Here is a 99,675-nt window from a genome sequence, read left to right as displayed (position 1 = left end):
AATGTTTCGTTTTTTAAAGCGTCCGCCGCGGACTTCGGTAATATCTGCAACGGCTAAAAAGGCAGTAGGGTCAAAATCTTCAACAATAGTTTTTAGCTTTGATTCTTCAAGGCGCGTAATGATGCAGAAAATCACTTTTTTATCATCGCCCGTATAAGCACCTTCACCGTGCAAATAGGTAACGCCTCGACCTAGACGCGCATTAATCGCATCGCCGATGTCATCAGAACGATCACTAATAATCCAAGCTGATTTTGATTCTTCCAATCCTTCTACCACTGTATCAATGGCTTTTGCCGCAATGATGTACGCAAGGATGGAATACATGGCGCGGTCCCACGTGAACACAAATCCCGCTGCTCCTAAAATGAAGAAATTGAAAAACATCACAATTTCTCCTACAGAAAACGGAATTTTTTTACTGATTAAAATGGCAAGTATCTCCGTACCGTCAAGCGCTCCGCCGTAGCGAATTACGAGCCCTATTCCAATTCCGAGAATAATCCCTCCAAAAACGGTAGCAAGAAGAACGTCTGCGGTAAACGCGGGGACATGGTGAAACATAGAAGTTAAGATGGATACAACCAGTATGCCAAAAATAGTGGAAAGGGCAAATGTTTTCCCCATTTGCTTGTACCCGATAAATACAAACGGAAGATTGAGTACAAAAAGAAAGATTCCTAGATTTACGCCAGTAATATGCGAAAGCATGATGGAAATACCGGTAATTCCTCCGTCGACAACGTGGTTCGGAACGAGAAAAATTTCAAGTCCTGTGGCCATGAGCAGGGCACCAATCGCAATAGCGATGGCCCTTCCAAATACCTGTCCCTTGGACAGCTTTCGGTGCTGAATTTTCGCTTTTTCGATTTCTGTCATTTGCATGTCTCCTTTGATGTCTCATATGTATTTCTCACTTTAGAAAAGTGAAACTATCTTTAATTATACCTTACTATGCACAATTAGTGGGGATAGACGGCTTAATTACTTGTTTCACCATATAAAAAAAGCCTGCTTTAGAGTCATAAGCAGGCTTTTTAAGGAGTAAAACGATGAAAAAAGGTTGGCTTCACAATTTTCACTATATAGAGGTTTGATGAAAAAATGATGAAAATGCCGGCATGTGCGTTAAGAAAATCGGGGATACTAGTTAAAAAAGGCCAAAAGGAGATGACGAAATGAGCATGTGGATGATGTATAATCACTTGATGCATTCGCAAATCTTTTTAAGCAGCGTATTAATTAGCGGTATTCTTCTTGTTAGCGGAGGATTTGTGTACGGCAGAATAATGAGCAAAAAGTAAGCCTGATATTACCACGGATAGGTTGTTAATGGAAACTGCTCGGTAGCTGCTTGGTTAATGTTATACTTGCTCCATAAGCTTAGCGTGGAGGTGTCAGCATGAGCAAGCATCATGATCTAACAGCATCATACGGCGAATCGCTAGTAACGTGTGAACATCAGTTTGAAGCTAGCTATTACTATCATCAAGTGCGCGAACGGTGCATGAATCACATTCATGAAATAAGCAAAGCGGTAGATGAATTTGTTGTTGATTTTACAGACGAAAGTTTAAAAATATTAGAGCTGCTTTACTATGATTTAGAAGACGGCAATCGCTTTGACTATTTTTTAATGACAAAAGAAGAATTCGAAGAGTGTATGGGCGTATACTTTGGTGAAGTGGTTACGTCTACTATTGACGAAGCGCGCTGGGTTGTGAAAGAATATCCGCTTATGGAAAACAAGTATGTGACCGGAATTGAAAAAGGGAATCTTTCACTCATGTTTCCGCATGGCTTTTTTAACCATAAAGAGCGTCATCCAGAGTGCGTTTTTACTCTTTATCATTTATATAAACAGCTGCAAAAATAGGAAAAAGGTGAACGTAAGTTCACCTTTTTTATTGTCCAAGCTTTATGGGAATATAAATATCCATTTCATATGTATCACTATATAAATTGCTGTGTATAGCTGTATTTACAATTTCAAGAGCAGGACCTTCAATCATGCTGTAAGGAGAGTTCGGCAGCCATTCATTCCAGATGCTGTTATACGTCGACCCAAGCGATGTAATGGGACCTCTGTGTTTAAACTGCAGGTATGTAAACGAAGGAAACGTATGAACGCTCATACCGTTTGGAATACAAGCCGTATCAGCCACTTCTGTACCTGCAATATAAAAATAATTTTCTCTTTTCGGAGCCATGCAAATGCCTGTAATCATATGAGGTTCTTTTGAAGAAGTAATCATTTCTTTTTCTTTAAGTATTTGCTTCAAAAGATTTTCTTTTTGATACTCTCCGTTTTTTGCTATGCCTATCACTGAAAATCCTTCTTTATATACAACTTTACCTTGCATAATCCACCTCGAATTTTTCAAGCTCAAGCTTTTATTCTATCAATCATAAATTACTTTACCGTGATTGTAACATAATCTTAAGTAGATATCGATGCAGAAAATGGAACATGAGCAAACCTTCAAACGCATGCTTGAGATACTTTAATTGTTACATAAAAACAGCGCGGGAATTCGTACGCTGTTTTTACTAATGCAACACTTTATTTATATAACGTTTATGAAGAGTAAATCCGGGAAACTCCTTAATATAAGTCAAAATGGTAGCTAAACCAGTAGTCGTCCTGCACATTCTTTGTGTTTGAAGCGACAATATGCTCATGACCTTGTTCGTCCGTGGCAATCCAGTTGTAGTTGATATCCATTTTAATCGGATACATATTGCCTTTTTTAAATAAAATAACGGGGGGATTTACTTCAACAAACTCGTTTAGTTTTTTAACAACATCTTCTTTACAGCGAATTAGCTCCATGTCTTTTTCTCCTTCGGTGTTATTGCACAATCATATTTTTTGTGTTGTGCACAATATATAATTTAAAATAACAAAGGTAAGTTTAGCACATTTTACAAAAAACAGAGAACTAAAAAGGAGCGATATCGATGAATGAACAAATTTTATTAGCAGAACGCCCAAAGGGAATGCCAACAAAAGATACGTTTAAATACGAAAAAATTGAAATGCCTACAGCAAAAGAAGGCGAGGTACTTGTTCAAACACTTTACCTTTCTGTTGATCCGTATATGAGAGGACGCATGAACGATACAAAATCATATGTTCCTCCATTTGAGCTAAACGCACCGCTTGCAGGCGGCATTGTAGCACGCGTAACGGAATCAAAATCAGATCGCTTCAAAGAAGGCGATATCGTGACGGGTATGCTTCCTTGGAAACGCTATTCAGCGGCAGAAGCAAAAAACTTACAGAAAGTTGATCCAGAGCTAGCGCCAATTACAACGGCTATCGGCGTTCTTGGTATGCCTGGTCTCACAGCTTACTTTGGACTGCTTGAAATCGGTCAGCCAAAAGAAGGCGAAACAGTCGTCGTTTCCGGTGCAGCAGGTGCTGTTGGATCTGTTGTTGGTCAAATCGCTAAAATTAAAGGCGCACGTGTTGTCGGCATCGCAGGTTCTGAAGATAAAATTGCTTATTTAAAAGATGAGCTCGGATTTGATGAAGTGATTAATTATAAAAAAGGAAATGTGAAAGAAGAGTTAGAAGAAGCGTGTCCTAATGGCGTTGATGTTTACTTTGAAAACGTCGGCGGAGAGATTTCAGATGCAGTTGTTAGCTTATTAAATAAATTTGCGCGCATTCCGCTTTGCGGCCAAATTTCACTGTATAACTTAGAAAAACAAGATGTGGGACCACGTGTTCAAACACCTTTATTAATTAACAGTGCGCTAATGAAAGGGTTTATTGTAGCTGACTATGCTGACAAATTCCCTGAAGGCATTAAGCAGTTAGGCGAATGGGTGCAGCAAGGAAAAATCAAGTACAGCGAAAACGTTGTAGAAGGTTTTGAAAATGTACCTGAAGCGTTCCTTGGTTTATTTGAAGGAGCAAACTTAGGAAAACAGCTTGTAAAAGTAGCAGAATAAGCGTAAAAAACCGTGCGGGATTATTTCCGCACGGTTTTTTTACATCGTTGAAGCCGTTTGGTGTTTAGCTTCTTCTTCGATATGTTCACCAGTTCGTTCGATTGGCGAGCGTTTGTGATAGCGTCCAAGCAGTCCTGTCATGATGAAGATGCCGATTAACGAATAAAGAACTTGAACTACGCCGAATACCACTGTTGCAGAGCCTACAATCAGCACATCTGTCAAAAGCATTGTTTTACCTGGATTAATGCCAAATCTCTTATCAAGAAACACGCATAGCATGTTGATGCCGCCAAGAGAAGAGCCGTGGCGAAACAAAAAGATTAGTCCAATGCCGACGATAATGCCGCCCAAAACCGCGGCTACAAGCGGATGCGGAAGCGCAAATGAAAAGTTGGCAGCTAATAAATCGGACATCACTGACATCAGGCTAACGCTGATGAAGCTTTTTACCGTAAACTGCAGTCCAATTTGTGTAAGAGCCATAAAATAAAATGGTAAATTGATAATAAAGAACAATACCCCAAATGAAATACCAGTTAAATGCTGCAGCACGATTCCAAGTCCTGCCGTTCCGCCAATAACGAGGTTAGAAGCGGTTAAAAATTGAATTCCGATGGCAACGCATAAGCAGCCAAAGGTAATCCATCCCCATTGTTTTACGTGATTCATATCTCCATCCCCTTTTGTATATTTATACAATACTTTCGATAGAAAACACCGTCTTTTAATTCACAAAATCTATTTTACTATATATCTTTTCAAAAAAAAGCACTTTTGTGAGAGAATCTAACACAAGATTAAAAGTTAGATAATTCAGATTTATTAAGTTCCTTTGAAGCAAATAAGTGATAAACCAATATGTTTCTAAAAAAAGATTACAAAGAAAGAATGAGAAAAGCGGATTTTGGAAAATGTATAAACAAATATTTGGATAATGGTTAAAAAAAGGGAGAAAACATTAGTTGAAACGAACTATTTAACTTTATATTTAAAATATTATTCGTCTTTATATTGATTTTTTGTGTATTTAAGGTAATATATAACATTATTAGAGTGAGAATATGTAGAGATGGATGTGGATGCGAAATGAATAAGAAATTATCAGCGTTGACAGGGGTGGCTTTGCTTGCTTTTTCACTTACAGCATGTGCCCCTCAGCGGGAAAAAGAAGTGTCTGCTGAGAAAAAAGAACCCGTTCAAAACCTAGCTGATCAGCAGATCATGGCGGATGCTTGGTACCAAACATCCGGCGAAATGAAAGCTTTGTATTACCAAGGCTATAATACAGGAAAGCTTCGTTTAGATGAGGCGCTTGCAAAAAGCACCGATAAAAAGCCTGCCATTATTTTGGATTTAGATGAAACCGTGCTTGATAATAGCCCATTTCAAGCATCAGCCATCAAAACCGGCAAAGGATTTCCTTATAAGTGGGATGAGTGGGTGCAAGCAGCAAAAGCGAAAGCAGTGCCAGGTGCTGTTGATTTCTTGACGTATGCGGATCAAAAAGGCGTAGATATTTACTATATTTCAGGCCGTACAACTTCTCAGCTTGAGGCAACAATTAAAAACCTAAAGAATTTACATATTCCTCAAGCAACCAAAGACCACGTGCTGTTGACGGGTCCAAAAGATGAAGGAAAAGAAACGCGCCGTCAAAAAGTAGCAACGAATCATAATGTAGTCCTGCTGTTCGGTGATAACTTATCTGATTTTAGCGGCTTTGATAAAAAATCTATTACTGATCGAAATCAACTTGTAGAAGAGCAAAAAGAAGCGTTTGGCCAAAAGCTAATCGTATTTCCAAATCCAATGTATGGAGATTGGGAAGGAGCTATTTATAACTATGACTACTCGATTTCAGACAAACAAAAAGATAAGCTTCGCCGCGAACAGCTTCAGTATTTTAAATAAAAAAAGAAGCTGGAACAAAAGGATTTTAACCCAAGTGAAAAACGAACGATTGATCAGCATGTGATCAACCGTTCGTTTTTTTTGTTATCGTGAATATAGTTTCATCTGTCTTCTTCCTTCTAGCAGGTGATTGGAGGGCAAGGTGAAGACTCCTGCGGGAAAAGCGGAACAGGTGAGACCCCGCAGAAGCGCAAGCGACGAGGAGGCTCAGCGGCCGCCCGCGGAAAGCGAAGCCTTGCACGGAAATCAACTGCGGTGTCGTAAGCGGTTCAGTTCATGTATCTCATTTGTTCGCCTTTAGGCTGGATTCATTTCGTTATGTCTTCAACCTCTTTTTAATTTTTCCAATATAGCCTGTTCAAACGATAGCTTGTCCAAATGATCCTGCTTTTTAAGAAAGAAGCCACGGAGCGTAAGGAGCTTGCTTCCACTCGTGTTTTAACATGCCATAAATCACAAGGTCGTGGTAGTGGTCATATAGATATTCACCTTCTCTGCAAATGCCTTCTTCTGTAAAGCCTAGGCGTGTAGGGATGGCTTTGCTTTTTTCATTATTAACGCCGCAGCGTATTTCCACTCGATGAAGGTTTAACGTATTAAATGCATAGTTTAGGCATCCGTGTACGGCTCTTGTCATAATGCCTTTTCCTTGAAAATCATGGCCAATCCAATAGCCGAGACTTGTACTTTTGTTTCCCCAATTAATTCCGTGAAAACCAATCATCCCGGCGATTTCTCCGTAGTAGCGAATGATGGCCTGGAAGCCTTGATTATTATAGTATTGAGCTCTCCATTCAGGGATGAGTTCGTCGTAGTCAGCAATGCTTTGCATGCTATCTACCCATGGGAGCCATTCTTTTAGGTAAGGTCTTGACTCGTTAATAAGAGAAAGCAATGGGAAAGCGTCAGTTGATTCAATTAAATGCAAACTAACTTCGTCATCAATTTTGTATTCAAACATACGAAAGCCTCCTGTGATGATGGGCCTGCTGAGATAAGCGTAGCGTGTAGGCAGTTCTAACATCTAGTTTTTCTTTATTCTACCACAAGTAGCAGAGAGGAGAACGAGGAAGTTTGAGCTAAAAGCAAATAACGCATAAAGTCGATAGGATTTTAATGATTAAAAAAATTAATAATTGAAAGCACTTTTATCAATATTTTTACAGAAAAGAAGCGTATACAGTGATACAATGGAAGAAGAGAAAAGCCGTTGTATTTATACATACTTCATAACAAACATGATATTGGATTGATAAAAGCAGGTGGTAAAAACATGGATGTACAACTATTAATAACGGTATTTGCACTCGGGTTTTTCGGGTCATTTTTAGCAGGTATGCTTGGAATTGGAGGATCAGTTGTTTTGTACCCGCTATTGCTATTTGTTCCGCCTCTTGTAGGAGTGGGAATATTCAGCGCGCACGAAGTAGCTGGTATAGGAGCCGTACAGTCGCTGTTTGCCTCCGTTTCAGGAGCTCTTGCTTACAAAAAGGGCGGCTATTTGAATAAACCGTTAATTTTATATATGGGTATCAGCGTCTTAGTTGGCAGTCTCATTGGTTCAACGCTATCAAACTCGTTTTCAGAAGGAATGATCAATTTCATTTACGGCGTGATGGCAACAATTGCTGCAGGATTAATGTTTATGCCCAAAAAAAATAATCCAGCGGCCGATTCATTCGAAGTGACGTTTTCAAAACCTTTGGCGGCAGCTCTGGCGTTTTTAGTTGGAATTTGCGGTGGGATTGTCGGAGCAGGAGGCGCATTTTTACTTGTTCCTATTATGATTACCGTGTTAAAAATTCCTGTGCGCGTAACGATTGCAAGCTCATTAGCCGTGACCTTTGTTTCGTCTATGGGAACAACCTTCGGTAAAGTAATGACCCATCAAGTCCTTTTGCTTCCGGCGCTTATGATTATTGGAGCAAGCTTACTAGCAGCTCCAATCGGCGCTTTTGTCGGGCAAAAGACGAAGGTAGCGTCGCTGCAAGTTATCTTAGCGGTCGTTATTACGGCGACTTCGCTGAAAATATGGTTTGATTTACTAATGAAATCTATTCATTAAAAAAAGCTGCCTTTTTAAGAGCAGCTTTTTTATTTTGTTGTTGATGAAACAAGGTGAGCGACTAAAATATAGCGTTCAGGTGCTGAACCAACGTAGTTAAATGGATAACATGTGCTGACGGTTAAAGTGGCTCTAGGCTTCGGCACAATAACGGTCCGGTCATCCGCATCAACAATTCGTACTTTGTTTACTTTGTATGTGAAGGTGCCTGCTGCCGTACTTACCACAAGCGAATCACCTTCACCCACGTCGCCAAGCTTACGAAAAACCGTATCGCGATGTCCTGATAGAACAGAGTTGTCGTTTTGACCAGGCAGCACGCTTCCCGCAAAATGACCGACGCCTTTTTCTAATTCATCTTCGTTCGTACCGTGATAAATTGGCAGCTTAGCGTTTAATTTAGGAATATATAGTTCTCCCATTAAATCACCGATTTTTGGCTGTTTCGGATAAGACACATTTGACACTTTCGGCTTTTTTTCTGAGCTAGCAAGACGAGAGTGTACCGCTTTTTTTGGTTCAGCAGAAGAAGCTTCAGCAGAAGAGTCTGCTGTTGATGAGTCCTTGCTTTTAGAAACTGAAGCTGCGGCTGGTTCTTCTGTATCCATTGTTTTAAATGCCAAATAGCCTCTTGCAAATTTATAGGCGTTTGTGGTCGTAAACCAAAGACCAAAGCAAATGACGGCGGTTAAAAGGGAAAGAACAATCAACCGCTTTTTACGATTGATTGTTCTTCTTGTTTTTCTTGGTTCCATTTTATGCGCGTCTCACTTTGCGGAAAAGAACAAAGCCAGCTGCTACAAGCACTAATCCAATTAATGTATTGGTTACATAATTAGAAGCCGTTTCCGGAAGTTTTCCGCCTTTAACGGTTTTTTGTACAGCGCCGTTCGTTTGTTGCTTCACCGGTTCTTGTTTCTTTTCTACTGCTGGTTTTTGCGCTTGAGCTGGTTTTGCTACAGCTTCAGCAGATTTTTCTACTTCTTTTCCTGTATCTGTGATGATATCAGAATTGAACATATCGCCTGTGATCACCATGTCTGCTAAAAATTTACCGTCTGTCGTATAAAGAGAAATTTTTAGACTTGCATTTTTTAATTCTTCTAAGTTGATTAAATCAGTAAGAGAAAGCGGTTTTTCATTTCCGCCTTGTACAAGTGAAAATTTAGCGTCTAAATGGAAGATTGATAGCATTTCTTTATAAATAGACATTAGTTCAGCGATTTGATCAGCAGATAATTCTGTTGCTGTATCAAAATCTTCGAATGCCGCTAAGCGCTCGCCTAATTGATCTAAGCGGTTAAGCGTTGCTTCATTTGAAAGCTCATCTTCTAACGATGTAAAATGTGCTTCAATTCGATTTAACTCTTCTGAAGTTAAGCCTAATTCAGACTGCATAAATGATAGTAAGCCGCTTAAATCTTCTTCGCTTAATTCATCATCGTAAGAAGTGTCTTCTTCGTCATACGACTCATCATCTTCATACCAGTCATCGCCTTCTACATAGAAGCCGACATCATCGTATAAATCATCTAGGTACACATAATCGTCTAAGCTTTGGCCGTTTTCTTTTAATAACGCATTTAAGCTTGTTTTGTCTAAGTCAAAATCTGCATACAAATCTTGCACGTTATGTAAGTCAGCTGCAATCGGTTCACCTAAAAAATCTTCTAAATCTGCGATTGTATCGTAGTTTTCAAGACTATCGTCATACAGTGAAAGTGAATATTCAACGTCGTCTTTGGTTACTTCAAAGCCTCGCGTTTGGCTTACCGATTTTAAATACTTGTTGAAATCTGCGTCAAATGTTGACGCGGCTGCGAATGAAGACGTTGGAAATACGCCAACAAACAGCAGAAATGATAATAAAATTGTCCCCAGTTTTTTCATCAATTTTCTCCTTTTTTTTACGTTTTCTACAAGATTATATAGTAAGAGTTATAAATTTACAATATATACTTATATTATATATACCTTGAATATAGTGGTAATTTAAGGTATTTATAGAACTATATATATTGAGAATATCGTATGAAAGGGAGCGGAAAGCCCTGGATAGAAAGAAGGGGAAAATAAAGAAAAAGGTTTATACTTTTTTGACAGAGACAGAAATATAAAAAAACATCAAAAAAGAACAGCACTTAGAAGCTGTTCTTTTTGAAATGATATGTAAGCATTAGCATAGATAGTTGAAATTCGATACCGTTCCGCTTTAGAAAAAGATGGCTACGAGTTATGATTTTAGTAAGGATAGTGAAGAAAAGTGAGAGCGCGGTTTTGTCAGCTCTATTTTAATTCCTTTTAGTCTTAAACGTTCTACAAACTGTTTGCGTTTTTTTCGCTTTTCATGCGGGGATTGATTCATATTTGCCTCATCCTCCATATATAGTCAAGTAGCTAACATATCATTATCATAATAAAAAGATGACGGTTACACAATAAACATTCTCAAATATTCACAAAGATTTAAAATTTGTTACATTGATAGTGTACATGTACCCGATTCTCTTTTTTTATAACATCTCAATGTGCTGTTTTTAAATTGACGTTTTGTGAATCCCGTCGCAGGATAAAAAAACATGATCAAAATGAGGACGAAGACTTTTATATTTTGATTCATTGTGCTTAAAAGCTATACTAGTAGTGCGTATAGAAAAGAGGAAAACGAGATTTTATATCTCATCTATTCGTATACAAAAAAGAAAGAGGGATCTTTATGAAAACAGAACAACAGTATTTTGAAGAAGGAAAATCAATTCAAACATATATGAGCGACATGAGTACATTAAAAGAGGAAAGTTTAGCTGTTTATGAACAATTTCAGCTTCCACAAGATGGACTGGCTGACAAATTAAAGGCCCACAATCTTCACTTCTTAGCGATTACTGAAGATTGGTGCGGAGATGCGATGATGATTAACCCAATCATTCGTAAAGTAGCTGAAGCTGCCGGTATCGATGTGCGCGTTGCACTGCGTGATGCGGACACCGAATTAATTGATCGTCACTTAACAAACGGCGGCCGTGCCATTCCGATTATTTTAATTTTTAATAATGAAGGGAATTTACTAGGGAAATGGGGTCCTCGTGCTCCTGAAGTTCAGCAAATTGTCGATGAGCTTCGTGCCACGCTTCCTTCAAAAGAAGATCCTACGTTTGAAGAAAAACAAAAAGAAGTCTTTTCTGCGTTACGAACAAGATATAAAGAAGAACCGGCTCTTTGGTCGTATGTTTATAACAGCTTTAAAGAAACGGTGTTAGCTGTTGTAAAATAATTTAAAAAAGCAAGGTAAAATGAGCGATTCATTTTATCTTGCTTTTTTTCTGGTTATTGCAGCAAAATCGTTTGTATACCACTTTAATGGAAAGGCTGCTTTTATGAATGTTAGTGTTCATAACGCGTACTTTTAATTGGTAAAAAGCACAAAATTCTAAAAATAAAAATATTTTTTATTCAAAACGCGTACTTTTTAACTTGAGGATGATATAATAACAAATAATAAATGAAGAAGGGGGACGCGTGAATGAATGTAAAAGCTTTTGGTTAGTCCTTTTAAGCAGCATTTTTAGAGTTCAAAATGAATTTTATTTTTTAAATTTAATGAAAGCGCTTAATAACGCACTTCTCAGAATATATAGAAGAAAGGTGTTAGATACATGAATAACTTACATAGAAAAATGGGAACGTTTTCTCTCATGATGGTCGGCCTTGGATCTATTATTGGATCAGGATGGCTGTTTGGGGCATGGAGAGCTGCTCAAATTGCAGGCCCTGCAGCAATTGCTTCTTGGATTATTGGAATGGTTGTTATTTTATTTATAGCTCTTTCTTACAGTGAACTAGGATCGATGTTTCCAGAAGCAGGCGGTATGGTTAAGTATACGCAATACTCGCACGGCTCATTTCTTGGCTTTATTGCGGCTTGGGCAAACTGGATTGCCATCGTATCGGTTATTCCTGTTGAAGCCGTTGCCTCTGTTCAGTATATGAGTTCATGGCCGTGGGAGTGGGCGAAATGGACAGGCAGTTTAGTAGAAAACGGGATTCTTACTGGAAAAGGCTTGGCTATTGCAACAGGACTATTAATTATTTATTTTCTTTTAAATTATTGGACCGTAGGCTTATTTTCGAAAGCTAATTCACTTATTACCGTTTTTAAAATTGTGATTCCAGGGCTTACAATTGGTGCTCTTTTATTCGCAGGGTTTCACGGAGGAAACTTTTCCTCTGCAGGAGGCGTTGCTCCAAATGGATGGGCAAGCGTTTTGACAGCTGTTGCTACGTCTGGGATTGTGTTTGCTTTTAACGGTTTTCAAAGCCCTATTAACATGGCGGGAGAAGCGAAAAATCCGGGTCGCTCTATTCCGATTGCGGTAGTAGGCTCCATTTTAATTGCAACCGTGATCTATGTATTGCTTCAAATTGCGTTTATCGGAGCGGTAAATCCTTCAGAAATCGTAAAAGGATGGAGTCATCTTAACTTTAATTCGCCGTTTGCTGATTTAGCGATTGCGTTAAATATTAACTGGCTTGTTATTGTTTTATATGCCGATGCTTTTGTATCGCCATCAGGAACGGGGATTACGTATACAGCTACCACGTCACGCATGATTTATGGTATGGAAAAAAATAAATATTTGCCGAATATACTGGGACGAGTTCATCCGCTTTACGGCGTTCCTCGTCAAGCCATGTTTTTTAATCTATTTGTCTCATTCATCTTTTTATTTTTATTTAGAGGCTGGGGAATCTTAGCCGAAATTATTTCTGTAGCTACGTTAATTTCCTATCTTACCGGTCCTATCACGGCTATGACGTTAAGAAAAACGGGGACCGAGCTTTATAGACCTTTACGTATAAAAGGGTTAAACGTAATAGCGCCTCTTGGCTTCATTTTTGCTTCACTTACTCTTTACTGGGCAAGATGGCCGTTAACTGGACAGGTATTATTTATTATTTTAATAGGACTGCCAATTTATTTTTACTACCAAGCAAAATCAAAATGGAAAGGCTTTGGTCAAAACTTCCGAGCCGGCGTTTGGATGATTGTCTACTTATTATGTATGATGACAATCTCCTGGATAGGAAGTGAAAAATTCGGTGGACTCAATATTATTAAATACGGCTGGGATATGGGTCTTATTGCAATTGTGGCACTTTTCTTTTATGCTTGGGCACTTAAAAGTGGATACAAAACGGAGTATTTAAAAGAAGCAATCGATGTTAATAATGAAATGAAAGCAGTGGAAGCACAGACTGCCTCAGCTAAAGAGCAAGTTATAGAAAAACAAATTAAATAAGTAGTAAAAATGAGGCTGGGACAAAAGTATTTCAGTTGAAGTCAAATGCGAACTATTAATTATTTTTTGATTGGTAGTTCGTGTTTTTTTGTTGTTATGTTGAATATAGATTTTATGTGTATAGTTGGTTCTAGCAGTTAATTGGAGGGCAAGGTGAAGACTCCTGCGGGAAAAGCGGAATAGGTGAGACCCCGCAGAAGCGCAAGCGACGAGGAGGCTCATTGGCCGCCCGCGGAAAGCGAAGCCTTGCACGGAAATCAACAGCGGTGTAACAAGCAGTCCAGCTTATATTAGATTGATTTAGTTATGTGTCATCCTCTTCTTTTGTGGATAAATTTTAATTTTTTGAATACTAAATAGTAAAAAATGCTATAATGGTGGGCAAAATCATGCAGGGGGAGAACGACTTATGGATATCGTATCAATCACTTCTTTTTTAGGTGTAGCCGCTTTGCTTACGGTTATGCCTGGTCCTGATAACTTATTTGTTTTAGCACAAAGTATATCAAACGGTAAATATGCAGGAATTTCTACTTCATTAGGGCTTTGCACGGGCTTGCTTGGTCATATAGCAGCGGCAACGTTGGGTCTGTCGGCTATTATTTATCAATCGGCTTTAGCGTTTGCTATCGTGAAATACGCTGGGGCAGCTTATTTATTATATCTCGCTTATAAGACGTTCACAGCGAAAGATTCCGCTCTTGCTGTTGAAAATAAAGAAGCTGTTGAGTATAAGATGCTATATAAAAAAGGAGTGATTATGAATCTGCTAAACCCAAAAGTTTCGCTTTTTTTTCTTGCTCTTTTACCTCAGTTTGTAAACCATTCAGCCGGACACGCAGCACAGCAAATGCTTGGTTATGGAGCTGTATTTTTAGTTCAAGCGCTGATTATTTTTACGTTAATTAGTCTATTTGCAGGGAAAGTAGGGGAGTTTTTGCGAAAATCTCCGGCGCTGTCTAAGCGGCTTAATTTCGTGCAAGGTTCTATTTTTACGCTTATTGGGCTAAAAATTGCTTTTAGCGAGAAATAGAAGGGGATACCATGGTGAACCAGCTTTTTATCTTTATTATTAAGAGGCGTGGACAAAAGTAGTTTAGTTGAAGGGAAATCCGAACGATGAATGTAGATTCTTGATGGAGAATCCAACTCGTTCGGATTTTTTTATTGTTATGGTGACCATAGCTTTCATCTTTCTTTTGTACTTTAAAAACAGCAAAGAGAAACAAGTAAAATCCAGTTTGTTGAGTGATTGTTCTCCAATCTTTAAAGGGACGAACCCTTCTTGTCCACTTACATATATATATAGAATGAGAGATAAAACATCGGACAAAGCCGGTGTTAATCCTAAGTTCTTTCATATTATGTTTGAAAGGAAAGGTTCACATGAAAAAAGTATGGCTAGATGCAGGGCACGGCGGTACAGATTCAGGCGCTTTAGGAAATAATTTGCGTGAAAAAGATATTACGCTGCAGCTTGTACTACACGCGCGGGCGTATTTAGAGCATAACTATTTAGTAGATGTTCAAGTAACTCGTTCAACCGATGTGTTCGTTTCATTATCAGATCGAGCGAACCGGGCTAATGCGTGGGGAGCGGATATATTTGTTTCCATGCACATTAATGCCGGTGGAGGTACTGGATTTGAAACGTATCGGTATCCATCACAAGAGGGAAGTCAATCTTCTCTTTTACAAAAAGAGCTGCATACGGAGATTTTACCAACCATGCGCAAATTTGGAACGATTGTAGATCGCGGTTTAAAAACGGCTAATTACGCTGTACTGCGTGAAACAAATATGCCAGCTGTTTTAACAGAAAACTTGTTTATCGATACGACAGCCGACGCTGAAAAATTAAAAAACGCAACGTTTCTTCGTGAAGTGGGAGAAGCACACGCGCGTGGAATTGCTGCATATTTAAAATTACCTTCTAATGAAGTTACATTCTATACCATTCAATCTGGAGATACGTTTTATAGCATTGCAAAGAAGTATAATATCACCGTCCAGCAGCTGCAGGATGCAAATCCCGGCGTAGATCCTACAAAACTGCAAATTGGTCAGCAAATTGTTCTTCCTGTTACTACGTATACTGTACAAGCAGGAGATACGTTCTATAGCATTGCAAAGAAGTATAATATTACTGTTCAGCAGCTGCAGGATGCAAACCCCAGTGTAGATCCTACAAACCTGCAAATTGGTCAGCAAATTATCATTCCCGCTGTTTAATATTTGTAAATAAAAAAGATGACACGGCAGCGTGTCATCTTTTTTTATTATTGAACTAATCTTACAAGCATGTGGGCAAGGTGATGCTGCTGTTCTTTGTCTCCAACCTTCCACAGTTCGTGAAGCAGGTTTTCCTCTCGATTGCGCGGCTCTTCATGCTTAGCGAGGTAATCAGCTACTTTCTGAGCTGTTTTAGCCAGCTGTTCCTCATTCATTCCTAACTTTTCACCTTTTGAGACCTTGTCCCCTAGATAATTTTTAAATCCTTCGAAGCTAGAAAGAATATCCTCTTTTTTCTCCTCGCTCATAGAATTAATTGCTCCTTCAACTTTTGCTGAATGATTTGTTTCTACAGAATTACTCATAGTTTTTTCTCCTCTCATGGTTATATTTGGGTGTTAGAAAGCATTTTCCCTGAGGATTCAGTAAATAAACGTCCAAATGTGTTATTTTTACATGATGGCCTTTTACAAGGACTTAAAAAGGTGAGGTCAAAGGAGATTTTATCAACCAATAATAAAGTGACAAAAAAAGACTTTGAATAAAGAAATCAAAGTCTTTTGCTGAGTTTTATACTGAAGCATCATACTTCGGGCGTAGGAGTAGGCGTGGCATAGCCTTCCTTATATTTATTATCAATTTCTTGACGAATGTCTTCAATGCTTTTGCCTTTGCTGTAGTCTACTACAGCTTGAGCCGCTATTTCTAAACAGACACCGCATTTTGTTCCGTGATCATCCCACGTCACTGCGCCGTTTTCTTTATTTTCAAAGATAAAACAGTCATAGTTGTTTTGATGATTAGCTTCTTCTCCACATCCGCAGTAGCAAGGAATGTTTTCAAGTAAGGTTTGATGTTTAGCAGCGGCTGCATAAATAAGCTGCATATCTTCGGGCTTGTCACTCAGAAAGGAAGGGAGAGTTTCACTATTTTTTGTTTCTTCTCGTTTATCCCCTAATGTATGTTGCTGATGTTCTTCATGTTGTGTTGTTTCTGTCTGTTTGCTACTTGAACTTTCTTTACTTTCGTTTCCGCAGCCGGACACCATGCCTGCTGCAAGGACAACTGGTATGACCTTTGATTTTATCATCAAAATGTTCATCCTTTCTTCAATTAAAGATAGAGTGATATGTACATTTATCACGTTAAAAAGACATCATTCCTTTTCAAAGTCATTCATCAACTTTCTGCAAAATAATTTTCCGGTACATACCTTTCAACATGACGCTTGAATTTTCCTTCAAGATAAGCTGATTCCGGCTTGCTTCAAACATAGGTTCAAAAGAGAGGCCAATATCCGTTCCTAGTAATTTTACGACAGGGCGGAATATCTTTTTAGGAAAAGCCGCTGATTTCTTTTTGGTTTCAAATTTATCAAAAATCAGGATAGTTCCCTTAGGCTTTACTACTCTTGTCATTTCTTTTAAAGCTTGCTTTGCATCAGGCACTACGCTAAGAATTAAGCTTGCTACAACAACATCAAACGAAAAAGAGTCGAATGTTAGCTGCTGAGCGTCCATTTGGTGGAAAGTTATAGACGGGTTTTTGTATTTATCTTTTGCTTTTTTGAAGCATTTCACTGGAATAGTCGATGGCTGTTACATTTACTTGAGGAGGAATAAAAGCTAAATCGGCACCCGTTCCAACACCTACAAATAAAATGCGCTGTTCAGACGAAAAGTGGACGTCTTGAAAGACTTTTTTTCTGGCTCGATAAAACATCCCGTTATTAAAAAAGACATCATAAAAAGGGGCCCAGCATTTATAAATAAATTGATTCCAGCGGTTATTCACGTAAACCCTCCTAGAAAATAAACTTTCCAACGCCTGTTGGAAAGCTTATGGATTCCATTTATTTTTTCATTTTGAGTAAGCGAAGGCTGTTTAAAATAACAAGTAGCGCTGCTCCTGTATCGCTTAAGACGGCAATCCACAAAGTAAGCCAACCTGGGAAGATAAAGGCTAAGGCAATGACTTTAACAATAATAGAAAACCAAATGTTTTGTTTGATAACAGCTAACGCTTTGCGGCTTAGCTTCATTGTATGAGGAAGCTTTTCTAAGTTGTCTGCCATCAGGACAATATCAGCTGTTTCCATGGCTGTATCAGTACCAGCACCACCCATTGCAATGCCAAGATCAGCAGTAGCAAGGGCAGGGGCATCATTAATTCCATCTCCAACCATAGCCGTTTGATACCCTTCATGCTGAAGCTGCTGTATGGCCTTTACTTTGTCTTCAGGCAACAAATCGGCGAAATAGCGGTCTACTCGAGACTGAGAAGCAATCATTTTAGCTGTTCCTTCGTTATCACCGGTTAACATCACAATTTGCTGCATTCCGTTTTGCTTGAGGCTTTCTAAAGCAGATACGGTTGTATGTCGGATGGTATCAGCTACGCTAATAATGCCTAGAACACTTTTAGCTGTTCCGACCATAATAATCGTTTTACCTTCGTTTTGAAGCTTTTCAATATGAGACCAGCAGTGGGATAGAGGCGTTCCTAAATCTGAGAATAATTTTGCATTACCGGCGTAATAGACCGTGTCTTTAATTGTTGCTTGCACGCCTTTTCCTGTAAGAATTTTAAAATTTGATCCTTGTAAAGAAACGACTTTTTTCTCCGCTGCATAATCCACGATAGCCCGGGCGATGGGATGATTCGAATAGTCTTCAAGCGTTTTGGTTACCGCTAAAAGCTGATTTTCTTCAGCACCAAGGGAAACAACTTCTGAAACGGCTGGTTTTCCTTCAGTCAGCGTTCCTGTTTTATCAAAAGCAATCGCATTGATTGCACCTGCTTTTTCTAAAAACGTCCCGCCTTTAATAAGTACGCCATTTTTCGCCGCGTTTCCAATCGCAGATACAATGGCGACGGGAGTAGAAATGACTAGGGCACATGGGCAAGCCACAACTAATAATTCAAGCCCCTTGTAAAACCACTCGCTCCATGCACCATCAAACAGGGGAGGGATGACCATAATGAATAAAGCTAAAATAAAGACAATAGGTGTGTAAATGGTTGCAAATTTATCAACAAATGCTTGAGTCGGCGCTTTTTTCTCCTGCGCTTCTTCCACTAAATGAATGATTTTAGAAATTGTCGTATCTTCGACTAGCTTTGTTACTTTAATTTCTAAAGATCCGCTTTCGTTAATCGTGCCGGCATAGACAGCATCGCCAATTACTTTATCAACGGGAATAGATTCACCTGTAATAGGAGCTTGGTTGATACTGGATTCGCCGTTTATAATTTCACCATCGAGCGGAACTCGGTCTCCTGGCTTTACAACAATCGTGCTGCCAATTGAAATATCTTCCGCTGCTTTTTTAATCAGCTGGCCGTTTTCCTTTACCCATGCTTCAGAAGGGGCTAGATCCATCAAACCTCGTATCGAGTTTCTTGTTTGTTCAATTGACCTTGTTTGCAGAGCTACACCTAAAGCAAATAGCCAAACGACCGTAGCGCCTTCAAGCCATTCACCAATAACAGCTGCTCCAAGTGCCGCAACGGTCATTAAAACATTCATGTCTAAAGAACGGCTTTTGATTCCGTAATAAGCACTTTTAGCCGGCTTATATCCGCTAACAATCATGGCAATAGCGTACAGTACAATTGTCATATAAGAAGCAATTCCTGTATGAGAACCGATAAAACCTAGTGCGATGAGAATACCTGAAAAAATAATCGGACCATTTTTGCCTTTATGATGCCGAGATTCAGCAGGCTGCCTGCTGCTGGTCACTAAAGTGGCGGTGTAGCCAGCTTTAGATACTTCTTTAATAATGTCATCAGCTTCATCATCATGCTCAATTTGTGCTTTTCCCGTTGAAAAGTTAACGCGTACGTCTTTGACAGCAGGAACCGTTTTTAAATGATTCACAATCGTGTTCGCACAAGCCGCGCAGTCCATTCCTTCAATCAAATACGTTTTCATTTTCTTATTTGATTGAATAGGCTCAATACTAAAGCCCAGTCTTTCTACTGAGTTTGGAATGAGTGACAGAGCTGATTCACTTGCCGCCGCCACTTGAAGCTTTCCTGTATTGTAATTGATTGCTACGTGTTGAATATCGTTTAATGTTTTTAAACTTTTTTCAATCGTAGCAGCGCAAGAAGGGCAATCCATTCCATACACGCGGTATTCAGCCGTTTCTTCTATATTACTGCCGGTTGCTATATCGTGATCGCCGCAGCAAGAATGCTGGCTTTTATCAGTCGTTAACGCAATCGTATCTGAACAGCAGCTGTGACTGTGTGCGTGACTCTTTGTACTACAGGAAGAAGGTTCTTCAGTAGATGCGGCTTCTGAAGAAGAGGAGCAGCAGGAGCTATTCTCAATTTCTGATGAAGAAGGGCCGCTGCAGCAGCTTCCGGTATGGTGATGATGTTTTTTGTCTTCGTGTTTCATTGTGTCCCACTCCCTATACGGTAAGAAAAACTTAAATGGTTACATCTTCTTTTTTAGCAAACATAATATCAATTACTTGTTTAATATGTGCATCCCTTAAAGAATAAAAAGCTAACTTTCCTTCTTTGCGATAATTGGCAATTCCTATATTTCGCAGCAGTCTTAAGTGATGAGAAGCAGTAGCAACCGTAGAGCCTACAATGTTGGCTACGTCACATACACATAATTCCTCACCTTTATAAAGGGCCAATACGATTTTCAGCCGCGTTTCATCTCCCAACGCTTTGAACATCGTAGAAATATCCTGAACAGCTTCAACATCGATAGAAGGCTTAATACGATTCACTTTTTCTTCGTTAAAACAATAAATATCACAGCGGTCTTTTGGCATAGTTTCCTCCTTCATTCAAACATTCAAATGATTGTTTGTTTATAATATATGCCAATTTTAAAAAATGTTCAAACATTTATTGATTATTCGGAATTTTATTTTTGAATTAAACATACTTATAGGAGAAATAAATATGGAAAGTATGCCTATTATTGTATGTGTTCTGCATTAAATCGTGCGGGCGGAAGGAGAATGCTAGGAATGCGCTCCAAAAATAAAAAGCCACCTTTATAGGTAGCCTCTTTATGACTTTTAAAAATGAGAGAAATAACCGAATACAGTGCAAACCATGTTCATTTGGTTATCGTTTTAATCGATTAAATAATAAATCTGCTGAATTATTTAATACCTTGTCTGACTCTTTTAATCGTTTGTCCGAGTTTTCTAAATAGGATTGAGCAGATAATACAACATCTAATGGATCCTTGACATTTTTCTTTTCGGTGCATACTAAATGCCCTACATTATTTTTCCAATGAATCGTGCATTTAAAATTCATAAATGTATCATTGCTCGTTCTCAAACGCAAATGCCTGATGACGGGGTTAGATGAAGAGTGCTGTGACAGCATCCACATTGCTTGTTTCCGGTCGTCTTTATGAATAATGCTCCACAGACTGGAGACTGAAGAAAAATAAGAATGTGCTTGACTAGAAAAATGAAGAATTTCACCTTCTTGATTTAATTGAAAGTAAGGAACGGGGATCCATTTAAGTATGTTACTTTCCATCATGCACCTCTCCCAACTTAAGTAATCTCTTTTACCATATCACAATTACCTAATATTTGTATGATTTTTATCATTTTCCCTACTCTTTTCTCCGTTTTAAGCTGCAAAAGCTACAGAATTGTTCAGTTTAAAACACTTGAAAAAAGAACATATGTTCGATAAACTGAAAATTAAAGGAGCGAATTCTATGCGACAGCTACTTCAAGAAAGCTACTCTTCAAAACGACCTGTTGAAATTATTTATATGGACGATAAAGGATGTTTGACACAGCGATTTATTATTGTGTATAAAATTTATCCTCAGAGCGTAAAAGCTTGGTGCTTACTAAGGAACGAGAAACGAACATTTAAAATAGAGAATATCCTTTCATGCGGATTCAGCAATAAAAGGAAAAGCAGTTTTAGGCAGAAAGCTCATTCAATTTAAGAGGGGCTTTTTCATATCATTTCCTCTTATGGCGTGTGGGTTATTTTCATACACTATATCCACCAGAGAGGGGAATGAACATGATATTAAACCAAGGAAAGAAAACTAAACATATCGCTAAAGGGAGCACCGAAAAAGAAGATATGACAATGCAGGAGGAGAAAAAACAGCATGAAGCACAAAGTACCTCTTTGTCTCATAATAATTGTCGCGCAAACCTTGATGGAGATTAATCTAAAAAAGGAAAGCTTTCGTCTCCGAAGCTTTCCTTTTTTGTGTATATCGCATTTTTAAGTTAACTCGTATTTTTCTGAGCCAATCACAATATAATCTCTCGGTTGGTATACAAATTTTACCAATTTCTCACAAACTTCGTACGAGTAATTTTCTAAAACATTGTTTTTTTGATTAATATATTGCATAAAAGCGCTTTGAAAATAACCGTTCTCCACAGAAAGTTCACCGGTTTTGCACAGCTTTTCATGTGCTTCTTCCAGCCATTTTGCAATTTGGCTGTCGTTGTTAGTAAATCTAAGGATGTGTGCATAGTGATCGGATACATCTGTCATATCCTCTTTATCCTGGTCAAAATAAAAAACCTTTTCTTTTTTTGACTGCAGCCTTTGTTTATGCAAAGTGATATTTTTTAACAGTTCTTTTTCAACGTCTTCTTCGGGACTTATATAGATAGGGCAGGTGCCTGCTACCTCACCTTGATCTGTAAACAATACAACATAGTACAAATCAAACATCATATCTCTCCCTTCACATGTTCATACTATCCTATCTCGCATCCTTCATTTTTAGAATCATTTTTCTGAGGTTCTTGCAACATTGGTTCTAATGTATTACTCATAAGCGAACCTCAGTTTTAACGGGAAAGGAGAATAAAAATTCTGCGTTTCTTCATTATAATAAGAAAAAACGATCTGTTTACTAGTATTTAAATCTTTCGAAAAGTCAAAATAAATAATGATTGATTTCGTCACTTTATTGTGGTTTCATAATAAAGTGTAAAAAGACCATTTTTCTTGCAGAGAGAAATGAGATAGAGTACTTCTGTGTTGATTCTTTCTTTTAAATATAGTATACATACAGGGGTATAGAAATTAGTTGGGAGGAAAACATGGCGATACTATATATGAGCATAGGTATTTTACTTTTATTAATTTGTTACAGTTTTTATAAACGCTATGTGCCGGTGCAAGGAATAAAGAAAGTGACGACCGTCGACTGTGCTTCTACAACGATTTCGTATGTAGATGTTCGTCATTTTCATGAAATGAAACAAAACCCCTGTCAAAAAGCAATCCATATTCCGCTTCCTTATTTAGAGAGACAGCATGAGGAAATTCCATATAAAGAAGTGGTCGTAATTGTTCCTGACAGCATTTCCCGAAATTTAAGCATTCGGCAGCTAAAAAAACATGGATATCAGGTCAAAGGATACATGTGTGCGGAAAGATGTGTATAATAAAAACACGACAAATAAGCGTTAAACGACTTTGATATAGAAGGCTATGATAGATAAGCTAAGCGATACTCATTTCAAAATGGGTATCTTTTTTTGCTTTAAGGATTAAGAAGGGAAGCAGGGATCGGTTTCTTTTGGTTCAACAGCTACTGAGTCTTTTAGCGTATTTTTATGACAAAAGGTTTGAAAAATCCCTTTTGTGGTAAAAAACAACGTAGTTCTCCTAGTGCATAGACAGAGGTTTAATAGGAAGTTATAATTTAGGCAATTACATAAAAGGGGAGTAAGCTAAGGAAGGTGAATAGATGTGCGAAAGATAAAGCGGTTGCTATTTCTGTTCATTTGTATAGCGGTTGTAATTGTTGCATATGAGATGATTCGATATCCGATTGAAAACAATGCTGCAAGTGTGCAGCAGCATTTGCGAAATTGGGAGCATAAAGAAAGTATTGATGGTTCTGCAAGGATTACGCTGCAAGATTTTAAACGGGTTGATCATTCTAATACATACATAGCCTTATTCTCCATACCTGGTGATAAAGAAGGAATGGCCGTATTGAAGCAAGGATGGAACAAACGCCTGCGTATTGAAGTCAGTACCAAAATGAGCAATTTAGTGGATTATGATGATATCCATACAAATAAAGGGACGTATGCGCTGTTTACAGGGACAAATAGAAGTAAACAAATTGAGCGAGTAAAGGCGGCTTTGGTGCACGATACATATACAATTGATGCCGCGGTTCCAAAAAGTGATTATTTTGTGCTGTATGAAAAAATACCGAGTCATATTAAACATCCGTTTCCAGCAACGACAACGCTGCTAGATAAAGCAGGGGATGATATCACGGTTAAAGAATTTATGGATCAAGAGCTGCGTGAATAATACGCAGCTCTTTTTCTATTGTAAAACGCTTTCTTGAAAAATTCACGTTTTGTTCATATTTTCGAAAGAAAGAATTTTAAGCAAAAAAATCAAATATTTGCTACAAAATAAAGGGGAATTAACGGGCAAAATAAGTTTCATACAGGACGTCACATTTTCTTTGAAAATTTGTCACAAAATATTCAATTATGTCGATGTGTATTGATATATCAATGTTGAAGCAAACATGCAAAGCTAATTTTGCAGTTATTCCTAAAGAAATAGTTAAGAAATGGGAGCTGAATCCTTTTATTTACATTTATTCATACCAAATTATGTGATAGAATATCGCAAGGTTGAAGCACTCTAACCCCATTGGTACAGTCACTATATTAGAATATTTTTAATATAAAAAAATAAAGCAAAAGGGACGAAAAAAATGTCATTTTGTATTACAATAGTAGTGGCCTACAAATAAGGGGGAAGAGAGTCTGTATAAAAATGTCGTTATCTAGCGAAAGATAGCGCATTTTGAATGTTCATCAATATAGGCTTCGCATCATGTGTTGTTAGAAAGGAGAGTTTTAAGTGAAACCAAAAAAAGGATTTTGGAAGCTAGTAGGTTTACTATCTGCGCTTTCACTAGTATTTTTGAGCGGTTGTTCAAAACTTGCTGTATTGAACCCGCAAGGTCCTGTTGCAAAAACGCAATCTGATTTAATCATTTGGTCTATGTGGATGATGTTGATCGTGGTTGTTGTCGTATTTGCTATTTTTATATTTGTTCTTGTCAAATATCGTGAAAAACCTGAAAACATGGACTATGAGCCACCTGAGCAAGAAGGTAACTTAAAGATGGAGGTTATTTGGACAGCATTCCCAATCATCATCTTAATTCTATTAGCAGTGCCAACTGTTAAAGCGATCTACTCTGCAGAAGAAGTACCGGCAGAATCAAAGGATAAAGATCCAATCGTGATTCACGTTACATCTGCAAACTGGAAATGGATTTTCAGCTATCCGGAACAAAATATCGAGACGGTTAACTACGTAAACATTCCAGCAGATACGCCAGTGAAATTTGAGTTAACGGCTCAAGGACCTATGAACTCATTCTGGGTACCAGAACTTGGCGGACAAAAATATTCGATGAACAACATGTCAATGCCATTATACTTAGAAGCTGATAAGCCTGGTTCTTATATGGGACGTAGTGCTAACTTCTCAGGTGAACATTTCACTCAAATGCAGTTCGAAGTTCAAGCTCAAACGGACAAAGACTTCAAAGAGTGGGTTAGTGATGTAAAAGGCACAGCTGGTAAATTGACTGAAAAGAAATATGATCAAATCCTAAGCCCAGGCGTTGTTGGTCGTCAAACTTACAACGGTACACATTTAAAATGGATTGACCATGCAAAAGATGTATACATTCCTGGCAAAGAGCTAGAACGTGGTACAGGACATGATCACAGCAAGATGAAAGAAGACGAAAAAACGAGTAATGAAGAAATGGAAAACATGGATCACTCAAATCATGAATAACATTCATTTATTACACTAAATAACGTAATGATTGGGGGAAGACATAATGAAGCTAGATGAATTTTTCGTCACTGGCGAACCTATGATTTACGCTGCTGACGCAGCAATCGCTATGACGGTCATCGGTATCGTTTTTGTCTTAACATATTTCAAGAAATGGAAATGGTTATGGACAGAATGGTTAACAACAGTTGACCATAAAAGACTCGGTGTCATGTACATCCTTTCAGCTGTATTAATGCTTTTCCGCGGCGGAATCGATGGAATCATGATGCGTATGCAGCTTGCATTCCCGGGTATGAACATTTTAGATGAACATCACTACAACGGAGTCTTCACGGCTCACGGTGTTATCATGATCTTATTCATGGCAATGCCATTTATTATCGGACTAATGAACGTAATCGTTCCATTACAAATTGGTGCGCGTGACGTAGCATATCCGTTCTTAAACGCAATTAGTTTCTGGACATTCTTTATGGGAGCAATGCTATTTAACCTTTCTTTCGTAATTGGAGGAGCTCCTGATGCAGGTTGGACAAGTTACTTCCCGCTTGCAGGTAAAGAATTCAGTGAGGGTATCGGAAATAACTTCTATGCCGTTTCACTACAGATTGCTGGTGCCGGTACATTAATGACTGGTATCAACTTCTTTGTAACAATTTTAAAAATGCGTGCCCCTGGCATGACAATGATGAAAATGCCAATGTTTACTTGGTCAATCTTCATCACATCAATTATTATCATTTTCGCGTTCCCTGTATTAACAGTAGCGCTTGCACTTATGACACTTGACCGTGTATTCGGAACAGCCTTCTTTACAATGGCTAACGGCGGTCTTCCAATGATGTGGGCTAACTTATTCTGGATTTGGGGTCACCCTGAAGTATATATCGTTATTTTACCGGTATTCGGTGTCTTCTCAGAAGTTATCAGTACACATTCTCGTAAGAACTTATTCGGTTATAAAGCAATGGTAGTATCAATGGTCGGTATCGCGTTCTTAAGTTACCTTGTATGGGTGCATCACTTCTTTACAATGGGTAACTCACCGTCAGTTAACTCGTTCTTCTCAATCACAACGATGTTAATTGCCGTACCAACCGGAGTTAAAATCTTTAACTGGCTCTTTACAATGTATAAAGGCCGTATCAAATTTACGACTGCGATGCTTTGGTCATTAGCGTTTATTCCAAACTTCGTAATCGGTGGGGTAACAGGGGTTATGCTTGCGATGGCATCAGCCGATTATCAATATCATAACAGTTACTTCCTAATCGCTCACTTCCACTATGTATTAATCTCTGGTACAGTGTTTGGCTGTTTCGCAGGTTTATACTTCTGGTATCCGAAAATTTTCGGTCATACGCTGAACGAAAAATTAGGAAAAATTTCATTCTGGATTTTTGTTGTTGGATTTAACGTATGTTTCTTCCCACAATTCTTCCTAGGTTTAGACGGTATGACTCGTCGTATGCAAACTTATGCAGACAACCTTGGCTGGAATGGACTAAACTTAGTTTCAACAATCGGTGCATTCTTAATGGGTCTTGGCTTCTTCGTATTAGTAGTTAACTTATTATACAGTGCATGGAAAAACAAACGCGACACTGCAAACGATCCTTGGGATGGTCGTACACTTGAGTGGTGGACTAAATCACCAGTTCAAGCTTACAACTTTGCAGTAATTCCTCATGTGAAAGAAATGGATGCATTCTGGCACATGAAAAAACGTAATGAAACAGAAATTAAAGCAGAAGACTTAAAACCAATTCACTTACCAAGCAACTCTGGTGTACCGTTTATCTCAGGTATTTTCTGGTTTATCGGTGGATTTGGCTTAGTATTTGAATGGATTCCAATGGCAATCGTTGGATTAGCAGGTATTTTTGCTTGTATGCTTGCTCGTTCATTTGATTATGATCCGGGCTTCTATGTAAAAGTAGATGAAATTAAGAAGGTTGAAGGAATTACAGGGGGTGACAAATAATGGCAGGACATTTAGATAAATCATTGCCGTTAGAATACCAAGAAGAACAAAGTCGCCTGAATATCCTTGGATTCTGGATTTTCTTAGGTGCCGAGATCGCGTTGTTCTCTACGCTGTTCGTAACGTACTTAACGTACCATACGCGCACAGCGGGTGGCCCTACTGCAGAAGAACTGTTCGTTGTTAAAGATTTTATGATCGAAACGCTGTTACTACTATTCAGTAGTTTCACGATGGGAATTGCCATCTTTAAAATGCGTAATAATGATTTAAAAGGACTTTTAGTTTGGTTTGTTATTACACTTGTTCTTGGTGGAGGATTCCTTTTCTACGAAATTCGTGAGTTTTACATGTACGCAGTTCACGAAGGTGCAACAATGCAAACAAGTGCCTTCTTATCAGGGTTCTTTACACTACTTGGAACGCACGGTCTTCACGTAACAGTCGGTGTATTCTGGGCAATCAGTATTATTATTCAATTAGTAAGACGAGGATTAACACCAGTTACTGCTCGTAAAGTATTTATTATCGGTTTATACTGGCATTTCCTTGATGTTGTATGGATCTTCATCTTCACGCTTGTATACTTGAACGGATTGGTGGGATAAGACATGGAAAATAAACAAGGCCAAAAAGCAGGTTTTCCGCTTAGTCATGTATTTGGGCTTATCCTTTCACTAGCCTTAACATTCGCAGCGCTTGGTTTAGTAGTGCTAGCTGATCTATCAAGAAGCATTACGATGACTCTTATCATGATCCTAGCGTTATTACAAGCAGCAATGCAGCTAGTAATGTTCATGCACATGACTGAAAGTGAAAATGGTAAAGTACAGGTTGCAAATATTCTTTACAGTTTCTTTATTGCACTTTGTATCGTTGTTGGTACACTGTGGATTCTTGCAGCTCACTTTAACCATTAAAAATAAAACCACTTACTTCGGTAAGTGGTTTATTTTTTTTCATTCAGTTTATATTTCAACGTTTGATATTCTCCCGTGGGAACTTTTTTTACTACTTTTCCTTTATCATCGCTATAAACATTTACTTGTTCGTATACTTCAATTCGGTATCCGCCTCTTTTTTCTGTTTTAACATGAACTTCTTTGACTGACATATTTAATTGTTCCGCCTCGTCTTCATCTGCAGAGGTTTCAACAGCTCCTCCATCAAGTGAAAGGTGAGATAAGCTGTCAAACGACTGCTGGGAATTGTTATCAACGTAGCTTGTTACGACTAAAATGCCGGCAAAAAACAATACTAAAAAAAGCGTCCGGACTTTTATCTTCATCTTAAAACACCCCCGTAAACTGACAAATCAGCACGACTGCACCTAATATCCAAACGTAAATCGCAAAGGTTTTTAACGAATGATGCTTTAAATAATTGATCATCCATTTTACCGCTACATAACCAAATAAAGCAGATGAAAGGGTAGCGACGAATAAAAAGAAAACGGAAAGCTGCTCCACTTCACCTGTGACTACATCTTTTAACTGAAGTAACACTGCTCCGCAAATGGCCGGAGTCGACAATAAAAATGAAAAATAAGCGGCTGTTTCACGGTCTAATTTTCGCATTAACGCAGCTACCATGGTTAAGCCTGACCTGGATACAGCAGGGAATATCGCAGCTGCTTGAAACGAGCCGATAAAAAAGGCATCTCCATATGAAATATGATCCATTTTTTTATAGCCATTTTTTACGGAATCACCAAACCATAACAGCAGTCCCGTCGCAAGAAATTCCCAGCCGATTGTTAAGCCAGATTTAGAAATGCTGTCAAAGTAGTCTTTGAACAAAAGACCAATTGCAACTGCAGGGATCGTTCCTATCACTAAAAGCCCTGTAAGCTTGCTAAACGGATGACGAATAATATGCCATAGCTCACGCTTATAAAAGACAAATACAGCAAGCAGAGTGCCCATATGCAGCATCGTATCTAAATACAATCCTGCATCGTCTAAGCCAAATAAATGACGCCCTAAATACAAATGCCCCGTGCTGCTTATCGGTAAAAACTCTGTAAGCCCTTGGATGATTCCCAAAATAAATGCTTCAAACCACGACATCTTATCACCTCATACAGCGTGTCCTTATTAGTAGTGTATAGAGGAAGTTCTGAGAACATGACAAAAACATGGCAGTGCAGGGATTCATTTGATGAAATAAATATATATAAATAGGTCATAGTATAAGAAGAGACGACCATTCTTATCTCCATCTCATCCACTACGGAAAGAGGTGCTTAAAATGATACGAAAATGGGTTGCTGTATGCGTCGTATTTGCTGCTTTTATTTTTCCGCAGGCAGTAAGCGCCGAACAGCCAAAAGTAGAAGTATTTCAAATTGAAACGGGCAAAGTTGTTCGGTCAACGCCCAAACCTCTAAGTGTTCAAAAAGAAGCTGAAAAAAGTATTGCGTCCATTACTGGTTTATATAAAAAGGCAAGTCCGCTTCCTAAAAAAGGCTATCTTGTTAAAATACCTCTTGATCCAGCCGTAAAAATTGAAAATAGTGCGGTCAACACGCTGGCAAGTGAAGTTATTTTTGTTCTTGAGCCAAATCAAAAGCCAATCATGATGGTATTTGACAATGAAAATAGAACCTATTTTTTTGAATTTACTCATGATTTAACTCTTCTCAGAAAAGCATTACAGCTATAAGTCATCGAAATGATGGCTTTTTTTTACATAGACAGTTGACAGTTTATTATGATAAATGTAATATATTTAGAAAAGTCAGAAATAATTAAGGGGGAGAATTATGTGATAGCTCTACGACCGTTCTCCAAAAAAGACTTTAAACAGCTAATGGAGTGGATTCCCTCTGAGTCATTTATGGTGCAATGGAGTGGCTCTAGCTTCTCTTTTCCGCTTACTCCTAGACAGTTAAAACACTACATTCGATATGCAAATGAAGATGGTGCTTCTACCTATGCTTTTTCCGTCATAGATGAAAATGAACAGCTTATTGGGCATATCTCTCTGGCTCATATTGATTATTATCACAAAACAGGAAGAATTGGCCGAGTGCTGCTTGGTGAAAAGTATAGAGGAAAAGGGCTTTGCTCGCACATGTTTGAAAAAGTGTTAGCTTTCGGTTTTGAAGAACTGGGTCTTCACCGAATTTCGCTCGGCGTCTTTGATTTTAACGAGCGGGCGATTCAGTCTTATGAACGAATTGGCTTTACACGTGAAGGTCTTCTTCGAGATGTCCGGCTTGTAGATGGACAGTACTGGAGCTTAATTGAAATGAGTATGTTAGAAAGTGAATGGGTACAGCGTGATGTGCATCAAAAATCAAGCTAACATCTACTAGCGAAAAGCCAGCTTCCCAACAAGCCGGCTTTTTTGACGTGTGCTTAAATTTCTTCAAGAAGGTATAAATTTTCATTCATTAAGGCATATAGAGAGTAAGTGATGTGTAAAGGAGGCCGTATGAATGAAAAAATACAAAGCAGGCATCTTAGCGGCATGTATTTTGCTTTTAGGAACCGCTGGGTTTGGAATTGTCTATCAGCATCAAACATCTGCTAAAGAGCAGCCTCATTCGTTTAATGTACTCGTTATGGGCGTAGATGAAAGGCCAGGCGATACGGGCCGCTCAGATGTATTAATGGTGGTCAATTTAGATAAAAGCCATAATAAAGCAAAGGTTATGCCGATCCCTAGAGATACGCGCGTGCACATTGATGAAAAAGGGATGGATGAGAAAATTAACCATGCTTATCGATACGGAGGCATTCCTTTAACCGTGCGCACGGTTGAGAATTTTTTAGATATTGACATTGATTATTATGTGAAAGTAAATATGGAGGGGTTCAAAGATGTAGTCGATGAACTTGGCGGCGTGAACGTGAATAACCCGTTTCCTTTTGTGTTTGATTCATTTATCTTTCCTGAAGGAGAAAATGCGTTGAACGGTGAAAAAGCTCTTGCCTATGTACGGATGAGACATGAAGACCCAAAAGGTGATTTAGGAAGAAACAATCGCCAGCGTCAAGTGGTGGAAGCTCTATTAGATAAAGGAATGAACATGTCAACGGTGAAAAATATTCCAATTCTTCTCACACTCGCAAAAAAGCATATTCAAACGAATATTGATGTCAGCGATGCATTTACGATGTATAACGTCATTAAGAATGGACGGCCTGATTTCGAAACGGTAACGGTAAAAGGAGAAGGAAAAATAGTAGATGGTACATGGTATTATGTTGTAAAATCATCTGAAAAAAAGCAGCTGAGCGCCATGTTTCAACAAACCCATTAATAAAAAAGAGGGCTGAAAAAATTCAGCCCTCTTTTTATTCACCAATTTCTTCTTGACGCTGCAAGCAGGAAATTTGTTTTTTCTCCGGATGGACACCAAATGTATAGCCCCACGTTTGCAATTTATCTAGAATGATTTCGTCTTTTTTAAAGCCAAAGATCATCACTACATCTTGGTTTTCATCTAAAAGCAAATACTTTTCATCTTTGCGCCACATCGTTAAGTTTGACGCATAGAAAAGATTCCAGCCGTTATTCATGCGATGGCCGGTTGCTTGGTTTTTATAGTTGACAATCATATTTCTTCCTCCATTAGTGAATCTTTCTAAAAGTAAAACTTCAAAGAATATTATAAACGTTCTCTTCCTAGAAATCTATTATTTATCATGTTGAGGAGAACTCTCCGTGATGTTTATAAAATACATGTGATAAAAGATTTAGTATATAAGGATATATCTGTATAAAACAAAAGTCAATAAGTAAGAAAAGGGAGAAAAAGGGGGTCTAAAAGCGTATATAATTGAAAAAAATATAAGTTATCTAGCTTTAAAGACTTAAAAACACGCTTTTCAGACCATGGACATGCTTTTTCGAATTTCTACCTACAAGAAAGAAGGCAGAGGTGCGAAATGTGTAGGTGAATCTAAATGAGTTTACGGTAAACATAGAGCCCCAAAACGTGGTACACGCTAGAAAAGGGGGAAATTCAACGATGTCAAAAAAAGCGCTATGGATTAAAAATGCTTCGCAAGTCGTAACGGCCAAAGAACATAAAGGTCCTTTAGCTGGAAAAGAAATGAGAAACTTGACGGTGATTGAAAATGGCTCAGTCTGGATAGAAGGAGATCAAATTGTGACCGTAGGTACAACAAAAGAGCTAGAACAAAAATATGAAAGGGACAGGAATAACGCAACGATTATTGATGCTTCTCACAAAATTGTAACTCCGGGTCTGATTGATCCCCATACACACGCCGTGTACGCTGGCTCGCGTGAAGAAGAATTTTATAGGCGGTTTGAAAGACCAACTTCTTACTTGGATTTATTAGAAGAAGGTGGAGGTATTCACTGCACTGTCGTTCAAACACAGGAAGAATATGCGTACCGGATTTATCAGCAGAGCTATGAGCGTCTTACGTCTTTTCTAGCTCACGGAGTCACAACTATAGAAGTGAAAAGCGGATATGGCTTAGAACTAGAAACAGAACTAAAGCAGCTGCAAATCGCTAAAATGCTGAATGATACACACCCAGTTGATGTCATAAGCACCTTTTTAGGAGCACACGTCGTACCTTTGGCATATAAAAGAGATACGCAGAAATACGTCAATTTACTTATTCACGAAATGATTCCTCAAATTTCTTCTTATAAGCTCGCAGCATTTAATGATGCTGTATGTCTTCCAAATGCTTTTTCATTCAAACAATGCCAAGAAATACTCGAAGCCGGGAAAAACTATGGCATGCTTCCTAAAATACATGCCGATCCCTTTGAATACTGTAGAGGAGCGGAGCTCGCAGCAGAGGTAGGAGCGATATCAGCAGATTATCTTTTGTATGCTTCTGATGAAGGATTAAAGAAACTGGCTGAAAAACGGATCGTAGCTACACTTTTACCCGGAAATTCCTTATTTGTTGGAATGAAGTGGCCAGATGCTAGAAAAATGATCGATTTAGGAGTTCCGGTTGCTCTTTCTACAGACTGCAATCCAGGTTCATCTCCAACGACCTCACAGCAATTTGTGATGAACCTGGCATGTATGAATATGAACATGAGTCCTGAAGAAGTGCTTGTAGCCACAACTATTAACGCAGCTCATGCTATTAATCAAGGAGATAAGATTGGGAGTATTGAAGCCGGAAAACAGGCTGACTTAGCGATTTTTAATGTCTCTAGTTATCGAACGCTTCAGTATCAGTATGGCTTAAATCATATTGATAGCGTAGTGAAAAAAGGAGAAGTAGTTGTAGAAAACGGTAAAGTTTTGTAAAACAAGTTTATAGAAAAAGAGGAAAGGGTAAAGAATAGAGAATTTGTCACACATGCAAAGGCAGGGAATCTAGATATGATTACAAAACAAAATGTTATTCCATTACTAAAAGAAGCTTGCCCATCTTTTGAGCCAAGCGAAGAAATCGACTTCAACGATAAAGAAGAGCTGCAGCATGAATTAAGCCGAGTAGCGGGTCATTTGATCTCTCTTGAATATAACGGCCAGCTCGAACGTGAGCCGGACGTGTTTGAAGCGATTGAACAGCTGTATATAGAAGGTGAATCTGATGTGAAAGAAGCTGTTACAACGGGACTCTTTCAAGCGATGCATGAAATGATTATAGATCAGCAAATTAGTCCAGAAGAAATTGGAATGTTATTAAAACCCCACTCACTGAAGTGGTGGAAAACGATTGACCACTTTAGTGAAAACAGTGCGGAACAGTAAGGAAAAAGAACGTCATGGAAACATGATGTCCGTGACGTTCTTTTCTTTTACTGTTCTTTTTTTAGCTGGCGCTCTAAAATGAAAGGACCAAACGGAATAACCGACATAAGAAATGCAAATAAAGAGCGGCCGATTGACCATTTATGCGCGAATTTTACATGAACGACCGCAAGAGCATACAGCACAAAAAGTGCACCGTGTGCTGCGCCTACAACTGATACAGCTTCGGGTATGCCTGCTGCATATTTTAGCGGCATAGCAATGCCCAGCAGCAGTAAAAATGAAATTCCTTCTAAAATCCCTACTAAGCGCAGGCGACCGATTGGTGATGTAAGAACCATGTTTTCTCCTCCCGTAACGACGGAATAAATTTCTGTATCGATGACAAAAATGTACCATAGCAAGCTCTTCATATACAAGCATCATTTGTATCTGTCACAAAAAAGTCGAAAACGCTTTAATTTGCTCTATAGAAGTATTTTGTTTAAAAAACTGACATACTCTTGTGATGCAATGGATAAAAGAGCACACTACTTGTTGACAAGTTATTTTAATTATTTTATATGTATAGTATCGAAAACGTATGAGAGGATTTTTTACCATGACAAACCGAAAACAGCAGCGGGAGAAAATTTTAGATGCTGCTTTTGAAGTGTTCGGATCCAAAGGTTACTATGAAGCAAAAATGATTGATATTGCTAAACTAGCGGGTGTATCTAAAGGAACGCTTTACTTGTACTTTTCGTCTAAAGAGTCGCTTTATATCGCTGTGAACAATCGTTCGTTTGATGAGTTTTTGTATCATGCAAAGCGAAGAACGGATGAATGCCAAACGTTTCACGAAAAGCTGTATTCAGTTGCGAAGCATCACCTGCTCTTTTTTTACGAAACTAAAAAATATCCGGACTCTTTTTGGCAAGCCCCTCACCAAATGCCAGAAATGATGGGTCGTCTTCATCAATTTTTTGAGGATTATCACGGCCTTGTTGCTAAATTGATTGAAGAGCAAAAAATAAAAAACGCTTTTTTACACTCAAAAGCGTTTTGCAGCATGTTAAATGGGTATAGGATGGATATCGTTTCCGATGATGATATAACAGAAGAAGATATCATGAACTATGCGGAGTTCATTGTGAACTTATACATTGAAGGCTGCTGTTTTGAGACCCAAAAATGACTCGTCGGTACTGGTTGATAATGGAGGGATATGATGAATAACAGCAGCACAGTAATTAATTTTTCATATTTTCAAGAACAAACCGTTACTAAGGTGAACACAGACAATACCCTGCCGTTTTCTCTTGGATTTAGTAAGGGCGGACTTGTTGCAGAATGTCCATGGAGACTAAAAAACAAACGCAGCATCTTGCTTGGTCAAGCAGACTGGAAATCGCTGCATTCTGCCGAGCAGCGTCAGCAAGTCGAAGCGCTGCTGCTTGGCCAGCGCATTATCTCTATACAGTGGTATGAAGATATCGGTATACTTCGAATTGCGTTTTCTAATGGGTATGCACTAGATATGTTTCACGACAGTTCGTTTTTTGAAGGTTGGGATTTATATGGTCAAGACGGCTTTTCCTTTATCTCGCTTCCAGGGGGAGCGTGCGATCATCAAATTTCAGTTTGTATAGACAGTTCATCAGCACATGAAAGGAGGTGAGTTTTTTTGTTAAAAACTGACCCGTGGGTACTCTAAAATTGTTAAATAAAAATAAAGCGGGTCTGCAGCTATTAAAGGATAAAGGCTTCTCAAATAACTTAGTTACGTAACGGAGGAAAAAGATGAATTTTTTGACGAGATTTAGTTTGAAAAATGCGGTAGCTGTGTTTATCGTTTCATTTTTACTTATTTTAGCGGGGCTATATTCATTTTCAAAACTAAAAATTGATTTACTGCCGAATATCGAATTTCCGCAGCTGTCCATTGAAGCAACGTATCCTGGGGCTTCTCCTGATGACGTAAATGAAAGTGTCACGTCAAAAATCGAAGATCAAGTGAAAGGAATTGAAGGCGTTAAAAGCGTACAAAGCGTATCGTATGAAAACGTCGGTATTATTAATTTAGAATTCCCGTTTAATACGGATTTAGATAAAGTTGAACAGCAAATTAACTCGTCGATAAAAGAATTAGATTTACCAGAGTCATCAAATGTAGACGTAAATCGTTTTTCATTTGGTTCCTTCCCGATTTTCAACATTTCACTGTTTGCAAAAGATGATGCAAATCTTGAAAAAGTATTAAACGATGAAGTGATTCCTGAATTGAATAAAATTCAAGGCATTAACTCCGTCTCAGTTGGGGGTGTGAAAAAGGACCTTTTACAAATTACGATCGATAAAGAAAAAGCAGCTCAAGCTGGCTTAACGCTCGATGGGATGAAAGAACAAATTAATCAAAAAGCTGTTTCATTCCCAGCAGGAACATTAAACGGAAAAGAGCTTCAAATTCCAGTGCGAGTAGAAGAAAAAGTTGCCACGATCGATGCATTAAAGAAAATCCAGCTGAAATCCAAGATGAATCCTGAAGCAAAGCCTGTGAAACTTGGTGATATTGCCAAAGTCGAAGCCGTAACAGAACAGGGAGAATATACGCGCTACGACGGCAAAGACGCGCTGTCGATGGCCATCACAAAAAAGCAAGATGCTAATACGGTTGAAGTGGCCAACGAAACGATGCAAATTTTGAAAAAATATGACGATCATTTAGACTACGCAATTGGCTTTGACTCAGCTGAAGGCATTGAAAAGTCTGTTGAAACATTAGTACGCGAAGGATTGCTCGGGGCATTATTTGCGTCACTCGCCGTGCTGATTTTCTTGCGTAACTTCCGTGCTACGATCATTGCGATTATATCGATTCCATTATCGCTGTTAGTATCAGCTATTTTCTTAAACCAGCTTGATATTTCCCTTAACATTATGACACTAGGTGGAATGGCTGTAGCCGTTGGGCGCGTAGTGGATGACAGTATTGTTGTTATTGAAAACATTTTCAGACGCGTTCGTCGTTCAGAAGAAGGCATGAGCAATGAACTTGTGGAATCGTCCACAAAAGAGATTTTAAAAGCGATTACTTCGTCTACGATTACAACGGTTGTCGTATTCTTGCCAATTGGCTTTGTAGGAGGAATTACAGGAGAGTTCTTCTTGCCGTTTGCCTTAACAGTTGTTTTTTCACTGTTAGCATCTCTTCTTGTAGCGATTACAATCGTGCCGATTCTCGCAAAGTTTGCATTTAAAAAAGTACCGCCTGAAGAAAAAGAAGGAAAGCTGCAGCGCGCGTATGCAAAAGCGATTGCATGGTCACTTAATCATAAAATCAAAATTTTAATTTTATCCTTTGTTTTACTGTTTGGCTCATTTGCGCTTGTTCCTTCACTTGGCTTTACCTTTATTCCAAATGAAGAACAAAAAATGCTTCAAGCCAACGTTCAATTACCGGCATCTACATCCCTTGAAAAAACAAACGGTGTATCCTTGAAAATTGAAAAGATGTTTGCAAACCAAAACGAAATTTCAGACGTGACCACGGAAGTTGGATCACGCGACTTTTCAACAGGTGTAAAACGCCCGAACCAAGTTGGCTATTTCTTGAATGTAAAAGAAGGCGTGAATGTCGATACGTTTATTGATAAAGTTCAAAAGAAAATGGAAAGCATCACGAAAGAGGAATCACCAAAAGCAACGGTGAATGTACAAGAAGCCTCAACAGGAGGGCCGCCTACAAATAATAACGTGACGGTTGATTTATATTCTTCTAATTTAGATGACTTGCAAAAGGCAGCTAAGCAAGTGGAAAACCACTTAAACAAAGACAAACGTCTTAAATATGTAACAAATAACTTCTCAGATAAGCAAAAGCAGCTTGTAGTAGAAGTAGATCCTGATAAAGCCGCAGAGTACGGGGTATCTGGATTTCAGCTGCTTGGTACGATCTCTGATCAAACCAAACCGGTATCCGTCGGAGACTTAAAATTAGATAATACAAAACGAGCGGTTCAGCTTTCGTACGATAAAGACCTTGCCTCAGTAAAAGAAATTAAAGACCTGCAAGTGTTTACAGAGAGAGGGCCTGTGTTAGTAAAAGATATCGCTGACGTTCGTACAATTGATACGTTCACTTCTATTCAGAAGCTCGACGGCAAAGTATTTGCGCGAGTAGAAGCAGACATCAAAGGCGATGATGTTCAAGCTGTGACCAAAGATGTTATAGACGGAGTGAAAAAGCTAGACTTGCCGAAAGATGTGAGCTTGGATGGAGGAGGCGGAAGCGACGAGACAGTAGAAGTCTTCCAATCTCTAGGTCTAGCCATTTTAACAGCAATCGGCCTTGTGTATTTAACAATGCTCGTTACGTTTGGAAAAGCGCGTATTCCATTTATCATTTTATCGTCACTCATTTTTGTGCCAATCGGTTCGTTAGTTGGCCTTGTCATTGCAAAAGAACCGCTGTCTGTCAGCGTCATGATTGGATTCTTAATGCTGATTGGAATTGTTACAACAAACGCGATTGTGCTTGTAGATCGAATTACCCAAAATCGTGAACAAAAAGGCATGACGATCCGTGAAGCCCTTATTGAAGCTGGGAAAACGCGCTTGCGTCCAATTTTAATGACAGCGTTTGCTACCATTGCTGCATTAATCCCGCTGGCGCTTACTACGTCAAGCGGAACGCTGATTTCAAAAGGCTTAGCGATCACGGTAATTGGAGGGCTTACGTCATCTACTCTTCTTACCTTAATTATTATTCCAGTTGTATACGAACTCTTCTTCGCAAGACAAGTAAAAAGAGAAAAACAGCTGGAAAAAGAAACGACATAAGAACTATTTTCTAATAGAGGAAAATATGACCATAGACTATATGTTATAATAAAAGTACGTTTTAACCCCTTATATTATAGAAAAAGAAGCGGCGCTTTCGAGCGCCGCTTCTTTTTATGTAAAATCATTATTTACAAAAAATGATTAAATGTCTTGTATGGAGGGAAAGAGTGTTAACAGGAAGCTTTACTATATCATCGTAGAGTTATCTAAAAAACATACAAAGTACAGGAGTGTCGTTTTCGTGAGTTCAACAAAGAAAGTTGTATTTATCAGTTCCATTATTTTAAATGTCCTTTTCATAGGTGTTTTTGCCTTTTATGCAACAAGCAGCAGCGCGATGAAAAATCCGCTGTCATCTAAGAATTCATCTAAGCAAAGCTATAGAGATAATCCTTATTACATTGAACGGACAACCTTGTTCAAGCAATTAAGTATTCCTAAAAAGTCAATCGTATTTCTCGGTGATAGCATTACCCAGCGCTCTGAATGGAGCGAACTTTTTCATAATAAGCAAATTGTCAATCGAGGTGTAGCCGATGATACAACCGAAGGGGTATTGCATCGCCTAAAAAGTATTACAGATGCTAAGCCAAAAAAGATTTTCTTAATGATTGGCATTAACGATTTAAACGAGCAAAAATCTAGTAAAAAAAACCAAAGCCAATTACGCTGAAATTCTTGAACGTATTCATAAAGAATCACCGAATACAAAAGTCTATATTCAAAGTGTACTGCCCGTGAACAATAAAAAATGCGGCGACGCAGTGGACAATAAAGATGTGATTGCATTAAATAACTATTTAGAGCGTCTAGCTAAGAAACACAATGATTCTTACATTGACCTGTATTCGAAAGTATCTACACATAATCAGTTAAAAAGTAATTTCACGGTGGATGGTCTTCATTTAAAAGGCCAAGGCTATGCTATTTGGAGACAAGAAGTTCAGTCATACGTTAATAAATAAAAAGAGGTTAATGAATCTAACCTAAAGACAAACAAATGAGATACAAGAGCTGAACCCCTTGTGACACTGCAGTTGATTTCCGTACAAGGCTTCGCTTTCCGAGGGTGGCCGCTAGAAGGAACAAAACAGATGAAACTATATTCACCACAACAAAAAAACGAACCACTGATTAAACATGCTGATCAGCGGTTCGTTTTTCATTTGGGCTAAAATATTTTTATTTCAGCTTTTTTTAGATAAGCTCTGGTAAATGTTTTTTAGCATCGTATTCTACAAGAGAATCTCCGCTTTTGATGCGCTGTAAATAATCAGGATTTGAAATTAGCGGGCGGCCAATAGCAGCTACGTCGATCCAGCCGGCTTGAAGCGCTTTTTCAGCTGATTCAGGCGTTAAATCACCCACGCCGATAATCGGTCCATCCCAGTACTTACGCGTAATTTCATAAAGGTTTTGGCCGTTTTGGACATCTTCGTAAAAATCAAGCATAGATGGGTGAATGATCTCAATTCCTGTTTCTTTAAATGCTTCTGTATACGTCTGAATGGCTTTTTCCGTATCATCCCAGCGATAGTCTGGTTTATCAAGCTTATGAGGAGAGAAGCGAATCACAACGCGCTCTTTTCCAATCGCCTCAATAACAGAAGAAATCACTTCTTTCATGAACGTTAATCGCTGTGCAAGGTCGCCTCCATATTCATCAGTGCGTTTATTAGACCAGTCCGAATTAAACTGATCGATTAAATATCCGTGAGCACCGTGAATTTCAACGCCGTCAAAGCCTGCTTCAATGGCATTTTTAGCTGCTTGAGCGTACTGTCCTACAACTTCTTTAATATCTTCTTTTGACATTTCTTCAGGCTCTTCGTATGGCTTGCGGAAACGAGGCACTTGACCTTGCGCTGCAATAGCGGAAGGGGCCTGAGGCTTATGCCCATTGATTAACCCGGAATGACTCAAGCGGCCAACGTGCCAAATTTGAGCGATAATCGTGCCGCCTTCTTCATGAACGGCTTCTGTTACAGGCTTCCATGAATCAATTTGTTCCTGTGTATAGATACCCGGAACGCCAGGATTTCCTTTTGCGCGTTCGCTGATAACAATTCCTTCACTAATAATTAAGCCAATACCATCCTTTGCGCGGCGACGGTAGTAGTCTACAACGTCTTGACCGACTACGCCCGTCTCTGGATCAGCAAAGCATCTTGTCATCGGTGCCATTGCTGTACGAGTGTGTAAATTAAATGCTTCAATGTTTGTTGGTTGGAATAATTTTTCAAATTTACTCATTTTATATTCAGCTCCTTAAGAGGAAAGTATAGCTGCGAACGTTTGTGCAGCAGGTTCAGTTTATTGTAACAGGGGATTTGTTTTATCTTCAAACATTTCGACTTCCGAAAAATGCCCACAAAAAAAGCCGGCTGTCTTTACAGCCAACTTTTACACCATTAATGCTGTTTAGTAGGAAGTTTTTTCTCAGGATGTCCAGTAGCTTGCCCCTGCTTATTTTTACGCTGCTTTTCTTGATTATCGTTCAGCTTTTGTACAAATTCATTTGTGTTTTCCATAGTATCTAAACCTCCTTTATGAGCTTTCCCTGTTACTATAACCCATTCCATGCAAAAACATGACGCCAATCTGCTAAAAGCAGCTCCATATATATATCGGTATATAGAAATCAACAGGAAAATCGTGTATACTGTTGTAAAAATAATGTTAATGTTTCGTGAGTTTATAATTTCTTATTCATTCATGAACAAGAAAAGGTGTTACGCAATGAGTGATTTTTTTAGCGGGAAAGAAATGTCGTTTATTTTAATTTTGACATTCAGCGTGTACATATTTGTATGGAATGTGCCCCTTCAGGCGACAAATGCCATGATGATCTACTTTATCCTGCTGTTTTTGTATACAGTCAGTAAGCTGCTTTTTTCTCCTCAGTTCCGACAATTTCCGCTTGTTAAGGTGCTATTGGCCATTTTATTCGTTCTCATGCTGGCTGAAATAATTGTTGCTTACAGCACTCATAGCATAAAGATTACAGATTTACATCATATTTTTGATTATTTTAGTCATATGGATTTGTATTCATAAGTGTTTTTGAATAGCTTGGTTAACATGCTTTCGCAAACTATAAATCTCTTGCTTTTGAACATACAAGACGATGAAAAAGCAGGGCATATCGTATGTAGAGCTTAAGAAACGCCTCTATTCTTCAGCTTTTTCTCTTTCCGCTTAGTAAGATAAGTATAAAAGATAAAAAAGGAGAGGCGCATGGGGGATGTAGTTTCCAAAAAAACAAGGCAAAATATTCAGCGAGACATTGAACAAGGAAACTTAGGAAAAGTGAGAGACCGCCTGCACGGTTTGCTCGTTACGTATCCAAATGAGATGACTTTGCGAAAAGAACTCGGAGATATTTATTATCGTCTTCAAGATCTTCAAATGGCAGGGCGCTACTGGTATTTAGAAAAAGAAAAAACAGTGGAAATGACTCGCGCTTGTCTGCTCTTTGAAAAGGAGTGCGGTGATAATCCAGCTATAATTGCAAGAGCATTAAAATTCAAAGGAGATAAAGAGCAAATTCACGATTTACGTATTCAAGAAATGCTCTCACAAACTCAGCGTACGGTCATAGAAAAATTGTTTGAACCGCCGGAGGAAGAAACGATAGGGGATAAGCTTATTGTAGCTGGATGTGCGTTGATTTTTCTTACAGTCGTCAGTTTTCTAATCATTGGCGTATATACCGTTTGTACATGGGTTTTTTAATGAGGAAAAGGTGCACATATGTGCACCTTTTCTTTAGGAATGTTGCTTCACTACGTAATTGACAATTTGTTCGGCTGCTGCAGCCGGGCCAGATGCCTCTTGAAAACTTGCGTTAATTTCTTTAATCCCTTTTTTATAAGAATCTTCACTGACAACTTCGTCAACGGCCCTTCTTAAAAGAGAGGCATTTACCGTTTCTTTTGCTAAGCGATAACCAGCGTTTAGTTCCACGAGTCTTTGAGCAACGACCGGCTGATCTTTGCCATGAGGTAAAACGACTAACGGTACGTTAAAATGAATAGCTTCGTTTACGCTGTTCATGCCCCCGTGCGTGATAAAAACGTCCGCTTCTTTTAACACGTCAAGCTGAGGAACATAGGGCAAAATAATAAAATGCTCTGGTGCTTTTTTAATTCTTTTAAAATCGGCCCGGTCTCCTGCTGCAATCACAACTTTTCCATCAAAATCGCTAAATGCGTCGATGCAAAGGTTGAAAAAGCCTTCTACGTCATGAAGTACCGTTCCCATTGAAATATAAAGAACTTTCTCGTCTTTCAATTTTTCCAACGGAAAATCATGAGAGCTGTGACGCTTTGGAAAGCTTGGCCCAATAAATAAACAGGAGTCATCAAAATGTTCATGAAGCGGCTGAAAAAAGCGGCTTGTATATACGACCGTTAATCCACCTTCATTGTTCATGAATTGAAGCAGGTTTTTAGGTTCTACGCCAAACTGATTTTTTAGCAAGCTGAGCCCGTACTGAGCTTTTTCGTCAGGTTTAAATGGAACGCCTGAATCCGGATGCAGAGGCATCATTGCTAAGCGTTCTTTCGGCATTAAAAAAGAAGCAGATGATACAATGCCAGGGATTCGTAAATAATCACGCACTAATTCGCCTGCTCCAAACTTGTCGTAAAACACAAAGTCAAAGTCAATTTTTTTTGATAATGTATGAACAAGCTTCAGCGTATCTAAAGAGGTTTGGATGTGGATGTTTAAAAAAGCGTTGATTCCTTGAGGAGTTTCAGGCTTGATGGATACACCGCTTAATAAGTCTGGTTGAGTGTGTACGATAGCCCCGGCGTTTTGAAGACGCTCTTGAAAACGCTCGGCCGTAATATAATGAACCGTATCACCTCGGTCTGAAAAAGCTTTTACCATTCCAAGCGTTGGGTTTACGTGACCTTCAGCGGGAAAGTTGGTCATTAAAATGTTTGCCATTTTTTCACTTCACTTTCAGTAAGATTTCTTCAAGCGTAATCAAATATAAGGAAGTTGACAACTAATTTGGTTAGCGCATTTATCTTTTGAAGTCCTGCCTTTGTGTATAAAATGTGAAAAAATATAACTTTTTTCCTAAAAAATAACATAATTACACGGAGTTTATGGTAGAATTTTGAGAGCACTAGAGAGAAAGAATCATTTTTGGAGGTTGCTATTTTGAGTACGTTATCAACAAATTCAGAACCAGTTTTAAAGTCTAAAAAGAAAAAAGAGTTTACTTACTTCACGCTGCTTCTATTTATCGTGTTGGGCTTTGGACTGCAAATCATAGCCGGAATTAGCGTAGCTATTTACGATGAAGTTACGGGTTCAAATATGACAGGGATTTTATTAGAAGGACCATATGCTCTGCTGGTAGACGCGGCGTTTTTTCTAGGGGTTGCGGTGCTGTACAGACCGGTGCGCAGATTTTTAAAACCTATGTGGAACGTCACGGTATTAAAAGAAAGAAAAACGTATGTATATATTTTGGTAGGCTTTTTAATTGTAGCTGCGGTGCAGTACGTGATGCTCTCATTTTTAAGTTTAGAAAGCGCAGATCAGCAGCAAAAAGATTTAAATCAAGGCAGTTTTGATCAAACGCTGCTTTCGAGCTGGATATTTTTTATAAGTGTAGCAGTCATTACGCCTATTAAAGAAGAGCTGCTTTACCGGGGTGTTTTATGTGGTTTTTTAACTAAACGTCATCACGTGCTTGTAGGCATTTTCGTTTCCGCTCTTGTATTCGGCCTTTTACATATCGGTTTCCCAATTACAGCTACTGTAATGGGACTTGTTTTTGCCATTATTTATTATCGAACAAAATCTATTTTCCCATCTATGATTTTACATATGCTGTGGAATGGATTAGTGAGTATAACTGTATTCTTTTAAAAGCCGCTTAAGCGGCTTTTTTATTTGGATAAAGACGCCGAATGCTTTACGCGAATTTTCCCAACAATTAATAATCCAAGAGGGTAAAATAGTCCAAATAACAGACTGTACGGAATCCACGTATCTCTGTCCCACGTTTGTTCATATGGAATGCTTGGATACACGATAAGTGAAAATGTAACGGCAATCACGCCCAGCGGAAGAGTTAAAATTCGGTAGTTTTTTAATTCAAGAATTTGAGCGAGTCCGGAAACGGTCGCATAATAGTAGAGAGACGTTTTGAAATAAAGAGATAAAAACCACATAATGGCCATGATTACTTCAATGTTTTTCAGAAAATCGGCCACTTCGATACGCCTTGCAAGCTCATAGCTTGGATATAAAGCGATACGTGTATACGTATTTCCAAGTACAAGAATGCCAAGTAATAAAATAATAATCATAATGCCTCCACCGATTAAGCTTCCTGTAAAAAAAGCGCGATTTCGCTGATCAGGTTCCGCTACGTGAGCAGGGAAAACGGTCAGCAATACAATAAAAGTGAGAGAAGTAATACTTGTAAAGACCAGAATGGATCTGATAATAGGTTTAACGCCTACCTCTAACAACGGCTGTAAATTCTCATAATGAATTTGAGGAAAGATCGAAAAAACTAAGATTAAAAACGGAATAACAAACCAAGGGAAAAGAATTTCAGCACAGCGGGCAATCGTTTCAATGCCAAGCCGAACGCCGACAATCACAATTCCCATAAACAAAATATGAACAGCAAGCATAGGCGTTTGAATAATAATGCGAGTTGTTAGAAACGAGCCCACGTAAAACAAAACTTGACTGCAAAAAAGAAGAGTAGAAGCGACAAATAAAAGAGAGACAAACTTTCCTAGCCACTTGCCTAAAATGGCTTCGTTGAGTTCTATAAGGGTTTTATTCGGGTAAAGGCTAGAGAGTTTGATATACATCCATACAAGAAAAACGCCTACACCTACACCTAAAATAGCTGGAATCCATGCCTCTTGTTTAGAATCAGCCGTTAAGCTTCCAGGTACGACTAAAATAGTGTCGCCTAAACTATAAAAAATCACGAGTATTCGAAACTGTGCTGCGGATAATTTCATCTGACTATGCACGTTGTTCACTTCCTTTTACTTCAACAGACTGAACAAAAAATCACTAAAAGGCTTTAATAAAAAAGCAATGCCGTCTCCAGGGTTGGGGATTTCCACACCGCCGTATTTTAAACTAACAATCAACATACTTACTGTGAACAAACTCCAAAAAATTCGCTTTTCTCTTTTACTTTTCACTTTTTTTAAATAAGGTATTTCTACTAAACAAACAGCTGCACAAAGTAAAAAAATCCCTAAAAATATAAGCATGTATCAACCTCAATTAGTAACCCTTCAAAAATAATGAAGGGATGTTAAAGACGCCTGTGTTTCAAAAATAGTATCACCCAAGATGGCTTCATTTATGAAAAGTAAGACTAAAGGCAGTGCAAAACCGTGTTATAATGACCAAGTTAAGCGTTATAATAGAGAAAAAACAGCATGATTACAAACAAGTAGATACATAACAAGGTAAGGATGGGAGAGAGATAGATGGCAGACGAATTCAAAAAAATGCTAGATGACAAAGAAAAGGTACAGCTTATGATCGCAGCTGTTGTCATGCTCGGAGGCCTGGTCGTTTTGTTAAAAAGCGTTGCAACGGGTCAGGCAATGGGCCAAAGATGGCTAGAAAGTAAAGGGAATGCAGACACAGATCTGTATCTTGAAACGGTAAAAAGCTACATCCACCTGTATCAAATTGTGGGTGGCGTCATGTTTGGAGGAGGCCTTCTCACGTTACTTCGTGCTAAGCTAAAGAAATAAATCGACAGCAAAATAAAAGATCATAGTCCAAAAGAAGTGTCATATCTTTTTAATAACTTAAAAAATAGTGAAAAGGAGTTATGTATGAATAATGAAGAAAATACACCGGCTTATCATCTGTTTATGATGATAGGAGCGCTTGCTATGCTGATTTTTGGTGTTGTCGGTTTCTTTATTCAGTATCCTGCTACGTTAAGTTTTGTGATGTGCATTGGCGGAAGCATCATATTTTTGCTGCATTTATTTGAATATATGAAACCTAAAAATGAACTATAGCATCTTCAAACGAGGAAATCTAGAAGCAAAGGAAGATGAGAAATGCAAAAACATCGTACGTACGAAACGCTAGTTGATCTTTATCAAAAAAGCGCTAAAATTCATTATGAAATCGATTATCGAGATAAAAAATCTGTAAGAAAAGGAAACCGAGCTGCAGAAGATATGAAAAAAATTGCGCAGCTCATTCATTTATACTATCCAGGCATGCTGTTTGAATTTTCAACACTGCTGACGGATCCTACTTATCGAATTGACCTATGGGCTGCACATCATATTTTAGAAATTATGAGCTATTCACCAATGCTTGAGGACAACGCGCTTTCCGTCATTGAACGCTACGCCGACGAAAATGATTTTACGGCTTTAGGAAATCGCATGTGGTTAGGTCAGTGGAGAGAAAAACAGCGCTAAAACCCATATAGGCAAACAAGAATAACTAAAAGGAAGATAGGTATATGAGTTTACGTACATTAAAGAATGGTATAGGCGTCACCATTCGAGAAGCAGAATCAAAAGATGCAGAGAAAATGATTGCTTTTTACAATCGAGTGGGAGGAGAAAGTGATTTTCTTTCATTCGGAGAAGGGGAGTTTCTTAGACCAGTTTCAGAGTATGAAGTGTTTTTAGCTTCTGTAAAACAAGAGCAAAATTCTCTTATAGTCGTGGCTGAAAAAGAAGAAGAAATCACTAGTATTGCATCCATCACCTCTTCCCAAAACCCGCGTAATAAGCATGTGGGTACCCTTGGTATCGTGGTAGAGAAATCTTATAGCGGGCTAGGGTTAGGAAGACAGCTAATGATTGAGCTGATTGAATGGGCACGTATGAATAAACAAACAAAAAAAATCGAACTTGTGACGCGAGAAGATAATCAAAGAGCTATTTCTTTATACAAGGAGCTAGGGTTTCAAACAGAAGGATTAAAAGAAAAAGACACCTATATAAATGGCGTGTACTATAATACAATGCTTATGGGTCTTCACTTATAAAAAGAGGCTGAGAAAAAAGTATGTTCAGTGAATGAAAATCCGAACGATGAATCGTTCGGATTTATTCATTGTTTTTTAGCATCAGCAAATGCACTCATTGCCTCGCTCATAAATTTCGCTAATCCTTTTCCGTAGCGATCGATGTTGATTGTAAATCGCTCATCTTGCACATACATCTCTCCAAGACCTTTAAAGCCTTCTAACGAATACGTTCCAAAGTTCTCATTTAAAAATTGATACCATATCGCAATAGCTTTTTGAACTTCTGTAGAGGATGGTGACAGATCACGAAGCGAAGCTAAGTGAGTGTAGATACTTTCCCATTCGTTTGACATATGCTGCTGTTCTTCTTGTGAGAAACTTTGTACTTTTTCATTCGCTTCATCTACCCGCTGATTTCCCCAGCGCTTCCGTGCTTCTTCTTCGTACGGGTTATGAGAAAAGTCCAGTCCGTTAAACCGCTCTTTTTCGTTCATTTCAATCGCTCCTTCTTCATGTTGAATCGTCTTATTAATCGTTGCAATCATTTGGTCGAGACGACTGCGTTTTTCAATCAGCATGTTTTTTTGCAGTATTAGTGCTTCTGTGCGATTAAATGTTGGATTTGTAATAATCTCGTGAATTTGTTTTAAAGGGAAGCCAAGTTCTTTAAAAAATAATATTTGCTGAAGCATATCGAGATTAGCCGGTGAATAAAGCCGGTAGCCGGATTCACTAATGCCCTCAGGCTTTAATAGCCCGATTTCGTCATAGTGATGCAGAGTGCGGACGCTGATTCCTACTAAGTCAGCAACTTCTTTTACTTTTCTGTTCATTCTTTCATCTCCTTTCTGAAATCTACTATAAAATATAACGCAGCGTAAGGGTCAATACTAAAAAAGAAATAATTGACTTTTAGTTTATATGCATTTATATTTAATTAGCATTAACTATTTATAATATGAAATAAATAAGCAAGCCTGGAGGAATAGATGTGACAAAAAGCAATCAGTATCTTGGGGAGATTCGTTCATCGCTTCAAGTGCTATTTGAAAAAATGCAGCCCGAAATGATGGAGAGTCTAAATAAGCATGAGATGACTCCTACGCAATTATTCGTTCTTTCTTATTTAAAGAAAGTAGGGAGCAGTAAGGTTTCTCAAATTGCAGAGCTAATGGATGTAAAACCGAGCGCCGTGACTCTTTTAGTGGATCGTCTTGAACAGCACAATTTTGTCCTAAGAGAACATAATAAAGAGGACAGACGAGTCGTTGATATTACCTTGACGGAATTTGGGCATCGCAAGCTTGAAGATGTGCTGAATGGTCGAAAAGCCATTATGGACCGCTACCTTTTGCATCTAACAGAAGAAGAGCTTTCTATGATGGCTTCTATTACGAAAAAGCTTGCAACATCAGCTGCTTCTTATAAAGATAAGCAGCAGTAACAAAAAAGAGGAGAGACACACGATGGAAAATCAAAAAAACTCAAAGCGCACGCTTTTATTAATTGGGTTAATTATTGCGATGTTCTTTTCTGCACTTGATGGAACCATTGTCGGAACAGCTATGCCAAGAATCGTAGGAGATCTTGGTGGTTTAAGCATGATGACATGGCTGACAACTGCCTATTTGTTAACGTCGACAACGGTTGTTCCGATTGCAGGGAAGCTCGCTGATTTAGTAGGACGCAGAGTGATTTATGTGACAGGACTTATTATTTTTATGGTCGCTTCTGCTTTATGTGGAATGGCAAATAACATGACAGAGCTTATTTTATTCCGTGCATTACAAGGAATTGGCGGCGGCGTTATGATGCCGATGGCAATGATTGTAATCGGTGATTTATTTACAGGAAAAGCACGAGCAAAGTTTCAAGGAGTATTCGGGGGAATTTACGGTCTTGCTTCTGTCATCGGTCCGCAAATTGGCGGATGGATTGTTGATTCACTGAACTGGAAATGGGTGTTTTACATCAATTTGCCGGTAGGAATACTCGCTACCGTTTTTATTGCGCTTGGACTTCAAGGAAAGAAACACACGGGACCGGTGAAATTCGATGTAGCCGGTATGTTCACCATGGTTATTGGAGTAGTAAGTTTGCTTCTTGCCCTGAGCTTTGGAGGAAAAGACTACGACTGGAACTCTTGGCAAATTATTAGTCTATTTACCCTTGCCGTTGCTGGGATCATAAGCTTTATTATTGTGGAAACGAAAGCTAAAGAACCGATTCTTCCGATGTATTTATTTAAGAACCGAACGTTTACGCTTTTAAATATCATTGGCTTTTTTATGAGCATTGGTATGTTCGGAGCCATTACGTTTGTTCCGTTCTTTATGCAAGGAATCGTTGGAGTAAGTGCCTCAGAATCAGGTACCATTATGACACCAATGATGATTTCAATGATTGTAACGAGTATTATTGGCGGTCAGCTTGTTTATAAAGTTGGTATCAAGCCTCAAATCGTTACTGGTATGCTCATTATGGCAGGAGGGTTCTTTTTGTTAACAACATTAGACCTTCACACTAGCAAGCTTGTTGCTACTTCTTATATGGCCGTAATCGGTTTAGGAATGGGTCTTGTAATGCCAATTTTAACACTTGCTCTTCAAGAAAGCTTTTCAAAAGAAGAGCTCGGCGTGGTTACATCATCAAGTCAATTTTTCCGTTCAATTGGAGGAACGTTCGGTATTACCATTTTAGGAGCGGTGATGAATGCAAAATCAGGTACGCTTCTTACTGACAAACTCGTTCCATATTTAAACTCATTGCCTGCTCAAGCAAGTGCTTTTGCAGACGGGTTTAAAAAAGCGATTGATACGAACCCTGAAAGTGTGCTGCAGATGCTGTTTAGCCCTGAGGCGCTAAAGAATATCCCAGCTGTGCTTTCAGACAGCATTGTGCCAATTTTGAAGACCTCGCTAATGAGCGCATTGCACAGCGTCTTTTTCATGGGCTTAGCTTTTATTGTTTTAGGGGCGGTATGCACATTGTTCTTAAGGCAGATCAAGCTTTCAAATAAAAAAGCCGAAGAAAAACCAGAAGAAGGCATTGCTGAAGTAGAACCATCACATTAAAAAAAGCGCACAAATTTGTGCGCTTTTTTCTATATTATTAACTAGTTGTTTCATTAGGCTTGCGAAGAAAAGGGGATTGTTTGGACGTGTCATACGAAATTTGATCAAGCAAATACGTTAAATATAAGTTCAGTTCAAAACGATCTTCCGACACAAAATCTGTAAGCGCTTGCTTATTGTCTTTCCACATGGTAATTCCTCCTTAATTTTACATACTAATGAATGGATTTAATATCAGAAAGCTGAAGGGAAACAACGGCTTCATTTTCGTCTTTTACGGATAGAATTTGCTGATGGAGATTTAAGTTGTGCACGCGGCCTTTGCACGTTTGCAACGTTCCATCTTTATAGTAAGAAACAGTTACCGTCCCACTTTTCGTTAATTCTCGTAAAAACATTCAAGAAGCCTCCTTAAAAAAGATTACCTGATTTAAAAGCCAGTCCTTTCATTTGAGATGAGCAAAAGGGAATTGTATGTACTGCAAGCTTCCCTTTATATTCTTCAACATGTATGAATAGATGAATAAAAGGTTACTAGCCCACCTATAAACTGTCCTAAATTTCAGAATATACTGTCTTTTACGTATAGTGTTTTTTAAAAGGATTAATGTTACATTTATTATGTAACATTCTGATGAGAAAGAAAACCGTTTCTACAAAACTTCTCTAAAAATTACAAAATATTCATATTCCTGTGAAGGATGTAGAATGAACAAATATGGAAGGAAACGCGTTTATAAAAAACGTAACTACAGGTTCAATTATTAATTATCTTAATACTAGTTATCAATTATATGTATTTTACTAATTTATTCTTCTCCGATAAAATGCAGGTAGACGAATTTGATAAGAATTTTCTAATGATTTATATAATTAAATTTGATATAATCTATAGGAATAATAATGTATGAAGGGAAACATCATTGATTAATTAGACACAGGTATTACATGTTGTTGAAGATGATTCGTAAAAGCATACATATTTAAATTATATATTTTTGTGAGGTGGACAGTGTTGCAACTTAAGGTAGTAAACAGCCCTTTTAATCAAGAACAAGCAGATTTGCTTAATCGCCTTCTGCCGACATTAACAGAAGCACAAAAAATGTGGTTGAGCGGTTATTTAACAGCAGCTCAATCTACGTCTGCCGAAGGAACGCCAGACGTTTCTACAGCAGCGCCTGCTCAAACGAAGCAGACAGTTTCAAAAGACGTAACGATTCTTTACGGATCACAGACAGGAAATGCTCAAGGACTTGCTGAAAATACAGGCAAAACGCTTGAAGCAAAAGGTTTTAATGTAACTGTATCTTCTATGAATGATTTCAAACCAAATACTTTAAAGAAACTTGAAAATTTATTAATTGTTGTAAGTACACATGGAGAAGGAGAGCCGCCTGATAACGCGCTATCTTTCCACGAATTTCTTCACGGCCGTCGAGCGCCAAAGCTTGAGAATTTCCGTTTTTCTGTCTTGTCGCTTGGAGACAGCTCATACGAATTTTTCTGTCAAACGGGAAAAGAATTTGATGTGCGCTTAGCAGAACTTGGCGGTGAAAGACTGTATCCGCGTGTTGACTGTGATTTAGATTTTGAAGAACCCGCAAATAAATGGCTTAAAGGTGTTATTGACGGATTAAGCGAAGCGAAAGGACACAGCGCTTCGGCAGCTGTTCCGGCGGAAGCTCCTGCAGGAACTTCACCATATTCAAGAACAAATCCTTTTAAAGCAGAAGTGCTTGAGAACCTAAACTTAAACGGCCGCGGATCAAATAAAGAAACGCGACACTTAGAACTATCCCTAGAAGGTTCAGGCTTGACGTATGAACCAGGAGACAGTTTAGGTATTTATCCTGAAAATGACCCGGGGCTTGTTGATCTTCTTCTTAACGAATTCAAGTGGGATGCAAGTGAAAGTGTAACGGTTAATAAAGAAGGAGAAACGCGTCCTCTTAGAGAAGCGTTAATCTCTAATTTTGAAATTACGGTTTTAACAAAACCGCTTTTAAAGCAAGCAGCTGAGCTTACTGGAAACGATAAGTTAAAAGCACTTGTAGAAAATCGCGAGGAATTAAAAGCATACACACAAGGTCGTGATGTGATTGACTTAGTCCGTGACTTCGGCCCATGGAACGTATCGGCACAAGAGTTTGTAGCCATTTTACGCAAAATGCCAGCGCGCCTTTACTCGATTGCAAGCAGCTTATCAGCAAACCCTGATGAAGTTCATCTAACAATTGGAGCTGTACGTTACGAAGCGCATGGGCGCGAGCGTAAAGGTGTTTGTTCAGTCCTATGTTCAGAACGTTTGCAGCCAGGCGATACGATTCCTGTATACCTTCAAAGCAATAAAAACTTTAAGCTCCCTCAAGATCAAGAAACGCCGATTATCATGGTAGGACCTGGTACAGGTGTGGCTCCGTTTCGCTCATTTATGCAAGAGCGTGAAGAAACAGGAGCAAAAGGCAAGTCATGGATGTTCTTTGGAGATCAGCACTTCGTAACAGACTTCCTTTACCAAACAGAATGGCAAAAGTGGTTAAAAGATGGCGTACTGACAAAAATGGACGTGGCGTTTTCACGTGATACAGAAGAAAAAGTATACGTACAAAACCGTATGCTCGAACATAGCAAAGAATTATTCCAGTGGTTAGAAGAAGGCGCATCTTTTTATGTGTGCGGAGATAAAACAAATATGGCACGCGACGTGCACAACACGCTAGTTGAAATTATCGAAACAGAAGGCAAGATGAGCCGTGAACAGGCGGAAGGTTACCTTGCTGAAATGAAGAAACAAAAACGTTATCAGCGTGATGTATACTGAGGATTGAAAGGAGATTTTCAACATGGTAAACAAAATTTTAAAAGCGCCCGAAGGTCCTCCAAGTGACGTTGAGCGCATAAAAGATGAAAGTAATTATTTGCGCGGTACATTAGGAGAAACAATGCTAGACCGCATTAGCTCAGGTATTTCTGAAGACGATAATCGTTTGATGAAGTTCCACGGAAGCTACTTGCAAGATGACCGAGATCTGCGTAATGAACGTCAAAAACAAAAGCTAGAGCCAGCTTACCAATTCATGCTTCGCGTCCGTACGCCAGGCGGTGTTTCAACACCAGAGCAGTGGCTAGTGATGGATGATTTAGCACAAAAATACGGAAATGGAACGTTAAAGCTGACGACTCGTCAGGCGTTCCAAATGCACGGAATTTTAAAGTGGAACATGAAGAAAACGATTCAAGAAATTCATGCTTCTTTATTAGACACAATTGCAGCTTGCGGAGATGTAAACCGTAACGTAATGTGCAATCCGAATCCGTATCAGTCAGAAGTACACGCTGAAGTATTCGAATGGTCAAAAAAATTAAGTGATTACTTATTGCCTCGTACAAGAGCGTACCACGAGCTTTGGCTAGATGAAGAAAAAGTGATTAGCACACCGGAAGTGGAAGAAGAAGTGGAACCAATGTATGGTCCGCTATATCTGCCAAGAAAATTCAAAATTGGCGTAGCTGTTCCGCCGTCTAACGATATTGACGTGTATTCACAAGACCTTGGCTTTATTGCCATTTTAGAAGACGAGAAACTTGTTGGATTTAACGTAGCAATCGGCGGCGGTATGGGTATGACGCACGGAGATAAAGCAACTTACCCTCAGCTTGCAAAAGTAATTGGATTCTGTCGACCTGACCAAATTCTAGAAGTAGCGGAAAAAGTCATTACGATTCAACGTGATTATGGAAACCGCTCTGTGCGTAAAAACGCGCGTTTTAAATACACGGTTGATCGCCTTGGATTAGAAACGGTAAAAGAAGAGCTTGAGAATCGTCTGGGCTGGAGCTTAGACGAAGCAAAAGCTTATCACTTTGATCATAACGGAGACCGCTACGGCTGGGAAAAAGGTGTGAAAGGAAAATGGCACTTTACTCTTTTTGTTCAAGGTGGACGTATTGCTGACTTTGAAGACTATAAGCTTATGACGGGTCTTCGTGAAATTGCAAAAGTTCATAGCGGTGATTTCCGTTTAACGGCCAATCAAAATTTAATTATCGCGAACGTATCAACTCAAAATAAAAAGCAAATTAGTGACCTTATCGAACAATATGGATTAACTGACGGCAAGCATTATTCGGCTCTTCGCCGCAGCTCATTAGCTTGCGTATCGCTTCCGACTTGTGGGCTTGCGATGGCAGAAGCTGAGCGTTATCTCCCAGTTCTTCTTGAGAAAATTGAAGCAATTGTAGATGAAAACGGCCTTCGCGATAAAGAAATCACTATTCGTATGACGGGCTGTCCTAACGGCTGTGCACGTCCTGCTTTAGGTGAAATTGCTTTTATCGGTAAAGCACCGGGCAAATACAATATGTATCTTGGAGCAGCATTTGATGGCAGCCGCTTAAGCAAAATGTACCGTGAAAATATCAGTGAAGAAGAAATTTTAAACGAACTGCGCGTCTTACTTCCTCGCTACGCAAAAGAGAGAGAAGAAGGCGAGCACTTTGGTGACTTTGTCATCCGCGCTGGTGTAATCGAAGCTGTAACAGACGGCACGAATTTCCACGCATAATACGTATGAAGGGACCTTTCTAAACTTACAGAAAGGTCCTTTTTTCTATTTTAATATTCTCTAACAAATACAGCTACTCCAAATACCCCCAATCTTTCAGCGGTAATTTGTTCAAAGCCGTGATCAAGTAAACAATGTGCTGCACTTCGGTAGCGCTGACCTTGAGCTAACAAGCGTCCGCAAGGATTTGCGCTGCCGATTACTGTTGCTTCTACGACAGTACGAGGAGCTTGTCTATCCAAAGGATTCCGCTCCCACAGAATTGTCACCACATCCGGAGGACGCGGGATAGATACATTACCTGTGTGTTCATGCATAGCCATCACCTCCTTACCCTATAGTAAATGCAAAAAATGACAGACTGCTTGTACACACGCTGATTTTTAGTAAAAAAGGCGTTCAACTATGCCTAACTTAACTAATTTCATAGCAATAAGGTGATGAATAGAAACGGCTGGTAGAAAAAAAGAATGCTATAATGTAAAAGAAAGGAATTTTCATCAAGGAGGGAGAAACATGCACCAAAAAAGAGTAGCGGTTATTACAGGGGGAGCAAGCGGAATTGGCAAAGAAACTGCCTTAAAGTTTGCACAAAAAGGAGACGCGGTGGTCATTGCTGATTATGATGAAGGAAAAGGAAAAGAGACTCTTCAAAAAATTGAAGAAGCTGGTGGCCACGCTTTATTTGTGCAAACGGACGTCACCAAGTTTGAAGAAGTGGAAGCACTGATTGAGGAAACGGTGAACAAATTTGGACGAATTGATGTGATGTTTAACAATGCAGGGATTGGACGCCCTACATCTATTTTAGATCAAGACCTAGAAGAATATCACCGTATTATTAATGTGAATCAGCACGGCGTTACATATGGAATTATGGCAGCGGGCAGGAAAATGAGAGAGTTAGGTATTAAAGGCGTCATTATTAATACGGCATCTATTTTTAGCTTCTTAGCTTCACCCGGTACCTATGCTTATCACGCAACAAAAGGAGCTGTTGTGATGATGACAAAGTCAGCTGCGCTAGATCTCGCTAAATACGGTATTCGCGTCGTCGCCGTTGCGCCAGGGTTTGTTGATACGCCTATTATTCAAGGCTATAAAGACAACGGTATGATTGAAGGAATGAAAGCGAAAACGATGAGCAGAGAGCTCACTACACCAAAACAAATTGCAGATATGGTTTATTTGCTTTCTTTAGAAGAAGCGGGAGCTGTAAACGGCAGCGTCATCATGGCTGATGATGGGTATGCGGCATTTAAAATAAAATAAAAAAAGGATTACTTTTAAGAAAAGAATCCTTTTTTTTACTATGTAGGAGGCAGGGAGCTATATACAAACGTATCGTGAGCTTTTCCGTTTTGATACATATAGTTTTTTAACACTCCTTCTTGTTGAAACCCGAGTTTTTCAAGCACGTGCTGAGATGCCTTGTTTTCAAGAAACACAACAGCTCCAATTCGCACTAGCTGAAGGATATCAAATCCATAAGCCATAGCAGCCGAAGCTGCTTCCGAAGCATAGCCGTGCCCCCAGTACTTAGGGTGTAGATCATAGCCAATTTCCGCCCGCTTATGCTTTTGGTTCCACTGATTAAACCCGACTGTTCCCATTAATTCCCCCGTATCGAGCCGTTCAATTCCCCAGCGCAAACCTTTTTGATTTCTGTAATTCTCAGCAAAAATATCAATTAGCACTAAAGCTTCTTGGAAAGTTGTTAATTTTTCTTGCCCGTAATATTTGATAACTTCTTCCTGAGAAAAGCAGTCAAAGATAGTATCTGCATCCGCTTCTGTTATTTCACGCAGTTTAGTGCGAGGTGTAGAAAGAATAGGAAACATATTTTTCTCCTTTCTATTTTATATAGAAAGATTTCGGCAGCTTGGAAAAAATCCCTTTTATTTTATTTTTCTGTTATAAATTAAGTAGAGATATGAGCTAAATGACTAGGAAAAAGATAGGAACAGCTTCTAAATAACGCAAACAATTTTTATGTAAGGGTAGCAAAAACAGTATACTAAAAAAACAAATAGGACTAGCTGCACGTTTAGCAGCTAGCTTTCCTGTAGCAAAGAACCTATTTTTTGGTTAACTGATTGCGATCTTCAATTTGAGGAGGCTCTTCAAGCCATCCGTTTTGAATCATAATTTTTCCGCCTTCTTTTGCCAAACTGTAAATGTCTTTTGCAAGCTGGAGCATCTTTAATGGCAAATCACTTCTTAAACTAAAGGCTCCTCCTAAGGCGTTACTCCCCAGACCGAACGTACTCAAAAGACTCGTATTGTACATCATCAGCTTATCTGAAAAAGGAGGAACGGTTGAATTCGTCGCTTTTCCAGCATGAGTAGCCGGAGGTTCTATGTAGCTATGGCGTAAAATATCACCTAATTCTGTTTCAATTTTCTTCGAAAGCTTCATACCCCTGACAAAATGCTGCTGTGCCTCTTTGTTGTTGGCCACTTGAGCAAAACCAATCATCAGCTGCATTCCTACAAGATTTGTATCAACAGCATGTTGAATAAGTGACACTTCAATGGTATTCAACGATCTTTTTTCGCTAAACCAGCTCAATCCGCCTATATAATTTTGCGCATGGACAAAATGAACTTCCTTCGGCATAGAAACGTATGGGGGTTTTGCGATGACACCCGTTTCTAACAATACTTGTGTGGATTGATTGTATATGTCCTGTGCTTCTGCTGTTGCATCTACAAAGAAATTCCGTATATCTTCTCGGTAAGACATGGTCGAATGCAAAGCAAACAGTCCTGTTTCAATTTGAGACATTAAGCGTATATACATAACTTCAAACATATGGTCGTATAGCTTAGGAACTCCTACATTCACGTCATCTTTCGTAAAACCAATTGGGATAACAGCGCCTTCGTTCTCAAATATTTCTTTTATTTGCGCTACACTTTTTAAAGATCGGCTGTAATATAGCTCAAAAAGTTCTTTGTAATCCTGTTTATCTTCCAGAAAATATTCTAAGAACCTCAAAATCATCGTTTTTTCCTGATAAGTCATCCATAAGTTAGCAAGCTCTGAGGACGTGAGCGGCGGAAGTTTTGATGTGCTCATTGTACACATTCCTCCTGAAAATAGTGATAGGTAAATATGTATAGCTTCCTTAGTATTGCTTTTATTTATAGGAATATTCTTCTTTTTAATTTATTGAAAGACCTCAGTAGCGGTTATTATAGTAGGATAATTGAAGGGAATAAACCTTACCAATAAGTCAGTTGTAGGATAACTGATATGAATAAAACTAAGTTTTTCTATTACTTTAAATAATTTGACAATTGTTGTTATTCTTACTATTATGGAAACATAAGTTTTACATATATTGCTAGAGTTCAGCAACACATTCTAGTAGCACTATAAGTAAGGAGCTTACGATGAAGCACATTGTCCAAGCAACAGATCATCCTAGAACGAAAGACACGTTAAAAGAAGATTTACGCAGGTTAGGCATCACACAAGGGATGACTATCATGGTTCATTCTTCACTATCTTCATTAGGGTGGGTAAACGGAGGTTCAGTAGCCGTTGTTCAAGCTTTAATGGAGACTGTGACAGAGGAAGGAACGATCGTGATGCCGTCACAGTCGGTCGATCTTTCGGATCCATCGGAATGGGGCAATCCGGCTGTGCCAAAAGAGTGGTGGGAAACTATTCGGGAAACGATGCCCCCGTATGATCCAGTGTACACACCAACAAGCGGGATGGGACAAATTGTGGAAACTTTTCGAACATATCCTGACGTAAGAAGAAGCAGCCATCCAATGTATTCATTCGCCGCTTGGGGAAAGGACAGCGAAGACATCTTAAGAGATCATCCCCTTGAATTTAGTTTAGGCGAAAATTCTCCTCTTGAAAGGCTTTACAAAAAACATGCCTTTGTTTTATTATTAGGTGTCGGGTTTGGGAATAATACTTCTTTTCATCTAGCAGAATATCGGATTCCATATCGAAACGTGATTCAAAAAGGATCTCCAGTTATGGATTCAGGAAAGCGAGTATGGAGGACGTATAAAGAATTAGAGTTTCGAGAAGAGCTGTTTGAAGAGATAGGTGAAGCGTTTATTGAAGCAAAAGGAATAAAAGCTGAAAAAATCGGTTCAGCACGTGCATACTTCTTTTCAATGCCTAAAGCCGTCGATTTTGCTGAAACGTATTTGAAAGCGCTATAGTGAACGGTTGTATGCTTTCTAAGTTGTCTGTATATCAGACAACTTGAAGTGAGACAAACAAGAGTCGCCGACACGTTCAGACGTTATATTAACAAAGCGCGGCAGTCGTTTAAGCAAGATAGTTTACTTTTTATGTTTCTTGTTTCATAATGGCACTTGTCTGTGAATTTATTCAGTCAGGTTGTCTTACAATTATGGAGATAAAAAGCAAGTGTTAAATAAATTCATTAAAAAATTTAAATGTATAGAAAAAAAGGAGAGAATACAATTATGTCACTACGTGATCAAGCACTACATATGCATCAAGAAAAACAAGGTAAGTTAGAAGTTAAATCAAAAGTTGAAGTTCAAAACGCTCAAGATTTAAGCTTAGCTTACTCTCCGGGAGTAGCAGAACCTTGTAAAGAAATTCATGAACATCCAGAAACGGTGTATGATTACACAATGAAAGGAAACATGGTCGGCGTTGTGACAAATGGTACTGCTGTTCTTGGTCTTGGAAACATCGGACCTGCGGCTTCACTTCCCGTTATGGAAGGCAAAGCAATTTTATTTAAAAGCTTTGCAGGCGTAGATGCATTCCCAATTACACTTGATACAACAGATACAGATAAAATTGTTGAAACTGTGAAATTAATGGCTCATACATTCGGAGGCATTAACTTAGAAGATATCGCAGCTCCACAGTGTTTTGAAATTGAAGAGCGCCTGAAAAAAGAAGTAGATATTCCTGTGTTCCATGATGATCAGCACGGTACAGCGATCGTAACAGTAGCAGGACTTGTAAATGCACTGAAAATTGTCAATAAATCAATGAAAGACTTAAAAATCGTCTTAAACGGAGCAGGAGCTGCTGGCATTGCCATTACAAAGCTTCTTTATTCTTACGGCGTACGTGACATGATTATGTGTGATACAAGAGGTGCTATTTATGAAGGCCGCTCTCAAGGTATGAACAAAGTGAAAGCCGAAGTGGCTTCGTATACAAACGTAAACAAAGAAAGCGGTACGCTAAGCGATGTAATTAAAGGCGCAGATGTATTTATCGGTGTATCTGCAGCAGATGCATTATCTCAAGAGATGGTTAAATCAATGAATGAAGATGCAATTATCTTTGCGATGGCAAATCCTAATCCAGAAATCAAGCCAGACGCTGCAAAAGAAGCAGGAGCGGCTGTTATTGGAACAGGTCGTTCAGACTTCCCTAACCAAGTAAATAACGTTCTTGCATTCCCTGGAATTTTCCGCGGTGCGTTAGACGTTCGCGCTACTCATATCAACGAAGAAATGAAAAAAGCTGCTGTTGAAGCAATTGCAGCCCTTATTACAGAAGAAGAGCTAAACGCAGATTACGTTATCCCTGGACCATTTGATCCTCGCGTAGCGCCAGCTGTAGCAGAGTCTGTAGCAAAAGCGGCAATGGATTCAGGTGTTGCCCGTATTACAATTGATCCAGCGCGTGTAAAAACACATACAGAACAACTAACAAAAATCGAAAACTAATAATGGCTAAAAAAGCCCTTTGAAACGCTGTTTCAAAGGGCTTTTTATGTTAAAGACCTGCTGTAACCCCAGTGAAATCTAAACGTAACACCATTTCATCTCCCGTATGATGTACAATAAAGAGAAAAGAACCCAGGTTTTGTATCATAAAGGGAGGAACAAAGATGTACACCGTATTTTCAACATTTAATGTACCGGATGAAAAAGCTGAAGAAGTGATTGGAATTTATAAAAATCGTTCAAAATCAGTTGACGAGGCGCCAGGATTCGTAGACTTTCTACTTCTTCAAAACGATAAGCGAGCAGGGGAGCTCACCGTTCAGCTTACATTTGATACGAAAGAGAATTATTTAAGCTGGGTACGAAGCGAAGATTTCAAGCGTATTCATGATTTAGAGAAAAAGTACCCTGATCAAGAACTGGCAGCCGTCATCCCAAAAGTTTCTCAGTACAAAGTGGTGGCACGATGAGTTCACTTCCCGTTAATAAGATCGTTGAAAGAGTAACGGAGAAAATCTACGAGTTAGAACCTTCTTTGCTCGAAAAATTCGGAGAGCGCGGCAAAGAAAGATGCCATGAAGATAATCATTATCATATGAAGTATCTTGAGACAACATATAAGTTAGACAACCTGCAAATTTTTACGGACTATGCCTTATGGTTAAACAATTTACTCACAAGCCGAGGCATGAAAACACAGCATATTATTGATAATTTTAATTTTATACAAGAAGCGCTGTTTGAACTAGATAATTATGGTGATACACAAGTACAGGCGTATGTGACTTACTTAGAAGAAGCGAATCATATACTGAAGCAACAGCAGCTTTAAAAAGAGGCTAGGACAAAAATGTTTTAGTTGCAAGGAAATCCGGACGGGTTTGATTCTTAATAGAGAATTCAACCCGTTCGGATTTTTTCATTGGTAGGGTGAACGTAGGTTTTCTGTATGTAAATGCTTCTAACTGTTGGTTTAGTTATATTTCACTCTCTTTTTTTGTTTTACATATGTATAAAGGTGGAAATAAAAAAAGAAAAAGGAGAATACATATGCAAAAACAGCTAACAAAAGGAATCCTGTCCTTAGTCACTCTATGTATGATTGGAAGTGCGGCAGCTTGTTCAGGTGAACCAGCTAACAAGACAAAATCTGATAATCATAAAGCAGAGGAAAAACCTATTGAAGACCGTCAAGAATTAACAAAGCTACAGCAGTATTCCAACGACCCAGACATTAAAAAGGGGAAAGAAGAAGATTTTGACTTGATCGGTACGTTAAAAAAAGACGCTGAAAAAGAAATGACGCTGAATATTGATGATCAACTCGTTAAAGTACCAAAAAGCTCTGGGATGGAAGTGGAAGGCTCACAGCTAAAAGATATGCTTAATAAAGAAGTAGAAGCTGAAATTGACGCAGCTAAACAAGAAGCAATTAGTATTGAATTAACTCCAAAAGCAAAAGCAGATAAAGATGGCGTGTATGAACAAGATGGAGACGAACGTAAAATTGTGGGTATTTTTATAGAAGAAAGTAACAAGCATATAGCGGTAAAAGTGCCAAGCGGCAAAAAAACGTATCAAAAAAGCACTGACTTTGAAAAAGAAGAAAAAGGCAGTTTAAAAGAAAAGACGGTATACCTTGAAATCAACTCAGCTAACGAAGTAGAAAGTATAGAAAAAGAAAACCGTGAATAAATAAAGCTACACTTCTTCTTTCCCTCCTTGCTCTCTTGACTTTTTGAACTGTGTCACTTAACGTTACAGTAGAGAAAGAAAAAAGGTGGTTTATGGAAGATGAACAGTGAATTTACCATTGCCGTGCACAGCTTAGTGTTCCTAGCAAATTTACCAGATCACCGAGCAAGCAGTGAATCGATTGCTTATAACATCTGTACCAATCCTGCACGGGTTCGGAAAACAATGAGTACACTCAGAAAAAACAACTTGGTTCGGACAAAAGAAGGGCTAGGCGGGGGTTATACTTTAGGCTGCAGCCCTGCTGAAATAAGTCTTGGGCTGATTTATCGAGTTATATCGACTGGAACGCTGAAGCCTCACTGGTGCAGCGGCGACCCTGACGCTGACTGTATTGTAAAATCAAACATTCAAACAGTGATGGACGACATTTTTACAGAGAGTGAGCAAAGCGTAATTAGGCATTTAGATCAAATTACGATCGAAGACGTGCTGAAAAAAGTTAGAACTGCTCATTAAAAAGCACCTTGCATGAGCAAGGTGCTTTTGTTATGACTCTTTGGAAGCGGCTGTTTCAGCCGCTGCTGCTTTTAAGCCGTCATTTACTTTTCTTCCATTCTCTAAATACTCCGTTTTGAAGCCGCTTTTTAAAGCCCATGTGTAGAAGAGAAGAGAAACAACAACAATAATGCCCATATCCCATCCATATTTAATAACATTAAGGCCGCCAAACTTTTCGCTTCCAAGCCAAGAAATAGTCATCATACAAAGTAAGTATACAACCATCCATACGCCGCCTTTGAAGTTCTGTCGAAAGCCTTTCCATTTAGCCTTTGCTTGATAATAAAAATAAATAGGAAGGCCGATTAAAATAATAAACAAAACTTGTCCAGTTAGCGGCCAGCGCGCCCAATATAAGGTTAAAGAAGCAAAAATAAAACCGAGCGGCGCAATGATGCTCAATCCTTTTAAACGAAGGGGACGATATAAATCGCTGCCAGTTCGTCTTAGCGTCATAACCGTAACAGGACCTGTAATGTAAGAGATAAGCGTAGCGACTGAAATAATTTCAGCAAGTACGCCCCAGCCCCGAAATAAAAACAAAAAGACAAGAGCAACAGCTAAGTTAAAAAACATGGCTTGACGCGGAACACCATAAATCGGATGAAGGCGTCCTAGAACGCTTGGCAAATATTTATTTTGTTCCATACCATAAATCATTCGAGCAGTAGTAGCTGTATACGTAATACCTGTTCCAGATGGTGAAACAAACGCATCTGCATACAGGACAATGACAAGCCAGTTAATGTTAAGCGCAATGGCTAAATCTGCAAACGGAGAGTTGAAATTTAAATGACTCCATCCCTTCGCAATATCAGAAGGATTTACTGCACCGATAAAAGCAATTTGAAGAAGCAAATAAATGACTGTAGCCACTAAAATTGAGCCTACTACTGCAATCGGAATAGAGCGGCCCGGATTTTTTGCTTCTCCTGCCATATTAATAGGGCTTTGAAAACCGTTAAAAGCAAACACAATCCCAGACGTAGCGACTGCTGTTAGCACACTAGCCCAGCCGTTTGGTGCGATGCTGCTTCCAGAAGTGAAGTTCTCGCCGTGAAAGCCTACAAATAAAAGTGCTCCGATTGTAAGTCCTGGTATAACAATTTTAAAAATAGTAATTAACGAGTTGGCTTTGGAAAATAGTCCAACTGTCCAATAATTCAGTAAAAAGTAAATAATCAATAGCACAGTAGCGATAGCTAATCCTTCGCCAGTTAACGTTCCTTTTTCTACGAGGTGGCTTGTCCACTGTGCCCACTTCCAAGGCCACGAACTCATATACTGTACAGAAGCTACTGCTTCGACTGGAATAACGGATACAATCGCAATCCAGTTTGCCCACGCAGCAATAAAACCAATAAACGAACCGTGTGAGTACTGCGTATACTTGACCATCCCGCCGGCTTCGGGAAACATGGATCCTAATTCACTGTAAGAAAGTGCAATAAATAAAATAACGACCATTCCAATGACCCATGATAAAATAGCTGCCGGCCCTGCAATTTGAGCTGCTCGCCACGCTCCAAATAACCAGCCGGAACCAATAATTGACCCAAGGCCCGTCATGGTTAACGCGAATGTTCCCATTCTTCGATGTAAATTGTTCATCTGACTAACACCTTTCATGTAAAATAAGTCTTTCATTCAAACGTTGTTGCTTTATTATTATTATTCTGAAATCTTTTGCTGTCAACTTTTGTCGTTACATGAAGTTCTTAATACCTATTGATTTCCAGTTATGCAGGACAGCTATCCTCAACCTTTCTGTCATGGCAATTAAAGCGCTTTACTTTCTTTTTCATCCTACCAGAAACCCTACAGAAATAGATAAAAACCGACAAAAAGTTATCAAGTTCGTATCTTATGCACTAGCAATATGAAAAAATTAGGGGATAAGTGGTAGTTATATTCCCTGAAATTGTGAAGAAAAAACAGGCTTCATAATAAATCCCCTTTTGAATAGCGGGATAAATACCTTCAAAAGGGGTAAGAATTGGCTTTTTGGGCCTTTATCTTTCTTGATGTTTATATTCGAGTAATTTTACGACGTTTTCTACATCATTTTCAGCAGAAAGTTCGTTGATATTCACTTTATAAATAAGCGTATCCGTTGCAAAAAATTCATCTTCTCCCTCAGGTTTTACTTTCAAGTTTAAGATTTTCACCCTCACAATATGAGTGAACTTACCGCCTTTACCGGGCTGTATTTCACCCATTTGTATCCCGATATCATCTTTTTTAATCGGGCGAACTTTTACTTTTTTATGCTGTTTACCGTAAACCTTCTCATAATGAGAAGTAATATCTTGGTGTACCCAAGGTTCAAGAGATTGATAAATAAAATCTTTTACAACTGGCTGACTTACGTGTGATTCTATATTTTCTTCTGGTATATTTTCTTCTGCGGAAATGGAAAGCGTAAAACAAAAAAAGACAAATGCTGCTAAAAACAAAAATTTTCCCACGAAAAAACCCACCTTACCTGTTCGTTTATGTAGCCGATTTTCTAGATCTGCATCTTTATCTTTTGAACAAAGGCATGAAGGTATGCACAATTTTTTTGTGGAATTTACCTCATTAAAAATCAATTTAGTTTAAATAAAATATGTTCTAAATCATTGATTGAAAATTCAAATGTGGTTTGCGCACAAAAAAATAGCCAAGTGCACCTTTATATAGACACTTGGCTATTTTCATGATCGTTTTATGCTGCTGTTTTCTTATTGCCTTTAAAAATAAAATAAAGAGCTAATAACATAAATGCTACACCAATCCAGCGTGATAGATCAAAGGGGACTTCCTTGCTTCCAAACCAGCCAAAATGGTCGATAATCATACTTGCAAATAACTGACCGATAACAGTTGAAATATTAGCTGCTGTTACGCCAATTTTAGGAACAGCTAAAACGGTTAGAAATAAATAAGATGCTCCGAATAAAGCACAGGTAAGCTGCCATTTAGGGACATCGAAAACAGAGAGAATGTTTCCTTGTCCAAAGAAGACAACAACAATCGTTAAAATCATGGCACCTGTTGCAAAGGTTAAAAAAGCTGTTTCAAACGTACCTGTTTTTTTACTTAGTGTACCGTTAATAGAAGACTGAGCGCTTAGCGTTAATCCTCCTATTAAGGTAAGTATCACCATTAATAAACTCATTATAAAACCCTCCTAGAAAATAAGTACAAGCGCAATTCCCATACATACAATAGCCATTACGCGTTCTTTGTTAATTTTAATTTTGCTGCTGCCAAGCCAACCAAAATGCTCAATGATCATACTTGTAATCATTTGGCCCACAATAACCGCAACCATTGAAACACCAATTCCGATAAAGGGGATACTAATTACTAGAATCGTTAAATAAACCGTACCTAAAAAACCTCCGGTTAAATTCCACTTAGGCGCTTTTAAGACGTAAGGTAAATTTCCTTTTCCAGCAAATAGGGTGGTCAGACCTAAAATGAGTGTTCCCATGACAAAAATATAATAACTGCTTTCGAGTTTTCCAACTGTTTTTCCAAGTTCTCCGGCAATGGCGCCTTCCATACTTAAAGCAGCGCCGCCTAGAACCGCAACTAAATAAACCAACAACTTCACGTTTATCACTCCGATATTTCTTTATATTTGTATATCTAGAAAAATAGATATAATAAGTGAAAAAAACTCGTTAAAGTTTTTTTCGTAAGAATGAAGAAAGCTCTTGAAGCGTTTCTTCATTTCGGCGATAGTATGTCCATTGACCGTGCCGAATTGACTCTAACAAACCTGCTTTTTGCATCATGGAAAGATAGCTGGACACAGTGGACTGAGACAGCTGAGCTTTTTCCTGAATATCTCCCACGCAAACACCGCCTCTGCTGCTGACCTCCTTAGGCAAATGTGCTTGTTTGTCTTTAAAATGCTTTTCAGGTTCTTTTAACCACTCTAATATATTTAATCGAGTTTCATTAGATAATGCTTTAAAGATATCAATAGGTTTCATACTTATTATTTTATTCGTCACAGCTCAGATGTCAAATGTTCAAGTTTACATTTTATAGCTAAATAATCGGCGATGGGTTGAATTATAACAGCTGTGAACAAAAAGTCAACTTATAATAGGGTATAAAGAAGAACGGTTTACCCAGCTGTTTTTCTGCTTATATAATTAGAAAGCATCTTATTTTTTGAGCAGAACAGATGACATATTCCTTATTTTTCAAGGGATAGTTTAGTAAAATAGAAAAAAGTGAATAACAAAAGAAGCTGGTTTACTTACTTAAGGGGGAGGGCTGCATATGCAAGGGAAAACAAAACAAGTGCGCTTTCGTAATATGGTAGCGTATGGATTTGGGGATTTGTTTGGGGGAGGATCCTTTTTTATTATCGGCACATTGTTTATGGTGTTTTTAACGGATGTAGTCGGGCTTTCTCCTGTAGAAGCAGGAACGATTGTAGCTCTTGGAAAAGTGTGGGATGCTTTATTAGATCCAACCATTGGGTATATATCTGATCATCTTCAGACAAAAAAAGGACGAAGAAGAGTCTTTTTTCTTTTTGGAATCATTCCAGTTGCCATCACGTTCAGTATGCTGTGGATTCCTATTGAAGGCTCGCATATGTTTAAATACACCTATTTTATTTCAGCCTATCTTTTATTTAATACGGCGTTTGGTATGGTAATGGTCCCTTACAACACGCTAGCAGCAGAAATGACGACAGATTATAGTATTCGTTCAAAAATGACGGGAATACGCATGGTCTTTTCACAAGGCGCTTCATTTTTAGGTGCTTTTTTCCCGAAACGAATCATTGATGCATTTCCAGGTGGACAAGGGTATTTAATCATGGGCATTATCTTTGGTCTTCTTTTTGCTCTTCCCTGGATTTTTGTTTACAAAGGAACATGGGATAGCGGAGAAGTAGTGGAACGAAAAAAGAAAAACGGATTTTGGTTAGAATTTAAGCAGCTGTTTATCAGTTTTGGAAGTGCATTTAAAAACAAGTCGTTTAACGTGTATCTTGCCATGTATTTAGCATCTTACATTGCAATGGATGTGTTTAATGCTCTTTTCTTTTATTTTATTGCCTATTACATGCTGCGCGAAGTTATCTATGCAGATACCCTGAGCTTTGTGCAAATTACACAAGTGCTATTTATTCCTCTTGTTACGTACATAGCCATTAAGTTAGGAAATAAATTAACCTATAACTTCAGCATGGTCATTTGGGGAACGGGCATTATTTTATTCAGTTTCCTAACAAAAGATAGCTCTTTAGTTCTTATTTACTTAGCGGCATTTTTTTTAGGAAGCGGTCATTCGGGAGCGATCATGATTCCATGGAATGTACTGCCGTTTGTATCAGATGTAGATGAGATGATTACGACAAAAAGAAGAGAAGGCGTGTATGCAGGGCTGATGTCATTTATTCGAAAATCGTCTCAGGCGCTTGCGATTTTTCTTGTAGGCGTTGCCTTAAAGAATATTGGCTATGTACCAAATGCCGAGCAGTCAGCGTCTACTCTAGCCGGCTTACAAAAGCTGTTCATGGTTGTACCTGCTATTTTGATTCTCATGGGAATTATAGCAACCATATGGTTCAAAATAAGTCCGAAAAATCACAAAATTTTATTAGCTGAAATTGACAGAAGAAAAAAGGGCGGCCGGGCGACGGCCGTTACTCCTGAAGCGAAAGCGGTTTGTGAAAGTTTAACGGGCTATAAATACGAACAGCTTTGGAGAGACGTAACTATTTCAAAAGAAATTCGAGACAAAACGGTTGTTTAACCTTTAGCTTCACGAAAAAGAGTAAAATTTTTAGCGCGGCGATTCGCTAATTATATCCAATAAGAAACTTCCTCTGACGTATTGCCTTTTAACAACAATAGAGATTCTCCTGCCTATTGACTCATTTTTTAGGTGAATTTTAGAAAGGAAGGATTTTTTGCCATTAAAGATGTGCAATTTGGCACGTCTTGATAGGGTGGATTGTACAATTTATAATGAAACTATAAACTCACCACAGGCGCTTTCAAGGCGCAGGTATAAATTAGAAAAAAGGAAGGTACAGTTTATGCCAATTCGATATGTTTGTCCACAATGCCAAGGAGCCGGTAAGAAATTTGGATTTATAAAGTGCAAAGTGTGCAACGGCGAAGGAAACATCATCATGTCTTCTAATGAGCCAGATCCAACTAAAAATAAGAAATTAAAATCATCTTCTAAACAAGATAAAGCAATGTAGGCTATTGCTAATAAAGGTATGTATGAACCCCGCTTTTCTATAAAAAAGCGGGGTTTTCTGCTAGACAGACGAACGCTTTTCTTATGATACAATAAAATGAAAGTCGCTAAAATAACAGATAGGGAACCGAAGGAAGAGGGAGATAGATGGAATACACAGCAAAACAGTTTACGCCGCAGTTAGAACAACATATACATACGGTTGAAAAGTCTATGCAAGAACGTCTCATATCCATATATGAACAATATAAAGAAGCTTTTAAAAAGAAAGGGGTGCAGCTTTCTATAAATGTGATCCGTGAAGGGGAAAATCCTTTTCATCCTGGTTATCACGCTACTATTCAAGTGGGTATTTTAGAAAAAGATGAGTTTTTAGATGGTCTTTTTATTCCTATCTGGCACTGTGTACGCACGTTTTTGGGCATTCGTTCTTCGAAGAAGCTCCCAGGCAGCAAGATAACCGGAGAGCTGATGGAAGAAACAGAAGAGGAAATAACAAAAGAAGTAGTAGGCTATTTAGAAATGCAGCTAGAAGATTAGAAGCAACCTGCTTCTAATCTTCTTTACATTGAAGAAGGTGCAGTTTCTTTTTCAATTTGTCTTTTAGCACGAATAAAGGCCGTCAGCTGCTGAATTTCTTCTTGAGACAGTTCCGCACCGTCGACCGTAATTCTATGAGTTTGAGGCGATGTTAATTCGATGGGTGCATCTGAAGGAGAATGAGGTTCCTTTTCCTTACCTAGCAAGTAGTCTGTTGATGTATCAAATAGTTCTGCGATTGTAACGAGTGCTTCAAGAGAAGGACGACGATAGCCAGATTCGTATCCTGCGTAGGTGCTTTTAGCAATTTCAAGCTGGTCAGCTGTATATTGAAGAGACCATTTTTTTTCTTTCCTGAGTTGAGCTAATCTGCTTAACATTCATGACGCTCCTTTGTAGGTGTAGTATGTAAAAAACCGAGGCATTCAGCTCGCGCGCAGATCTTTGTAATCAAACCGTGAGCTAATTTACATTTTTATTCATTATATCATTGCTGTAGAGAAAAGTGTACGCGAAACGAATAATTTTTCTCTTGATTTATTGAATTCGGGTTACTATAATTACAGGTGAAGTACGCGAAATGAATATAATTTATTTGATAGATTGTCAGGTTTTTTTACAGAAATTAAGCAAAGGGGATGTCGGTTTTGAAAAAACTATTATTGTTATCAACTGGCGGAACGGTCGCTTCACTTGAAGGTGAAAATGGACTCGTTCCTGGAATGGAGCCAGATCAATTACTAAGCTACATACCTGATTTAAATGAACATTGTCAAATTGACAGCAAATCTCTTATGAATCTTGATAGTACAAATATGCAGCCTGAATGTTGGATAGAGATGGCAAAAGCGATTGAAGAGCATTATAATGAATACGATGGTTTTGTTATTACTCACGGAACAGATACAATGGCCTACACATCGGCTGCTCTTTCTTACATGCTTCAGCATTCTAAAAAACCAATTGCGATTACAGGATCTCAAATTCCTATTTCTTTTAGTAAAACGGACGCGAAGCGCAATATTGCAGATGCGATTCGTTTTGCATGTGAAGAAACAGGCGGAGTCTATGTAGTCTTTGACGGTCGTGTGATTCAAGGCACAAGAGCAATTAAGCTTCGTACAAAAAGTTATGATGCATTTGAAAGCATTAACTATCCATACGTGGCGTCTATCCATGATAATACGGTGGAATATACAAAATCCATTCGCTCTAGTAAAGAAGAGTTAACGGTTAATACATCTCTTTGTACGGATGTAGCAGTTGTCAAACTGTTTCCTGGCATTAAACCTGAATTTTTTGATGGATTAAAAGATGTATATCAAGGCGTTGTTGTTGAAAGCTATGGAAGTGGAGGAATTCCATTTCAAGTTCGCAATATTTTAGCCAAGCTTGTTGAATTGACAAACCACGGTGTATCCGTTGTCATTACGACTCAGTGTCTTGAAGAAGGAGAAGACATGGGCATTTATGAAGTAGGCCGAATGATTAATCATGACAGCGTCGTTCGCTCAAAAAACATGAACACCGAAGCCATTGTTCCTAAATTAATGTGGGTGCTCGGACAAACGAAAGACCCTCACCAAGTTAAAAAGATGATGGAAACGTCGATTGCAGAAGATATTAATTAAAAAAGAAAGCAGGTACAGCTATGAAACAAGAAACAGCAGGATATCGTACAGAAGCTGATTTTCTAGGAGAAAAACAAATTCCAGCAGACGTATACTACGGTGTACAAACCGCACGTGCCGTAGAAAATTTTCCGATTACGGGTTATAAAGTACATGAAGAAATGATTAAAGCGCTTGCTATCGTAAAAAAAGCGGCAGCGCTTGCGAATATGGACACAAAGCGCTTATATGAAGGTATTGGAAATGCCGTGGTGCAAGCAGCTGATGAAATTTTAGCAGGTCAGTGGCATGAATATTTTATTGTGGATCCTATTCAAGGCGGAGCGGGGACATCAATGAATATGAACGCAAATGAAGTGATTGCAAACCGTGCTCTTGAAATTATGGGAAACACTAAAGGTGAATATGGAAAATTAAGTCCTAACAGCCATGTGAATATGTCTCAGTCAACAAATGATGTATTTCCAACAGCTATCCATATTTCAACGCTGAACTTATTAAATAAACTTCTTGTTACAATGAATGATATGCATGATGTATTTAAACGAAAAGCGCAAGAATTTGATCACGTGATTAAAATGGGCCGTACGCACCTTCAAGATGCTGTGCCCGTTCGTCTTGGTCAAGAGTTTGAAGCATACAGCCGCGTGTTAGCGCGCGACATTAAGCGTATCAGCGCGACGCGTGACCACTTGCATGAAGTAAATATGGGAGCGACGGCTGTTGGAACAGGCTTAAATGCAGATCCTCGCTATATTGAAAATGTAGTCAAACACTTAGCCGATATCAGCGGGCTGCCGCTTGTGCATGCAGAGCATTTAGTGGACGCTACTCAAAATACAGATGCTTATACAGAAGTATCTGCAGCTCTTAAAATCTGTATGACGAATATGTCTAAAATCGCCAACGACCTGCGTTTAATGGCATCTGGACCTCGTGCAGGTCTAGGTGAAATTAGCCTTCCTGCTCGTCAGCCTGGTTCTTCAATCATGCCAGGAAAAGTAAATCCGGTTATGGCTGAATTAATCAATCAAATTGCGTTTCAAGTAATGGGAAATGACCAAACAATCTCTCTTGCTTCAGAAGCAGGTCAGATGGAGCTTAACGTAATGGAACCTGTGCTTGTATTTAACTTGCTTCAATCGATCAGCATCATGAACAACGGTTTCAGAAGCTTTACAGATCACTGTTTAGCAGGAATTGAAGCAAATGAAACGCGCATGAAAGAATATGTAGAAAAAAGCGTAGGAATTATTACAGCTGTTAACCCTCACTTAGGCTATGAAGTCGTATCACGTATTGCGCGTGAAGCGATTTTAACAGGAAAACCAATTCGTGAGCTTTGCCTTCAATACGATGTGCTAACAGAAGAAGAACTGGATCTTATTTTAAATCCATTTGAAATGACGAACCCTGGTATTGCAGGAAGTTCATTGTTTGATCGTCAGTAAAAAGAACGGCTTCCATAAGGAAGCCGTTTTTTTATAAAGACATTTGCTGAATGACGCGTCGCATTTTCTAAGCTGTTGCAGCCAAGACGTCATCTTTTTCAGCAAACTGGGGAATTTGCGTATAAAAATCTCCGAAACATTCCTGTTGGTAGCGTGGAACGATGTGCATGTGAAAATGAGTTAACTCGTTAAACATTCCTCCGTTTTGAGGGAGAGTAACTCCGTCTGGAACAAAGAGTGTCTTCACTGCTCTTGTCATTAGCTTCGCTGCATTCATCACGGCCAGTATTGTTCAGTATCAAATTCGTCGATTTCCACTATATGTGTTTTAGGAAGAATTAAGAGGTGGCCTTCGTTAAATGGCTTATGATCTAATAGGCACGTCACAAACGAATCTTCAAATATCATATGCGATTTTTCTTGGTTATTTGCTAATCGACACCCTAAGCAATCTATACGTGGATTCCCCATCATATGTTCTCTCCTTTTTTAAGATAACTAAAGTGTAGCACGAGAAGTATCAGGAGAAATAGTTTGAAATATACACAGTTGTTTTTTTGCTTACTAAAGAGCCCGGATATATGATCTGGGCTCTTTGTTTCGTTCTTTTTACATGGTTAGCTGTTTCATCTAAAATTTACCATGGTTTTAATTGTAAAAATGAAACCTTTACAGTATAATGACAGTGTAACAGTTAACTGTAACTAACAAGAGGTGGATTGTTTGAATACATATACAGGCAAGCAAATTACGGAGTTATTAAATAATGAAGGTGCGGACTTGAACCTGCGTACGGTACGATATTACACACAAATAGAAATTGTTCCTCCGCTAGTGCTAGCAGGGAATAAACGCGTGTATACAGATCAGCACGTTCACTACTTTCGAGCTGTTTTAACATTATCAAAAGCAGGGGAGTCATTAGCTTCCATTCAAGAAACGTTGCGTTCAATAAGTGATGAAGAAGTAAAAAACATCGGTGCGCAGCTTCCTCTTTACCAAAGTAAACAAATTCAAAATCAAGAAATGCATCAAGTGAATGAAGATGTATTTGTCGCTATGAACCGAAATTTATCAGCGGACGTACGGCAAAAAGTGATTGAGTCTGTTACTCAGATTTTAAAGGATCATTCATCGCATGATTAAATTAGCCTTAGCAAAGTCAGTGATGGAAAAAGAAGAAGGAATGAACCACCTTTGTATTGCATTTGAACGTTCGCAAGTAAAAGTAACAAACATCACGATTGATATTCAGCTGCCCAAAGGTCTGTTTAAAACGACAAACTTAAATGGATACCGGGAAAACAAACAGGGGCAAATCGAAGTAAAACATATCGACGATGAACCTCTATTAATAGAGCTCTACACGGAAGAGGGCGTTTTATATCCACAGGCAGAGATTGCAGTTGCTGTGACTTACCGCGATGAAAGCCTGCATATGCAGCAAGAAAGTCATTCTCTAATGATTAAATTTACGGATGAAGATTTGATAGGGGATTCATTTTTAAATCATGAAATCAGTGCAAAAGTGAAAAAATTTGCTCGTACTAATTCAGGGGAAAGAGGCGGTCACATGAACTTAACTCCATATGTAGTGGAACAAACAAGCAAGGGAGAGCGTGCCTATGATATTTATTCAAGGCTGTTGCTCGACCGAGTGATTATGCTCACAGGTGAAGTTACGGATGAAGTGGCTACTAGCATTATCGCACAGCTTTTATTTTTAGATGCAGAAAACCCAGAAAAAGATATCAGCATTTATATTAATTCACCGGGAGGATCTATTACAGCTGGCATGGCTATTTTTGATACGATGCAGCTTATACGTGCAGATGTAAGCACATTGTGTCTAGGGCTAGCAGCATCTATGGGTTCATTTTTACTAGCGGGCGGTCAAAAAGGGAAACGTTTTGCTCTTCCTAATAGCGAAGTGATGATTCATCAGCCGCTAGGAGGAGCAAAAGGGCAAGCTGCTGAAATTGAGATTCGAGCAAAGCGTATTTTGCGGTTAAAAGACCACCTAAATGAACTTCTGTCTGAACGAACAGGACAATCGCTTTCAACAATTAAAAAAGACACTGATCGAGATACATTCTTTACAGCGGATGAAGCAAAAGAATATGGCTTGATTGATCAAATTCTAGCTCATCAATAAGGAGGATGACGTGTGGAAAAGTCAAATCGTTATTCAGTAGAATATGAATGGGGAAACGTGATTTATTACCAAGAAGTAGAAGCAATGACGATACAGGAAGCAAAAGAGCGCGTTCAACATACAAAAGTAAACACCGCTATTCGCGCTGTTCATGTCATAGAAGATGTCGAATCTTAACGAAAAACTGGATCCTTTCGGGGATTCAGTTTTTTTGAGCAAATGAAGCAGGGATTTATATGAGGAAAAGAGAATGCAAAAAGAGATTTAAAAACGAGCAGCTGGTAGCATCATTCAGCAAGAACATCTCATTTCAATTACAAAAAGAAAGGTAGATGTAAATGAAAAAAGTATGGTCTGGATTAGTTGTTCTCATTGCTATTTGTTGGGTGATAACAGGATGTCAGCAAAGCAGTGCTTCAAGCGGTACTGTTGATCAAAAGCTCGTAATCGAAAAATACATAGCCGATAATCAATATGGCCATGCGGTTAAAATGAAAGACCAAAATCAAGTGCAGAAAGTGCAGCAGTGGTTAAAAGATGTATCATGGAGAGAAGAAAAAGCTGAAATGATTCGAAAACCTAACTACATTCTTCACTTTGAACCGGCGGAAACAAAAAAGGATATAAAGGTGCAATCTTATCGGATGTGGGTCAACTTAGAAAACGAAACCGTTGAATTAGCTACAGATACACACTACGCACAGTTAAAGGGCAAACAAGCAAGGTCATTTATTGAATTAGTAGAGCCGAAATAGAAAACAGCTATAAAACAGTGTCCAATGAATGCTAAAACTGCACTTATTCATATGGAAGCTATCTTCACCGATATACTTGATGATCTCGAAGGCACAGAGCTGTTTATTGCTAACGCGCTTGACATGAGGGTGTAGAAGTATTAAATGGGAGAGGTGACAAGCAGCAATTTTTTAAATGTAGCAACAAAGAATTACACTTACAGGTAGGTCCGTTGTTAAAACATTTTTCCATAAGAAATAAGGGAAAAAGAGAAATCAAGACGCTGATTTCTCTTTTTTATTTAGGCGTGTCGATGATTATTATTTCCGCGCATTTTGCGTAAAACAAAACTCACAATTAAAACTAAAATAACAGCACCAATAATAGCAGGAACAATTGCGAATCCGCCGATCTCTGGACCGAAATCTCCAAAAATTAGAGAGCCTAACCATGCTCCAATGAAACCAGCAATGATGTTTCCGATAATTCCACCTGGAACATCTCGTCCTGTTAACGCACCAGCAAGCCAGCCGATAAGTCCTCCAACAATAAGCGTCCAAATAAATGACATATATCTAACCTCCTTTTTATAGGGAATTCCTTTTCAGTCTTTCCTAAAACACACGTTGTCATGCGACATCCTTGCTGCAAACCCTTTTACATTTTTTCATCTATTTATCATATATGCTAAGATAGCCCAACATTAAATTGAAGAGTTATGTATGAGAATTCACTGCGAAAGTAACGATAAAATGAAGGAGAGAAGTTCAGCTTATGTACGTTTTAGATTCAATTTAGCTCATTCTATTCGCAAAAGGGGACATCTGGTTCATTTTTAAAAGCTTTTTCCCTTAGTTTTACTTTTTTTAACGGTATATGTGATATCATTTTAAGTAAACAAATTCTTAACGGGAGAACAATATGGAGTCATTATTATTAGATAAAAAGCTTAAACACATTACGAATTTAATTCTAGAAAAAAAAGAAGAGTTCTCAAAACAAAAACAATATGAAGACAAAGATATTCAACAACAGTTAGAACCGTGGCGCGTTCATTTAATTCAAATATACGCTGATTCTGTATCAACAAATGATACGAAAAACTTTGAAGTGCTTGAGGAATGGGGAAGAGAAGTAGCGAATTTACTCGTTGTCCTTCAGCTTCCGTTGGATGTCGCATTAGAAGAAATCAGCTATTACCGAAATATTATCGGGGAAATTATTAAAGAAGAAGCAAAAGCTGAAACATTTACGTTTGATGCCTTCTATCAAGTTATTTCTCGTTTCAACTTAGTAGTGGATAAGGCCGTGCACTGGGTTAGTAAATCATATATGACCGACTTTGCAAACAAAATCCAATCGGCTCGCTATGCAATTGATGAACTTTCAATTCCTGTAGTACGCATTACGAAAGAAATTGGCGTGATTCCTCTTGTTGGCGATTTAGATACAAATCGGGCTCAAATTTTAATGGAAAATGCCCTTCAGCACGGCAGCGAGTACAAGCTAAATTGGTTGATTATTGATTTATATGCGGTTCCAATTATTGATACAATGGTAGCGGACCAAATTTTTAAAGTAATCGGTGCTTTAAGATTATTAGGAATTCAAGTGGTTTTAAGCGGTATCCGTGCTGAAATTGCTCAGACGATGGTGAACTTAGGATTAGATTTGGCTGATATTACGACTTTCAGTAGCCTTCACCAAGCAGTGGAATATGTTAATCAAGCGGACTAATATAAAACAAAATCCCATGATATGGTTATATATTCATGGGATTTTATTGGTAGAAGAAAATTTGAAGTTTATTTAACAAAGCATCTAATGATTGACTAACTTGGAGTGTGTTAGGACTTGTCATTCCTTCACGGACAGCCGTTTGAATCATTAACGTTCGTGTCTGTTCGATTTCTTCTATTAGTATTTGGTACATGGATTTGTCTTTTGAGTGGGTTGAAAGCAGCATGTTAATTCCTCTTTTTTCTATAGTGATTACGGTTAAATTAACATTAATAGGTTTATTTTTCAATATTATGAAATTAAAAATAGTAAATTTTAAGAATTTTTCATATAAAAAAAGAACCTCTTTTTCAACAGAGGTTCTTTTTCTAATATAATAATTTATTATGCATGTTTATGATTACCACGCATTTTTCTCATAATGAAACTTACGATTAACACTAAAATGATTGATCCGATAATAGCAGGAATAATAGCAAATCCACCTACAACTGGTCCGAAACTTCCAAAGATAGCTGAACCTAACCAAGAACCTATAAAACCGGCAATAATGTTACCAATAATACCTCCCGGAACGTCTCTTCCCGTAATTAATCCGGCAAGCCACCCAATAATACCACCTACAATAAGTGCCCATAAAAATGACATAAATATCATCCTCCTTTTTAATGATGTATTGCTTATATAGGTTAGTACCCCACTTAAAAGAAAACTATTCGTAGAATAACAAAAAAAATAAAAAAACTTGAAAAAAATTTACGAACTGCGATAGAGTCATAGAAAATAGACTAACTAGTATATAATAGAAAAAGAAACATAGTTTAGAAGAGAAAGGAGACATGAAGTGAAAATAAAAAATCAAAGCGATGTAGTAGAACAGCACTTGATTCAGCACTGGATGTATTTTCAGCATACGAAGAAATCTGTGAAGGTGGATACACCAGAAATGAAATGGATTTCTGCATCTCCTTACAATCGGGGGATATATGCAGGAACCCGTCATATTGAGCCTGCGTTAGGGATATGCTCTTCGGAAGGGGAAGAACCTCTATGGATTGTTGGTCCATCTTCATATGATAACCTTGGGCCAGTTCTTCATAAAAATGGATTTGTTCCTTATGAAAAATGGATCGGAATGATTCAGCACATTCAAGAAAAAGAATACGTACACACAGGAGTAGAAGGGTTTCAATGTAAGCGAGTGCACACAGAAGCTGAATTGAAAGAATGGATTACGGTATACATAGACGGCTATCAAAAACCAAAAGAATATCAAGCTGACTTTCTTGAAAGGTTTAGGGAGCTTATGCAGCACACTGACCAATATCACTTATATTTGGGTCTTTATCACAACCGGCCAGCTGTAGCTGGGTCTCTCTTTTTTTATGACGGTACAGCGGGTTTGTACTGTATCACTACAGCTAGACATATGAGGAGAAAAGGCCTGGCCACCGCATATTTGAAGGAAGTTCTTACTGAAGCAAAAAAACAGGCAGATACGTGTATCTTGCATGCTACAAGTGCAGGAAAGCCAGCCTATGAAAAACTTGGTTTTACAGCGGTTAACGAATTTGATGTATACAGACGGAGAAATAGAGATGGAAAATAATAAGCTGCAGCTTGTGAAATAAGAGACAAAATTCGACAAAATTTTAAAAAAGTGTAGCTTCCACTTCGTTTTTGGTGTATCCTAGGACAAAGCAGCAGCATGAGCTAGTGTTGTACATAGAACACAGATAAAAGGAGTCATTATGAAACATTTTTTTAAAACGAGCACGTTTTGGATAGGTTTGGTTGTTGGAATCGCGCTCACATTTGGGGGATACTTTACTGTTACTAGTATTTATGATTATTATTTAGGACGAGAACAGCTGAAAGTATTGACTGCCTCTCAGAAAAACCTTCAAACTGCTTTTAAAGAGTATAATCAGCTTATGGCCGAAAAAAAAACCAAAAAGCAATTTATCAATGAACTCGATGATATTTCAAATACAATAAACTATGAATATAATGAATTAGCTTCCCTTGATCCTACGATGAAAACGATGTATAAGCATACGGGCGTCATCGATGATATGGAACTGATGATTGATAATATCGATAGCATTTATGAATTAACGATGAATGATCACAAAGACGCAACAAAACCGCTTCAAACCTACGTATCTGATTTAATGGAATATGTAGAAAAAGATATGAAAAAAGAAATAAGCATGCTAAGTAAATAGAACAAAACAGCTGTCTAAACAAATAGGCGGCTGTTTTTTTTGTTGATTATAAAAGGAATCTTTTGGTGGCAGGCGAAAGAGTATACTATGCACCCACTCACTTACGTGCACCACGTTTACAAAAAGGGAGGACATAGTATGAAAAAAGTGGTGGTTATCCTATTTAGTTTGTTTTCATTAACCGCATGTCAGGTTCCTACAGCTGAAACGCTTGAAGATCCGTATCCACCCGCTATAAAAATAAGAGCGGAAGGCAAAGAAGCCATCATCAAGCCTTTCTTTTTTTGCTGGACCGAATGTGAAGCTGATTTTGGCGAACGACAAAATTTTAGACAAATTGTTATGAAAGATAGTATTCCCGTCTCTCAAGGTGGTCAAGTGTCCATTGAAATAGACGGTAAAAAACCTAATGCGCTTTATTACAAACAAATTCGCAATCAGTCTATTTATGAAAACGTAGTAGAAAAAAAGGACATAAAAAAAACATCCGCTATTACAGTAGATTCTACCTCTCGCAGCGATCGGTATATACTCGTAGCGGACTGGAAAGATAACAAAGGAAAAAAGCTAATCGGGCGTGTCTACTATACACCGGTAAAATTTGAAACGCCATAGATATGACTCTCTATGCTGTAATAGAGAGTCATATGCTTAACTAATAGAATTAAGCGCCTGTGCGAGGGAAGAAGTAGTTTTAACATGTTCAAATGAAAGCCCTAAGCGAATTGCAGTTTGAGAAATTTCCGGTCGAATTCCAGATAAAGTTGTTTGCACCCCAATTAAACGAAGAGCTTTTACCAAATTAAAAATCTCTTGTGCCATCATCGTGTCAATCGTAGCTACACCGAGCAGGTCAATACATAAATGTTCAACGTCTTTTTCCGAGCATTGCTGAAGCGTATTTTCTAAAATAAACTGACTTTTGACCGTTCCAATATCCCCGACAAGAGGCAGAAGTGCAACTTTGTTTTGAAGCATGATGACAGGAGAACTTAATTCATTAATTAACTCTTTCTGAGCGTTCAGCTGTTCTTGCGTATTTTTATGATATTCTTGGATAAAGATGTAAATAGATAAATCAAACGCTTTAACAATAATGTCGTACCACATAAACATCTTATCTACGCTTACCTCTCCTGAATGCAAAGAGATAAACTTCTTTAAGTAATTAACGACAATTCTTTGTGAATTAAAATATTCTCGAACGATAAAGTGAAGAGGCGTACTTAAATGCTTTGGATCACGTGCAAGTTCGACCGACCACTGTTGGAAATCTGAAAAAAAGTATTCCTCATCCTTTATAAATACGTCAAATAAATGCTGAAAATAATCTTGATTTTGCTGCTTCAGTTCTTTCACAATTGCTGGATTTTTACTCGAATACACGGAGAACTCATTTTCATCGTCGAGCTGGTCGTACCAGTCTTCAGTTAATTGAAGAGAATGTTCTTTAAAAAAATGATATAAGTCCTGATTTCTATGCATGAAGACTCTCCTTACATATGTATAGTCTAATTGTTTTATAAATAAAGGCATAAAAGCATCCCCTGATCTAGAGTGAGGATGCTTATAAATAAATCCATTATGAAGCGCATTTATTTTCCTATACGCCTTGTTTTCCCTAACTGTATAATCTCAAACCCAATTTATTAAAAAATAAACATTTTTTAACTAGCTTATTCATGCATTTTACCTATTTTTCATAAAGAACCACTTCTTGTGCTTATAGCTTTAGCTTCGGTAAGGCATCTTTAATGCTTTGATAGACTAAAATAAAGGACATATCATCTTCTATAGTGCTCATATGTATGGCCATGTTAGGGGAAATTCCCGTTAAAACAAGCTGAGTCCCCATAAGCTTCAGCCAATTGTAAATATTAAGAATATCACGGCCGAATGAATCATTAAATTGCGCTAACCCTGATACGTCTAGGATTAAATAACGATCTTTGCTGGTTGTATTATGCGAGGTGAAGCTGTTAAATAGCATTTCTATACGCCGTTCGTTTAACGTTCCGATTAATGGAAGAACGGAGATTCCTTCTTCTATTGGCACGATAGGAGTGGATAGTCTTTCCACTTCTTCTAAAGCTTGCTGAAGCTGTTCTTGGGCTGTAATTTCTATGGTTACGTCTTTTTGAACACCGATAAAGTAGTATTTATCTTCTTCTTCGACGTACGTTGGGTCAATCGTTAGCTGATTATGAAAAAAAGAGCCGTCTTTTCGATAATTCACAAGCGTAACAGAAACTGACTGATTGCGGCTAATAGCGCTGCGAATTTCATCAACGTGGTGCGGGTTTGTAAGAGGGCCTTGTAGAAAACGGCAATTTTCCCCTAATACTTCTTCTTCCTTATAGCCGGTCATAAGGGAAAACCCTTGGTTGAGGTAAATAATTGGATTATCAGGTAAAGAAGGGTCCGTCACGATAATGCCAGATTGTGAGCTGTGAAGAGCTTTATTTAAAATGGACCATTTTGAATCTTGAGCTTCAGGTGTAGTCAATGTATTCCCTCATTCCTTGGAATTTTTATAAAAATATTGTGACATAAACGCGTCAAAAAAACAATTTTCGACGCGTTTACTGTTAGAGAAAGAATGAAGATAAGGAAAAATATGTTATAATAGTTTTATGGGTAAAGGGAGTGTGAACAAACGTGATAACCATCAATTTATTTAACGTTAGTTTCTTTGTGATGGCGCTAGTAGGCTTTATTCTCATTTTTTGTTTGCGTATAAGGTTCAAGCGGCCACTGTCATTGTTTAAATGGTCTTTTTTGTTCGGAACGGTGCTGCTGTCGCTAAGCGTATACTTGTTTATGGCGACCAGCCAATATATTCATTTGATATTGAATACAATCGGTTCAGTTATGACAGCGCTCTATCTTATCAGTATTATGGTCGGAGCAGAGGAGTCATAAATACATATGTTTGAAGGTCTATTGAAAGTGGAAAATAAGTAGAGATGCTGAAAAGAGAAAGAGATGAACTTACATTCTTTTAGCCGAAATGATGACAACTGGAAAAACACCTCGGTAAAAAATGCCGAGGTGTTTTTGTAAATAAAAGAGAAAGGAGAATATTTAGAGAAATACTAGTCATATTTTATTGAGTGTAGTAAAATAAAAAGTTATTATTCTATTTTTAGGTTGTTGCTATTGGCAACATGTGTTAGTCTAAAAGTGGTATACATTTTAGGCGATCTTGAAAAAGAGAGACGAGAAGCTTTTATTCAAGTTTCTTAAAAGCTTGACGTTTACTGAGGTGAAACAATGAAATCTCAAGTACAAAAATTTGTAGGCTATTTATTAGCTGGTGATCAAGACAGCGCTTGGGAAGTTGTGCTGGAAGAAATACAACAGGGAAAGAACAGCCTAGATATTTATGAAAATTTAATCACAACCGCAATGCGAGTAACTGGAGATATGTGGGAAGAAAATATCATTTCTGTAGCTGATGAGCACGTCGCAACTACGACGTGTGATTATGTGCTAACTCGCTATCGCTTTTATAAAAAAATTCAGGGACACGCTTCAGACACCGCTCCAAGGGCACTGCTTCTATGCTTGGAACAAGAACAGCACTTTATTGGTTTAAAGATGGTGGCTTTATTGTTTGAGGAACATGGTTGGAATACGCGCTTTTTAGGGGCCAATCTACCTCTTGAATACGCTGAGAAAATGGCTATGGAATGGAAGCCGCACATGGTAGGATTATCCGTCAGCATTCCTTATCATATTGAGAGGCTTGCTGAATATACCAAAACTTTGGACAAATTAGAACCAAGACCAACAGTAATGGTAGGAGGGCGCTTAGTTTCTCAAATTGATTTCCGTTCTTACTGTTCTGAGCATACACGCCTAATTCCGGATCTTTACCAACTAAATAACTGGTTAATCAGTTATCACAAAGGAGTGGAAGTTAATGTCGATGCTTGAATATGTTCCAATTCCTTACTTTCTAGTGGATACTGAATTTAATATTTTGGAATGGTCGCAACAATCAGGTCATTTATTTAAGCCTTCAGCTAATTTTTTAGATCTTGTAGATGTATTTAGTCAAGAAAAGGCGAGAAAGTTTTTAAGCTTGCGCCAAAAAGATTCTCGAGAATTGTCTGTAGACGAACCCCATGATGAGCAAACGCTTGTCCAAAGCCGAGGCCAGGCTATTCAGAAAGTAGAGCTTGTGATGCAAACCAATGATTCGCCGTATTCACTGTTTGAATGCTTAATTCAATGGGATAGTGATATAGGTCATTTAGTTTGTATTCGCCAAGATGAACGTATACAAGAGCTAACGAATCTTGTTCAAGACCACCGGAAACGATTAGCAGATACAGATTTCGAACTGCTTGAACAAAAGGAACGTCTTGAAAAATCGTTGCAAAAAATTAAGCAGCTGTCCGCTTCTTTTATTAAGTTATCCTCTAAAGTAGGACTTATACCTCTTTTTGGAGACTTAGACACAGCTCTTGTAGCTGAAAATACGTCTATTTTACAAAACTGCGCGCACGAAGGAAATTACACTACGCTTCTATTTGACTTTGGAGGCTTAGATATATTAACAACCGAAGGAATTCAAGCTTTTGCAGGCTTTATGCAGTCCTTCTATCTTATGGGTATCACATGCTATATTATTGGCATGAAGCCTCACCATACGGCTGCTTTGAAAAATAGAACGTTTGGTGAACAAATTATTTATATGAATAACCTGAGTGAAATTATTGCTGTGAATAAAAATGTGAGTTAAAAGGGTGGAGGAGAAGAAAGTTATTCTTCTCCTCTTTCTGTATACACTTCTTTTGCTATAATTAAACATTTATTAAATCACATACTTGAAGGGTTTATTGAGTTTTGAAGAATTGAGTCCGTCATCTTGAATTTCATAATTGATTTATTTTCACATCACAGTACCAAAAAGCAAGTCAACAGCTGCTAGCGCATCAGTTCGTTACTAGAAAAGTGGTACAAAAGGAAGACCATAAAAAGAGATTGGGACATAACGAAAGGAATGCAACCTAAAGATGACCAATTTTGATCAGTGAGCGGAGCTGCTAGGTGGATGATTTTTTCAGTCAATCAGATGACAAAAAAGATTGAAGAAAATAGCAAAGATGACTAAAAGCCTCTTTCTAATGAAAGAAGAGGCTTTTTTGTTAAGAGTTTGCTGACATTGTATGAGACGGCAAAATGATGTCTTGGTCTACTAGGAAAGATAAAAGTTCTCGTGTAGCATATGACATATAGCGATCTTTTTTCAAAATGATGCCGAGCTCCCACATTGGAGTAGGTGCGGCAATTGGAATACTTTTAATAAAAGGGTTATTGATCTTTGGAAACACGGACTTTGGTAAAATGGCAATACCTAATTCAGAAGCGACTAGTTCAATAATCAAATCCCATTGCGAACTTTCATACGCTATTTTCGGATGAAAACCAGCTTGAATGCACTCGTGAATAATGCGATCATGAAGAGAAAAATCTTTGCTGAACAGGACAAACGGCTCTTCTCTCAGCTCGCTCAAAGCAACGATTGATTTGGCTGCCAGAGGATGCTCATGATGAATGTATAAATTAAACTCTTCTTCAATAAACGGATAGACGTGAAAAAGAGGGTTTTGAATAGGTAACACGATAATACCAAGGTCTACTTGTTCGTTTTCTACAAGTTCGACAATTCGCTTTGCGCCAAGCTCCACAAGCTCTAATTTCACCTGAGGATGTTTTGATGTAAAGTTTTTTGCAATCATCGGGAACACAACAGTCCCTACTAAAGGAGGAATTCCTACTTTAATATCTCCTGTAGGCAGATTTCGTAAATCATCTAACAAAGCATGCAGCTCATGAAGAGTGGATACCAGCTTTTGGCTTTGCCCGTATACAATCTGTCCTGCATCGGTTAACGTCAGCTTTCGAGTAGAGCGATCAAAAAGATCTACCCCGAGTTCTTCTTCTAGTTTTTTTACAATTTTACTTAATGCTGGCTGAGACAAGTGAATTGCAGCTGCTGCTTTCGTGAAACTTTTTTGATTAACTACTTCCATGAAATGTTGCAGTTCTCGAATATCCATAAATTCTCCTCACTAGTATTCTTAGTTTTCATACTATTTATTCTATTTATCTATTTTACTTATGATTCAAATAAATGTAAACTCTTACATAAGGAAGTGAATAGTGATTCATCTAAAAATAGCACATCAAATTCCTCTAAATACGTTAGAAACCCGCATGTTTGTAAGCGTTAACAAAAAAGTACCCTCGAAGAAAATCCCAGAAAAATATTTTTTTCTCCCGTAAAACAAAGCCGCGAGCGCAGAAATAACACGTGTTGAAATGTTCATTTTGTATACTGTTCTGACAATTAAGAAAGAGGAATAAAATGGTATAGTGCACCACTAAGGTGAGTCTATTCATTCTGCAAACGAGCCGTACATAGAAAAAAGGGCCGGTTTGTTAAAAATAATTGGGGGAGTGGTTGAGATGACATACGTTAAAGGACTAGAAGGAATCGTTGCAGCTGAAACAAAAGTAGGGCATGTTGATGGAGAGAAAGGTCAGCTGATTTATCGCGGATATTGGGCAAAAGATTTAGCGATCAATTATTCTTTTGAAGAAGTTTCTTATTTAATTTGGAACGGCACGCTGCCAAATCATGATGAGTTAAAAGCATTTAAACAAAAAATGGTGACTCATCGTACGCTTCCGGCTAATATTGTTGCGTTAATGGACTGTTTGCCAAAAGATACAGAAGTGATGAGCGCGCTTCGCACATGTATCTCAGCATTAGGAGATCCTTCATACAGCTGGCCTCCAACAAAAGAGCAGGCGCTTGCGATTACAGCGGTAACACCTACCATTATTGCCTATTGGTATCGTAAAATGAATGATTTAGAAGTAGTAGAGCCTAACGAGCATTTGGATCATGTAGCAAACTATTTATACATGATTAATGGAGAAATTCCAGATCAAAGTTTGGTTACCGCGCTGAACGCATATTTTGTGTTGACAATTGAACACGGGATGAACGCCTCAACCTTCTCATCACGCGTTATTTCATCTACCGAATCTGATATGGTTTCAGCGATTTGCGGAGCAATCGGCGCGATGAAAGGTCCGCTTCACGGAGGAGCTCCTTCTGGCGTTATTACCATGTTTGATGAAATTGGCAGTGAAGAGAATATTGAGCCTTGGGTTCGTAAAAAATTAGATAATAAAGAGAAAATCATGGGATTTGGTCATCGTGTTTATCGTACACATGACCCGAGAGCAGAAGCATTAAAAGAAGTATCGAAACAAATCTCAGGAGACAACGGGCTATTTGATTTAATTGTTAAAATTGAAGATAAAACAATTGAATTACTAAATGAATACAAGCCGGGTAGAGGCATTTATACCAATGTAGAATATTTCGCTGCAGCGGTCATGAAAGCGGTTGAGCTTCCGTCTGAACTATTCACTCCGACCTTCACAGCAAGCCGTGTGGTTGGTTGGACAGCTCACGTCGTAGAACAGTCAGAAAATAATCGTATTTACCGACCTCAGTCTGCGTATATTGGTTATACGCCAGTTGAACAAAATCAATAATAATGAACCGGATTTCACATAAAAAACGTCGGTAGATCCGACGTTTTTTTCATATGGTTAAATATATTCTTTTTGAGAATAAAATCGCTTTAATAAATAGAATAATCCGACTGCTAAGCATAAACTTGCTGCAGCTAAGCTAGAGGTAATCATGGCGTGTTCACCTTCGGTAGGGGTATGTGAAAGTTTATAGCTGCTGTAGCACAAGAGAGCTGTGATACATAAACAGCAGGAGCTAATCAATCCATACCGCTTTTTGAACCCAATAATAGATAGTAATACAATCAAATAAATTCCGCTCACCATCATCATAATTGGAAACTGAGGGTGGAATTTAATTGTATATAACAAATAATCGATGTGAGAATAGTGATGAACCGCCGAGGACTTTGTTAGTCCTCCGGTCAAACTAGCTGATAAAGGTCCTTCAAGCATCGAAGAGCCGTTATACCAAGTAGCGACTGAGGAAAGTAAAAAAACAAAACAACTTGCAAATAGCTGCGTCATGCATTTTATTGACACGTATAGAAAGCTCCTCTCAATAACCATCTTTTGTTAATACAAGTCCGAAAATTATTATAGCAGGTTTTGAAAGTAAAAAAAGCACTATTGGAATGGTTTCATAAAACGTTCATATTTGAAAAGGTTTGTTTTTTAAAAAGAAAGGGAAAAAAAGTGAAACAGAAGATATGAATAGAGGAGAGAGAAAGATGAAGGCAGCAGTGATTTTGAATCCAAACGCAGGAAACAAAAAATTAGTAAATGAAATTGACTTTATATGTGATCGGTTAAACACTGCATTTGAGACGGTTACTTTATATAAAACAGAGCAACCTGGAGATGGTGCCGAGCTGGTGAGAAAATTGGAAGGCAAAGCGGATGTCATTATTGGAGCAGGAGGAGACGGGACGATTTATGAGCTGATCAACGCTCTTGCTCCGCTGAAGGAACGTCCTGTATTTGCTATTTTACCTGGAGGAACGTGCAACGACTTTTCGCGTGCAATTGGAATGAACCAAAATCCTTTAAAAGCAGTGGAGCAAATTATTGAAAAGCAGACGGAGGCAGTGGATGTTGGAAAACATGGCGAAGATTATTTTTTAAACTTTTGGGGAATCGGCCTCGTAGCTGATGTATCTGAAAATATTTTAGAAGAAAATAAAGAGAAATTTGGTAAGCTCTCTTACTATATGAGCGTAGGTAGAACGTTAAATCAAGCAGAGCCTTTTCAATTAAAAATGACGAGCGAAAAAGCTTCCTATGAAGGAGAAGCAGTTATGGTGTTAATTGGGAACGGTCCTTTTTTAGGAGGAACTCGCGCTATGCTAGGAAACAGCTCATTTCAAGACGGATTATTAGATGTATTCGTTATTAAAGAAATGGGAATCGAGCCGGTTATGGCATGGTTACAAACAACCCCTGATGAGGAACAGCTTGACCCTGAAAGCAACCTTATGCATTTTCGTGCAAAAGAAGTCCATATCGAAACCACTCCTGAAAAAACGGTAGATTGTGATGGAGAAAAAGAAACGACAACACCTTCAACGATTACGGTTCTCCACAATCACATAAATATGATAGTAGGAAACAATTAAAAAAAACGCTGAAACTTCAAGCGTTTTTTTTATGAAGACAGCCATCGCGGAGAAGTGAAGAGCATAATCATTATGCTGCTCATCGTAATAACAAGCATGGAGTAGCAAAAAGCAGTAAACCCGATAATATGTAAGCCCACTATCATAATCGTACTGTCTAAGATAAAAATGGTTATTCCTATATTGATTTTCCATTTTTTTGATACAATAATGGCGATTAAATCCAGACCGTCCGAACTGATTCCGTAGCGAAGCATCAGTCCTATTCCCATTCCTACGAGTGTGCCTCCAAGCAATGAGCTAAAGAGCAAAGGAAGCTCCAGCGTGCCTTCGAGAATAGACAGCCATTCTGTCATAAAAAAAGAAACAAATAAACCTATACTTCCATAAAAAAAGTTTTGGCGATGACGAAAAAAAGCATATAAATAGACAGGTACGTTCAAAAAGAAAATGGACATTCCGATAGGAGTTCCAAACACATAATATACGATAAGCCCAAGTCCTATAAGTCCACCGTCTAGTAAGTGATACGGAGCAATAAATCCGTTTAGCCCTAGTCCAATTAATAAGCTGCCACAGCAAATCGAAACCACTCTCGAAAAAATATCCCTCACCCTATACGTTAAATTTTAATAGGAGTACTCGTCCATTTATGTATATGGCAAGCTTAGGTTCTTTAGAAGTAAAGAAGAAGAAAAAGAAAATTATGTAAAAAGCATTGATTCTCTAACTCTGATATTCTATAGTTAATCTAACTTCGTTTTCACGACAATTTCTTGATTTTTTACGATACTGTTTAACTGTTTGTATTTTTTAATATATAAAAGAGTTGTGTTCTGTAAAAAGCATACGATTGTAATAAGTCGATAAAAGCAAGCTGCTATATAAAGGGGTTGATTACGTGTAGGATTCTCTTTCTTTTCAGTCATACTAAAAAGAAAGAGGGATTGTCGTGAAAAATCGTTCCGTACTTTTTTTATGGTTTGGTCAAAGCCAAGCCAATTTAGCAGATGTATTATATATTGTTGCGTTAATCAGCATTCTTTACGCTCAAAATAGTTCTCCTGTGCTGCTTTCATACATTCCGTTTACCATTACGGCTGCTAAGTTTTTGAGCAGTTTTACCGTGCCTTTTCTTATAGATCGCTACAGAGCTAAGCGTATTCTTGTGGTGTCTCAGCTGTTAAAAACTATTGTTTTGTCTATGTTTTTCCTGTGGCATATGTCGCTTATCAGCATGCTGTGCTGCGTGGCGCTTATTGCTTTTTTCGATGGGTGGACAGCTCCGGTTCAAAGCTCTATGCTTCCTCATTTAGTAGATAAAGAGAAGCTGTTAAAATGGAATAGTATGTTTAATGTCACGGATCAAACGATTCAAATTGCAGCCTATCCGCTTGGAAGCTTTCTGATTATTAGCTGGGATGCTACTGGTCTTTTATGGCTGTCATTTTCGTTATTTAGTTTGTCACTCGTATTCATGCAGGCCATTCGCATAAACGTTCATTCTTCTAAAACGAAGCAAAAACAAGGGTTAAAAGAGGGGTGGAAGCTAATTTGGCACTATCCGCGCCTGCGGGTTTTATTAGTCATGGAGGTTTTAGAAGGGATGGCTGCCGGCGTTTGGGCATCAGCTATTGTCTACGTGTTTGTGAAAGAAATATTAAATAAAAATGAAGCTTGGTGGGGATATATTAACAGCAGTTTTTTTGTTGGAACGGTTCTTGGAGGTTTCGTTTTGCTGAAGATTTCAGTTGAGCAAGAGAGAAGTCTTTATCATATCGTAATACTAGGCAGTCTTTTTTCAGGTTTCTTTACATTATTGTTCGGAGTAATATCTGTGCCTTTTCTTTCACTTTTACTTAGCTTTACTATTGGCATTGCCCTTCAAATAAGCGCTACGTGTTCTTACACGCTTACGCAAACGGCCGTTCCTTTAGAAAAGCTTCCTAAGGTGCTTTCCGCTACGCTGAGCGTTTCATATGTGACGTTTGGGCTTTCGGTACTGCTGCTTGGCGCTGTTGCTTCGCTAAATGTGACGGCGGCGTTTCTAACGGCAGGAGGACTGATTGTAATCAGCGGCTGCGTAGGTTTATTCTTACGAAATTATGCGCTTACTAACTAAAAAAGGTTGCTGTTTGCAACCTTTTTTTAAAACCTCCTCTCTCCTCAACCATAAGCCCTATAAGGTTGTTTGCTTTAAATACCTATTCTGTAAAAATAGGGAGCTTTTCACGAAAACGAAAGGAAAAAAAGTATAGCTATCGAATTATGTTAAAAGCGTTGAGCTAAAAGGAGTGATTAAATGGTTGTCATTCGACAGGCGGTTGAAACTGATCGAGAGCGACTGGCTACGTTAATGCAAGAATATATAGTGAAATTCTGTGAGCAGCCTGACCCTTCCCGGAAAGCTTTAACTTTACATATTAAGCGCCTATTGAATAATCCTTCCTACGGTATTCAGTTTGTTGCTGAATTGGAAGGGAAACTAGTAGGCTTTGCGACGGTGTACGTATCGTGGAGCACCTATTATTTTAAAGAAACAGGCGTCTTAAAAGATTTGTACGTATCTCCTTTAAACAGAGGAAATAAAATTGGTGAACGTTTGTTTAAGATCTGCCTTGCCTATTCTCAAAAGTATGAGTTTGCAGGTATGACCGCTGAGTGCAGCAGTGAAAACAAAGTTGCTCAAAACCTTTATCAAAAAATGAACGGTAAAGAAAATGCAGGGGTTCAATACCGTTTTTTTTAAGAGAAGTGCAGCTTTTACTTTTAAGACTTCTACTAAATGGCAAAAATATGTTATAGTATGAAAAGTGAAATTGATGAAAATGTCGGTGGGCTATATGTTAGATGATCGTATGAATAGTAGGGGGAAGTTGGACTAGCTGTTTGAAAGGCGGCCATCCTATTTTTAGTATAGCCGCAAGGAAGGAGCAGGACCTTGAAAAAAAATCCAATCTTAAACGCGTGGAAAATAGTAACTGCAACGAGCGGTTTTTTACTTGCGCTGTTTATCTTTAAAGTCCGAAAAGGAAGATAGCCATATAAAAAAAGCTCCTCGATTGAGGAGCTTTTTATTGTTTAGTAATAGGAAACGTCAAGGGAGTCACTGTTGATAAAGAATCTCTGTAAGAATGATAGGTGAAATAATGACGTGTTGGACTATAAATAGTCATGTAAAGTAAATAATCATATTTCGTTTCCATATAGAAAAAAACGCCGTCTGCGTGGAGTGTATAGAAAGAGTACGAAATCCCGAGCAGCGTTTGCTTTTGTACGCTTGTGCTTGGATTTTCTTTAATCCATTCATACAGTTCAAACACACTCACTCCTGGTGATGATTGCAGCGTATGTACTTTGTCATATAACTTATCAGATACAACGGAAACCGACTGTTTTAATTGGTGAAATAAGTTGGACACTTGTTTTTTCATTGTGGTGAGCTCCTTTACGGGTAGTCAGCTATTAGCATGCTCAGAGAAATCCACGCTTATGTATAGTTAGTGGATGGCTGATTTGAATTTGCCGCCCTGTGCTTCTTGGGTATCCATAATGGTTGTAAATGCATGTGGATCAATTTCAGAAATAATGGTTTTAAGCTTGGTAATTTCTAAACGCGTCACAACTACGTATATGACTTCTTTTTCTGTACCTTCAAATCCACCTTTACCATACAGCTTCGTCACGCCGCGACCTAGCCGATGCGTAATAGCGTCTGATAGCTCTTCATAGTGATTAGAAACAATAAAAGCTGCTTTTGTTTCATCAAGCCCTTGAATAATCGCATCGATTGTTTTAGAAGCAATATAGTACGTAAGGATCGAGTACATGGCCTGTTCCCAACCTAGCACAAACCCTGCCCAAGCAAAAATGAAGATATTTAAAAACATCACAAATTCGCCCACAGAAAACGGGATTTTTTTTGTTAATAAAATACCTAAAATCTCAGTTCCATCTAACGCTCCGCCGTGACGAATGACCGTTCCTACACCTGCTCCTAACAGGAGCCCGCCAAATACAGTAGCAAGAAGCGGTTCAGATGTTACAGCTGGAACATGGTGCAATTGAGATTCTACAATGGATAAAGCAACAACTGCAAACATAGATGAAAAGCAGAAGCTACGACCAATTTGTTTGTATCCACTATATAAAAAAGGGAGATTAAAGATGATGATAAGAAGACTGAACGGCAATTTCGTTAAGTAAACTAAAATTAGAGAAATACCGATAATACCGCCATCAATTACGGAATTTGGGACTAAAAATAATTCGATAGAAACGGCAGCCAAGGAAGCTCCAATTAACATCATAATGTAGCGGTAAATGAGCCGACCTGCCTTTTCCTTTTTGTGCTGTTTCGTTGTCATAAAATCTTTCCTTTCAACATACTGCCTATACACAACTCTTACTAGTATAACTAAGTCTTGGGAACTCTATCCAATTATCTACTTTAAAAAAGACTAGCCAGAATAAACAAAATCCTGTTAAATTAAACGGTAGACATTTACTGAAATAAAGGAGCTGTACATATGATAAACGTTTCTATTCCACCGCTTCAAACAAGCGCTGGCGAAAAAGCGGCACGCTATATTGATACATTAACCAAACCGATAGGAAGCCTTGGAAGACTCGAAGAAATAGCAGTTGAATTAGCCGCCATGACCGGGGAAGTTTTTCCGGCAGTCACGCCGCCAGGAGTCCTCGTTTTTGCAGGCGATCATGGAATTGTAAAAGAAGGAGTTTCAGCTTATCCGCAAGACGTAACGGCACAAATGGCGCTGAATTTTTTGCAGGGGGGAGCAGCTATTAACGTGTTTAGTGGGCAAATAGATGCCCAGTTCAAACTGATTGACATCGGCATTGCTTCTAACCTTTCCCATAAGGACCTTGCACAACGCAAAGTGAAGCTGGGCACAGCAAGTTTTTATAAAGAAGACGCGATGACGCGCAGTGAGGCAGAACAGGCTGTTCAAGTCGGATATGAAGAAGCTGAAGAGCTTATTGCAAAAGGAATTAAATGTTTGATTGTAGGAGAAATGGGCATCGGAAACACTACGTCAAGCACGGCTATTTTAGCTGTATTAACAGGAGAAAAAGTCTCTAAGCTTGCAGGAATGGGCACAGGAATTTCTGACGAACAACTGCGCCACAAAGTGAACGTGATTGAAGAAGCGCTCCAAAACAGGCACATCAACCCTCAGGATCCGATTGATATTATTAGTAAAATAGGGGGTCTTGAAATTGCCGGGATGACAGGTGCTATGCTGGCGGCAGCTGCTCACCGTATTCCTATTTTAGTAGATGGTTTTATTTGTACAGTTGCAGCCCTTCTAGCGACAGAAATCAATACACAAGCAAGAGACTATATGTTTGCTAGTCACGAATCTGTTGAACAAGGTCATGCGTGTGCAATGAAGCTTCTTGGCAAAAAACCGCTCCTCAACCTCAATCTTCGGTTAGGTGAAGGAAGTGGAGCTGCTGTTACATTTCCGCTGCTGCAATCAGCTTCACTCATGATTGCCAATATGGCCACGTTTCAATCTGCCGGAGTGTCTGAGAAAGAATAAACCTAAAAAAGACATGGGAACAAAACCATGTCTTTTTTCTTTATTTTATAAAAAAATCTTATATTTTTAACATCATAAACCAATAAATGCTAAAGCTAGCACCTGTTAAAATAAACGATCCAATAATTAACAATACCAGTGCAACGCGTCGTTTAATCGCTTGAATTTCTCTATCTTTTGGCAAACGTCCCATTGGTCTTCCTCCATTATGTAAATATTTCACGTATTTTCCTATTTTACTCCGCTTTAAAAAGAGAGAACATATGTCAAAGTTACTAAAAATCAAATTATTTTACAACAAAATTGTATCCCCGTTACAGCAGGGCAAAGAATACGTATTTTTCAGTTAGAAAAGGATTGCTCTAAAGGTTTACTTACATGGCAACAACCTTTATCATATAACTGACTATACTATGATGTTATCCAAAGTTGGAAGAAATCTCAATAAATGTGAGTGTTATAATTACATGATAAGAGTCAGAAAATTTTAAAAAAGAGTGTGAGCAAACAATGAACGGTATGTTGATTATTCGGAACGGTGCTCCTTTTTATGAAGGAGCTTCCGTCCCTATTCCAAAAGATAAAGCCTGTATTATCGGACGAAGCAGTGAAGAATGGGAGCCTTATCTGGCCTTTCAAAGTGCTTACATTTCACGCAAGCATTTTGAAGTAACGTACGAAAGCAATGCCTTTTTCATTACAGACTTGTTTAGTAAACACGGGACAAAAGTAAACGGAGAAGAGTTACAGCCTGGAACCCCTCGTTTATTGAACGATCGGGATGCCATTACCTTAGCAAATGAGGAGGCAGCTTTAGTATTTAGAAATGATGATATAGATGCCACCCTCGATTTAGGCCCTTTGCTAAAACAAATAAATAAGCCATTTTACACATTAGATCCAATTTTACAGAAAGTAAAAGTAAAAGAGGAAACGTATATTCTGTCAGATAAAGAATACGCTTGCTTAGCTTATCTTCTAGAATACAGCAATCAATTTGTTTCAAAAGAAGCATTAAAAAAAAGCGTTTGGCCTGAACGAGTAGAGTCAAATGGAGAAATTCTAGTAGCAGCAGAAGAGCTGAATGCACTGATTTACCGGGTTCGTAAAAAAATAGGGACGTATTTAGAAATCGAAGTGATTCGAGGAAAAGGATATTGGCTGCACTTTAACGAAAATGGACGTGAATAGAATCACGTCCATTTTTTAATCTCGTTTAACAGCATGTACACGTATATGTTTAGCTTCTGCTAGCCAAGATCCGTTTTGAAATAGTTTGTCTTGCATTCGATTTTCTAAGCGCGTAATGAGGACATTTTTAGTTTCTGTTGTCACGTGAGCAAAAAGAGGGGCTGCATTTGTTTCCAGCCAATTACGCAAGCCGTTTTCCCCTTTTAACAAGAAGGGACGGCTGTAGTGTATAGCCGTGGTGACTTGAAAATTCTGCGATTCCAAAAGAGAAGAATATTCAGCTACAGAAGGAAAGTACCATGGGAAATCTACATCGTTATAAGGGATATCAAACGTTTTAAATTGACGAATGATTTCTGTGAAAATTTCGTCCATGTTTCCTTTTCCCCAAAATTCTGCTACAAATCGGCCATTTGGTTTTAAAGCATTGTAAATGTTTTTAATGACAAGATGAGGGGGACGGATGTCGTGTAAAGTTGCATTGGAAAAAACTGCGTCAAATTGTTCGTAATAAGGAAGGTTAAGGGCATTTACCTGTTCAAAGGATAGAGTTGGGTACTGATGACGAGCCTGTTCAATCATATTTTCAGAGCAATCGATGCCCGTCGCACGGACATGAAGCTTATTGAGCTGCGAAATAAATTCGCCAGTGCCACAGCCAATATCTAAAATATGTTCGCCAGCTTGAGGAGAAAGAAGGTTCATAGCACTTCCTCCAAATGAAGAAACAAACGGAAGATGATACACTTGAGCAATTTTTTGTTGATTAACAGTTTGACTCATGAAGTGATTCCTCCTTTGTAAAAGATGATGACTATCGTTTTATAAGAAGAAACAAGCTTTGAATAGTAGATATGAAGTTATTGATAGAATTATACCATATATCTTACTTATTATGCCGAAAACTCCGAAGAAAAAGCGCACCAAACTTCTAGCTTGGGCGCTTACAAGCCGAACTATTTTATAACCATTAACCGAACTGAACAAATAGAGGAAGATCCGTATGACCCATCTCACGTACGTAGACGTATAAATTTCCTTTATGATGAATTTCATGGTCAATGGCCATTTGTAAAAGTTGTCTTCCGGGAAGCTTTCTTCCAAACGCTGCAGTGGCGTCAATTGTCTTGTTTAAATCATCTTCGCTAAGTGAACGTAATACGTCTACTGTTTTTTTCGTATATTCAGCTGCAAGGTCTGATAATGACTTGCCGCTAAAATCAGCTTTTTGACCAAGGGGCGATAAATCGCCGGATTTTACCACTGATGCAAATGCATAAAAAGATGTTAAAATATGCGTAGATAAGTCAAAAGCAGACATAGATGTCGGAGCAGGTTTGTAGTCGTAGTGACCTGCTTCAATTTTGTTGATTAATTCATTCGTTACGTTTCGATGTGCTAAAAAGTGATGAGTAATTTGTTCAACTGTCATGATAACACGCTCCTTTATTATGTATTCCGCTTCTGAGTATAGCATTTGAACAACAGAAAGCGAAGAAAAAAACCTTCTCAAAAAGAAAAACAGCTGCATGTGAGCAGCTGCTTTTCTTATTATTAGAAATTACGTTGTTTTAACTCTTCAAGTAATAACTCCATACCTTCGCGGCTTAAAGTTAATTTACCATCTGCGATTGTTACGTTGTCAGAAGATACTTCGCCAGTAATCGCACAAGCACCGTTCGGCTCATATTTCTTTAAAATAATTCGATCTGTTTCGACAAAAATTTCAACAGGATCTTTTACATCTATTTCAAGAACACGTCTTAACTCTTTAGGAATTACGATACGACCTAAATCATCTACTTTTCTTACAATACCAGTCGATTTCATTTTTTAATCACCTTTACTTTTATATTTTATTGAGTACGCAAAATATTATTTTTGGAATTTCTAAGATGATTATATACTAGATAACCGCTAAATTTGTCGAAGTTATTAATATGTAAATGAACTGTAATATTATTGAAATATTATCTGTAAATACAAATCCTCCTACAATATGGAATATATAGGGCTCTTTGTATGATATAGGAGATGAAGGAATTAATTACATTTGACATACAATTTTTTTTATGTTTATGCAGCAGCCTAGGGCAGGCTACATGTAAGCGTGAAAGCAAACAAGTTGAAAAAATGAAGAAAATATGATTAAATTTAAAAAGTAATTTGCTCAAAATAATTAAATCGTAATGATTACGTATTTCAAATAAAAAATTATTAAAACGAAAGGATGACAAAGAGTTTGGCTAAAAAATCAAAAGTGGTAAAAGAACAAAAACGTCAAGAGATGGTAGCGAAGTATGCGCAATTACGCCAAGAGCTGAAGGAAAAAGGAGATTACGAAGCGTTAAAAAAATTGCCTAGAGATTCTTCAGCAACGCGCTTAAATAATCGCTGCCGCGTTACCGGTCGTCCGCGAGGCTATCTTAGAAAATTTGAAATGTCACGCATCGCTTTTAGGGAATTGGCCTACAAAGGACAAATCCCAGGTGTTAAAAAAGCAAGCTGGTAGTATAAAAGCCCTCATAATGAGGGCTTTTATTATTTATTAGCTGCGAAGTATCGAGCAATCCCTTGGTAAATACCTGTAGATATTTGCTGCTGATACGCGTTAGAAGAAACAATTTGCTCGTCGTGAGCATTTGATAAAAAGCCTAATTCAAGAAGTACAGCCCGCTGGTTGTTTTCTCGAGTAACATAATAATCTCCAAAACGAACCCCCATATCTTTCATAGAAGGCGCGTTTTCAGCCATGCTTTCTTGAATATATTTTGCTAATTCTTTATCTTTGGATTCACTGTAATAAAATGATGCGATGCCGTTTGCAGAAGATGACGTAGACGCGTTATAGTGAATGCTGATAAATGCATCTGCATGCTTTGCTTCACTAACATCCACGCGTCCGCTCAGTGAAATAAAAGTATCGTTTGAACGTGTCATAAATACATTTGCTCCAGAATTAGCTAAGCGGCTTGCCACAAGTTTTGCTGTTGTTAACGCTAAGTTTTTCTCAATTGATGACTTGCCTGAAGTGCCAGGATCATATCCGCCGTGCCCAGCGTCTACCACAATAATTTTATCTTTTAAAGCAGCAGATGGGGAAGGTAAACTAGCTAAAGTTGTAGAACCAGCCGCAGCTGTTAGCCCTTTTGATACCCATGCTGTTTGACTCCCTGAGTACTGAATTTGCACCCAGTCATTTGCTTCGCCTATTTTTTTGAATCTTTCACCTGCTTTTGCTACACGAATAATTCCCGCACTTAAGCTCGGCTGACTGCGCAAATTTGAAGCTTTTGTAATTTGAATCGACTGGGCTGATTGTGAAGACTGTCCAGAATCAGCTTTTAAATACTGACTTGCTACCCAGCCTGTTTGACCTGATGCCGTTTTGATCTGTGACCAAGATCCGCTTTCTTTTACCACCGTTACTTTTGAATTGCGCGGTAAGTTTGTTACCACCGATGCGCTTGTGCTTGCAGAAGAACGAACGTTTAATGAACTGGCGTTAACGACCGCTGACTTGGATGTCGTGGACCCAGAATCTTTAGCTGGCGCTAGAAGAAGCAGAGCCTGCTTGTAAATACT

119 protein-coding genes and 2 pseudogenes are annotated in these 99,675 nt (G+C 38.4%); 68 read left to right on the top strand and 53 right to left on the bottom strand.

What is annotated here, in order from left to right; genetic code table 11:
- A partial coding sequence (locus N178_RS15945; RefSeq protein ID WP_045293415.1) for a YitT family protein occupies positions 1–879 on the bottom strand: 879 nt, incomplete at its 3' end.
- A gap of 299 nt (positions 880–1,178) precedes the next feature.
- On the opposite strand from N178_RS15945, the gene N178_RS27855 reads away from it, so the two are divergent.
- A complete protein-coding gene (locus N178_RS27855; protein ID WP_256972392.1) occupies positions 1,179–1,304 on the top strand; it encodes a hypothetical protein in 126 nt (41 codons plus the stop codon).
- 98 nt (positions 1,305–1,402) lie between these two features.
- Complete coding sequence (locus N178_RS15940; RefSeq protein ID WP_045293414.1) at positions 1,403–1,876, top strand: hypothetical protein; 474 nt, start codon at positions 1,403–1,405, stop codon at positions 1,874–1,876.
- A gap of 28 nt (positions 1,877–1,904) precedes the next feature.
- Here the strand turns inward: N178_RS15940 and N178_RS15935 are convergent, their stop codons facing one another.
- Positions 1,905–2,363: a GyrI-like domain-containing protein gene (locus tag N178_RS15935; RefSeq protein WP_045293412.1), complete on the bottom strand. Its 459-nt coding sequence runs from the start codon at positions 2,361–2,363 to the stop codon at positions 1,905–1,907.
- Positions 2,364–2,605: 242 nt separating this feature from the next.
- Entirely contained in the window at positions 2,606–2,833 is a 228-nt protein-coding gene (locus N178_RS15930; protein WP_045293410.1) for a hypothetical protein, read from the bottom strand.
- Between the two features lie 128 nt (positions 2,834–2,961).
- On the opposite strand from N178_RS15930, the gene N178_RS15925 reads away from it, so the two are divergent.
- Positions 2,962–3,960, top strand: coding sequence for an NADP-dependent oxidoreductase (locus N178_RS15925; protein WP_045293408.1), 999 nt, complete (start codon positions 2,962–2,964; stop codon positions 3,958–3,960).
- 39 nt (positions 3,961–3,999) lie between these two features.
- Here the strand turns inward: N178_RS15925 and N178_RS15920 are convergent, their stop codons facing one another.
- Positions 4,000–4,632 carry a YitT family protein gene (locus tag N178_RS15920; RefSeq protein ID WP_045293406.1) on the bottom strand — a complete coding sequence of 211 codons (633 nt, stop codon included), beginning with the start codon at positions 4,630–4,632 and terminating at the stop codon, positions 4,000–4,002.
- Positions 4,633–5,049: 417 nt separating this feature from the next.
- Here N178_RS15920 and N178_RS15915 point away from each other — a divergent pair, with 417 nt between their 5' ends.
- Together N178_RS15915 and N178_RS27310 are read left to right on the top strand one after the other, a co-directional pair.
- Entirely contained in the window at positions 5,050–5,874 is an 825-nt protein-coding gene (locus N178_RS15915; protein WP_045293405.1) for a 5'-nucleotidase, lipoprotein e(P4) family, read from the top strand.
- 126 nt (positions 5,875–6,000) lie between these two features.
- Positions 6,001–6,138 carry a hypothetical protein gene (locus N178_RS27310; RefSeq protein WP_193377160.1) on the top strand — a complete coding sequence of 46 codons (138 nt, stop codon included), beginning with the start codon at positions 6,001–6,003 and terminating at the stop codon, positions 6,136–6,138.
- Positions 6,139–6,265: 127 nt separating this feature from the next.
- Here N178_RS27310 and N178_RS15910 read toward each other — a convergent pair whose 3' ends face one another.
- Positions 6,266–6,835: a GNAT family N-acetyltransferase gene (locus tag N178_RS15910; protein WP_013083913.1), complete on the bottom strand. Its 570-nt coding sequence runs from the start codon at positions 6,833–6,835 to the stop codon at positions 6,266–6,268.
- 312 nt (positions 6,836–7,147) lie between these two features.
- Here N178_RS15910 and N178_RS15905 point away from each other — a divergent pair, with 312 nt between their 5' ends.
- On the top strand, positions 7,148–7,939 hold the full coding sequence (locus N178_RS15905) for a sulfite exporter TauE/SafE family protein (protein ID WP_045293404.1): 792 nt from the start codon (positions 7,148–7,150) through the stop codon (positions 7,937–7,939).
- A 29-nt stretch (positions 7,940–7,968) separates the two neighbouring features.
- Here N178_RS15905 and N178_RS15900 read toward each other — a convergent pair whose 3' ends face one another.
- The 3 genes from N178_RS15900 to N178_RS27850 all read right to left on the bottom strand — a co-directional run bounded on the left by N178_RS15900 (position 7,969) and on the right by N178_RS27850 (position 10,304).
- Positions 7,969–8,694, bottom strand: a complete 726-nt coding sequence (locus N178_RS15900) for a class D sortase (RefSeq protein ID WP_045293403.1) — start codon at positions 8,692–8,694, stop codon at positions 7,969–7,971.
- 1 nt (position 8,695) lies between these two features.
- Positions 8,696–9,829 carry a processed acidic surface protein gene (locus tag N178_RS15895; protein WP_045293402.1) on the bottom strand — a complete coding sequence of 378 codons (1,134 nt, stop codon included), beginning with the start codon at positions 9,827–9,829 and terminating at the stop codon, positions 8,696–8,698.
- Positions 9,830–10,172: 343 nt separating this feature from the next.
- Positions 10,173–10,304: a hypothetical protein gene (locus N178_RS27850; RefSeq protein WP_013057845.1), complete on the bottom strand. Its 132-nt coding sequence runs from the start codon at positions 10,302–10,304 to the stop codon at positions 10,173–10,175.
- Between the two features lie 351 nt (positions 10,305–10,655).
- Here N178_RS27850 and N178_RS15890 point away from each other — a divergent pair, with 351 nt between their 5' ends.
- The 4 genes from N178_RS15890 (at position 10,656) to N178_RS15875 (ending at position 15,471) form a co-directional block, all read left to right on the top strand.
- Positions 10,656–11,213 carry a thioredoxin family protein gene (locus tag N178_RS15890; RefSeq protein WP_045293401.1) on the top strand — a complete coding sequence of 186 codons (558 nt, stop codon included), beginning with the start codon at positions 10,656–10,658 and terminating at the stop codon, positions 11,211–11,213.
- A 382-nt stretch (positions 11,214–11,595) separates the two neighbouring features.
- Complete coding sequence (locus N178_RS15885; protein WP_045293400.1) at positions 11,596–13,239, top strand: APC family permease; 1,644 nt, start codon at positions 11,596–11,598, stop codon at positions 13,237–13,239.
- A gap of 409 nt (positions 13,240–13,648) precedes the next feature.
- Positions 13,649–14,272, top strand: coding sequence for a LysE family translocator (locus N178_RS15880; protein WP_045293399.1), 624 nt, complete (start codon positions 13,649–13,651; stop codon positions 14,270–14,272).
- A 353-nt stretch (positions 14,273–14,625) separates the two neighbouring features.
- Complete coding sequence (locus N178_RS15875) at positions 14,626–15,471, top strand: N-acetylmuramoyl-L-alanine amidase (protein ID WP_045293398.1); 846 nt, start codon at positions 14,626–14,628, stop codon at positions 15,469–15,471.
- A gap of 47 nt (positions 15,472–15,518) precedes the next feature.
- On the opposite strand, the gene N178_RS15870 is transcribed toward N178_RS15875, so the two are convergent.
- The 6 genes and pseudogenes from N178_RS15870 to N178_RS15845 all read right to left on the bottom strand — a co-directional run bounded on the left by N178_RS15870 (position 15,519) and on the right by N178_RS15845 (position 21,006).
- The gene (locus tag N178_RS15870) at positions 15,519–15,836 is read right to left on the bottom strand and encodes a DUF3243 domain-containing protein (protein WP_045293397.1); all 318 of its coding nucleotides are present in this window, start codon (positions 15,834–15,836) and stop codon (positions 15,519–15,521) included.
- A gap of 218 nt (positions 15,837–16,054) precedes the next feature.
- The gene (locus tag N178_RS15865) at positions 16,055–16,561 is read right to left on the bottom strand and encodes a PCYCGC motif-containing (lipo)protein (protein WP_045293395.1); all 507 of its coding nucleotides are present in this window, start codon (positions 16,559–16,561) and stop codon (positions 16,055–16,057) included.
- An 82-nt stretch (positions 16,562–16,643) separates the two neighbouring features.
- Positions 16,644–17,265: pseudogene (locus N178_RS15860) on the bottom strand (class I SAM-dependent methyltransferase).
- Between the two features lie 58 nt (positions 17,266–17,323).
- Positions 17,324–19,882, bottom strand: a complete 2,559-nt coding sequence (locus tag N178_RS15855; protein WP_045293393.1) for a heavy metal translocating P-type ATPase — start codon at positions 19,880–19,882, stop codon at positions 17,324–17,326.
- A 31-nt stretch (positions 19,883–19,913) separates the two neighbouring features.
- Complete coding sequence (locus N178_RS15850) at positions 19,914–20,273, bottom strand: ArsR/SmtB family transcription factor (protein ID WP_028414427.1); 360 nt, start codon at positions 20,271–20,273, stop codon at positions 19,914–19,916.
- 301 nt (positions 20,274–20,574) lie between these two features.
- A complete protein-coding gene (locus N178_RS15845) occupies positions 20,575–21,006 on the bottom strand; it encodes a PAS domain-containing protein (RefSeq protein WP_045293392.1) in 432 nt (143 codons plus the stop codon).
- Positions 21,007–21,510: 504 nt separating this feature from the next.
- On the opposite strand from N178_RS15845, the gene N178_RS27085 reads away from it, so the two are divergent.
- Positions 21,511–21,663 (top strand): hypothetical protein, encoded by a 153-nt coding sequence (locus tag N178_RS27085; protein WP_169746675.1) that lies wholly within the window; start codon positions 21,511–21,513, stop codon positions 21,661–21,663.
- Positions 21,664–21,720: 57 nt separating this feature from the next.
- On the opposite strand, the gene N178_RS15835 is transcribed toward N178_RS27085, so the two are convergent.
- Positions 21,721–22,185, bottom strand: coding sequence for a hypothetical protein (locus N178_RS15835; RefSeq protein WP_237758491.1), 465 nt, complete (start codon positions 22,183–22,185; stop codon positions 21,721–21,723).
- A gap of 371 nt (positions 22,186–22,556) precedes the next feature.
- On the opposite strand from N178_RS15835, the gene N178_RS15830 reads away from it, so the two are divergent.
- The 6 genes from N178_RS15830 (at position 22,557) to qoxD (ending at position 28,221) form a co-directional block, all read left to right on the top strand.
- Complete coding sequence (locus tag N178_RS15830; RefSeq protein WP_033580561.1) at positions 22,557–22,904, top strand: rhodanese-like domain-containing protein; 348 nt, start codon at positions 22,557–22,559, stop codon at positions 22,902–22,904.
- A gap of 307 nt (positions 22,905–23,211) precedes the next feature.
- Positions 23,212–23,790: a hypothetical protein gene (locus tag N178_RS15825; protein ID WP_013057828.1), complete on the top strand. Its 579-nt coding sequence runs from the start codon at positions 23,212–23,214 to the stop codon at positions 23,788–23,790.
- Between the two features lie 567 nt (positions 23,791–24,357).
- The gene (gene qoxA, locus N178_RS15820; RefSeq protein ID WP_013057827.1) at positions 24,358–25,311 is read left to right on the top strand and encodes a cytochrome aa3 quinol oxidase subunit II; all 954 of its coding nucleotides are present in this window, start codon (positions 24,358–24,360) and stop codon (positions 25,309–25,311) included.
- Positions 25,312–25,357: 46 nt separating this feature from the next.
- Positions 25,358–27,301: a cytochrome aa3 quinol oxidase subunit I gene (gene qoxB, locus N178_RS15815; protein ID WP_013083896.1), complete on the top strand. Its 1,944-nt coding sequence runs from the start codon at positions 25,358–25,360 to the stop codon at positions 27,299–27,301.
- On the top strand, positions 27,301–27,909 hold the full coding sequence (gene qoxC / locus N178_RS15810) for a cytochrome aa3 quinol oxidase subunit III (RefSeq protein ID WP_013057825.1): 609 nt from the start codon (positions 27,301–27,303) through the stop codon (positions 27,907–27,909). Before qoxB ends, qoxC begins: the two co-directional genes overlap by 1 nt.
- A 3-nt stretch (positions 27,910–27,912) precedes the next feature.
- The gene (qoxD, locus tag N178_RS15805) at positions 27,913–28,221 is read left to right on the top strand and encodes a cytochrome aa3 quinol oxidase subunit IV (RefSeq protein ID WP_013057824.1); all 309 of its coding nucleotides are present in this window, start codon (positions 27,913–27,915) and stop codon (positions 28,219–28,221) included.
- A 29-nt stretch (positions 28,222–28,250) separates the two neighbouring features.
- On the opposite strand, the gene N178_RS15800 is transcribed toward qoxD, so the two are convergent.
- Together N178_RS15800 and N178_RS15795 are read right to left on the bottom strand one after the other, a co-directional pair.
- The gene (locus tag N178_RS15800) at positions 28,251–28,589 is read right to left on the bottom strand and encodes a hypothetical protein (RefSeq protein ID WP_045293387.1); all 339 of its coding nucleotides are present in this window, start codon (positions 28,587–28,589) and stop codon (positions 28,251–28,253) included.
- 1 nt (position 28,590) lies between these two features.
- Positions 28,591–29,370 carry an undecaprenyl-diphosphate phosphatase gene (locus N178_RS15795; RefSeq protein WP_045293385.1) on the bottom strand — a complete coding sequence of 260 codons (780 nt, stop codon included), beginning with the start codon at positions 29,368–29,370 and terminating at the stop codon, positions 28,591–28,593.
- A gap of 181 nt (positions 29,371–29,551) precedes the next feature.
- On the opposite strand from N178_RS15795, the gene N178_RS15790 reads away from it, so the two are divergent.
- From N178_RS15790 to N178_RS15780, 3 genes are all read left to right on the top strand, one after another.
- On the top strand, positions 29,552–29,965 hold the full coding sequence (locus tag N178_RS15790) for a hypothetical protein (protein ID WP_045293383.1): 414 nt from the start codon (positions 29,552–29,554) through the stop codon (positions 29,963–29,965).
- Between the two features lie 102 nt (positions 29,966–30,067).
- Positions 30,068–30,610, top strand: coding sequence for a GNAT family N-acetyltransferase (locus N178_RS15785; protein WP_045293381.1), 543 nt, complete (start codon positions 30,068–30,070; stop codon positions 30,608–30,610).
- Between the two features lie 133 nt (positions 30,611–30,743).
- A complete protein-coding gene (locus N178_RS15780; RefSeq protein ID WP_045293379.1) occupies positions 30,744–31,571 on the top strand; it encodes an LCP family protein in 828 nt (275 codons plus the stop codon).
- 34 nt (positions 31,572–31,605) lie between these two features.
- On the opposite strand, the gene N178_RS15775 is transcribed toward N178_RS15780, so the two are convergent.
- Positions 31,606–31,869, bottom strand: a complete 264-nt coding sequence (locus N178_RS15775) for a hypothetical protein (protein WP_013057818.1) — start codon at positions 31,867–31,869, stop codon at positions 31,606–31,608.
- A 413-nt stretch (positions 31,870–32,282) separates the two neighbouring features.
- Between N178_RS15775 and hutI the strand changes: the two genes are divergently transcribed.
- On the top strand, positions 32,283–33,560 hold the full coding sequence (gene hutI / locus N178_RS15770) for an imidazolonepropionase (protein ID WP_045293377.1): 1,278 nt from the start codon (positions 32,283–32,285) through the stop codon (positions 33,558–33,560).
- A gap of 75 nt (positions 33,561–33,635) precedes the next feature.
- The gene (locus N178_RS15765) at positions 33,636–34,010 is read left to right on the top strand and encodes a DUF7674 family protein (protein WP_045293375.1); all 375 of its coding nucleotides are present in this window, start codon (positions 33,636–33,638) and stop codon (positions 34,008–34,010) included.
- A gap of 47 nt (positions 34,011–34,057) precedes the next feature.
- Here the strand turns inward: N178_RS15765 and N178_RS15760 are convergent, their stop codons facing one another.
- On the bottom strand, positions 34,058–34,351 hold the full coding sequence (locus tag N178_RS15760; RefSeq protein ID WP_013083888.1) for a DUF3817 domain-containing protein: 294 nt from the start codon (positions 34,349–34,351) through the stop codon (positions 34,058–34,060).
- A gap of 260 nt (positions 34,352–34,611) precedes the next feature.
- Here N178_RS15760 and N178_RS15755 point away from each other — a divergent pair, with 260 nt between their 5' ends.
- The 5 genes from N178_RS15755 (at position 34,612) to N178_RS27595 (ending at position 39,799) form a co-directional block, all read left to right on the top strand.
- The gene (locus tag N178_RS15755; RefSeq protein WP_045293373.1) at positions 34,612–35,187 is read left to right on the top strand and encodes a TetR/AcrR family transcriptional regulator; all 576 of its coding nucleotides are present in this window, start codon (positions 34,612–34,614) and stop codon (positions 35,185–35,187) included.
- A gap of 33 nt (positions 35,188–35,220) precedes the next feature.
- A complete protein-coding gene (locus N178_RS15750) occupies positions 35,221–35,670 on the top strand; it encodes a DUF6188 family protein (protein WP_045293371.1) in 450 nt (149 codons plus the stop codon).
- Between the two features lie 122 nt (positions 35,671–35,792).
- Positions 35,793–38,831, top strand: coding sequence for an efflux RND transporter permease subunit (locus N178_RS15745; RefSeq protein WP_045293369.1), 3,039 nt, complete (start codon positions 35,793–35,795; stop codon positions 38,829–38,831).
- Positions 38,832–39,075: 244 nt separating this feature from the next.
- Positions 39,076–39,507, top strand: coding sequence for an SGNH/GDSL hydrolase family protein (locus tag N178_RS27600; protein WP_237758490.1), 432 nt, complete (start codon positions 39,076–39,078; stop codon positions 39,505–39,507).
- Between the two features lies 1 nt (position 39,508).
- Complete coding sequence (locus N178_RS27595; protein WP_337588885.1) at positions 39,509–39,799, top strand: GDSL-type esterase/lipase family protein; 291 nt, start codon at positions 39,509–39,511, stop codon at positions 39,797–39,799.
- A 232-nt stretch (positions 39,800–40,031) separates the two neighbouring features.
- Here N178_RS27595 and N178_RS15735 read toward each other — a convergent pair.
- Positions 40,032–41,072: pseudogene (locus tag N178_RS15735) on the bottom strand (alkene reductase); the annotation flags it as partial.
- Between the two features lie 173 nt (positions 41,073–41,245).
- Entirely contained in the window at positions 41,246–41,365 is a 120-nt protein-coding gene (locus N178_RS26060; RefSeq protein ID WP_080890201.1) for a DUF4023 domain-containing protein, read from the bottom strand.
- A gap of 208 nt (positions 41,366–41,573) precedes the next feature.
- Between N178_RS26060 and N178_RS15730 the strand changes: the two genes are divergently transcribed.
- Together N178_RS15730 and N178_RS15725 are read left to right on the top strand one after the other, a co-directional pair.
- Positions 41,574–41,891 carry a hypothetical protein gene (locus N178_RS15730; protein WP_028414413.1) on the top strand — a complete coding sequence of 106 codons (318 nt, stop codon included), beginning with the start codon at positions 41,574–41,576 and terminating at the stop codon, positions 41,889–41,891.
- 180 nt (positions 41,892–42,071) lie between these two features.
- The gene (locus N178_RS15725; RefSeq protein ID WP_045293365.1) at positions 42,072–42,569 is read left to right on the top strand and encodes a DUF6584 family protein; all 498 of its coding nucleotides are present in this window, start codon (positions 42,072–42,074) and stop codon (positions 42,567–42,569) included.
- Between the two features lie 33 nt (positions 42,570–42,602).
- On the opposite strand, the gene N178_RS15720 is transcribed toward N178_RS15725, so the two are convergent.
- Complete coding sequence (locus N178_RS15720; RefSeq protein ID WP_045293363.1) at positions 42,603–43,790, bottom strand: macrolide family glycosyltransferase; 1,188 nt, start codon at positions 43,788–43,790, stop codon at positions 42,603–42,605.
- 219 nt (positions 43,791–44,009) lie between these two features.
- Here N178_RS15720 and N178_RS15715 point away from each other — a divergent pair, with 219 nt between their 5' ends.
- Complete coding sequence (locus tag N178_RS15715) at positions 44,010–44,726, top strand: CPBP family intramembrane glutamic endopeptidase (protein WP_045293361.1); 717 nt, start codon at positions 44,010–44,012, stop codon at positions 44,724–44,726.
- A gap of 20 nt (positions 44,727–44,746) precedes the next feature.
- On the opposite strand, the gene N178_RS15710 is transcribed toward N178_RS15715, so the two are convergent.
- Positions 44,747–45,856 carry a GerAB/ArcD/ProY family transporter gene (locus tag N178_RS15710; protein WP_045293359.1) on the bottom strand — a complete coding sequence of 370 codons (1,110 nt, stop codon included), beginning with the start codon at positions 45,854–45,856 and terminating at the stop codon, positions 44,747–44,749.
- 15 nt (positions 45,857–45,871) lie between these two features.
- Positions 45,872–46,105, bottom strand: a complete 234-nt coding sequence (locus N178_RS15705) for a hypothetical protein (protein ID WP_045293357.1) — start codon at positions 46,103–46,105, stop codon at positions 45,872–45,874.
- A 222-nt stretch (positions 46,106–46,327) separates the two neighbouring features.
- On the opposite strand from N178_RS15705, the gene N178_RS15700 reads away from it, so the two are divergent.
- From N178_RS15700 to N178_RS15685, 4 genes are all read left to right on the top strand, one after another.
- Positions 46,328–46,600: a hypothetical protein gene (locus tag N178_RS15700; protein ID WP_016764777.1), complete on the top strand. Its 273-nt coding sequence runs from the start codon at positions 46,328–46,330 to the stop codon at positions 46,598–46,600.
- Between the two features lie 84 nt (positions 46,601–46,684).
- Complete coding sequence (locus N178_RS15695) at positions 46,685–46,876, top strand: hypothetical protein (RefSeq protein ID WP_014459359.1); 192 nt, start codon at positions 46,685–46,687, stop codon at positions 46,874–46,876.
- Between the two features lie 42 nt (positions 46,877–46,918).
- On the top strand, positions 46,919–47,290 hold the full coding sequence (locus tag N178_RS15690; protein WP_045293355.1) for a hypothetical protein: 372 nt from the start codon (positions 46,919–46,921) through the stop codon (positions 47,288–47,290).
- 44 nt (positions 47,291–47,334) lie between these two features.
- The gene (locus N178_RS15685) at positions 47,335–47,868 is read left to right on the top strand and encodes a GNAT family N-acetyltransferase (RefSeq protein WP_045293353.1); all 534 of its coding nucleotides are present in this window, start codon (positions 47,335–47,337) and stop codon (positions 47,866–47,868) included.
- Positions 47,869–47,933: 65 nt separating this feature from the next.
- Here N178_RS15685 and N178_RS15680 read toward each other — a convergent pair whose 3' ends face one another.
- Positions 47,934–48,683, bottom strand: coding sequence for a MerR family transcriptional regulator (locus N178_RS15680; RefSeq protein WP_045293351.1), 750 nt, complete (start codon positions 48,681–48,683; stop codon positions 47,934–47,936).
- Positions 48,684–48,841: 158 nt separating this feature from the next.
- Between N178_RS15680 and N178_RS15675 the strand changes: the two genes are divergently transcribed.
- Positions 48,842–49,294, top strand: a complete 453-nt coding sequence (locus N178_RS15675) for a MarR family winged helix-turn-helix transcriptional regulator (protein WP_045293349.1) — start codon at positions 48,842–48,844, stop codon at positions 49,292–49,294.
- A 22-nt stretch (positions 49,295–49,316) separates the two neighbouring features.
- Complete coding sequence (locus tag N178_RS15670) at positions 49,317–50,924, top strand: MDR family MFS transporter (protein ID WP_045293347.1); 1,608 nt, start codon at positions 49,317–49,319, stop codon at positions 50,922–50,924.
- A 37-nt stretch (positions 50,925–50,961) separates the two neighbouring features.
- On the opposite strand, the gene N178_RS27080 is transcribed toward N178_RS15670, so the two are convergent.
- Both N178_RS27080 and N178_RS15665 read right to left on the bottom strand, forming a co-directional pair.
- Positions 50,962–51,114 (bottom strand): hypothetical protein, encoded by a 153-nt coding sequence (locus N178_RS27080; RefSeq protein ID WP_013057796.1) that lies wholly within the window; start codon positions 51,112–51,114, stop codon positions 50,962–50,964.
- Positions 51,115–51,139: 25 nt separating this feature from the next.
- Positions 51,140–51,322 (bottom strand): YolD-like family protein, encoded by a 183-nt coding sequence (locus tag N178_RS15665; RefSeq protein ID WP_045293346.1) that lies wholly within the window; start codon positions 51,320–51,322, stop codon positions 51,140–51,142.
- Between the two features lie 617 nt (positions 51,323–51,939).
- Between N178_RS15665 and N178_RS15660 the strand changes: the two genes are divergently transcribed.
- Positions 51,940–53,748, top strand: a complete 1,809-nt coding sequence (locus tag N178_RS15660) for an assimilatory sulfite reductase (NADPH) flavoprotein subunit (protein WP_045293344.1) — start codon at positions 51,940–51,942, stop codon at positions 53,746–53,748.
- Positions 53,749–53,770: 22 nt separating this feature from the next.
- The gene (cysI, locus tag N178_RS15655) at positions 53,771–55,492 is read left to right on the top strand and encodes an assimilatory sulfite reductase (NADPH) hemoprotein subunit (RefSeq protein WP_045293342.1); all 1,722 of its coding nucleotides are present in this window, start codon (positions 53,771–53,773) and stop codon (positions 55,490–55,492) included.
- Between the two features lie 50 nt (positions 55,493–55,542).
- Here the strand turns inward: cysI and N178_RS15650 are convergent, their stop codons facing one another.
- Complete coding sequence (locus tag N178_RS15650) at positions 55,543–55,809, bottom strand: hypothetical protein (RefSeq protein WP_045293340.1); 267 nt, start codon at positions 55,807–55,809, stop codon at positions 55,543–55,545.
- Positions 55,810–56,008: 199 nt separating this feature from the next.
- Between N178_RS15650 and N178_RS15645 the strand changes: the two genes are divergently transcribed.
- Entirely contained in the window at positions 56,009–56,764 is a 756-nt protein-coding gene (locus tag N178_RS15645; RefSeq protein WP_045293338.1) for an SDR family NAD(P)-dependent oxidoreductase, read from the top strand.
- Positions 56,765–56,802: 38 nt separating this feature from the next.
- On the opposite strand, the gene N178_RS15640 is transcribed toward N178_RS15645, so the two are convergent.
- Positions 56,803–57,333, bottom strand: a complete 531-nt coding sequence (locus tag N178_RS15640) for a GNAT family N-acetyltransferase (RefSeq protein WP_045293336.1) — start codon at positions 57,331–57,333, stop codon at positions 56,803–56,805.
- Positions 57,334–57,569: 236 nt separating this feature from the next.
- Complete coding sequence (locus N178_RS15635; protein ID WP_045293334.1) at positions 57,570–58,574, bottom strand: DUF3231 family protein; 1,005 nt, start codon at positions 58,572–58,574, stop codon at positions 57,570–57,572.
- A gap of 317 nt (positions 58,575–58,891) precedes the next feature.
- Between N178_RS15635 and N178_RS15630 the strand changes: the two genes are divergently transcribed.
- From N178_RS15630 to N178_RS15605, 6 genes are all read left to right on the top strand, one after another.
- Positions 58,892–59,686, top strand: coding sequence for an AAC(3) family N-acetyltransferase (locus N178_RS15630; RefSeq protein WP_045293328.1), 795 nt, complete (start codon positions 58,892–58,894; stop codon positions 59,684–59,686).
- A gap of 270 nt (positions 59,687–59,956) precedes the next feature.
- The gene (ystJ, locus tag N178_RS15625) at positions 59,957–61,189 is read left to right on the top strand and encodes an NADP-dependent malic enzyme (RefSeq protein WP_013057787.1); all 1,233 of its coding nucleotides are present in this window, start codon (positions 59,957–59,959) and stop codon (positions 61,187–61,189) included.
- Between the two features lie 164 nt (positions 61,190–61,353).
- Positions 61,354–61,659 carry an antibiotic biosynthesis monooxygenase family protein gene (locus N178_RS15620; RefSeq protein ID WP_013057785.1) on the top strand — a complete coding sequence of 102 codons (306 nt, stop codon included), beginning with the start codon at positions 61,354–61,356 and terminating at the stop codon, positions 61,657–61,659.
- Positions 61,656–62,021 (top strand): hypothetical protein, encoded by a 366-nt coding sequence (locus N178_RS15615; RefSeq protein WP_045293326.1) that lies wholly within the window; start codon positions 61,656–61,658, stop codon positions 62,019–62,021. The genes N178_RS15620 and N178_RS15615 overlap by 4 nt, the downstream gene beginning before the upstream one ends.
- Before the next feature lie 218 nt (positions 62,022–62,239).
- Positions 62,240–62,884 carry a hypothetical protein gene (locus tag N178_RS15610; protein WP_045293324.1) on the top strand — a complete coding sequence of 215 codons (645 nt, stop codon included), beginning with the start codon at positions 62,240–62,242 and terminating at the stop codon, positions 62,882–62,884.
- A gap of 99 nt (positions 62,885–62,983) precedes the next feature.
- Entirely contained in the window at positions 62,984–63,403 is a 420-nt protein-coding gene (locus N178_RS15605; RefSeq protein WP_028414393.1) for an Rrf2 family transcriptional regulator, read from the top strand.
- A gap of 30 nt (positions 63,404–63,433) precedes the next feature.
- On the opposite strand, the gene N178_RS15600 is transcribed toward N178_RS15605, so the two are convergent.
- From N178_RS15600 to N178_RS15580, 5 genes are all read right to left on the bottom strand, one after another.
- Positions 63,434–65,056, bottom strand: coding sequence for an APC family permease (locus tag N178_RS15600; protein WP_025751143.1), 1,623 nt, complete (start codon positions 65,054–65,056; stop codon positions 63,434–63,436).
- A gap of 401 nt (positions 65,057–65,457) precedes the next feature.
- The gene (locus N178_RS15595) at positions 65,458–65,913 is read right to left on the bottom strand and encodes a hypothetical protein (RefSeq protein ID WP_014459377.1); all 456 of its coding nucleotides are present in this window, start codon (positions 65,911–65,913) and stop codon (positions 65,458–65,460) included.
- Positions 65,914–66,152: 239 nt separating this feature from the next.
- Complete coding sequence (locus N178_RS15590) at positions 66,153–66,605, bottom strand: DMT family transporter (RefSeq protein ID WP_013057779.1); 453 nt, start codon at positions 66,603–66,605, stop codon at positions 66,153–66,155.
- Positions 66,606–66,617: 12 nt separating this feature from the next.
- Positions 66,618–67,046, bottom strand: a complete 429-nt coding sequence (locus N178_RS15585) for a DMT family transporter (protein ID WP_045293321.1) — start codon at positions 67,044–67,046, stop codon at positions 66,618–66,620.
- Positions 67,047–67,116: 70 nt separating this feature from the next.
- The gene (locus N178_RS15580) at positions 67,117–67,431 is read right to left on the bottom strand and encodes an ArsR/SmtB family transcription factor (protein WP_013083854.1); all 315 of its coding nucleotides are present in this window, start codon (positions 67,429–67,431) and stop codon (positions 67,117–67,119) included.
- A 295-nt stretch (positions 67,432–67,726) separates the two neighbouring features.
- Here N178_RS15580 and N178_RS15575 point away from each other — a divergent pair, with 295 nt between their 5' ends.
- From N178_RS15575 to N178_RS15565, 3 genes are all read left to right on the top strand, one after another.
- Entirely contained in the window at positions 67,727–69,217 is a 1,491-nt protein-coding gene (locus N178_RS15575; RefSeq protein WP_045293319.1) for an MFS transporter, read from the top strand.
- Between the two features lie 286 nt (positions 69,218–69,503).
- The gene (locus N178_RS27075; RefSeq protein WP_013057775.1) at positions 69,504–69,674 is read left to right on the top strand and encodes a hypothetical protein; all 171 of its coding nucleotides are present in this window, start codon (positions 69,504–69,506) and stop codon (positions 69,672–69,674) included.
- Between the two features lie 146 nt (positions 69,675–69,820).
- Positions 69,821–70,213 (top strand): hypothetical protein, encoded by a 393-nt coding sequence (locus tag N178_RS15565; RefSeq protein ID WP_045293316.1) that lies wholly within the window; start codon positions 69,821–69,823, stop codon positions 70,211–70,213.
- A gap of 23 nt (positions 70,214–70,236) precedes the next feature.
- On the opposite strand, the gene N178_RS15560 is transcribed toward N178_RS15565, so the two are convergent.
- The gene (locus N178_RS15560) at positions 70,237–70,593 is read right to left on the bottom strand and encodes a helix-turn-helix domain-containing protein (RefSeq protein WP_029714436.1); all 357 of its coding nucleotides are present in this window, start codon (positions 70,591–70,593) and stop codon (positions 70,237–70,239) included.
- Between the two features lie 267 nt (positions 70,594–70,860).
- Between N178_RS15560 and N178_RS15555 the strand changes: the two genes are divergently transcribed.
- Together N178_RS15555 and aspA are read left to right on the top strand one after the other, a co-directional pair.
- Positions 70,861–71,844 carry an asparaginase gene (locus N178_RS15555; RefSeq protein WP_045293314.1) on the top strand — a complete coding sequence of 328 codons (984 nt, stop codon included), beginning with the start codon at positions 70,861–70,863 and terminating at the stop codon, positions 71,842–71,844.
- 20 nt (positions 71,845–71,864) lie between these two features.
- Complete coding sequence (aspA, locus tag N178_RS15550) at positions 71,865–73,295, top strand: aspartate ammonia-lyase (protein ID WP_045293312.1); 1,431 nt, start codon at positions 71,865–71,867, stop codon at positions 73,293–73,295.
- A gap of 67 nt (positions 73,296–73,362) precedes the next feature.
- On the opposite strand, the gene N178_RS27590 is transcribed toward aspA, so the two are convergent.
- Complete coding sequence (locus tag N178_RS27590; RefSeq protein ID WP_237758489.1) at positions 73,363–73,554, bottom strand: hypothetical protein; 192 nt, start codon at positions 73,552–73,554, stop codon at positions 73,363–73,365.
- Between the two features lie 17 nt (positions 73,555–73,571).
- A complete protein-coding gene (locus tag N178_RS27585; protein ID WP_237758488.1) occupies positions 73,572–73,769 on the bottom strand; it encodes an HIT family protein in 198 nt (65 codons plus the stop codon).
- A gap of 249 nt (positions 73,770–74,018) precedes the next feature.
- On the opposite strand from N178_RS27585, the gene N178_RS15540 reads away from it, so the two are divergent.
- The 4 genes from N178_RS15540 to N178_RS15530 all read left to right on the top strand — a co-directional run bounded on the left by N178_RS15540 (position 74,019) and on the right by N178_RS15530 (position 76,205).
- Positions 74,019–74,441, top strand: a complete 423-nt coding sequence (locus N178_RS15540; protein WP_045293311.1) for a MerR family transcriptional regulator — start codon at positions 74,019–74,021, stop codon at positions 74,439–74,441.
- Between the two features lie 427 nt (positions 74,442–74,868).
- Positions 74,869–75,450 carry an ATP-dependent Clp endopeptidase proteolytic subunit ClpP gene (gene clpP, locus N178_RS15535; protein ID WP_045293417.1) on the top strand — a complete coding sequence of 194 codons (582 nt, stop codon included), beginning with the start codon at positions 74,869–74,871 and terminating at the stop codon, positions 75,448–75,450.
- Between the two features lie 12 nt (positions 75,451–75,462).
- Positions 75,463–75,627: a hypothetical protein gene (locus N178_RS27070; protein WP_169746674.1), complete on the top strand. Its 165-nt coding sequence runs from the start codon at positions 75,463–75,465 to the stop codon at positions 75,625–75,627.
- Between the two features lie 161 nt (positions 75,628–75,788).
- Positions 75,789–76,205: a YhfM domain-containing protein gene (locus N178_RS15530; RefSeq protein ID WP_045293309.1), complete on the top strand. Its 417-nt coding sequence runs from the start codon at positions 75,789–75,791 to the stop codon at positions 76,203–76,205.
- Between the two features lie 281 nt (positions 76,206–76,486).
- Here N178_RS15530 and N178_RS15525 read toward each other — a convergent pair whose 3' ends face one another.
- Positions 76,487–76,756 carry a GlsB/YeaQ/YmgE family stress response membrane protein gene (locus N178_RS15525; protein ID WP_013057765.1) on the bottom strand — a complete coding sequence of 90 codons (270 nt, stop codon included), beginning with the start codon at positions 76,754–76,756 and terminating at the stop codon, positions 76,487–76,489.
- A gap of 350 nt (positions 76,757–77,106) precedes the next feature.
- Here N178_RS15525 and N178_RS15520 point away from each other — a divergent pair, with 350 nt between their 5' ends.
- Positions 77,107–77,922 (top strand): STAS domain-containing protein, encoded by an 816-nt coding sequence (locus tag N178_RS15520; RefSeq protein WP_045293307.1) that lies wholly within the window; start codon positions 77,107–77,109, stop codon positions 77,920–77,922.
- A gap of 43 nt (positions 77,923–77,965) precedes the next feature.
- On the opposite strand, the gene N178_RS15515 is transcribed toward N178_RS15520, so the two are convergent.
- Together N178_RS15515 and N178_RS15510 are read right to left on the bottom strand one after the other, a co-directional pair.
- On the bottom strand, positions 77,966–78,151 hold the full coding sequence (locus tag N178_RS15515; protein WP_013057763.1) for an aspartyl-phosphate phosphatase Spo0E family protein: 186 nt from the start codon (positions 78,149–78,151) through the stop codon (positions 77,966–77,968).
- Positions 78,152–78,309: 158 nt separating this feature from the next.
- Positions 78,310–78,573 (bottom strand): GlsB/YeaQ/YmgE family stress response membrane protein, encoded by a 264-nt coding sequence (locus N178_RS15510; RefSeq protein ID WP_013057762.1) that lies wholly within the window; start codon positions 78,571–78,573, stop codon positions 78,310–78,312.
- Between the two features lie 196 nt (positions 78,574–78,769).
- Here N178_RS15510 and N178_RS15505 point away from each other — a divergent pair, with 196 nt between their 5' ends.
- The 3 genes from N178_RS15505 to N178_RS15495 all read left to right on the top strand — a co-directional run bounded on the left by N178_RS15505 (position 78,770) and on the right by N178_RS15495 (position 80,768).
- Positions 78,770–79,534, top strand: coding sequence for a GNAT family N-acetyltransferase (locus N178_RS15505; RefSeq protein ID WP_045293305.1), 765 nt, complete (start codon positions 78,770–78,772; stop codon positions 79,532–79,534).
- A 142-nt stretch (positions 79,535–79,676) separates the two neighbouring features.
- Positions 79,677–80,153, top strand: a complete 477-nt coding sequence (locus N178_RS15500; RefSeq protein ID WP_014459392.1) for a hypothetical protein — start codon at positions 79,677–79,679, stop codon at positions 80,151–80,153.
- A gap of 138 nt (positions 80,154–80,291) precedes the next feature.
- Positions 80,292–80,768, top strand: coding sequence for a hypothetical protein (locus N178_RS15495; protein WP_045293303.1), 477 nt, complete (start codon positions 80,292–80,294; stop codon positions 80,766–80,768).
- 36 nt (positions 80,769–80,804) lie between these two features.
- Here N178_RS15495 and N178_RS15490 read toward each other — a convergent pair whose 3' ends face one another.
- Positions 80,805–81,638 (bottom strand): STAS domain-containing protein, encoded by an 834-nt coding sequence (locus tag N178_RS15490; protein ID WP_045293302.1) that lies wholly within the window; start codon positions 81,636–81,638, stop codon positions 80,805–80,807.
- Positions 81,639–81,876: 238 nt separating this feature from the next.
- Positions 81,877–82,659, bottom strand: coding sequence for a YtvA family blue-light photoreceptor (gene ytvA, locus N178_RS15485; RefSeq protein WP_045293299.1), 783 nt, complete (start codon positions 82,657–82,659; stop codon positions 81,877–81,879).
- A gap of 152 nt (positions 82,660–82,811) precedes the next feature.
- On the opposite strand from ytvA, the gene N178_RS26055 reads away from it, so the two are divergent.
- The 3 genes from N178_RS26055 to N178_RS15475 all read left to right on the top strand — a co-directional run bounded on the left by N178_RS26055 (position 82,812) and on the right by N178_RS15475 (position 84,903).
- Positions 82,812–83,075 (top strand): hypothetical protein, encoded by a 264-nt coding sequence (locus N178_RS26055; protein WP_080890200.1) that lies wholly within the window; start codon positions 82,812–82,814, stop codon positions 83,073–83,075.
- 351 nt (positions 83,076–83,426) lie between these two features.
- On the top strand, positions 83,427–84,092 hold the full coding sequence (locus N178_RS15480) for a cobalamin B12-binding domain-containing protein (RefSeq protein WP_045293297.1): 666 nt from the start codon (positions 83,427–83,429) through the stop codon (positions 84,090–84,092).
- Positions 84,079–84,903 (top strand): STAS domain-containing protein, encoded by an 825-nt coding sequence (locus N178_RS15475; protein ID WP_045293295.1) that lies wholly within the window; start codon positions 84,079–84,081, stop codon positions 84,901–84,903. The genes N178_RS15480 and N178_RS15475 overlap by 14 nt, the downstream gene beginning before the upstream one ends.
- Before the next feature lie 406 nt (positions 84,904–85,309).
- Here N178_RS15475 and N178_RS15470 read toward each other — a convergent pair whose 3' ends face one another.
- Positions 85,310–86,224 carry a LysR family transcriptional regulator gene (locus tag N178_RS15470; protein WP_013083830.1) on the bottom strand — a complete coding sequence of 305 codons (915 nt, stop codon included), beginning with the start codon at positions 86,222–86,224 and terminating at the stop codon, positions 85,310–85,312.
- Positions 86,225–86,633: 409 nt separating this feature from the next.
- Here N178_RS15470 and N178_RS15465 point away from each other — a divergent pair, with 409 nt between their 5' ends.
- On the top strand, positions 86,634–87,737 hold the full coding sequence (locus N178_RS15465) for a citrate synthase/methylcitrate synthase (RefSeq protein ID WP_016764746.1): 1,104 nt from the start codon (positions 86,634–86,636) through the stop codon (positions 87,735–87,737).
- Positions 87,738–87,794: 57 nt separating this feature from the next.
- Here the strand turns inward: N178_RS15465 and N178_RS15460 are convergent, their stop codons facing one another.
- On the bottom strand, positions 87,795–88,259 hold the full coding sequence (locus N178_RS15460; protein WP_223260182.1) for a DUF4306 domain-containing protein: 465 nt from the start codon (positions 88,257–88,259) through the stop codon (positions 87,795–87,797).
- Positions 88,260–88,447: 188 nt separating this feature from the next.
- On the opposite strand from N178_RS15460, the gene N178_RS15455 reads away from it, so the two are divergent.
- Positions 88,448–89,332, top strand: coding sequence for a diacylglycerol/lipid kinase family protein (locus N178_RS15455; RefSeq protein ID WP_045293294.1), 885 nt, complete (start codon positions 88,448–88,450; stop codon positions 89,330–89,332).
- 29 nt (positions 89,333–89,361) lie between these two features.
- Here the strand turns inward: N178_RS15455 and N178_RS15450 are convergent, their stop codons facing one another.
- A complete protein-coding gene (locus tag N178_RS15450; protein WP_045293292.1) occupies positions 89,362–89,925 on the bottom strand; it encodes a YitT family protein in 564 nt (187 codons plus the stop codon).
- 359 nt (positions 89,926–90,284) lie between these two features.
- Between N178_RS15450 and N178_RS15445 the strand changes: the two genes are divergently transcribed.
- Together N178_RS15445 and N178_RS15440 are read left to right on the top strand one after the other, a co-directional pair.
- Positions 90,285–91,454 (top strand): MFS transporter, encoded by a 1,170-nt coding sequence (locus N178_RS15445; RefSeq protein WP_045293291.1) that lies wholly within the window; start codon positions 90,285–90,287, stop codon positions 91,452–91,454.
- Positions 91,455–91,634: 180 nt separating this feature from the next.
- Positions 91,635–92,081, top strand: coding sequence for a GNAT family N-acetyltransferase (locus N178_RS15440; protein WP_045293289.1), 447 nt, complete (start codon positions 91,635–91,637; stop codon positions 92,079–92,081).
- Positions 92,082–92,406: 325 nt separating this feature from the next.
- Here N178_RS15440 and N178_RS15435 read toward each other — a convergent pair whose 3' ends face one another.
- A complete protein-coding gene (locus N178_RS15435) occupies positions 92,407–92,766 on the bottom strand; it encodes a hypothetical protein (protein ID WP_045293286.1) in 360 nt (119 codons plus the stop codon).
- A gap of 66 nt (positions 92,767–92,832) precedes the next feature.
- Positions 92,833–93,699 (bottom strand): YitT family protein, encoded by an 867-nt coding sequence (locus tag N178_RS15430; RefSeq protein ID WP_014459409.1) that lies wholly within the window; start codon positions 93,697–93,699, stop codon positions 92,833–92,835.
- Between the two features lie 162 nt (positions 93,700–93,861).
- Between N178_RS15430 and cobT the strand changes: the two genes are divergently transcribed.
- Positions 93,862–94,899, top strand: a complete 1,038-nt coding sequence (cobT, locus tag N178_RS15425) for a nicotinate-nucleotide--dimethylbenzimidazole phosphoribosyltransferase (protein ID WP_045293284.1) — start codon at positions 93,862–93,864, stop codon at positions 94,897–94,899.
- A 58-nt stretch (positions 94,900–94,957) separates the two neighbouring features.
- Here the strand turns inward: cobT and N178_RS27845 are convergent, their stop codons facing one another.
- Positions 94,958–95,092: a hypothetical protein gene (locus N178_RS27845; protein ID WP_013057740.1), complete on the bottom strand. Its 135-nt coding sequence runs from the start codon at positions 95,090–95,092 to the stop codon at positions 94,958–94,960.
- A 317-nt stretch (positions 95,093–95,409) separates the two neighbouring features.
- On the opposite strand from N178_RS27845, the gene N178_RS15420 reads away from it, so the two are divergent.
- The gene (locus N178_RS15420) at positions 95,410–96,090 is read left to right on the top strand and encodes an FHA domain-containing protein (protein WP_045293283.1); all 681 of its coding nucleotides are present in this window, start codon (positions 95,410–95,412) and stop codon (positions 96,088–96,090) included.
- A gap of 15 nt (positions 96,091–96,105) precedes the next feature.
- Here the strand turns inward: N178_RS15420 and N178_RS15415 are convergent, their stop codons facing one another.
- From N178_RS15415 to N178_RS15405, 3 genes are all read right to left on the bottom strand, one after another.
- The gene (locus N178_RS15415) at positions 96,106–96,873 is read right to left on the bottom strand and encodes a class I SAM-dependent methyltransferase (RefSeq protein ID WP_045293281.1); all 768 of its coding nucleotides are present in this window, start codon (positions 96,871–96,873) and stop codon (positions 96,106–96,108) included.
- A 187-nt stretch (positions 96,874–97,060) separates the two neighbouring features.
- Positions 97,061–97,522, bottom strand: a complete 462-nt coding sequence (locus tag N178_RS15410) for a DinB family protein (RefSeq protein ID WP_045293279.1) — start codon at positions 97,520–97,522, stop codon at positions 97,061–97,063.
- A gap of 122 nt (positions 97,523–97,644) precedes the next feature.
- On the bottom strand, positions 97,645–97,920 hold the full coding sequence (locus tag N178_RS15405) for an AbrB/MazE/SpoVT family DNA-binding domain-containing protein (protein ID WP_013057736.1): 276 nt from the start codon (positions 97,918–97,920) through the stop codon (positions 97,645–97,647).
- Positions 97,921–98,332: 412 nt separating this feature from the next.
- Between N178_RS15405 and rpsN the strand changes: the two genes are divergently transcribed.
- Positions 98,333–98,602 carry a 30S ribosomal protein S14 gene (gene rpsN / locus N178_RS15400; RefSeq protein ID WP_045293278.1) on the top strand — a complete coding sequence of 90 codons (270 nt, stop codon included), beginning with the start codon at positions 98,333–98,335 and terminating at the stop codon, positions 98,600–98,602.
- Positions 98,603–98,631: 29 nt separating this feature from the next.
- On the opposite strand, the gene N178_RS15395 is transcribed toward rpsN, so the two are convergent.
- Positions 98,632–99,675 (bottom strand): N-acetylmuramoyl-L-alanine amidase family protein (locus N178_RS15395; RefSeq protein WP_045293276.1); only part of this gene is annotated, 1,044 nt, incomplete at its 5' end.

The sequence above is a fragment of the Priestia aryabhattai B8W22 genome, assembly GCF_000956595.1.
Classification (GTDB): domain Bacteria; phylum Bacillota; class Bacilli; order Bacillales; family Bacillaceae_H; genus Priestia; species Priestia aryabhattai.
The sequence above is the reverse complement of the archived record's forward strand: the minus strand, read 5'-3'. Positions and strand labels throughout refer to the sequence as shown.

Excerpts from the sequence above, each read along its gene's own strand:
- N178_RS27855 (WP_256972392.1), top strand. The coding sequence starts at position 1,179 with ATGAGCATGTGGATGATGTATAATCACTTGATGCATTCGCAAATCTTT.
- N178_RS15940 (WP_045293414.1), top strand. The coding sequence starts at position 1,403 with ATGAGCAAGCATCATGATCTAACAGCATCATACGGCGAATCGCTAGTA.
- N178_RS15935 (WP_045293412.1), bottom strand. The coding sequence starts at position 2,363 with ATGCAAGGTAAAGTTGTATATAAAGAAGGATTTTCAGTGATAGGCATA.
- N178_RS15930 (WP_045293410.1), bottom strand. The coding sequence starts at position 2,833 with ATGGAGCTAATTCGCTGTAAAGAAGATGTTGTTAAAAAACTAAACGAG.
- N178_RS15925 (WP_045293408.1), top strand. The coding sequence starts at position 2,962 with ATGAATGAACAAATTTTATTAGCAGAACGCCCAAAGGGAATGCCAACA.
- N178_RS15920 (WP_045293406.1), bottom strand. The coding sequence starts at position 4,632 with ATGAATCACGTAAAACAATGGGGATGGATTACCTTTGGCTGCTTATGC.
- N178_RS15915 (WP_045293405.1), top strand. The coding sequence starts at position 5,050 with ATGAATAAGAAATTATCAGCGTTGACAGGGGTGGCTTTGCTTGCTTTT.
- N178_RS15910 (WP_013083913.1), bottom strand. The coding sequence starts at position 6,835 with ATGTTTGAATACAAAATTGATGACGAAGTTAGTTTGCATTTAATTGAA.
- N178_RS15905 (WP_045293404.1), top strand. The coding sequence starts at position 7,148 with ATGGATGTACAACTATTAATAACGGTATTTGCACTCGGGTTTTTCGGG.
- N178_RS15900 (WP_045293403.1), bottom strand. The coding sequence starts at position 8,694 with ATGGAACCAAGAAAAACAAGAAGAACAATCAATCGTAAAAAGCGGTTG.
- N178_RS15895 (WP_045293402.1), bottom strand. The coding sequence starts at position 9,829 with ATGAAAAAACTGGGGACAATTTTATTATCATTTCTGCTGTTTGTTGGC.
- N178_RS27850 (WP_013057845.1), bottom strand. The coding sequence starts at position 10,304 with ATGAATCAATCCCCGCATGAAAAGCGAAAAAAACGCAAACAGTTTGTA.
- N178_RS15890 (WP_045293401.1), top strand. The coding sequence starts at position 10,656 with ATGAAAACAGAACAACAGTATTTTGAAGAAGGAAAATCAATTCAAACA.
- N178_RS15885 (WP_045293400.1), top strand. The coding sequence starts at position 11,596 with ATGAATAACTTACATAGAAAAATGGGAACGTTTTCTCTCATGATGGTC.
- N178_RS15880 (WP_045293399.1), top strand. The coding sequence starts at position 13,649 with ATGGATATCGTATCAATCACTTCTTTTTTAGGTGTAGCCGCTTTGCTT.
- N178_RS15875 (WP_045293398.1), top strand. The coding sequence starts at position 14,626 with ATGAAAAAAGTATGGCTAGATGCAGGGCACGGCGGTACAGATTCAGGC.
- N178_RS15870 (WP_045293397.1), bottom strand. The coding sequence starts at position 15,836 with ATGAGTAATTCTGTAGAAACAAATCATTCAGCAAAAGTTGAAGGAGCA.
- N178_RS15865 (WP_045293395.1), bottom strand. The coding sequence starts at position 16,561 with ATGATAAAATCAAAGGTCATACCAGTTGTCCTTGCAGCAGGCATGGTG.
- N178_RS15855 (WP_045293393.1), bottom strand. The coding sequence starts at position 19,882 with ATGAAACACGAAGACAAAAAACATCATCACCATACCGGAAGCTGCTGC.
- N178_RS15850 (WP_028414427.1), bottom strand. The coding sequence starts at position 20,273 with ATGCCAAAAGACCGCTGTGATATTTATTGTTTTAACGAAGAAAAAGTG.
- N178_RS15845 (WP_045293392.1), bottom strand. The coding sequence starts at position 21,006 with ATGATGGAAAGTAACATACTTAAATGGATCCCCGTTCCTTACTTTCAA.
- N178_RS27085 (WP_169746675.1), top strand. The coding sequence starts at position 21,511 with ATGATATTAAACCAAGGAAAGAAAACTAAACATATCGCTAAAGGGAGC.
- N178_RS15835 (WP_237758491.1), bottom strand. The coding sequence starts at position 22,185 with ATGATGTTTGATTTGTACTATGTTGTATTGTTTACAGATCAAGGTGAG.
- N178_RS15830 (WP_033580561.1), top strand. The coding sequence starts at position 22,557 with ATGGCGATACTATATATGAGCATAGGTATTTTACTTTTATTAATTTGT.
- qoxB (WP_013083896.1), top strand. The coding sequence starts at position 25,358 with ATGAAGCTAGATGAATTTTTCGTCACTGGCGAACCTATGATTTACGCT.
- qoxC (WP_013057825.1), top strand. The coding sequence starts at position 27,301 with ATGGCAGGACATTTAGATAAATCATTGCCGTTAGAATACCAAGAAGAA.
- qoxD (WP_013057824.1), top strand. The coding sequence starts at position 27,913 with ATGGAAAATAAACAAGGCCAAAAAGCAGGTTTTCCGCTTAGTCATGTA.
- N178_RS15800 (WP_045293387.1), bottom strand. The coding sequence starts at position 28,589 with ATGAAGATAAAAGTCCGGACGCTTTTTTTAGTATTGTTTTTTGCCGGC.
- N178_RS15795 (WP_045293385.1), bottom strand. The coding sequence starts at position 29,370 with ATGTCGTGGTTTGAAGCATTTATTTTGGGAATCATCCAAGGGCTTACA.
- N178_RS15790 (WP_045293383.1), top strand. The coding sequence starts at position 29,552 with ATGATACGAAAATGGGTTGCTGTATGCGTCGTATTTGCTGCTTTTATT.
- N178_RS15780 (WP_045293379.1), top strand. The coding sequence starts at position 30,744 with ATGAAAAAATACAAAGCAGGCATCTTAGCGGCATGTATTTTGCTTTTA.
- N178_RS15775 (WP_013057818.1), bottom strand. The coding sequence starts at position 31,869 with ATGATTGTCAACTATAAAAACCAAGCAACCGGCCATCGCATGAATAAC.
- hutI (WP_045293377.1), top strand. The coding sequence starts at position 32,283 with ATGTCAAAAAAAGCGCTATGGATTAAAAATGCTTCGCAAGTCGTAACG.
- N178_RS15765 (WP_045293375.1), top strand. The coding sequence starts at position 33,636 with ATGATTACAAAACAAAATGTTATTCCATTACTAAAAGAAGCTTGCCCA.
- N178_RS15760 (WP_013083888.1), bottom strand. The coding sequence starts at position 34,351 with ATGGTTCTTACATCACCAATCGGTCGCCTGCGCTTAGTAGGGATTTTA.
- N178_RS15755 (WP_045293373.1), top strand. The coding sequence starts at position 34,612 with ATGACAAACCGAAAACAGCAGCGGGAGAAAATTTTAGATGCTGCTTTT.
- N178_RS15750 (WP_045293371.1), top strand. The coding sequence starts at position 35,221 with ATGAATAACAGCAGCACAGTAATTAATTTTTCATATTTTCAAGAACAA.
- N178_RS15745 (WP_045293369.1), top strand. The coding sequence starts at position 35,793 with ATGAATTTTTTGACGAGATTTAGTTTGAAAAATGCGGTAGCTGTGTTT.
- N178_RS26060 (WP_080890201.1), bottom strand. The coding sequence starts at position 41,365 with ATGGAAAACACAAATGAATTTGTACAAAAGCTGAACGATAATCAAGAA.
- N178_RS15730 (WP_028414413.1), top strand. The coding sequence starts at position 41,574 with ATGAGTGATTTTTTTAGCGGGAAAGAAATGTCGTTTATTTTAATTTTG.
- N178_RS15725 (WP_045293365.1), top strand. The coding sequence starts at position 42,072 with ATGGGGGATGTAGTTTCCAAAAAAACAAGGCAAAATATTCAGCGAGAC.
- N178_RS15720 (WP_045293363.1), bottom strand. The coding sequence starts at position 43,790 with ATGGCAAACATTTTAATGACCAACTTTCCCGCTGAAGGTCACGTAAAC.
- N178_RS15705 (WP_045293357.1), bottom strand. The coding sequence starts at position 46,105 with ATGCTTATATTTTTAGGGATTTTTTTACTTTGTGCAGCTGTTTGTTTA.
- N178_RS15700 (WP_016764777.1), top strand. The coding sequence starts at position 46,328 with ATGGCAGACGAATTCAAAAAAATGCTAGATGACAAAGAAAAGGTACAG.
- N178_RS15695 (WP_014459359.1), top strand. The coding sequence starts at position 46,685 with ATGAATAATGAAGAAAATACACCGGCTTATCATCTGTTTATGATGATA.
- N178_RS15690 (WP_045293355.1), top strand. The coding sequence starts at position 46,919 with ATGCAAAAACATCGTACGTACGAAACGCTAGTTGATCTTTATCAAAAA.
- N178_RS15685 (WP_045293353.1), top strand. The coding sequence starts at position 47,335 with ATGAGTTTACGTACATTAAAGAATGGTATAGGCGTCACCATTCGAGAA.
- N178_RS15680 (WP_045293351.1), bottom strand. The coding sequence starts at position 48,683 with ATGAACAGAAAAGTAAAAGAAGTTGCTGACTTAGTAGGAATCAGCGTC.
- N178_RS15670 (WP_045293347.1), top strand. The coding sequence starts at position 49,317 with ATGGAAAATCAAAAAAACTCAAAGCGCACGCTTTTATTAATTGGGTTA.
- N178_RS27080 (WP_013057796.1), bottom strand. The coding sequence starts at position 51,114 with ATGTGGAAAGACAATAAGCAAGCGCTTACAGATTTTGTGTCGGAAGAT.
- N178_RS15665 (WP_045293346.1), bottom strand. The coding sequence starts at position 51,322 with ATGTTTTTACGAGAATTAACGAAAAGTGGGACGGTAACTGTTTCTTAC.
- cysI (WP_045293342.1), top strand. The coding sequence starts at position 53,771 with ATGGTAAACAAAATTTTAAAAGCGCCCGAAGGTCCTCCAAGTGACGTT.
- N178_RS15650 (WP_045293340.1), bottom strand. The coding sequence starts at position 55,809 with ATGCATGAACACACAGGTAATGTATCTATCCCGCGTCCTCCGGATGTG.
- N178_RS15645 (WP_045293338.1), top strand. The coding sequence starts at position 56,009 with ATGCACCAAAAAAGAGTAGCGGTTATTACAGGGGGAGCAAGCGGAATT.
- N178_RS15640 (WP_045293336.1), bottom strand. The coding sequence starts at position 57,333 with ATGTTTCCTATTCTTTCTACACCTCGCACTAAACTGCGTGAAATAACA.
- N178_RS15635 (WP_045293334.1), bottom strand. The coding sequence starts at position 58,574 with ATGAGCACATCAAAACTTCCGCCGCTCACGTCCTCAGAGCTTGCTAAC.
- N178_RS15630 (WP_045293328.1), top strand. The coding sequence starts at position 58,892 with ATGAAGCACATTGTCCAAGCAACAGATCATCCTAGAACGAAAGACACG.
- ystJ (WP_013057787.1), top strand. The coding sequence starts at position 59,957 with ATGTCACTACGTGATCAAGCACTACATATGCATCAAGAAAAACAAGGT.
- N178_RS15620 (WP_013057785.1), top strand. The coding sequence starts at position 61,354 with ATGTACACCGTATTTTCAACATTTAATGTACCGGATGAAAAAGCTGAA.
- N178_RS15615 (WP_045293326.1), top strand. The coding sequence starts at position 61,656 with ATGAGTTCACTTCCCGTTAATAAGATCGTTGAAAGAGTAACGGAGAAA.
- N178_RS15610 (WP_045293324.1), top strand. The coding sequence starts at position 62,240 with ATGCAAAAACAGCTAACAAAAGGAATCCTGTCCTTAGTCACTCTATGT.
- N178_RS15605 (WP_028414393.1), top strand. The coding sequence starts at position 62,984 with ATGAACAGTGAATTTACCATTGCCGTGCACAGCTTAGTGTTCCTAGCA.
- N178_RS15600 (WP_025751143.1), bottom strand. The coding sequence starts at position 65,056 with ATGAACAATTTACATCGAAGAATGGGAACATTCGCGTTAACCATGACG.
- N178_RS15590 (WP_013057779.1), bottom strand. The coding sequence starts at position 66,605 with ATGAGTTTATTAATGGTGATACTTACCTTAATAGGAGGATTAACGCTA.
- N178_RS15580 (WP_013083854.1), bottom strand. The coding sequence starts at position 67,431 with ATGAAACCTATTGATATCTTTAAAGCATTATCTAATGAAACTCGATTA.
- N178_RS15575 (WP_045293319.1), top strand. The coding sequence starts at position 67,727 with ATGCAAGGGAAAACAAAACAAGTGCGCTTTCGTAATATGGTAGCGTAT.
- N178_RS27075 (WP_013057775.1), top strand. The coding sequence starts at position 69,504 with ATGCCAATTCGATATGTTTGTCCACAATGCCAAGGAGCCGGTAAGAAA.
- N178_RS15565 (WP_045293316.1), top strand. The coding sequence starts at position 69,821 with ATGGAATACACAGCAAAACAGTTTACGCCGCAGTTAGAACAACATATA.
- N178_RS15560 (WP_029714436.1), bottom strand. The coding sequence starts at position 70,593 with ATGTTAAGCAGATTAGCTCAACTCAGGAAAGAAAAAAAATGGTCTCTT.
- aspA (WP_045293312.1), top strand. The coding sequence starts at position 71,865 with ATGAAACAAGAAACAGCAGGATATCGTACAGAAGCTGATTTTCTAGGA.
- N178_RS27590 (WP_237758489.1), bottom strand. The coding sequence starts at position 73,554 with ATGACAAGAGCAGTGAAGACACTCTTTGTTCCAGACGGAGTTACTCTC.
- N178_RS27585 (WP_237758488.1), bottom strand. The coding sequence starts at position 73,769 with ATGATGGGGAATCCACGTATAGATTGCTTAGGGTGTCGATTAGCAAAT.
- clpP (WP_045293417.1), top strand. The coding sequence starts at position 74,869 with ATGAACTTAACTCCATATGTAGTGGAACAAACAAGCAAGGGAGAGCGT.
- N178_RS15530 (WP_045293309.1), top strand. The coding sequence starts at position 75,789 with ATGAAAAAAGTATGGTCTGGATTAGTTGTTCTCATTGCTATTTGTTGG.
- N178_RS15525 (WP_013057765.1), bottom strand. The coding sequence starts at position 76,756 with ATGTCATTTATTTGGACGCTTATTGTTGGAGGACTTATCGGCTGGCTT.
- N178_RS15520 (WP_045293307.1), top strand. The coding sequence starts at position 77,107 with ATGGAGTCATTATTATTAGATAAAAAGCTTAAACACATTACGAATTTA.
- N178_RS15515 (WP_013057763.1), bottom strand. The coding sequence starts at position 78,151 with ATGCTGCTTTCAACCCACTCAAAAGACAAATCCATGTACCAAATACTA.
- N178_RS15510 (WP_013057762.1), bottom strand. The coding sequence starts at position 78,573 with ATGTCATTTTTATGGGCACTTATTGTAGGTGGTATTATTGGGTGGCTT.
- N178_RS15500 (WP_014459392.1), top strand. The coding sequence starts at position 79,677 with ATGAAACATTTTTTTAAAACGAGCACGTTTTGGATAGGTTTGGTTGTT.
- N178_RS15495 (WP_045293303.1), top strand. The coding sequence starts at position 80,292 with ATGAAAAAAGTGGTGGTTATCCTATTTAGTTTGTTTTCATTAACCGCA.
- N178_RS15490 (WP_045293302.1), bottom strand. The coding sequence starts at position 81,638 with ATGCATAGAAATCAGGACTTATATCATTTTTTTAAAGAACATTCTCTT.
- N178_RS15480 (WP_045293297.1), top strand. The coding sequence starts at position 83,427 with ATGAAATCTCAAGTACAAAAATTTGTAGGCTATTTATTAGCTGGTGAT.
- N178_RS15475 (WP_045293295.1), top strand. The coding sequence starts at position 84,079 with ATGTCGATGCTTGAATATGTTCCAATTCCTTACTTTCTAGTGGATACT.
- N178_RS15470 (WP_013083830.1), bottom strand. The coding sequence starts at position 86,224 with ATGGATATTCGAGAACTGCAACATTTCATGGAAGTAGTTAATCAAAAA.
- N178_RS15465 (WP_016764746.1), top strand. The coding sequence starts at position 86,634 with ATGACATACGTTAAAGGACTAGAAGGAATCGTTGCAGCTGAAACAAAA.
- N178_RS15455 (WP_045293294.1), top strand. The coding sequence starts at position 88,448 with ATGAAGGCAGCAGTGATTTTGAATCCAAACGCAGGAAACAAAAAATTA.
- N178_RS15440 (WP_045293289.1), top strand. The coding sequence starts at position 91,635 with ATGGTTGTCATTCGACAGGCGGTTGAAACTGATCGAGAGCGACTGGCT.
- N178_RS15435 (WP_045293286.1), bottom strand. The coding sequence starts at position 92,766 with ATGAAAAAACAAGTGTCCAACTTATTTCACCAATTAAAACAGTCGGTT.
- N178_RS15430 (WP_014459409.1), bottom strand. The coding sequence starts at position 93,699 with ATGACAACGAAACAGCACAAAAAGGAAAAGGCAGGTCGGCTCATTTAC.
- cobT (WP_045293284.1), top strand. The coding sequence starts at position 93,862 with ATGATAAACGTTTCTATTCCACCGCTTCAAACAAGCGCTGGCGAAAAA.
- N178_RS27845 (WP_013057740.1), bottom strand. The coding sequence starts at position 95,092 with ATGGGACGTTTGCCAAAAGATAGAGAAATTCAAGCGATTAAACGACGC.
- N178_RS15420 (WP_045293283.1), top strand. The coding sequence starts at position 95,410 with ATGAACGGTATGTTGATTATTCGGAACGGTGCTCCTTTTTATGAAGGA.
- N178_RS15415 (WP_045293281.1), bottom strand. The coding sequence starts at position 96,873 with ATGAGTCAAACTGTTAATCAACAAAAAATTGCTCAAGTGTATCATCTT.
- N178_RS15410 (WP_045293279.1), bottom strand. The coding sequence starts at position 97,522 with ATGACAGTTGAACAAATTACTCATCACTTTTTAGCACATCGAAACGTA.
- N178_RS15405 (WP_013057736.1), bottom strand. The coding sequence starts at position 97,920 with ATGAAATCGACTGGTATTGTAAGAAAAGTAGATGATTTAGGTCGTATC.